The sequence below is a fragment of the Streptomyces sp. Ru72 genome, from assembly GCF_002920635.1.
Lineage (GTDB): Bacteria > Actinomycetota > Actinomycetes > Streptomycetales > Streptomycetaceae > Streptomyces.
Genome location: NZ_PQSR01000016.1, coordinates 1 through 115,107, shown reverse-complemented (window position 1 = coordinate 115,107; position 115,107 = coordinate 1). Strand labels below are relative to the sequence as shown.

Here is a 115,107-nt window from a genome sequence, read left to right as displayed (position 1 = left end):
CCGACCCACTGCGCATCGTCGTCGGCACGGCGGTCCTGGCCGCGATCGTCTCCCTCGACGGCGACGGCTCGACCACCTTCATGATCACGGTCTCGGCGATGTACCCCCTGTACAAGCGCCTGAGGATGAGCCTGGTCGTGATGACCGGTGTCGCCGCGATGGCCAACGGCGTGATGAACACCCTGCCGTGGGGCGGCCCGACCGCCCGCGCCGCGACCGCGCTGAAGCTCGACGCCAGTGACATCTTCGTGCCGATGATCCCCGCCCTCGCCGTCGGCCTGCTGGGCGTCTTCTCCCTCGCGTACGTCCTCGGCCGCCGCGAGCGCAAGCGGCTCGGCACGCTGACGCTGGACGAGGTCCTCGAGCCGCAGGAGGCCGAGACGGTGCTCGTCGGGGCGGGCGGCTCCGGCGGCGGTACCGGCAAGGGACGCGCGGCCACCGGCGGCTCCGGCTCCGGTACGGACGCCGACGCTCCCGAGTCCGCCGCCGAGGACGGCTTCTCGGGACTCGACCCGAACCGGCCCACCCTGCGCCCCAAGCTGTACTGGTTCAACGCACTGCTCACGGTCGCCCTGCTCACCGCCATGATCATGGAGTGGCTGCCGATCCCGGTCCTGTTCCTGCTCGGCGCCGCGCTCGCGCTCACCGTCAACTTCCCGCACATGCCCGACCAGAGGGCCCGCCTCGCGGCGCACGCCGAGAACGTCCTCAACGTCTCCGGCATGGTCTTCGCCGCCGCCGTCTTCACCGGCGTCCTGCAGGGCACCGGCATGGTCGAGCACATGGCCAAGTGGCTGGTGGACAACGTCCCGGACGGCATGGGCCCGCACATGGCCCTCGTCACCGGAGTGCTGAGCATCCCGCTCACGTACTTCATGTCCAACGACGGTTTCTACTTCGGCATCCTGCCGGTGCTCGCCGAGGCGGGCCAGGCGCACGGTGTGTCCACCCTGGAGATCGCCCGGGCCTCGCTGGTCGGCCAGCCGCTGCACATGTCCAGCCCGCTCGTGCCCGCCGTCTACGTCCTCGTCGGCATGGCCAAGGTGGAGTTCGGCGACCACACGCGGTTCGTGGTCAAGTGGGCCGCGCTGACATCGCTGGTGGTCCTCGGGGCAGGAATCCTGTTCGGCATCATCTGATCACTCGTGGAGGACGTTCTCATGGGGCCCGGTGGGAACCGCGGCTGGCTGCTCCGCCTCGTCATCGCCTTCGGCTTCGCGCAGGGGGCGGTGTCGATGGCCAGGCCCGCCGTGTCCTACCGGGCTCTCGCGCTGGGCGCCGACGACCGCGCGGTCGGTGTCATCGCCGGTGTCTACGCGCTGCTGCCGCTGTTCGCCGCCGTACCGCTCGGCCGCCGTACGGACCACGGCCGGTGCGTGCCGCTGCTGGTGACCGGCGTGGTCCTGATCTCCGGCGGCTGCGCGCTCAGCGGGGCCGCGGGCTCCCTGGCGGCGATGGCCGCGTGGAGCGGCGTGATGGGCCTCGGCCACCTGTGCTTCGTCATAGGCGCCCAGTCGATCGTGGCCCGCCGGTCGGAGCCCCGTGACCAGGACCGCAACTTCGGCCACTTCACGATCGGCGCCTCCCTCGGACAACTTGTCGGCCCGATCGCCGCCGGCGCCCTGATCCACGGCCCCGACCGGGCGGCCACCAGCGCGCTCGCCCTGCTGGTGGCCGGCGCGGGCGCCGCGGTCGCGTTCACCTCCCTGTGGCGCATCGAGCGCCGTACGGCCACGACGGCCCGTACCGCGCACGGCGACCGTGTCGCCCTGCACCGCATCCTGCGCGCCCGCGGTGTACCGGCCGGCATTCTGATCAGCCTGGCCGTACTGTCCGCCACGGACATCCTCACCGCGTACCTGCCGGTCGTCGGCGACCACCGCGGCATCGCCCCGGCAGTCGTCGGCCTGCTGCTGAGCCTGCGCGCGGCCGCCACCATCGCCTGCCGTCTCGTCCTCACGCCGCTGCTGCGGCTGCTCGGCCGGACCGTCCTGCTCGCCCTGACCTGCGTGGTGGCGGCGCTGCTGTGTGCCGGCATCGCGCTGCCGGTGCCGGTGTGGGTGCTCGGCGCGATGCTCACCGTGCTCGGATTCTGCCTCGGTGTCGGGCAGCCGCTGTCCATGACGACCGTCGTGCAGGCCGCGCCCCACGGCGCCCGCTCCACCGCCCTCGCCCTGCGGCTGACCGGCAACCGCCTCGGCCAGGTCGCCGCGCCCGCCGCCGCGGGACTGGTCGCCGGAATGGCGGGTGTGGCCGCGCCGTTCGTGATGCTCGGCGCGCTGCTGCTGGTCTCCTCCGGGATCGCGCTGCGCTCGCCCACGGCAGAGGCGCACGAGGCGGACTCGTCCGTGCGGCGGGGCGCGGCGGCCGGCCGGACCTGAGGCCGCCTTCAAACCGTCCCTCACGGCCGACCTGATCCGCAGGACAGGCCCTACGCTGACCTCCCGGAGCCCCCTGGCGCCACAAAACTACCGGCGCTAGTTTGGGGCGCGGACGATGCTGCCCGCCCGGGAGGAAGACGATGAAGGCACATGACGGCATGTACATCGACGGCGCCTGGCGCCCCGCCGTCGGCGCGGACACCATCGAGGTCGTGAACCCTGCCGACGAGCAGGTCATCGGCAGGGTCCCGGCGGGCACCGCCGAGGACGTCGCCGCCGCCGTACGCGCCGCCCGCGCCGCCTTCCCCGGCTGGGCCGCCACCGCCCCGGCCGAGCGGGCCGCCCGGCTCGCCGCCCTGCGCGACGTGCTCCTCGCCCGGAAGGACGAGATCGCCGAGACCGTGACGGCGGAGCTGGGCTCCCCGCTCCCGTTCTCACAGAACGTGCAGGTCGGCCTGCCGATCGCGGTCGCGGGATCGTACGCCGAACTGGCCGCCACCCACTCCTTCGAGGAGAACGTCGGCAACTCCACCGTCTACCAGGAGCCGGTCGGCGTCGTCGGTGCCATCACCCCCTGGAACTACCCCCTCCACCAGATCGTCGCCAAGGTCGCCCCGGCGCTGGCGGCGGGCTGCACGGTCGTCCTCAAGCCGGCCGAGGACACCCCGCTGACCGCCCAGCTCTTCGCGGAGGCCGTCCACGAGGCGGGCGTGCCGGCCGGGGTCTTCAACCTGGTCACCGGCCTCGGCCCGGTCGCGGGCCAGGCGCTCGCCGAGCACCCGGGCGTCGACCTGGTCTCCTTCACCGGATCCACGGCGGTCGGCCGGCGGATCGGCGCCACGGCGGGAGCGGCCGTGAAGAAGGTGGCCCTGGAACTGGGCGGCAAGTCCGCGAACGTCGTCCTGCCGAGCGCGGACCTCGCCAAGGCGGTCAACGTGGGCGTCGCGAACGTCATGTCCAACTCCGGCCAGACGTGCAGCGCGTGGACGCGGATGCTGGTGCACCGGGACCGGTACGAGGAGGCGGTCGAGCTCGCCGCGAAGGCGGCGGCGAAGTACGGGGACCGCATCGGCCCGGTGGTGAGCGCCAGGCAGCAGGCGCGGGTGCGCGGTTACATCGAGAAGGGCCTGGCGGAGGGCGCCCGCCTGGTCGCGGGCGGTCCCGAATCCCCCCGGGAACGCGGCTACTTCGTGCAGCCCACCGTCTTCGCCGACGTCACCCCCGAGATGACGATCGCGCAGGAGGAGATCTTCGGCCCCGTACTGGCGGTCCTGTCCTACGAGGACGAGCAGGACGCCCTGCGGATCGCGAACGGCACGGTGTACGGGCTGGCCGGCGCGGTGTGGGCCGGGGACGACGCGGAGGCGGTCGCGTTCGCGCGGCGCATGGAGACCGGGCAGGTCGACATCAACGGCGGACGCTTCAACCCCCTCGCTCCCTTCGGCGGTTACAAGCAGTCCGGCGTCGGCCGCGAGCTCGGCGCGCACGGCCTCGCCGAGTACCTGCAGACCAAGTCCCTCCAGTTCCAGGAGCGTTGAGCCAGATGGTCGTCCGTGCCGCTGTACTGCCCGCCGTCGGGGCCCCGCTGGAGGTCACCGGGATCGAGCTCCCCGAGCCAGGCCCCGGCCAGGTCCGGATCCGGCTGGCCGCCGCCGGGGTCTGCCACTCCGACCTGTCCCTGTCCAACGGCACCATGCGGGTGCCGGTGCCCGCCGTCCTCGGCCACGAGGGCGCGGGCACGGTGGTGTCGGTGGGGGAGGGCGTCACCCATGTCGCCCCCGGTGACGGAGTGGTCCTCAACTGGGCGCCGTCCTGCGGGAGCTGCCACGCCTGCGCACGGGGCGAGGTGTGGCTGTGCGCCGACGCGCTCACCGGCGCCGGTGCCGTCCACGCCCGTCGCGCGGAGGACGGCACGGATCTGCACCCCGGCCTGAACGTCGCCGCGTTCGCGGAGGAGACCGTGGTCGCGGCATCCTGCGTCCTCCCGGCCCCGGACGGCGTGCCGCTGGCCGACGCGGCGCTGCTGGGCTGCGCCGTCCTCACCGGCTACGGGGCCGTGCACCACGCGGCGAAGGTACGCCCGGGGGAGACGGTCGCGGTCTTCGGCGTCGGCGGGGTGGGCCTCGCGACCCTCCAGGCGGCGCGGATCGCGGGCGCGGAGAGGATCGTCGCGGTGGACGTGTCCCCCGCGAAGGAGGAGTTGGCGCGAGGGGCGGGCGCGACGGACTTCCTGCTCGCCTCCGACACCACGCCCCGCGAGATCCGCGGCCTCACCGGCAAGCAGGGCGTCGACGTGGCGGTGGAGTGCGTGGGCCGGGCGGCCACCATCCGCGCCGCCTGGGACTCCACGCGCCGCGGCGGCCGTACGACGGTCGTCGGCATCGGCGGCAAGGACCAGGAGGTCACCTTCAACGCCCTGGAGATCTTCCACTGGGGCCGCACGCTGACGGGCTGCGTCTACGGCAACTCCAACCCGGCCGAGGACCTGCCGGTCCTGGCCGAGCACATCCGGGCGGGCCGCCTGGACCTGGGCGCGCTGGTGACGGAACGGATCGCGCTGGAGGGCATCCCGTCCGCCTTCGAGAACATGCTGGCGGGCAAGGGCGGCCGGGCGCTGGTGGTGTTCTGAAGCCCTGGGTTCGTCCCGTGTTCTAGGACTCGGCGGCCGGCACCTGCTCGGGCGTGGCGTGCGGTTCCGGGGCCGGAGGCGGCGTGCGGGGACGCGACCGTGACACCGCCACTCCGGCCAGGCACAGCGCGCCACCCGCGAGCGTCACCGGCCCCGGGACCTCCTGGAGGAAGAGCCAGGACATCAGGACCACCAGCGCGGGCACCGCGTACGTCGTCGCGCCCATGCGGCTCGCGGTCGTACGGGCCAGGGCGTACGCCCAGGTCGTGAAGGCGAGCGCGGTCGGAAAGACACCCAGGTACACCATGTTGAGCGTGGCGGACACCGGCGCGCGGGCCGCGTCGTGCACCAGCTGTCCCGCGAACGGCAGACAGGCGACCGCGCCCACCAGACACCCGAACGTCGTCGCCTGCAGCGCGCTCGCCGCACCCAGCGCGGGCTTCTGCGCGACGACACCGGCCGCGTAGGCGCCCGCGGCGAGCAGGCACAGCACCACCCCGAGCACCGAGGAGCCCCCGTCACCCGACATCGAAAGGCCCACGGTCACGGCACCGGCGAACGACACCGCCATGCCCGCGAGCAGCCGCGGCGGCATGGCGTCCCCCAGCAACCGCGCACTCAGCAGCGCGATCAGGATCGGCCCGATGTTCACCACCAGCGCGGCGGTCCCGGCATCGACCTGCTGCTCGCCCCAGTTGAGCACCACCATGTAGAAGCCGAACCACAGCAGCCCGGATATCGCGATGCCGCGCCACGCCGCACGCGGCGGCAACCCCTCCCGCCGCAGGAGGCAGATCACCCCCAGCGCCAGTGCCCCGGCCAGCAGCCGGCCGAGCGCCAGCGCGCCCGGCGCGTACGCGGCGCCCGCACTGCGGATCGAGACGAAGGCGGAGGCCCACAGCAGCACCGTGACGGTGGCGGCGCCGGCGGCCAGACGGGAGGGGGAGACGTTCATCATTCTCCAGAGGCTAGGAGGGCAGGGGGCGGGAATGCTCGCGGATTTCGGACCACGGGGCTCAGCGCAGCGCCACCGCCTCGATCCCGAGCAGCCGCGACAGCGCGCGCTCGCCCTCGCCCGTGACCTTCACGGCCCGTTCGGAGCCGATGCGGACACACCAGCCCGCGTCCAGGGCGTGCCGGCACAGCGCGGCACCCGCGACACCCGCGAGATGGGGGCGGCGCTCGGTCCAGTCGAGGCAGGCTCGGGCGAGGGGCCTGCGGCCCTTGCGGTCGAGGCGGATGCCGGCGGTGCCGAACCAGGCCAGGCCCGCGTCGGTCAGCGCGAACCCGGTGTCCTGACGCAGCAGTCCCCGGGCGGTCAGCGCGTCCGTGACGGCGATGCCGAGCCGCCCCGCGAGGTGGTCGTAGCAGGTGCGGCCGCGGGCCATCGCGGACCCGGCACTCGCCTCCCGCAGCGTGCGCGGACGTCCGGCCCCGGCGTCCGGCACCACGTGCGCGGCGAGGTCCTCGACGATCTGGGCGACCCGCGCGTCGGCGAGCCGCACATACCGGTGCCGTCCCTGCCGCTCCTCGGTGAGCAGCCCGCCCGCGACGAGCCTGCCCAGGTGCTCGCTCAGCGTCGAGGCCGCGACGCCGGCGTGCCGCGCCAGCTCACCGGCGGTCCACGCCCGGCCGTCGAGCAGCGTCAGCAGACAGGCGGCGCGCGTCTCGTCGGCGATCAGCCCCGCGAGCCCCGCGAGCCCGGCCGCCGCACCGTCCTTCCTCGTCGTCATGAGCCCAGCATCGACCACGGACACTTCGGTGCGCACCGAAGTGTCCTCCGCATGTCCTAGACGGGGCGCTTCACCTGCTCGTACTGCCGTTCCAGTCCGTCCAGCAGGGCGGCCAGCCCCGTCTCGAAGGCCCGTTCGTCGATCTTCTCCTGCTGCTCGGCGAGGAGGTGGGCCTGCCCCAGATGGGGATAGTCGGCCGGGTCGTACGCCGCCGCGTCGTCGACGAAGCCGCCCGCGAACGAGCCGAGCGCCGAGCCCATCACGAAGTAGCGCATCAGCGCGCCGATGGAGGTGGCCTGCGCGGGCGGCCACCCCGCGTCGACCATCGCCCCGTAGACCGCGTCCGCGAGGCGCAGGGCGGCCGGGCGGCGGCCGGGCCCGCGGGCGAGGACCGGGACGATGTTCGGGTGGTCGCGCAGCGCGGCGCGGTAGGAGACCGCCCAGTCGTGCAGCGCGGTCCGCCAGGGCCGGCCGTCCTCGAACATCGACAGATCGACCTGTGCGCTCACCGAGTCGGCGACCGCCTCCAGGATCTCGTCTTTGGTGCGGAAGTGGTTGTACAGCGACGGTCCGCTGACCCCGAGTTCGGCGGCGAGGCGGCGCGTGGAGACGGCCGCGAGGCCTTCCGCGTCCACCAGCGCCCGCGCCGTGGCGACGATGCGGTCGGTGCTGAGGAGCGGCTTGCGCGGTCGGGCCATGGCGCACATAGTAGGGCTGCACAGGGAAACTAGCAGTGCTAATTTAAATGTGCCGCATTCAATGATCTGCACGAGGGGTGACACGTCGTGAACCTGGAGCTCAGCGAGGAGCAGGTGGCCGTGCGACGGCTGGCCGAGGAGTTCGTGACCCGCGAGATCGCCCCGCACGTCGTCGACTGGGACCGGGCCGAGGAGGTGGACCGTGCGATCGTCAAGAAGCTCGGCGAGGTCGGCTTCCTCGGGCTCACCGTCGACGAGGAGTACGGCGGCTCGGGCGGCGACCACCTCGCGTACTGCCTGGTGACCGAGGAGCTGGGTCGCGGCGACTCGTCCGTGCGCGGAATCGTGTCCGTCTCGCTCGGCCTGGTCGCCAAGACCATCGCCGCCTGGGGCACCGAGGAGCAGAAGCGCCGCTGGCTGCCGGGGCTGACGTCCGGGGAGTACGTCGGCTGCTTCGGGCTCACCGAGCCGGGCACCGGCTCCGACGCGGGCAACCTCACCACCAGCGCGGTACGCGACGGCGACCACTACGTGATCAACGGCGCCAAGATGTTCATCACCAACGGCACCTGGGCCGACGTCGTCCTGCTCTTCGCCCGTTCCACCGACGCCCCCGGCCACAAGGGCGTCTCCGCCTTCCTGGTCCCCGCCGACACCCCCGGCCTGACCCGCCGCACCGTCCACGGCAAGCTCGGCCTGCGCGGCCAGGCGACCGCCGAACTGGTCCTCGAGGACGTCCGCGTCCCCGCCTCGGCGAGGCTGGCCCCGGAGGGCAAGGGGTTCTCCGTCGCCATGTCCGCGCTCGCCAAGGGCCGGATGTCGGTGGCGGCGGGTTGCGTCGGCATAGCCCGGGCCGCGCTGGACGCGGCGGTGGCGTACGCCGGCGAGCGGGAGCAGTTCGGCAGGACCATCGCCCACCACCAGCTCGTCCAGGAACTCCTCAGCGACATCGCCGTCGACGTGGACGCCGCACGGCTGCTGACCTGGCGCGTCGCCGACCTGATCGACCGCGGCCTGCCCTTCGCCGTCGAGTCCTCCAAGGCCAAGCTGTTCGCCTCCGAGGCCGCCGTCCGCGCCGCGAACAACGCCCTGCAGGTCTTCGGCGGCTACGGCTACATCGACGAGTACCCGGTGGGCAAACTGCTGCGCGACGCCCGGGTGATGACCCTCTACGAGGGAACCAGCCAGATCCAGAAACTGGTCATCGGGCGGGCGCTGACCGGGGTCTCGGCGTTCTGAGTACCTCTTTGAGTACGCGTGCGGATGTGCCGGCGCCGCCGTGCGCCGACCCTGGTCCACATGAGTGAGACTCCGGTCAGACAGCAGAACACGGCCGCGTTCTACGGGCAGGCCGTGGCGTCCTTCGCCATCGCCCTGGTGGCCACCGCCGTCGGGATCTTCCAGCTGCACGCCGACGCCTGGGTGCGGGCCTTCCTCGGGATCGCCGTCCTGTACCTGGTGACCTCCGCCTTCACCCTCGCCAAGGTGATCCGGGACCGCCAGGAGGCCGGGCAGATCGTCAGCCGGGTGGACCAGGCCAGGCTGGAGAAGCTGCTCGCCGAGCACGACCCCTTCGAAAAGCTCTGAGCGGGCACGCTAAGCGCCCGCTCACCTTCGGAGGTATGGTGTTCGTCCTGCCAGTGGAAGGGGCGAGCGATGAGTACGGCGGAGGAGACAGCCGGCGGCGAGATGGAGCCGTGGGCCGAGGTGACCCCGGACGCGGCGCGGCGGCTGCTGGTCGCCGCGGTCGAGGCCTTCGCCGAACGCGGCTACCACGCCACGACGACCCGTGACATCGCGGGACGCGCCGGTATGAGCCCGGCCGCGCTCTACATCCACTACAAGACCAAGGAAGAGCTGCTTCACCGCATCAGCCGCATCGGTCACGACAAGGCACTGGAGATCCTGCGCACGGCGGCCCGGCGCGAGGGCAGCGCGACCGAGCGGCTCGCCGGCGCGGTGAGCTCCTTCGTCCGCTGGCACGCCGGGCGGCGCACCACCGCGCGGGTCGTGCAGTACGAACTGGACGCGCTCGGCCCGGACGCCCGCGCCGAGATCCTGGCCCTGCGCCGCCAGGTGGACGCCGAGGTGCGCGGGATCGTCGAGGACGGCGTGGCCGCGGGCGAGTTCGACGTGCTGGACGTGAAGGGGACGACGCTGGCCATCCTCTCCCTGTGCATCGACGTCGCCCGCTGGTTCAACGTCGACGGGTCCCGGACCCCCGAGGAGGTCGGCGCGCTCTACGCCGACCTCGTGCTGCGGATGGTGGGGGCACGGAAGTAGGCGCCCCCACCCGAACCGGGGTCAGAGGTAGTAGCGTGCGACCGATTCGGCGACGCACACCGGCTTGTCGCCGCCCTCGCGCTCCACGGTGAAGGCGACGGTCACCTGTACGCCGCCCTGCACCTCCTCGACGCCGGAGATCGTCGCGGTGGCGCGCACCCGGGAGCCGACCGGCACGGGCGCGGGGAAACGGACCTTGTTGGTGCCGTAGTTGACGCCCATCTTCACGCCCTCCACCTTGATCAGCTGCGGCCCGAACAGCGGGAGCAGCGACAGGGTGAGGTACCCGTGCGCGATGGTGGTCCCGAAGGGGCCCTGGGCCGCCTTCTCCGGATCCACATGGATCCACTGGTGGTCGCCGGTCGCCTCCGCGAACAGGTCGATCCGCTTCTGGTCGATCTCCAGCCAGTCGGTGTGCCCCAACTGCTCGCCCACCGCCGCCTTCAGCTCGTCGGTGGACGTGAAGGTCCTCGGCTCTGCCATGTTCCCGGCCTCTCGCGTCACGAAATCACGATGTCTAAGCAACTGCTTAGCATGGTCGGGTGCGGCACCGGTGTCAACGGACGACGCCTGTGCCGCGGTGGGTAGGCTCTGGAAGGTGCCCCAGATCCCGGAGAAGATCCACGAGCTGACCGTCGGCCAGTTGTCCGCCCGCAGCGGCGCCGCCGTCTCCGCCCTGCACTTCTACGAGTCCAAGGGCCTGATCAGCAGCCGCCGCACCGCGGGCAACCAGCGCCGCTATTCCCGGGACGCACTGCGCAGGGTCGCCTTCGTGCGAGCGGCGCAACGGGTGGGCATCCCGCTTGCCACGATCCGCGAGGCACTGGCGCAGCTCCCGGAGGAGCGCACACCCACCCGCGAGGACTGGGCCCGCCTCTCCGCGGCCTGGCGCTCCGAACTGGAGGAACGCATCAAGCAGCTGAGCCGCCTGCGGGACCACCTGACCGACTGCATCGGCTGCGGGTGCCTGTCCCTGGAGACGTGCGTACTGTCCAACCCGGACGACGTGTTCGGCGAACGGCAGTCAGGCTCCCGCCTGATGGTGGAACGCCGCAAGCGGTAGCCCCCGCCGCCCTGGGCCGTCATGCCTCCCCGGGAGCCTCGACGGTCCGGGGGCCCACGACAGCCCTGGTGGGCGCCGGGGCTGCTCCCTGCTCGAAGAGCCGGGCGGAGGCGCCCCGCAGGCGCCGCTGCGCACATTCCCCCGGCGCACCCCCGCGCCGGGCACCCGTCGGCCCCCGGCTCACCTCTGCGCCCTGTCCCGGTGGGTCACGAGCCGCTGACAACGGGGGTGCGGCATCCCCCGGCGCACCCCCACGATCCGGTCCCTAGGCCGACACGAGCAGCCGTGCGCGCCTGGTCCGCGCCAGGGCCGCGGGTGTCAGCACGTGAGACGGCACCAGGATGCCGCAGTCCGTGCAGACCGGGCCCGACGACGGCTCATGGGCCAGGTCGTATCTCCAGGTGAGGCGCTCACCGGCGCACACCGGACACGATGAGCCCGGATCGCGCTCCAGTGCGGCGATGAGCCGGCGCAGCACCTCCGCCAGCGGTTCATGAGGGTGGACCCGCGGGTCGTCGCACCACGCGACCCCGAAGCCGCCCCACGTCAGCCGGTGCCAGTCGTCCACACTGCCCGGCCGGCGCAGTCCGTCGTGCTTCTCCTTCCTGCGGCGCTCCGTGAACTCGGCCTCGTAGGTGAGCCACACGGACCGGGCCTCCTCCAGTTCCTCCAGTGCGGCCACGAGCCGCACCGGATCGGGGGAGCGGTCCTCGGGGCCGAACCCGGCCCGGGAGCACAGATGGTCCCAGGTGGCCCGATGCCCGTAGGGGGCGAACTTCTCAAGGCACTTGCGCAGTGAGTAGCGCCGTAGTGCCAGATCGCACCTCGGATCACGGACCTGTCTCGCCAGACTCCGGAAACCGGCCATCGCCCTGCACCTCCGTCACAACTGCACTTGTACTTCGGTCACTTCGGCGTCGTCCTGGGGACGTCGCCGAATAGACGTATCGACACGCGATTCGGCTCCATCGGATTTCCGGTGACCTCCAAAAGCACTTGCCGGACGGTTGAAAAACTGACGCATGTTCATCTTCAATCGCGGGGATACCGGCGGTAACGTCCGCCCGCCACTACCCCGTCGGGAGGAGCTGCCATGCCACGGCGCACCCCACGCACCGCCCTCGACAGACTGAGAACTCCTCGCAGAACCCCCAAGTTCCTCAAGGCCGCGTCGATATGCGTGCTCATCGCGGGGCTTTTGTCCCCGACCGCCGCGGCCACCGCCGAGGCGGCCGCGAGCACCTCGGAGGCGACCGCGTCGAACGACTACTGCGGCGGCCGGTGTTCGGACATCCTCCCGCCCGGCGAGAACGGCAACGCAACCCTCGCCCAGATCCTGCTCAACCAGGCCTTCGGTACCCAGCCCAACCATGCCGAGGACCAGCTCGGCCCCTACGCCAACCTGGCCACGGGCTACTCCTCGCTCACCGACGCGAAGATCAACAGCTTCTTCAACGACGCCTCGTTCGGCGTCCCGTCCGACCAAGTCGCCTCCACCGAGAAGCCCGCCGGTCGCGGTGACGTGACGATCGTCCGCGACAAGAAGACGGGCGTCCCGCACATCACCGGTACCACCAGGTACGGCACGGAGTTCGGCGCCGGGTATGCCGCGGCTGAGGACCGGCTGTGGCTGATGGACGTCTTCCGGCACGTGGGCCGCGGACAGCTCACCTCCTTCGCGGGCGGCGCCGCCGCCAACCAGGGCCTCGAACAGGAGTTCTGGCGCAACGCGCCCTACACCGAGGCCGACCTCCAGGCACAGATCGACAACGCGGTGGCCGCCGCCGGCGACCGCGGCAAGCAGGCCCTCGCCGACGTGAACGCCTACCTGGCCGGCGTCAACGCCTACATCGACGCCTCCGACTCCGGCCGCTACTTCCCCGGCGAGTACGTCCTGACCGGCCACAAGGACTCCATCACCAACGCCGGCACCATCGAGCACTTCAAGGTCACCGACCTGGTCGCGCTCGCCTCCGTCATCGGCGCGCTCTTCGGCTCCGGCGGGGGCGGCGAGGTCAACAACGCGATCTCCCTGCTGGCCGCCCAGTCCAAGTACGGCGTGGAGGAGGGCACCAGGGTCTGGGAGTCCTTCCGTGAGCGCAACGACCCCGAGGCCGTCCTCACCGTCCACAACGGCGAGAGCTTCCCGTACGCGACCAAGCCGGCGAGCCCCCAGGGCGAGGCGCTGCCCGAGGCGGGCTCGGTGACGCAGGAACCGCTCGTCTACGACCGCACCGGCAGCGCGGCGACCTCGAGCGCGGCCCGCGCGTCGAAGACCGCGGCCACGACCGCCCTGACCTCCGCCAGGCGCGGCATGTCCAACGCCCTGGTGGTGAGCGGCAAGTACACCGCGAGCGGCCACCCCATCGCCGTCTTCGGCCCGCAGACCGGCTACTTCGCGCCGCAGCTCCTCATGCTCCAGGAGATCCAGGGACCCGGCATCAGCGCCCGCGGCGCCTCCTTCGCGGGCCTGAGCATGTACGTCGAACTGGGCCGCGGCCAGGACTACTCGTGGAGCGCCACCACCTCCGGCCAGGACATCATCGACACCTACGCGGTCGAGCTGTGCCAGGACGACTACCACTACCTGTACCACGGCACCTGCACCGCCATGGACAAGGTGGAGCAGAAGAACTCCTGGTCACCCACGACCGCCGACTCGACGCCGGCCGGCTCCTACACGATGCGGGTGTGGCGCACCAAGTACGGGCCCGTGGAGTACCGCGCCACGGTCGGCGGCAAGAAGGTCGCCTACACCACCCTGCGCTCGTCCTACCTGCACGAGGCCGACTCGATCATCGGCTTCCAGATGCTGAACGACCCCGACTACGTCAAGGGGCCGAAGGACTTCCAGAGCGCGGTCCAGCACATCAACTACACCTTCAACTGGTTCTACGCCGACTCCCAGCACACCGCGTACTACAACAGCGGCGACAACCCGGTGCGGGCCAGCGGTGTCGACGCCGAGTTCCCCGTATGGGCGCAGGCGGCGTACGAGTGGCGCAACTGGGACCCGGCGACCAACACGGCCGACTACACCGCGCCGTCCCAGCACCCCAACTCCATCGACCAGGACTACTACATCTCCTGGAACAACAAGCAGGCCAAGGACTACACGGCCGCTCCCTGGGGCGAGGGCTCCGTCCACCGCGGCAACCTGCTCGAGGACCGGGTGAGGAAGCTGGTCGCGGCCGGCGGGGTGACCAGGTCGTCCCTGGTGAAGGCGATGGCGGACGCGGCTCTCGCGGATCTGCGCGCCGAGGATGTGCTGCCGAGACTGCTGAAGGTCGTGGGCAGCTCGCCCGTGACCGATCCGACGGCCGCGGCGGCGGTGGGCAAGCTGCAGGCGTGGGTGTCGGCGGGCGCCCGGCGCACCGAGACCTCGGCCGGCTCGAAGACGTACGCCGACGCCGATGCCATCCGCATCCTGGACGCCTGGTGGCCGCTGCTGGTGAAGGCCGAGTTCCAACCGGGCCTCGGCAGCGACCTGTACACCGCCTTCGGCAACAACCTGCCGATCGACGAGTCCCCGTCGGCCGCGCACGGCCCGACCGGCTCGCACGCCGGAAGCTCCTTCCAGTACGGCTGGTGGAGCTATGTCGACAAGGACATCCGGGCGGTCCTCGGGGAGCCGGTGCAGGGCCCGCTCGCACAGAAGTACTGCGGCGGCGGCAGCCTGAGCGCCTGCCGCGACGTCCTGATCAGCACGCTGAAGCAGGCGGCGGGCATGACCGCGTCCCAGGTCTACCCGGGCGACGACCAGTGCTCGGCCGGTGACCAGTGGTGCGCCGACTCGATCGTCCAGCGCACCCTGGGCGGCATCAAGCACGGCAGGATCAGCTGGCAGAACCGGCCGACGTTCCAGCAGGTGGTGGAGTACACCTCACACCGGTAGGCCGCGAGATGACGTGCGGCGGCGGGTCAGCTCACCCGGCCCGCCGCCAGCACCACCCGGGCCAGTTCCGGATGCACGATGTCGCTGTGCGCGCCCGCCGGCGGACCGCCGTGGCAGACCACCGCGCAGGCGTCGACGTTGACGCAGCCGGACGTCGGCAGTCCGCCGCCGAGCGCGTCGGCGAGCGTCATGCCGCGCGTACCGTCCACCGCCTGGACCCCGTCGTGCCCCATCGCCCCCCAACGGGGGCCCAGGAGCCGGCCGATGTCGAGGTTCGCCGTGAAGCCCCCGGCCAGCGACCGGTCGTCGTCCGCCATCCGGGACGCCAGCGGGTAGAGCGTGCCGAGCGCCGAGTCGAAGTGGGAATAGCAGCACACCAGGGGACCGTCGACCCGGTTCTGCTGCCCGTCCAGCACACCGCTGGTGTGCGGGTCCTCCGGCAGCCGGGCCGCGAAGGCGTAGTGGGAGAAGGCGCCCTGCAGCAGCGTCACCGACTTCACCGTGCGCACCCCCTCCGGCAGCCCGCGCAGCGCGAACGACACCAGCCGCCCGCCGAAGCTGTGCCCGACCAGGTGCACCCGCACCCCCGGCGCCGCCTGCGCCAGTTGCCCGATCACCTGCCCGAGCCCCCGCTCGCCGACCGTCCCCGCGCGCCGCTTCATCGCGTAGTACGTGGCCTGTCTGAGCAACTCGCGCGCGCCGTCCCACACGCCCTTCGGCGTGAACGAGAACCCCTCCGGGGGCTCCCCGCCGGCCGACTGGACCTGCTCCAGCGCCCGAGCGAAGCTCCGGCACACCTCGGCCGTGTCCCCGGTCATCATCCCGGGCTCGTCCTCGGGCGCCCCCTGGGCCAGCGTGTCCGCGGCGAACGCTGCCTGCGGCCCCTGCGGCCGCACCTCCACCAGCAGCCGCACCAGCCGCCCGAACTCCTCCAGCGAGGCACCGTCGTCCGGATGCTGCTCCAGCAGCCGTGAGAGCTGCTCCACCACGGTCGCGCGGCCGGGGAACACCTCGAGCAGCGCGTGGCGGCTGTCCTTGTCCAGCAGCGGAGCCGCCGGCACCTCGACCGCGACCGACGGCGGGAAGTGGGGGATCGGCTCGTCCGCGAACATCATCGACGGCCAGATCACCCCCACGTACCCGAGGCGGGCCCTGGGCGCGATCAAGGGCACCGGCGCGAAGAAGCTGCTGTAGAGCCGGGTGGCGCCGGAGCGCTGGTTGTTCCAGCCGTGCGCGAAGACCAGCAGGTCGCGGACTTCCCGCCGTGTCACCTCCGTCAGCAGCCGGTTCCGCTCCGGCCCGTCGACGTCGCCGTCCGCGTCGAAGGTCAGCTCCCAGTAGGGACTCACGCTCACTGCCGGTACCGCCATGACGGGCCCCCTTGCCCCGAGGTCGAGCGCGTTGCGCGCAGTGCGCGCATCGTCCTGCGGGCGGCCACGGTTGGCCATACGTCACGCTCATCCGTACAGCAGGTACTCCCTGCGGATCCGCCGGAAGGCGGCCAGTTCGTCCTGCCACGCCGCCACCACCTCGTCGGCCGTGGCGCCGGCGTCGATCATCGTGCGCACCCGCGCGGAGCCCGTGAGCTTGTCGATCCAGGCGTCGGAGCGCCAGGCGAATCCGCTCCACACCTTCTTCGCGGTCACGAGCAGCGCGATCCCGGTGCGGACGGGGTCGTAGGCCGCCCGGTCGTGGACATGGATCTGCACTCCACCGATCGTCCTGCCCTGGGACTTGGAGAAGGCGGGTGTGAAGTACGCCTCCCTGAAGTGCACGCCCGGCAGCTCCAGTCGCTCCGCTTCCGCTGCCCACCGGCCGTCGACGCCCTCCGCGCCGAGGAGTTCGAAGGGGCGGGTGGTGCCGCGTCCCTCGGACAGGTTCGTGCCCTCGAACAGGCACGTCCCCGAGTAGACCAGCGCGGTGTCGGGTGTCGGCATGTTGGGGCTCGGTGGCACCCAGGGCAGCCGGGAGGCGTCGTAGAAGTCCGACCGCCTCCAGCCGGCCATCAGGACGGTGTCGAGCGGCACGGGCGAGGTCAGGAACTCCCCGTTGAACAGCCGCGCCAGCTCCGCGACCGTCATCCCGTGCGCCTGCGCGATCGGCTGCCGGCCGACGAAGGTCGCGAACTCTCTGTGCAGGACCGGGCCGAGGGCGGCGCGTCCGGTCACCGGGTTCGGCCGGTCCAGGACCATGAACCGCTTGCCCGCGAGGGCGGCGGCCTCCATGCAGTCGTAAAGGGTCCAGATGTAGGTGTAGAAACGGGCGCCCACGTCCTGGATGTCGAAGACGACGGTGTCCACACCGGACGCGGTGAAGATGTCGGCGAGCGGCCGGCCGGCCTTCAGGTACGTGTCGTAGACGGGAAGCCCGGTCGCCGGGTCGTCGTAGCGGCCCTCCGAACCGCCGGCCTGGGCTGTGCCTCGGAAGCCGTGCTCGGGCCCGAAGACCGCGACCAGGTTCACCCTGGGGTCGTCGTGCATCACGTCCACGATGTGGCGCACGTCCCTCGTCACGCCCGTGGGATTGGTCACGACGCCGACCCGGCGGCCCGCCAGCGGCGCGTAGCCGTCCGCCGCCAGGCGTTCGAAACCGGTGCGCAGCCGCCCGCCGCCGGCCCCGGACGTTGCGGGGAACGGCACGGCCGCCGCCGTGGTGGCGGCGAGCAGCCCTCGTCTGGACAGCCTCATGCGATGACCTCCCTGCTCGATGGAACTGTCATGCCCGCGTAATGGCCGGCGAAGCAGCCTCTTCCCTGTTACATACCGACTGGTTAGTCTGGCCGCCGTACAGAGCCGACGGCAGCAGAGCCGGTGCGTGTCGCGTCGAAGGAGACCGATGGTGGAAGCCGTGCAGGATGCGGGAGTGGTCGTCACCGGGGCGGGAGGCGGCATCGGGGCCGCGCTGGCCCGCCGCTTCGCCGCCGAGGGGGCCCGGGTCGTCGTCAACGACCTGGACGCCGGGAAGGCGAAGGCCGTGGCCGACGAGATCGGCGGCATCGCCGTCCCGGGTGACGCCTCCGCGATCGTGTCGCAGGCGCGGGACGCCCTCGGCGGGACGATCGACGTCTACTGCGCCAACGCGGGCCTCGGCTCCGGCGGCACCGAGGCCGCCGACGAGGAGGTCTGGGCGCGGGCCTGGGACGTGAACGTGATGGCCCACGTCCGCGCCGCCCGCGAACTCCTGCCCGCCTGGCTGGAGCGCGACGCGGGCCGGTTCGTCTCCACGGTCTCCGCCGCCGGACTGCTCACCATGATCGGCGCCGCCCCCTACAGCGTCACCAAGCACGGCGCGTACGCCTTCGCCGAGTGGCTGTCCCTGACCTACCGCCATCGCGGCCTGAAGGTCCACGCGATCTGCCCCCAGGGCGTCCGCACCGACATGCTGACCGCCTCCGGCACCGCCGGGGAACTGGTGCTGGCACCGACCGCGATCGAACCCGACGACGTCGCCGACGCCCTGCTCAAGGGCATCGAGGAGGACCGGTTCCTGATCCTGCCGCACCCCGAGGCCGCCGCCTACTACCAGGCGCGCGCCACCGACCCGGACCGCTGGATGACGAGCATGAACCACATCCAGCAGAAGTGGGAGGCCGGCCGGTGACCGCCTCCCGCTACGCCGCCAAGCCCTGGCTCGCCCTCCTCGACGACGCCCAGCGCGCCCCGGTCAGCCCCGCCGACTCGCTCCCGCACGCCCTGCGCCAGGTGCCCCCCGACCGCACCGCCCTGGCCTACTTCGACGGCCGGATCAGCTACGCCGAACTGGACGCGCTGACCGACTCCGTCGCCGGGTTCCTCGCCTCGCGCGGTCTGGAGCGCGGCGACCGGGTCGCGATCCTGCTGCAGAACTCCCCGCACTTCGTGCTGGCGCTGCTCGGCGCCTGGAAGGCCGGCGCCACCGTCGTGCCCGTCAACCCCATGTACAAGTCCGGGGAGGTCACACACGTCCTGAAGGACGCCGAGGTGACCGCCCTGGTGTGCTCCGACCGCGCCTGGGAGTCGTATCTGCGGGACACGGCCGCCGCATCGCCCGTGCGGATCGTACTGACCGCCTGCGAACGGGACCTCCAGACCCGTGACGACGCACGTGTGCTCAGCTTCGAACGGCTGGAGCAGGCCGCCGACGCCGACGACCTGGTCGCCGTCGCCCGGCAGGGCCACAAGGCGCCCGAGGGCCGCGACCTGGGCCCGTCCGACATCGCGCTGATCAGCTACACCTCGGGCACCAGCGGCACCCCGAAGGGCGCCACCAACACGCACGGCAACATCATGTACAACGCCGAGCGGCAGCGCACGGGCCTCGGCCTGCCCGAGGTGCCCGTCTACTTCGCTCTGGCGCCGCTGTTCCACATCACCGGGATGGTGTGCGAGCTGGCGGCCTGTCTCACCAGCGGCGGCACGCTCGTCCTCGCCTACCGGTTCGAGCCGGGCGTCGTCCTCGACGCGTTCGCCGAGCACCGCCCGCACTACACCGTCGGCCCCTCCACCGCCTTCATGGCGCTCGCCGCCCACCCGTCCGTCACCCCGGACCACTTCTCCTCCTTCCGGGTCATCTCCTCCGGTGGCGCGCCGCTGCCGCCCGCCCTGGTGGAGAAGTTCCGGGACGGTTTCGGGCCGTACATCCGCAACGGCTACGGACTGACCGAGTGCACCGCGCCCTGTGCCTCGGTCCCGCCCGGCCGGGAGGCCCCCGTGGACCCGGTCTCCGGAACCCTGGCGGTCGGCGTGCCCGGGCCGGACACGGTCGTCCGCATCGTCGACGAGCGGGGCGAGGAGGTGCCGTTCGGCGAACAGGGCGAGATCGTCGTCCGCGGCCCCCAGGTCGTGCCCGGCTACTGGCGGCGGCCCGAGGCCACCGCCGAGACCTTCGCGGACGGCGAGCTGCGCACCGGCGACATCGGGTTCATGGACGAGCGGGGCTGGCTGTACGTCGTGGACCGCAAGAAGGACATGATCAACGCGTCCGGCTTCAAGGTGTGGCCTCGGGAGGTCGAGGACGTCCTCTACACGCACCCGGCGGTGCGCGAGGCGGCCGTCGTGGGGGTGCCGGACGGGTACCGCGGCGAGACCGTCAAGGCGTACATCAGCCTGCGCCCGGGGGCCGAGACGGACCCCGACGCGCTCGCGGCGTACTGCAAGGAGAGACTGGCAGCCTACAAGTACCCGCGCCAGGTGGAGGTCCTGCCCGAGCTGCCGAAGACGGCGAGTGGCAAGATCCTGCGTCGGGAACTGCGTTCCCGCCGGGAGTGAGCCGAAGGGGCTCGAGCGCTCCGGAGGCGAACGACCCGGGAAAAGGCGAAGACGCCCCCAGTAGTCATCATCGGAAAGGCAGGTGGCGGCAGTGCCCAGAACGACGGACGGGGACGGGACGCCGGTCCCCCAGCGGCTCCTGGCCGCCGCCACGCGGCTCTTCGCCGAGCAGGGCTACGACCGCACGTCCGTGCAGGAGATCGTCGAGGCGGCCGGCGTCACCAAGGGAGCGCTGTACCACTACTTCGGCTCCAAGGACGATCTGCTGCATGAGGTGTACGCGCGCGTGCTGCGTGTCCAGCAGGAGCGGCTCGACGCCTTCGCGGACGCCGACGAGCCGGTGGAGAAGCGCCTGAGGGACGCGGCGGCCGACGTCGTCGTCACCACCATCGAGAACCTCGACGACGCGATGATCTTCTTCCGGTCCATGCACCACCTCAGCCCGGAGAAGGACAAGCAGGTCCGCGCGGAGCGGCGCCGCTACCACGAGCGGTTCCGGGCGCTGATCGAAGAGGGCCAGAAGGAGGGCGTGTTCTCCACCGCCACCCCGGCCGACCTGGTCGTCGACTACCACTTCGGTTCGGTGCACCACCTGTCGACCTGGTACCGCCCCGACGGCCCGCTCAGCCCCCGAGAGGTCGCCGACCACCTGGCGGACCTGCTGCTGCGGGCGCTGCGGCCCTGACCTCAGGGGTCAGTACACCCAGCCGATCGACGCACATGGGTGAGGGGCGGACGCCGCGGCGTCCGCCCCTCACCCATGCCTCACAGGTACTTCTTCAGCTCCCGCCGCGCGAGCGACCGCTGGTGGACCTCGTCCGGGCCGTCCGCGAGTCGCAGGGTGCGGGCCGCCGCCCAGAGTTCGGCCAGCGGGAAGTCCTGGCTCACCCCGCCCGCGCCGTGCAGCTGGACCGCCTTGTCGATGATGTCGACGACCGTGCGCGGAGTGGCGATCTTGATGGCCTGGATCTCGGTGTGCGCGCCCTTGTTGCCCACCGTGTCCATCATCCACGCCGTCTTCAGCACCAGCAGCCGCAACTGCTCCACGGCCACGCGCGCGTCGGCGATCCAGTTGTGCACCACGCCCTGCTGGGCGAGCGCCTTGCCGAACGCCGTACGGGACACCGCCCGCGTGCACATGAGCTCGATCGCCCGCTCCGCCATGCCGATCAGCCGCATGCAGTGGTGGATCCGGCCCGGGCCCAGCCGCGCCTGGGCGATGGCGAACCCGCCGCCCTCCTCGCCGATCAGGTTGGCCACCGGCACGCGCGCGTGATCGAAGACGACCTCGGCGTGACCGCCGTGGTAGTGGTCCTCGTAGCCGTACACCTGCATCGCGCGCTTCACCGTGACACCCGGCGTGTCGCGCGGGACCAGCACCATGGACTGCTGACGGCGGATGTCCGGCCCGTCCGGGTCCGTCTTGCCCATCACGATGAAGATCTTGCAGTCGGGGTTCATCGCCCCGGAGATGTACCACTTGCGGCCGGTGATGACGTACTCGTCGCCGTCCCGCTCGATGCGCGTGGTGATGTTGGTGGCGTCCGAGGAGGCCACCTCCGGCTCGGTCATCGCGAACGCCGAGCGGATCTCCCCGGCCAGCAGCGGCTGAAGCCACTGCTTCTTCTGCTGCTCGTCGCCGAACTGCGCGAGCACCTCCATGTTGCCGGTGTCGGGCGCCGCACAGTTCGTCACGGTGGGCGCGAGCTGCGGGGAGCGGCCGGTGATCTCGGCGAGCGGGGCGTACTGGAGGTTGGTGAGCCCGGCGCCGTACTCGGCGTCCGGCAGGAAGAGGTTCCACAGGCCCTGCCGGCGCGCCTCGGCCTTCAGCTCCTCGACGACCGGCGGGGTGTCCCACGGCGAGGCGAGCCGCGCGCGCTGCTCGTGGGCGACGGCCTCCGCCGGGTGGACGTACTCGTCCATGAAGGCGAGCAGCTTGGCGCGCAGCTCCTCGGTGCGCGCGTCGAACGCGAAGTCCATGACGGATCAGCCTTCCTGCAGGGTGGTCAGGCCGTGCTCGATGAAGACGGGCACCAGCTCGCCGATGCGGTCGAAGCCCCGCCCGACCGTCTGACCGAGCGTGTAGCGGTAGTGGATGCCCTCGAGGATCACGGCGAGCTTGAACCAGGCGAAGGCCGTGTACCAGGAGACGGCGGAGACGTCGCGCCCCGAGCGGGCCGCGTACCGCTCGATCAGCTCGGCCGGATCGGGGTGACCCGGGGCCTCGGCGGTCGTGGAGACGGGGGAGTCGGGCGTGCCGAGCGGCACGCTGTACATCACCAGCAGGCCCAGGTCGGTCAGCGGGTCGCCGAGCGTGGACATCTCCCAGTCCAGGATGGCGGTGATCCTGTCGTCGTCACCCAGGAGAACGTTGTCCAGGCGGTAGTCGCCGTGGATCACGGCCGGCGCGGGGGAGTCGGGCAGCGCGCGGCCGAGCGCCGCGTGCAGCTCGTCGATGCCGGGCAGCTCCCGGTTGCGGGAGGCGTCCAACTGCTTTCCCCAGCGGCGCAGTTGACGGTCCAGGAAGCCCTCCGGACGGCCGAAGTCCGCGAGACCCACCGCTTCGGGGTCCACCGCGTGCAGCTCGACCAGCGTGTCCACGAGGCCGAGGATCGCGTTCCGGGTGCGCTCCGGGCCGAGCGGCCCCAGCTGTTCGGCGGTGCGGTAGGGGGTGCCCTCGACGAAGTCCATCACGTAGAAGGGGGCGCCGAGGACCGACTCGTCCTCGCACAGCAGCACCGGGCGCGGCACCGGCACCGGCGTGGGGTGCAAGGCGCTGATCACCCGGTGCTCGCGCCTCATGTCGTGCGCGGTGGCCAGGACGTGGCCGAGCGGGGGACGGCGTACGACCCACCGCGCCGCGCCGTCCGAGACGGCGTAGGTGAGGTTGGACCGCCCGCCCTCGATCAGCCGCCCGGTCAGGGGGCCGTTCACCAGGCCGGGCCGCTCGGCGTCGAGCAGGCCGCGCAGCCGGCCGAGATCGAGACCCGGCGGGTGGTCTGGGCTCATCGTTGCTCCTCACGTGCGACGTGCGCGGAAAACAGGACCTGCCTCATGATGCCGACCGGTCGGTATGTCGTCCAGTGTGCGGGGCGAACGTGATCGGCGCCACGGTGCCATCGTGGCGCCGGCGGTCATCGGTGTCACGGCGGCGGGGCGCCGCCGCCGTGACCCGAAGCGGCCTCACGCGTGGCTGGCCATCATCTCCCCGCCGTTCATGACCGCCATGTCCCGGAACGCGGGCAGCGGATCGACAGGCGCCCCCTCGGCCAGGCCGTCCAGCTCGGCGTAGGCGCGGTGCAGGTTGGCCACCAGCCGCTCGCTCTCCCGCCACTCGGCGAACTCCCCGAGATCCGTGGACCGCGCCGCCTCAAGCGGCGTGCGCCCCGCCGCGTGGTGCTTCTGCGCGACCTCGGCGACGAACCGCAGATAGCGCTCCGTACGGTCGAACGCCGACGGATCGGTCACCGGCCCGTGACCGGGCACCACCGTCTCGGCGCCGAGCGCGCGCAGCCGTTCCAGCGCGCGCAGGGAGCCGCTGAGCGACCCCATCAGGAAGAACGGCGTCCCGCCCTCGAAGACCAGGTCGCCGGTGAACAGCACGCGCCGGTGCGGCAGCCAGACCACCGAGTCGCCGACGGTGTGCCCGACGCCGGGATGGATCACCTCGGCGTCCACCGCGCCCGCGTGCACCGTCGTGTGGTCCCGGTACGTCAGGTCGGCACCCTGTATCCGGACGTCCCCGTAGTCGATCGCGGGCCAGATCAACGGCAGGTTGTGCCCGGCGGCGAGCGCTTCCCGGCGGCAGTCGGTGTGCGAGACGATCATCGCGGCCGGCGCGAAGAAGGCGTTGCCGTAGGTGTGGTCGCCGTGGTGATGGGTGTTGACCACGACCCGCGGCGCGGGGGCGCCCGTCGCCGCGATCGCCGCGCCCAGGGCACGGGTGCGGCGCTCGGTCGCGGTGGTGTCCACCAGCAGGGTGGCCGTCCCGTCGCTCACGAAGCCGGCGTTGTTCAGGCACCAGCCGCCGTCCGGCTGGACATAGGCGTGTACGTCGTCGGCGAGTGCGACCGTGTACGGATCAGCCGCGGCCATGGAACCCCCTGTTTCGTTGCCAACTGGTGCCGGACAGCCTGCCAGTCGACAACGAGCCTCCCGTGCCGGGGGTTCCTCTCAGCGTCCTCCGTCGGTGCCTTCAGAACACCAGGGCCGCCGCGCACACGGCCAGCGCGGCCGTGCACAGGGTCGCGGCCGCCGCCTGGCGGGGCGTGAGCCGCGGGGGGTGGCCGGGCTCGGCGGCCGCCAGGGCGTGGATGCGGCGCCCGGCCAGAGCCAGGAAGCCGAGCCAGAGCAGGCAGCACAGCGCGACGGCGACGAAGCCGCCCGTCGTCCTGCCGTGCAGTGCCGTCTTCGCGGCCAGGACGGCGGCCACGGTGCAGGACAGGGTGGTGCGGCGCCATGCGAGCCGGGTGCGCTCCGGCTGGAGCCCCGGGTCGCGCTGACCGGCCGGGGCGCTCATCCGGCCCAGCCGCCGACGACGACCACGACCATGGCGACGGCCACCACGGCGATGGCGAGGCTGAGCACCGCCGGGAAGCGGGAGGCGGGAAGGTCCTCGCCGCGCCGCATCGCCCGCTCGCAGCGCACCCAGTGGTTGACGGCCCGCAGCGAGCACAGCACCCCCGAGCCGAGCAGCGCGAGGGCGAGCCCCACGCGCCAGGCCCAGCGCAGGCCGGGCAGGAACTGGTCCACGGCGAAGCCGCCGCCGATCAGCGCGAGCGCGGTGCGCAACCAGGCCAAAAAGGTGCGCTCGTTGGCCAGGGAGAAGCGGTAGTCGGGCGTACGGCCTTCCTCACGGACCTCCTGGGGCGCGAACCACAGCCGGACGTTCCGTACGAATTCGATCACGGCAGGACCCTACCGGGGGCGCCGTGCCGCGCCTCAGGCGGTGGACCGGCGGTACTCCTTGAGCCGCCGGTAGGCGGCGAGCCCGTCCGGGACCCACTCCCACTGCGACAGCCGCCGTTCCACCTCGTCCTCGGGCAGGAAGGCGTGCCAGGCGACCTCCTCAGGCTGGGGGTTCACCGGCAGGTCGCAGCGGACCTGGTAGACCGAGGACCACCAGGTGCGGCCGGCGCCGTCGTCGTACAGGAACTTGAACAGCGGCTCGGGCCGGGGCAGTCCGCTGACGCCGAGTTCCTCCTCCGCCTCGCGCAGGGCGGCGTCGTCGTAGGTCTCTCCCGCGCCGACGACGCCGCCGACGAACATGTCGTAGAGGGAGGGGAACACGAGTTTGGTCGGGGTGCGACGGTGCACGAAGACCCGCCCGTCGCCGTCGCGCGCCAGCACGAACACGCACCGGTGCCGCAGCCCCCGCGCGTAGGCCTCGCCGCGCGGCGACTGCCCGACGACCCGGTCGTCCTCGTCCACGATGTCAAGAAGCTCGTCAGCGGCACTCATACGGCCATCCAACCAGGCGTTCCCGCCCGCCGGCCGCCGAGGTTTCGCTCTACGGCCCGTCGCAAGGGGCCGCCGCCGCAAGCGGACGACCGTCCCGTCCCGCCCCGGCCGACGCCCAGTTCTCACCGGGTCTGCAGATCCTTCTCCTGTTCCACTTCCCCCAACCCCCGCGGCATCGCCGGGTGCAACCCGAGCAGCACGATGCCCAGCACGATCGCCGCGAGGCCGGAGGCCTCCCAGGCGAGCGCTCCCGTGTCGGTACGCAGGCGGTCGCCGAGGAAGCCCACCCCGCAGGCGATCCCGGCCAGCGGCTGGGCCGCGGTCAGGGCCGGCAGGGACATCCTGAGCGGCGCCGTCTCGAACGCGCTCTGCACCAGCACCAGTCCGGTCACCCCGAGCACGAGCACCCCGTACGGCTGCCAGCCCGTGACGAACTCCGTCCACCCGCCCGTCGTCAGACGCTGCCCGCTGACCCGGGTGAGCGCGTCCTGCACGCCGTACAGCAGACCGGCCGCCAGCGCCAGCAGCAACGGTCCGGTGATCATCCTGGACCTCTTCGCGTACGTCGTCAGCACCAGTGCCGCGCCGACCATCGCCCCGATGATCACCCAGTGCCGCACCGGATCGGTGACCGCGTCGCCCGCTCTGGGCCGGCCCGCCACGATGAACGCGGTGACGCCGCCGGCCAGCAGCACCAGGCCGGCCCAGCCCTGACGGCCCAAAGGCTGCTTGGTCTGCCAGCGGGAGAGGGCGAGCGCGAACAGCAGGTTCGTGGCGACCAGCGGCTCGACCAGCGAGATCTCGCCCTGGGACAGCGCGACGGCGCTGAGGATCATGCCCGCCACCATCAGGCCGATACCGCCGAGCCAGCGCGGCACCCTCATCAGGTCCAGCAGCAGCCGGGGCGAGAGGAAGTCGCTGAGCGGTGCCTGCTGGGCGGCGTTCTGCTGCAGGACGAACCCGGTGCCCAGACAGAAGGCCGCGCTCACGGCGAGAGCCAGAACCAGTACCGACACGCTGCGCACCTCAATGATTCAGCGGGGTCACGGGATGCGTATCACGCTGACTGTAGCGCTCGCGGCTGTGACCTGCCCGTGCTTGACAACTTCTCGGCATGCTCCCGCTCGTACGTCACGCCGGGTGACCGCACCTCCGCCCGGCGCCGGGAACGCCTCAACAACCCTGCTCGGAGCCCCTTTCCGTCCCCGGTGGGCATCCGCTGCCGCGCGGCGGCGCACGCGTCCGCGCGGCGGACGACGTGAGTTTGCCGACAGCGGCGAGTACCCGGAAACATGCGGTTGACGCCGTCACTCTTCTGCCGAAGGATCTGACCCGTCAGTAACAAGGAGACGGACCGGTCGTCACCGTGAGAGGACGGGCGCATGGCCTACGACGCTGATGTCATCGTGATCGGGGCAGGCCTCGCCGGGCTCACCGCGACCGCCGAACTGGTGGACGCCGGCCGGAAGGTCATCCTGCTCGACCAGGAACCCGAGCAGTCGATGGGTGGCCAGGCGTTCTGGTCCTTCGGCGGCCTCTTCTTCGTGGACTCCCCGGAACAGCGGCGCCTGAGGATCCGCGACAGTCACGCGCTCGCCCTCCAGGACTGGATGGGCACGGCCGCCTTCGACCGCCCCGAGGACCACTGGCCGCGCAAGTGGGCCGAGGCGTACGTCGACTTCGCGGCGGGCGAGAAGCGGGCCTGGCTGCACGGGCAGGGCGTGCGTTTCTTCCCGGTGGTCGGCTGGGCCGAACGCGGCGGCTACGACGCCACCGGGCACGGCAACTCCGTCCCCCGCTTCCACATCACCTGGGGGACGGGGCCCGGGGTGATCGCCCCGTTCGTGCGGCGGGTGCGGGCCGGGGTCGCGCGTGGCCTCGTCGAACTGAAGTTCCGTCACCGCGTCACCGGCCTCGCCCGCAGCGCGGGCGCCGTCGACACCGTCACCGGCGAGATCCTGGAGCCCTCGGACGCGCCGCGGGGCAAGGCGAGCAGCCGCACGGTCACCGGCGCCTTCGAGTTGCGGGCCCAGGCGGTGATCGTCACCTCGGGCGGTATCGGCGGCAACCACGACCTGGTCCGCGCCAACTGGCCCAGGCGTCTCGGCAACCCCCCGGAGCGCATGGTCTCCGGTGTGCCCGCGCACGTCGACGGCAGGATGCTCGGCATCGCCGAGGAGGCGGGCGCCCGTCTGATCAACCGCGACCGGATGTGGCACTACACCGAGGGCCTGCACAACTGGAACCCCGTCTGGGACAACCACGGCATCCGCATCCTGCCCGGCCCGTCCTCCCTCTGGCTTGACGCGCGCGGCCGACGGCTGCCCGTCCCGCTCTTCCCCGGGTTCGACACCCTCGGCACGCTCGAGCACATCATGAAGACCGGGTACGACCACACGTGGTTCGTGCTCGACCAGAAGATCATCGGCAAGGAGTTCGCGCTCTCCGGCTCGGAGCAGAACCCCGACCTCACCGGCAAGTCGATCCGGGACGTGATCGTGCGGGCCCGCGCGGACGTGCCGGGCCCGGTCAAGGCCTTCATGGACAACGGGGTGGACTTCGTCGTCGAGAAGGACCTCGGGGCGCTGGTGCGCGGCATGAACGCGCTCACCAAGGAACCACTCATCGACGAGGCCGAGCTGCGCCGCGAGATCGTCGCGCGCGACCGGGAGATCCTCAACCCCTTCACCAAGGACCTCCAGGTGACCGCGATACGCGGGGCCCGCCGCTTCCTCGGCGACCGGCTGATCCGTACGGCGGCGCCGCACCGCATCCTGGACCCCGGGGCGGGCCCGCTGATCGCGGTGCGGCTCAGCATCCTCACCCGCAAGACGCTCGGCGGCCTGGAGACCGACCTGTCCTCCCGGGTGCTGACCGAGGGCGGCGACCCGCTGCCGGGCGTGTACGCGGCGGGGGAGGCGGCGGGCTTCGGCGGCGGCGGTGTGCACGGCTACCGGTCCCTGGAGGGCACGTTCCTCGGCGGCTGCCTGTTCTCGGGACGTTCCGCCGGACGGGCGGCGGCCAAGGCGGTCGGCTGAGCGGGGCGGTGGGCCGAGCGCACGAGGGGCGGGAGCAGTCGCACCCCGAGTACCGCCCCGCCCAGCGTGCTCGCGCACGTCGCGTGTTCAATCCCCTTGCCTCCAAGCGCGGTTGACACGTGTAGGGCATCCGGTACGCCCTTGACGCAGCCCGTCGGGGAAGGGTTTGCTGTGCGTGACCGCACTCTGATGAGCCGCGTTCGGTAAGGAATCACCGCGGTGCCACCCCCACCCCCACCGGCGTTCGGCCGCGCCCGCAAGCGCGCGGACCGGCTCTTCGACGCCGCGCTCGACGACACGGAACTCATCGCTGCCCGGGCCTCGCTCGCCCGCGGACGATGGGCGACCGTGCGCGCCCTGCTGGCCGCGACCCGGGACGACTGGGACCGCCGCGGCCACCGCGTCACCGTCCTCGCGCAGGAGTCCACGGCGCTCGCCTGGGCGCGCGACTGGCAGCTCGCCGAACCGGAGTCGCCCTGCGCGGCCGCCCTCGTCGCCCACGCCGTCGTCCACCGCGCACTGAACGGCAAGGAGAGCCCGGACGCGGCCCGCGAGGCCTGCCGGGCCGCCGCCGCGCTCGCCCCCGAGGACCCCACCCCGTGGCTCGGTCTGCTGATCCTGGAGCGGTCGCTCGGCACCGAGCAGGACGTGGTCCGCCTCTTCGACGAGGTGCGCGCCCGCTACCCGGACCACCACCACGCCCACCACCTGGTGGTCGCGCGGCTCGCCGAGCGCCGCGCCGACGCCGGCCAGGACCCGCTGCACGAGGTCTACGACTTCGCCAACTGGGCCGCCGAACAGGCTCCCGCCGACTCGCCGCTCGCCATCCTCCCGGTCGTCGCGCACGCCGAGCGCTACCGCGTGCTTGCCGCCACGGGCAGCGAGCCGCCCGACCCCGTGGCCTCCGGGCACTGGGTGGGGCGGCGCGCCCGCCAGGTGATGAAGGCGGCGTTCGACTGGTGGCTGGAGTGGGAGCGCGACGACCACCCGCGCCGACATGTCGACCTCAACTTCCTGGCGCACGCCAAGTTCTGCGAGGGCCGGGGCGCCGAGGCCGCCGCCCTGTTCCATCGCATCGGGTCGTACGCGACCCCGGCGCCGTGGTCGTACCCCGACCGCGACCCGTACACGGCGTTCTGTACGGCGCGCGACACGGCGTTGGGTACGGCGTGACGACACCGACGGCCACGAAGGCTCCTCAAGCCCCCACAGTCCTCACCATCCCGACAGTCCCGTACAAGGCATCCGAAAGGACAACCGCGCGATGACGACCGGCAGTTCGAGCACGAGCAGACCGGCCGCCGCCGACGGCGGCGCCATCCCCACCTTCAAGGGGCAGGAACGCGCCCTGCGCGCCGACCGGCTCGGCACGACGGGCCTGCTGCTGTCCGTGCTGGCGGCGACCGCCCCTCTCATGGTCGTCGCCGGTGTCATGCCCACCACATTCGGGGTGATGGGCGTCGTCGGCCAGCCGCTGCTCTTCGTCGTCCTCGGCGTGGTGCTGGTCCTGTTCTCCCTCGGGTACGCGGAGATGAGCCGCCACGTCCACAACGCGGGCGCGTTCTACGCGTACATTTCCCGAGGGCTCGGCGGTACGGCGGGGGCGGCCGCGGCGGCGGTGGCCCTCGTCGCCTACAGCGCGCTGCAGTTCGGGATCTACGGCATCTTCGGCTTCGAGGTCTCCGGACTGTTCGCCACCTATCTGGACGTCCAGTTGGCCTGGTGGATCCCGGCACTGGCCGCCGTCCTCGTCGTCGGCACGCTCGGCTGGCTGAAGATCGACGTCAACGCGCGTGTGCTCGGCGTCCTGCTGCTGATCGAGGTCGCGCTCGTCGTGATCTTCGACGTGGCGGCCGTCGCCGATCCCTCCAGGGAGGGCCTGTCCCTGCACGCCTTCAACCCGGACACCCTCACCGGGGCGGGCGTCGGCACCGCGCTGTGCTTCTGCCTCGCCGCCTTCACCGGCTTCGAACAGGCACCCGTCTACGCCGAGGAGACCAGCCGCCCGCACGTCCTGGTGCCCCGGGTGATGTTCCTCGCGATCGGCTTCGTCGCCGTCTTCTTCGCGGTCAGCTCGTGGGCGATGACGGTCGCCGCAGGGCCCTCCCAGATCGTCCCGGCCGCGCAGAAGCAGAGCGCCGGGCTGCTTTTCTGGCTGACCGGGTCCCTCCTTGGGCACACCTTCACGGACGTGCTGCACGTGCTGTTCGTGACCGGCATGTTCGCGGCGCTCCTCAGCTTCCACAACGTGGTCGCCCGGTACGCGTTCGCCATGGGTCGCGAGGGACTGCTGCCGGCCGCCTTCGGGCGCACCACGGGGACCAGCGGTGCGCCCGGCACCGGCTCGCTGCTGCAGAGCGCGGTGTCCGCGGTGATCGTCATCGCGTTCGCGGTGGCCGACGACAAGCCGAACGGCGACCCGACCGCGCCCGTGCTGCACCTGTTCACCTGGTTCGGCAGCGTCGGAGCGCTCGGCGTCACCGTGCTGATGGTGGCCGCCTCGGCCTCCGTGATCGTCTTCTTCGCCCGCCGTGGCTCCGCCCGCGCCCAGGCCTGGCGGATGGCCACCTCCGCGGTGGCGGGGCTCGCCCTGCTGGTGATCGCCGCCTACACGGTCAAGGACTTCGACGTCCTGGTCGGCACGGGCCCGGACTCGGAACTCGGATGGCTGCTCCCCGCGATCATCGGCGTCGCTCTGCTGCTCGGCCTGGGTCAGGGCCTGCTGCTGCGCTCCCGCAAACCCCAGGCGCACGCCCGCATCGGCCTGGGAAACGAGGCGTTCCAGCTGGAGAAGGCGGCGGAATCGACGGCATGACCGGCGTACCTCGCTGATGCACCTCGCTGAGCCGGCTTCCTGAGAACCCGGTGAGAAGAGATGACGGAATCCTGACGGGCACCCGGTTCCCCTGGCATCGAGGGGGTGCCGGGTGCTCGAATCGTTGTGTGAACCCTGAACGACCGCAAGAGCCGGATGCACCGGAGCCCCCGGCGACCGGTACCCCGATCGGCCGCCGGGTGCTGCTGGGCACCCTGGGACTCGGCGCGCTCGGCGTGATCGCGGCGCCCACCCTCCAGCGCGGCCTGGAGTCCGTGCTCGGCGATGTCGCCGGCAAGGACCCGACGGGCCTGACCGGACTGCTGCCCAACGGCGGCGGCTTCCGCTACTACTCGGTGACCGCGTCCGTCCCGCACCTCGGCGAGACGAGCTACCGGCTCACCGTGAACGGCCTGGTCGACCACCCGAAGACGTACACCCTGGCCGACCTGCGCTCCCTGCCCCAGACCAGGCTCGTGCACGACGTCCAGTGCGTCACGGGCTGGCGGGTGCCGAAGACGCCGTTCGAAGGCGTACGGCTGTCCGCGCTGCTGGACGCCGCGGGCGTGCGGTCCTCCGCCGGCGCCGTCCGCTTCACCTGCTTCGACGGGGCGTACACCGAGAGCCTCACCCTGGACCAGGCGCGCCGCGACGACGTCCTGGTCGCCCTGAAGATGCAGGACAAGCCGGTGACCCACGACCACGGCGGCCCGGTCCGGCTCTACGTCGCCCCCATGTACTTCTACAAGTCCGCGAAATGGCTCTCCGGCATCACCGTCACCCGGGACGTGCGCGCCGGGTACTGGGAGGAACGCGGATACGACGTCGACGCCTGGGTCGGCCGGTCGAACGGACGCGACGATGCCCCCACGAGTTGACGCCCCGCAGCCCCCCGTCTCCGCCCCCGCCCGGGTACTCCGCTTCACCCGCGCCGAGCACTGGGTCCACCGCGCGACAGCCGTGCTGATGGGCGTGTGCGTGGTGACGGCGGCCTGCCTCTACATCCCCGCGTTCGCGGAACTGGTGGGGCGCCGCGAACTGGTGGTCAGGGTCCACGAGGTCGCGGGCGTGCTGCTGCCGGCCCCGGTCCTGCTCGGCCTCGCCTCCCGGGCCTTCCGCGCCGACCTCGGCCACCTCAACCGCTGGGGGCCGCACGACCGGGTCTGGCTGCGTGCGGCCCTGCGGCGCGACCACCGCCGCGCGTCCCGGCCCGCGGGCAAGTTCAACGCGGGGCAGAAGACGTACGCGGCGTGGATCGCGGGCGCCACGCTGGTCATGCTCGGCACCGGGCTGCTGATGTGGTTCACGCACCTCACGCCGCTGATGTGGCGCACCTCGGCGACGTTCGTCCACGACTGGCTCGCCCTGACGATCGGCGTGGTCCTGGCCGGCCACATCGGCATGGCCCTCGGCGACCCGGAGTCCCGCCGGGGCCTGCGCACGGGCCTGGTCAGCCGCGACTGGGCGGAGCGGGAACACCCGCTGTGGCGGCCGTAGCCGCCACGAGCCGCGCGAGGCCGTCCCGGCCGTGCCCGGCGGCGACGGCCCGGTCGGCGGTCCGCTTGGCCGCCGCCAGGGCACCGGTGTCCAGGCCGTGCGCCGACGCGGCCTGGACGAGCCGGGTGAGCGTGGCCGCCGCCGACGCCACGGTGGAACGCCCTCCCGGGAAGCGGCCGGTCCGCAACCGCTCGGCCCACCGGGGGATCATCTCGGAGAGCACAGCGCTGATCCCGACGGCGAACGGCGCGAGATCCCCGGGCGCGATGCTCTCCGCCGAGGCGAGGGCGAAGGCGTGCGCGGCTCCGTGCACGCAGGTGGCGAACAGGTCCATCAGCGCCGTTTCGTACGCCGCCGCACGTCCCGGATCGGTGTCGAGACAGCTGTTTGCACCGCCGAGCGCCGCCATCGTCTCCCGTACCGCGTCGTACGCGTGCCGAGCGGATACCGCGAGTAAGAGGAGCGGGATGCGCCGACCGTGCGGCGCATCCAGGTCCTGCTGTCGGCGGGGCTCGGCACGTCCGTCATCGCCGAGATCCTGCCCTGCGGCCAGGACGAGAACGTCGTCCTGGCCGGCAAGTGCCCGGAACTCCTCGAAGGACTCGCGGGGGAACGGGCGCGGATCAAGGCGGCGATCGACGATCCGACCGCCGCCCGCCACCTCTCGCCTCGCTGGTCGGGCGCCCCCTCTAGCCCGACTCCCCGAAGTCCAGCAGCACCTTGCACGACCGGCTCCGGTCCGCCGCCAGGGCGAACGCCGACTCCGCCTCCAACACCGGCACCACCTCGCTGATCAGCGCGTCGAACGCCGGGTCGGAGGCGAGCAGGCCGAGCGCGTCGTCGAACTCCGTGTCGAAGCGGAACGCGCCGCGCAGGTCGATCTCCCGGCTCACCAGCAGGTTGCCCACGAAGGGGCTCCGACCCGGGGGCAGCATGCCGAGCTGGACGACGACACCGCCCCGGCGGACCAGCCGCAGACAGGTGTCGAGCCCGGCGGCGACCCCCGACGCCTCCACCGCCACGTCCACCTCGGCGGGCCACCCCGCATCGTCCGGATCGTCCGCCCGTACGAGGGCGTCGGCGCCCGCCGCCGCGGCGAACTCCAGCGCCTGAGGCAGCAGGTCCGTACCCGTGACCCGCGCCGCGCCCGCCGCCTTCACGGCCGCCACCACCAGACAGCCGATCGGGCCCGCACCGGTCACCAGGACGTGCCGGCCGGCCACCTCACCGGCCCGGCGCACCGCGTGCAGCGCCACCGACAACGGCTCGGCGAGCGCCGCCCGGCGCAGCTCGAGACCGGCCGGAAGCGGCCTCAGCTGCTCGGCCGGGACCGCCATCCGCGCCGCGAAGCCGCCCTGTACATGCGGGAAACGGGCGGCGCTGCCCAGGTAGCGGGTGTCCCGGCAGACGTTCCGCAGCCCGCCCGCGCACTCCGGACACACCCCGCACGGAGTGGCCGGGTGCACGGCGACGGCCGTGCCGACGGCCGGACCTGACGCCCCGTCACCGTAGTCGACCACCGTCCCGACCACTTCGTGCCCCAGCACCATCGGCTCCCTGAGCCGGAAGTCCCCGACCCCGCCGTGCCGCCAGTAGTGCAGATCCGAGCCGCACACCCCGCCGTAGCGGACGGCGACCAGTGCCTGCCCGGGCCCCGGCTCCGGGACCGGCAGTTCATCGACCCGCAGGTCGCCCTGGCCGTGGATGACACAACCCAGCATCACGGACATCTCGATGGCCCCCTTCACAGCACGCTGGTCATGCCGCCGTCGACGTACAGCACCTGCCCGCTGACGAAGTCCGCCGCGGGGGAGGCGAGGAACAGCACCCCGCCCACCAGGTCCTCCGTACGCCCCCAGCGCCCGGCCGGGGTGCGCCTGCGCACCCAGGCGCTGAACTCCTCGTCCTCCACGAGCGGCCGGGTCAGCTCCGTCTCGATGTAGCCGGGGCCGAGCCCGTTGACCTGCACACCGTGCGGACCCCAGTCCGCGCACATGCCCTTGGTGAGCATCTTCAGCGCGCCCTTGGTCGCCGCGTACGGCGCGATCCCGGGGCGGACCACCTCGCTCTGCAGCGAGCAGATGTTGATGATCTTCCCGTGGCCGCGCTCGGTCATGTACCGGGCTGCCTCTCGGCCGACCAGGAACGCACTGGTCAGGTTGGTGTCCAGGATCCGGTGCCAGTCGGCGTCCGTGAACTCCAGCAGAGGTGCGCGCAGTTGCATGCCGGCGTTGTTGACCAGGATGTCGAGGGGGCCCACCCGCTCCTCGACGTCCGCGATCCCGGCGGCGACCGAGGCGCCGTCGGTCACGTCGAACACGGCCGTGTGCACCTCGCCCGGCAGTTCCGCCGCCGCCTTCGTGAGCCGGTCGGCGTCGCGTCCGTTCAGGACCACCGTGCAGCCGGCCTGAGCCAGCCCGCGGGCGAGCGCGAGGCCGATGCCCCGGCTGGAGCCGGTCACCAGTGCCGTACGGCCGCCGATGTCGAAGAGGGGGTGAGCCGTCATCGCCGTAGTACTCCTAGATGATGAGGGAGAGCAGGAGGACCAGTGCGCCGGCGACCACGGAGATGATGCACTCCATGACCGACCAGGTCTTCAGGTTCTGGCCGACACTGAGCCCGAAGTACTCCTTCACCAGCCAGAATCCGGCGTCGTTGACATGGCTGAGGAAGAGCGAGCCGGCGCCGATGGCCAGCACCAGCAGGGCCGCGTGCGTGGTCGACATGTCGGCCGCGAGCGGTGCGACCAGACCGGCGGCCGAGACGGTCGCCACGGTCGCGGAACCGGTCGCGAGCCGGATCGCCACCGCGATCAGCCAGGCCAGCAGCAGCGCGGGGATCGACCAGTCCTTCGATATGTCGAGGACCATCCGGCCCACGCCGCAGTCGATCAGCGTCTGCTTGAAGCCGCCGCCCGCGCCCACGATCAGCAGGATGCCCGCGATGGGAGCGAGGCCCTTCTCCACGAGCCGGGAGATCCGCTCCTTGCTGAAGCCGGCCGGGCGGCCCAGCGTGAATATGCCCACGATCACGGCCGCGAGCAGCGCGATCAGCGGCGAGCCGATCACGTCGAACACGCGCTGCACCATCTTGGCCGGGTCGTCGACGACGATGTCCACCAGCGCCTTCGCCAGCATCAGCACGACCGGCAGCAGCACGGTCGCCAGCGTGGGGCCGAACCCGGGGCGCCGCTCCAGCTCTTCGGAGGCGCGAGGGGGAATCATGCGGTCGGGGACCGGGGCGTCCACCCAGCGGGCCGCGACCTTCGAGAACAGCGGACCGGCGATGATCACCGTGGGGATCGCGACCAGCACACCGAGCGCCAGCGTCACACCGAGATTCGCCTTGACCGCGTCGATGGCGACCAGCGGACCGGGGTGCGGCGGGACCAGACCGTGCATCACGGACAGGCCCGCGAGCGCCGGGATGCCGATCCGCATCAGCGAGTAGTTGCCGCGCTTGGCGACCATCAGCACGACCGGTATCAGCAGCACGATGCCGACCTCGAAGAACAGCGGCAGCCCGATCACCGAGGCGATCAGCACCATCGCCCAGGGCATCGCGCGCCCCTGCGCCTTGGCGAGGATCGTGTCGACGATCTGGTCCGCGCCGCCGGAGTCGGCGAGCAGCTTGCCGAGGATCGCGCCGAGCGCGATCAGGACGCCCACACCGGCCACGGTCGAGCCGAGCCCGGTGGTGAAACTGGTGATCGCCTTGTCGAGCGGCGCCCCGGCGAACGCGCCCAGCGCGAGCGAGCCGATGGTCAGGGCCAGGAAGGCGTGGAGCTTGAACTTGGTGATGAGCAGCACGATGACGGCGATGCCCGCCACCGCCGCGATGCCCAGTTGAGCGTGGCCCGCCGACGTGATCGGCTCGACGGGGTCCGCTGCCAGCATCTCGACGCTGAGTCTGGTCACGGGTGTTCCCTAGGAGTGAGGAGAGGAACTCTCGGTTTCGGGTGGGGAAGGCCCTCGTCGGCCGTCGCCCCTGGGGAGAGAGGGCGTGCCGAGGCCGCGGCCCCTGGGGAGGGCTCGCGCCGAGGGCGCGGGAGTTACTGCGAGGAGCGTGCGGAGGACTGCTCGAGGTCGCGCAGGGCGTTCACGGCGCGGGCGGTGATGTCCTCGGGGCTGCCCGAGACGTCCACCGCGACCCCCCGCTCGTCAGGCTCCAGCGGCTGGAGCGTGGCGAACTGGGAGTCCAGCAGCGCGGTGGGCATGAAGTGCCCCTGGCGGTGCGCCATCCGTTCCTCGATGAGCCCCCGGTCGCCGGTCAGATGCACGAAGACGACGCCGGGAGCCGCGGCCCGCAGCCGGTCGCGGTACGCCCGCTTCAGCGCCGAGCTGCTGACCACCCCGCCGAGCCCCGCCCGCTCGTGCGCCCAGGAGCCGATGGCGTCCAGCCAGGGCCACCGGTCCTCGTCGTCGAGCGGGATGCCGGCCGACATCTTGGCGATGTTGGCCGGAGGGTGGAAGTCGTCGCCCTCGGCGTACGGGACGCCGAGCCGGGCCGCAAGCAGGGGACCGATGGTGGTCTTGCCGGTGCCTGCGACGCCCATGACCACGACGACGTGGGGGGTACGCGGATGCTGCATCGTGCTCTCGCTGTCTTCGTCGACATCTGGTGTCGACGTCACTGAAGCCGATTAGGTACGACGAATTCAAGACTCTGTGACATATAAGTCTGACTTTTTCTTGTCGTGACCTTCCTCGTACGCTGAGTGCATGAGCACACCGGGCCGGGGGCTGCACGGCCATGTACTGGACACCCTCGGCCCCGCGATCACCGCGGGCGAGTACCCGCCGGGCAGCGTCCTGCGCACCGACGAACTCGCCCAGCACTTCGAGGTGTCACGGTCCGTGATGCGCGAGGCGGTGCGCGTCCTGGAGTCCATGCACCTGGTGGAGTCGCGCCGCCGGGTGGGCGTGACGGTCCTGCCCTCGTCCGAGTGGAACGTCTACGACCCCCAGGTCATCCGGTGGCGGCTGGCCGGCGCCGACCGCCCTCGGCAGCTGCGCTCGCTGACCGTGCTGCGCTCGGCGATCGAGCCGGTCGCGGCCGGCCTCGCCGCGCGCCACGCCACCGCCGAGCAGTGCGCCGAACTCACCGAGTGCGCCCTCGGGATGGTGGCCAACTCACGCGGCCACAAACTGGCGGCCTACCTGGTCCACGACGTGGCCTTCCACCGGGTGATCCTCCGGGCGTCGGGCAACGAGATGTTCGCGCGCCTCGGCGACGTGGTCGCGGAGGTCCTCTCCGGCCGCACCCACCACGACGTCATGTTCGAGGACCCCGACCCGGCCGCGGTCACCCTGCACGTGCAGGTCGCGGAGGCGGTACGGGAGGGCGACGCGGCCCGCGCCGAGCAGCTCACCCGCGAGATCACCGTGGGCGCGCTGCACGAACTGGACATCCTCGCGCCGTGACGGGGCCGGGAGCTGTCAGAAGCCGTCGGTCTCAGTCGAGGAAGTCCCCGTCGACGTACACCCACGCCCCGTCGACCCGCTCGAACCGGCTGCGCTCGTGCAGCGAGCCACCCCGGTAGGAGGCGCGGAAGGTCACGGTCCCCGTGGAGTGGAACGCGGAACCCTCCGTCGTCCCCAGGATCTCCAGCCCCGTCCACCGCATCCGAGGATCGAGGTCGAGCCGCTCCGGCCGGGTGCGCGGATGCCAGGTCCGCAGCAGATACCCCGCGTCCCGTCGCACGAAGGCGCTGTACCGCGACCGCATGAGCGCCTCGGCGGTCGGCGCGGCCGCGGTCCCCAGGGGGGTCCCCCCGGCCGAGCGTGTTCGAGGCTGGAGGAGGAAACGGCCGCAGCAGTTCTCGTAGGTCTCGGGCAGCCCGCACGGGCAGGAACGCGTGGTCATGACCGCCATTCTGCCCGGCCCGGCAACGTGCCCCGCGGGGACTGTGCGGCACGCGCCCATCGGAGTCACAGTGGAAGGGGACCCGCATCCCCTTCAGTCCTCTTGCCTCGCACCCGCGTGAGGAGGGACGGACGATGACCCGAGCCGCCGACAGCCGGCCTGTGTCCGCCAAGGAGTGGACGCTGCACCTGTACCTGTCCGAACAAGACCCGGCGACCACGGCCCGGGCCGTCCTGGACACCGGCGAGAACGTGCTCGAAAGCCATGCGGAGGCCCACCGCAGCCCGTACGACACGGCGGTGCCCGAGATCGGCGACGAACTCGCCGCCGGACGGGCCCTGATCGCCCTGGGCCGCCGGCTGGTCGCCGCCGCCGTCGGTGACATCACGGCGGCAGGGAGGCCCGAGGAGCCCCCGCCCGCACCGCTCTGGTCCCCCCGGGAGTGAGGAGGCTGCGTCGTGGTCTTCACCGATCGTCTCGAAGCCGGACGGCAGTTGGGCGCCCGCCTCAGGCACCTCAGGGGCCGCGACCTCGTGGTGCTGGGGCTGCCCAGAGGAGGGGTGCCGGTCGCCGCCGAGGTCGCCGACGCGCTCGGGGCGCCGCTGGACGTGTGCCTGGTCCGCAAGCTGGGTGTGCCCTTCCAGCCGGAGCTGGGGATGGGGGCGATCGGCGAGGACGGCGTGCGTGTGATCAACGACGCGGTGGTGAGGGAGGCCCGCGTCACCCCGGAGGAACTGGCACAGGTCGAGGAGCGCGAGCGCGAGGTGCTGGAACTGCGGGCCCGGCGCTACCGGGGCGGGCGCTCACCGGTCTCCGTCGAGGGGCGGACCGTGGTGGTCGTCGACGACGGGGTGGCCACCGGGTCCACCGCGCGTGCCGCCTGCCGGATCGCCCGGGCCAGGGGAGCGGCACGGATCGTGCTGGCGGTGCCCGTAGCGCCGCACGACTGGACCGAGCGGCTCGCCGACGAGGCCGACGAGCTGGTCTGTCTCGACACACCGCGGGTCTTCTTCGCGGTCGGCCAGTTCTACGCCGACTTCGCCCAGGTCGACGACGCCGAAGTGGCCGCCTGCCTGCAACGGGCGGCGGGGCACCCGGGGACCGTGGACCGCGAGGTGGAGGTGGCCGCCGGTGCCGCACGCCTCGGCGGACGGCTGACCGTTCCCGAGGACCCGACCGGGATCGTCGTCTTCGCCCACGGCAGCGGCAGCAGCCGGCACAGCCCGCGCAACCGGTTCGTGGCCGAGGGCCTGAACCGGGCCGGGCTCGGCACGCTGCTGTTCGACCTGCTCACCGAGGAGGAGGAGCGCGACCGGGCCAACGTCTTCGACACCGGGCTGCTGGCCGGGCGGCTCGCCGACACCACCGGCTGGCTGCGCACCCGGCCGGAGACGGAGGGCCTCGCCGTCGGCTACTTCGGCGCCAGCACCGGCGCCGCCGCCGCGCTGTGGGCGGCCGCCGAACCGGGGACGCGCATCGCCGCGGTCGTCTCCCGCGGCGGCAGGCCCGACCTCGCCGGACCGCGCCTGCCCGAGGTGACGGCACCCACCCTGCTCGTCGTCGGCGGCGCCGACCCGGTCGTCCTCGACCTCAACCGGCAGGCCCAGGCCCGGTTGCGCTGCGAGAACCACCTCGCGGTCGTCCCCGGCGCCACCCACCTGTTCGAGGAACCGGGCGCCCTCGAGGCGGTCACCGACCTGGCCCGCGACTGGTTCACCGACCACATGGCCCCCGCGCACGTGTGACCGGGACCCATGTGGAACCGCGACCCTTCGCGCGGCGCTCGATACCGCCTTAGCGTGGGAGAGTGCACACGGGCGCGGTGACCCTGTTCCTGTGCGGGGATGTCATGCTCGGCCGGGGCGTCGACCAGATCCTCCCGCATCCCGGCGACCCGGCGCTGCGGGAGACCTACATCCACGACGCCCGGGCCTACGTCGGGCTGGCCGAGGCCGCCAACGGGCCCATTCCCCAGCCGGTCGACTACTCCTGGCCCTGGGGCGAGGCACTGGCGGTCCTCCAGGACGCCGCGCCCGACGTCCGGGTGGTCAACCTGGAGACCGCCGTCACCGGCGACGGGGAGTTCGCACCCGGCAAGGGCGTCCACTACCGGATGAGCCCCGCCAACCTGCCCTGCCTGGCCGCCCTGCGCCCGGACGTCTGCGCCCTCGCCAACAACCACGTCCTCGACTTCGGCCGGCGCGGCCTGGAGGAGACCCTCGACTCCCTGTCGGCAGCGGGGCTGCGCACGGCCGGGGCGGGCCGGGACGCGACCGCGGCCGGACGGCCCGCGATCGTCCCCCTCGACGGGGGCGGACGTGTGCTGGTGTTCTCCTTCGGCATGCCCTCAAGCGGGATCCCGGAGGACTGGGCCGCCACCGAGGACCGGTCCGGCGTCGACTTCGTCACGGGCCCGTCCGTCGCCGTGGCCGCCGGCTTCGCCGCCCGGCTGCGGCAGCTCAAGCACCCCGGTGACATCGTCGTCGCCTCGGTCCACTGGGGACCCAACTGGGGCTACGACGTCTCCCGCGCCGAGATCCGCTTCGCCCACGCGCTCGTCGACGCGGGCGTGGACATCGTCCACGGGCACTCCTCGCACCACCCGCGCCCGCTGGAGACCTACCGGGGCAGGCTCGTCCTGTACGGCTGCGGGGACCTCGTCGACGACTACGAGGGCATCGGCGGATACGAGCGCTACCGCGACGACCTGCGCCTGCTGTACCTGGTGACGGTCGATCCGGACACCGGCCGGACGACCGGCGCCCGCATCGTCACCCTCCAGGCGCGCAGAATGCGGTTGGAGCACGCCTCGGACGAGGACACCGCCTGGCTGCGCACCGCCCTCGACGGATTCAGCCGGGAGTTCGGCACCCGCGTCGACCGCGAGCCCGACGGCACGCTCACGCTGCGCGCCCTGCGCTGACCTACAGCCGCGTCTCGTCCTCGTCGTCATCCGGCACGACGTGCACGGCGGCCTCCTCGGCGGTGCGGGCGCCGCTGTCGATGCCGACGTCGTTCGCGACGGCCTCCGCGTCGGTGTCCTCGTGCGCGCCCTCGTCCGGCGCGACCAGCCGCCCGGCGTCCGGGCCGCCGACCTCGTCGTCCCTCGGCTCGCCCTCACCGCCGGGCAGGTCCCCGATCCCGTCGCCCACCGTGGCCGTGTCCTCGGGCACCTCCCGGGCCAGCCGCTCGTCCAGCGACTCGCCGTCGCGCTGCTCGGCCGCGGTGGTGCCCACGTCGTTCACCGCGAGAGGCTTCTCCGGCGGCGAGTAGCCCTCCTCCATGGGCTCCACCACCCGGTTCTCCAGGCTGTCCGGGGACTCCAGCGGGCTCATGTCCTCCACGACGTCCTCGTCCTGCTGGGGCTGGTAGACCTCGTCACCCATGCTGTTCTCGGTCACTGCGGCACCCCCTCACGTATCGCGTCCCACGAGTTGCGGCGACACGTCTCGGGTCTCCGGTCCGCCGTACGGCAAACGCGCGCCGTCTCACCGCGACCCGTCCTTGGCCAGGAACCGGCGCAGCCGCCGCAGCGGCCAGGTGTTGATCACGTCGTCCGCCGTGAGCCAGCCGCGCTGCGCGGTACCGACGCCGTAGCGCAGGTGGGCCAGGTGGAGCACGGAGTGCGCGTCGGTGTTCACGGCGAACTTCACGCCGTGCTGCCGGGCCCGCAGGATGTCCTCGTCGCACAGGTCGAGCCGGTCCGGCTGGGCGTTGATCTCCAGCGCGGTGCCGGTGCGGGCGCAGGCCGCGAAGACCTGGTCCCAGTCGGCGTCCACCCCCGGCCGCTTTCCGATCAGGCGCGTGGTCGGATGGCCGATGATGTTGACGTGCGGATTCTCACAGGCCCGCACCAGCCGCCGCGTCATCGCCCTGCGGTCGAGGTCGAAGTGCGAGTGCAGCGAGGCCACGCATAGGTCGAAGCCGGCCAGGAACGCGCCCGGCCAGTCCACGTCCCCCTCGGCACTGATGTTGAGCTCGGTGCCGTGCAGCAGCCGCATCCCGTGGTGCGCGCCGTCCAGCGCCCGCAGCTCCTCGCGCTGGGCGAGGATCTTCTCGTCCGTCATGCGCTGCATGTACAGGTTCGGCGCATGGTCGGTGACCGCGTAGTACGCGTAACCGCGCTCGGCCGCCGCCTCCACCATCGCCTCCAGGGAGGCCAGCCCGTCGGTGAGGTCCGTGTGGGTGTGCAGATCGCCGCGCACGTCCCGCTCCGTCACGACCTGCGGAAGCTCCCCGCGCACGGCCGCCTGGATCTCCCCCCGGTCCTCCCGCAGCGTCGGCGGAATCCACGGCAGGCCCAGCCGGGCGTACACCTCCTCCTCACTGCGGGAGGCGACCGACTCCCCGCTGTCCGTGTCGAACAGGCCGTACTCGGACAGCTTCAGACCCTGGCGTACGGCGATGGTGCGGGTCCGGATGTTGTGCGCCTTGGAGCCGGTGAAGTACTGCAAGCCGGCGCCCCACGAGTCGGGCGGCAGCACCCGCAGGTCCACCTGCACGCCCTTGGTGGTGCGGATCGACGTCTTCTTCTCACCGTGCGCGATCACCTCGGCGGTCGCGGGCAGCGCCTCCAGGGCCTCCATGAAGGGGGCCGACCGCTTCGCGGCGACCAGGATGTCGATGTCGCCGATCGTCTCCCTCATCCGCCGCAGCGATCCCGCGTACGTGCAGCGCTTGCAGCCGGTGACCTGGGACAGCTCGGAGACGATCTCCTCGGCGGTGTCCAGGGCCAGATGGATCGGGATACGGCCGCCCGCCTGCTGCATGAGCCGGATCCCGTGCAGGATGTTCTCCTGCGTCTTCTCGCCGAACCCCTTCAGATCGGCCAGCGCGTCCGCCTCGATCGCGGCCGCCAGCTCGCTCACCGACGAGATGTGCAGGTCCTCGTAGAGCCGCATCGCCTTCTTGGGGCCCAGCGTGGGGATCGTGATCAGCTCCCGCACCCCGGCCGGGATCTTCGCCCGGCGCTCCTCGACCACCGCGACCGTGCCGGTGCGCAGATACTCGATGACCTTCTCGGCGATCGACCTGCCCACGTTCGGGATGTCCCGCAGCCCGTCGGCGTCCAGACGGGAGATGTCGGCCGGGTGGCCGCCGATGGCACGCGCGGCCTTCTCGTAGGCGCGCACCTTGAAGGCGTCGCCTCCCGTGATCGCGACGAGGTCCGCGTACTCCTGCAGGAGCGCCTCGACCTCTTCGTTGGCCCGGGCCACACCTCGAGTCTAGGAACCGCCCGAGAGGCGGGCCACACACGAAAGGGTGCCGACCGGAACCGGTCGGCACCCTTCGGGTGAAGTGTCCGAGGGGGGACTTGAACCCCCACGCCCGATAAAGGGCACTAGCACCTCAAGCTAGCGCGTCTGCCATTCCGCCACCCGGACAAGGTGTCTGTCGTGCGGGCTTCCCCCGCGGCGACGAAGGAAACATTACCAGGCTTTCGGCGGCGTTCGATCACCCCCGTTCCCGCGTGAACGGCCTGTGACGGGCCGTACACCACCTTGGGCCGCGACGGGGGTCGGGGGGAGGATGAGGAGGACCACCAGCAGGGAACCGGGAGGAAGCAGCGTGACCGACACCGGCACGGCCAGGAGCGTCACCGGCGAGGACGAGGTCGTCGACCTCTGCCGTGAGCTGATCCAGATCGACACCAGCAACTACGGCGACCACTCGGGTCCCGGCGAACGGAGGGCCGCCGAGTACGTCGCCGAGAAGCTCGCCGAGGTGGGGCTCGAACCGAAGATCTTCGAGTCGCACCCGGGTCGTGCCTCCACGGTGGCCCGTATCGAGGGCGAGGACCCCTCACGGCCCGCGCTGCTCATCCACGGCCACACCGACGTCGTACCGGCCAACGCGGACGACTGGACGCACCACCCCTTCTCCGGCGAGATCGCCGACGGATGCGTGTGGGGGCGCGGCGCGGTCGACATGAAGGACATGGACGCCATGACCCTGGCGGTCGTCCGCGACCGGCTGCGCAGCGGGCGCAGGCCGCCGCGCGACATCGTCCTCGCCTTCCTCGCCGACGAGGAGGCGGGCGGCACCTACGGCGCCCGGTACCTGGTCGACAACCACCGCGACCTCTTCGAGGGCGTCACCGAGGCCATCAGCGAGGTGGGCGGCTTCTCGTTCACGGTGAACGAGCAGCGCCGGCTCTACCTGATCCAGACGGCCGAGAAGGGCATGCACTGGATGAAGCTCACCGTGGCCGGCACCGCGGGCCACGGGTCGATGATCCACCGGGACAACGCGATCACCGAGCTCTCCGAGGCCGTGGCACGCCTCGGCCGGCACACGTTCCCGGTACGGGTCACCAAGACGACGCGGGCCTTCCTCGACGAACTCGGCGACGCGCTCGGCACCGAGCTCGACCCGGAGAACATGGAGGGCACCCTCGCCAAGCTCGGCGGCATCGCCAAGCTCATCGGCGCGACCCTGAGCAACACGGCCAACCCCACCCAGCTGAACGCCGGTTACAAGGTGAACGTCATTCCCGGCGAGGCCACCGCGCACGTCGACGGGCGCTTCCTGCCCGGCTTCGAGGAGGAGTTCCTCGCCGACGTGGACCGGATCCTCGGGCCGAACGTGCGGCGCGAGGACGTGCACGCCGACAAGGCCGTCGAGACCGGCTTCGACGGTGCGCTGGTGGAGGCGATGCAGTCGGCGCTGCTGGCGGAGGATCCGGCCGCGAAGGCGATCCCGTACATGCTCTCGGGCGGCACGGACGCCAAGTCCTTCGACGACCTCGGCATCCGGGGCTTCGGCTTCGCGCCGCTGAAGCTGCCGCCGGAGCTGGACTTCGCGGGCATGTTCCACGGGGTCGACGAGCGGGTGCCGGTGGACGCGCTGCGGTTCGGCGTGCGGGTGCTGGACCGGTTCATCGACGCGTCCTGAGCCGGCACCGTTCCCGTGCGCAATTCGCCAGCGCGTACGGGAACACCCCGGGACGAGTGAATGCGACCATACGCTCGTAGCTCCATTACTCCCTCCTCGTTACACGTGATGCGGTCCGAGGCTTGGATCGCTTTGCCAACAAGGAGGAATAATGATCAAGAAGGTCGTCGCTGCTGCGGCTGCCACCGGTGGACTGGTTCTCGCGGGTGCGGGTCTGGCTGTCGCCGACTCGGGCGCCCAGGGTGCCGCCACGCACTCCCCGGGTGTCGTGTCCGGCAATGTGATCCAGGTTCCGGTGCACGTCCCGGTGAACGTCTGCGGCAACACGATCTCGGTGATCGGGCTGCTGAACCCCGCCTTCGGCAACACCTGCATCAACCACTGACGTGGTGCCTCACCCCATGAGGGGCCCGAACCCCATGAGGGTGTGAGTCCGTCGGCCCCGGAGTGCGTGCCATGTGCTCCGGGGCCGACCGGTTCCTCCGCGTCCGCGCCCACCGCGCCGGATGCCTTCCGAAGGTCCACGACCAGCTCGAAGACAGGGAAATCAGCAATGCGACAGGTCACCCGCAAGGGCCTGATGACCATGGCGGCGGCGACCGGAGTCCTCGCCGTCACCGGCGGCTACGCGCACGCCGACGCCGGAGCGAACGGCTCCGCCACCAACTCGCCCGGCGTGCTGTCGGGCAACCTGGTGCAGGTGCCCGTGCACGTGCCGGTGAACGTCTGCGGCAACACCGTGAACGTCATCGGGCTGCTCAACCCGGCGGCCGGCAACACGTGCGCGAACACCGGCAACCAGTCCGGCGGGGGTGGCGCCCACGCCGGCGGCCACACCAGCGACTCGCCCGGCGTCGGCTCCGGCAACACCGTGCAGGTGCCGGTCGACGTGCCGGTGAACGTCTGCGGCAACTCCGTCAACGTGGGCGGGATCGGCAACCCGGCGGGCGGCAACGACTGCGCCAACCCGGGCGGCGGCCACTCCACCACCCCGCCCGGTGGCGGTGGCGGTACCACGCCTCCCGGTGGCGGTGGCGGAACGACGCCTCCCGGTGGCGGTGGCGGCACCACGCCTCCCGGTGGCGGCACCACCACGCCTCCTGGCGGCGGCACCACCACGCCTCCCGGCACGCCCCGTCACCCCGGTACGCCGCAGCAGCCGGGCGGCGGCCGGCATGTCAACCACCCCGGTGGGCAGTCCGTCACCCAGCCCGCGGCCACCGCACAGCTCGCCCACACCGGTAGCGACCTGCCGCTCGGCCTTCTGGCGCCGGTCGGCGCGGGAGCCCTGCTCGGCGGCGCGCTGCTCTACCGCAGGGCACGGGCGCGCGCGTAACGGCACCGGCACCGCTCGCTTCCCCCGTGGCGGGCGATACGGATCGGGCCCCGTCCGTGCGGGGCCCGATCCGTTTCAGTCACCTTTGCTCACCACGTAGCGCGCACCTGGCGGATGATCCGCCGACGCAACCGCACCTTGCGGCTCCCGTCGCGCAGCAGGCTCAGGCGGTCCAACTCCCAGTGTCCGTACTCGGCATGGTCCGTCAGCAGGCGTGTGGCGTCCTTGCGGGAGACCCCGCGAGGCACGTACACGTCGACAAATTCGTATTCCGGCATCGCATCTATTGTGCGGGCTGGGGCCCGGTACGGATAGCGTCTGCACTATGTCTGATGCTGCGCAGCCCACCGCTGCCGAGGTACGCGCCGCCGCCGAGGCGGTCAAGACCGCACTCGACCGCCACCTTGCCGCGGTCGAGCGCAGGACGGGTGAGGACGACCCGGCCGTCTACGAGGCGTTCAACGAGCTGGCCGCGGCGGCCGAGGAGTACGACGAGCTGCTCTACGACCGCTACGACGAGGTCACCCCCTTCGAGATCCCCGGTGCGGAGGAGCCCCTTCCGCCGTACACGGGCCCCGAGGAGCCGAGCGCGCTGAGCGTGCTGATCCGCCGGGACTACGCGGTTGCGGAGCCCCAGCGGCTGCTGGCACAGGCGGAGCGCGTGGAGGCCGCGGACGAGGAGCCCACGTCGGCGTCGTCGGCCGGCACCGTCCACGGTGCGCTCGGCGTGCTCTTCGGGGAGTTCGAAGCGGACGAGATCGCCTCCCGGCACAAGGAGTTCGGACTCGAGGAGGGCGACTCCACACTGTGGGTGGTGGCCGACGAGGAACCGGCCGAGCCGGGGGAGTGGCTGGAGGCGCCCTTCGAGCAGGTCGATCCCCAGCGGGTGATCTGCCGTTTCGACGTCAGCTCCGTCTTCGACGAGGATGCGGACGACGAGCAGCTGCGGGACGAGGAGCTGGAGGACGACGAGCTCGAGCTGGACGACGACGAGGATCTGGAACCGTTGGATCGGTGATCGTCGGCAGGGGCTTCTCCGGTGGTGCCGTGCGGCCTGGGCAGCACGGCACCACCGGGTCCGTCGCAGTGAGGTGCCACTCTCAGCCCGACGTCGGGACCTGGGGCCTCAGCAGCGCGACCAGGCGGGTGGTACGCGGCTTGGCCTGGATCTCCGCCACGGCCCGCGGCAGCGCCTGGTCCGCGCCGTGCACCACCGACAGATGGCGGACCGCTCGGCCGAAGGCCGTGTAGACCCACGGCCGGGTCAGGCTCTGAGCGGCGTCGCCCGGAAGGACCACGACCACCGCCGGCCACTGCTGCCCCACCGCCTGGTGCGCGGTCAGCGCCCAGCCGTGCCGTAGCGTCTGCTCCACCCGCTCCTTCGGCACCACCACGGCGACGCCCGCGCACTCCAGGTGCAACCCCTCGGCGTCGCCCTTCACGACACGACCCGGCAGCGTACGCCCCGGCGCGGGGGAGTAGGCGATCCGGTCGCCCGGGTCGAAGCCGCCGAAGCGCCCCGGCCCCGGGTTGAGCCGCTCCTTCAGTGCCGCGTTCAGTACGCGGGTCCCCGCGGCGCCGCCGTGGCCCGGCGTGATCACCTGCGTCTCCTCCGCCGGAACCTCGATCGCCCGCGGCACCGAGTCCGCGACCAGCTGCACGGTCCGGTGCACCGCCTCCCCGGCGTCCCGCACCGGCACGATCACGACCTCCTTGCCGGGCGCGTCGACCTGCGGCAGCTCACCGATGCCGATGGCGGAGACCAGTTCGCCGAGCGGGCCCGGGTCGGGGGTCCGCGAGGCGATCTGCGGGCACACGCGGGCCGCGAGCAGGTCCCCGAAGACGCGCCCGGGGCCGACCGACCAGAGCACACCCGGGTCGCCGCTCAGCACCAGCCGGGCTCCGTCGGGCAGCGACTCGACGAGCAGGGCCGCCGTCTCGACATCCAGCTGGGGCGCGTCCAGCACGATGAGAAGATCGAGGTCCAGCGCGCCGTCCGCGTCCCGTCCCGGACCCTCGCCACCGGACAGGAGGCCCGCGACGGTGGTGAGCGGCGGGTGTGTTCGTTCGTCGTCCGGCAGGTCGAGGCGGGCGAGCAGCGCGCCGAACTGGTCGCGGCCGGCCGGGCCGTGTGTGGCGGCCCAGGCGCGCAGCCCGAGCCGGCGTGCCTCACGCAGCAGTGTCGCCGGCTCGGCGCGGGACGCCTCCGACCCGGTGTGCAGCACCAGGGCGTGGTCCGCGACCGCACCGATCAGTTCCGCGGCGGAGCCCGCCGCCGATCGGGCTGCCCGCTGCCAGTCCTCCGCCGCGCCGTCCTCCTTCGGCACGGAGTTGACCAGCCGGGCGAGTCCGTCGGCGAGACTCTCCTCCGCCAGGGCGTACCGCTCCAGGCCGATCAGGACGCGCACCGGGCGCTCCTGCTCCTCGTCGCCGCCCGGGGGGGCCGACTCCAGGGCGTCCTGGAAGACCAGGGCCTCGCCCTCGGCGATGGTGGCGCGCACGGCCGCCTCGGGGTCCGGCACCTGGCGCCGGCCGAGCGCCGCCTCCAGCGCCGGGACCTCCAGGGCGGTGTGCCCGGCGAGGGCCGCCTGCTCCAGCAGCCAGACCGTCGTCGCACGGGCCCGGCGCTCGTCGTCCGGGCGGCAGTCCGCGCCGAGCAGGGCGCGGGCGAAGGTGTCGGCCTGCTCGGGTCGCACTCCGAAGACGCGCAGCAGCTGCCAGGGGTCGGAGCGCAGCCGTGCCTCCGCACCCTCGCCGAGCGCCTCGACGACCTGGGCGGCGAGCGTGTCCGGGGCGCCGCCCTCGGCCAGGACGGCCCGCACCGACGCCACCGTCTCGGCGGCGGGCGGCGCCGCGGCGGCCGCCACGGGCTGGGGGCGACGCACCGGCTCGGGGGTGGTGGCGCGGCGCGGTGCGGGCGCGGGCTCGCTGAATGCGCTCGTCACCGGCTTCTCACCGCTCTCCACGGCCCGCACGGCTGCGAGCAGGTCGGCGGCCTTCCCGCTGAGCTTCCCACCGGCCTCGACGGGGCCCTGCTTCGCGGCCTTCCGCCGCTCGATCCGCTCCCGCTCCACCCGCTGAGCGGCCAGCTCGGCCTCGGCCTCGGACATCTCGCGCGCGGCTGCCTCGCCCTCGCCGGTGTCCTGCGAGGGACCAGGGGAGCCGTCCGCCGGGTCCGGGCCGCCGACCGCCGGCGCCTCGTCCCCGGAGCTCTCGGTGATCCGCTCTGCGGGCACCGGCTCCGCGGCCCTGTCGCTCCCCGCGCCGCCGCCCCCGGCGGTCCCGGCCCCGTCCTCCGCCCGAGGGGCCGTCTCCGTCGTCTCCGGGTCCGTGCTCACAGCGTGCTCCAGTCGTGATCGGGATAGCGGTGCACCGGGGCCGACACATCGTCCAGCGCCCGGCAGATCTCGTCCGGAAGACTAAGCGTCTCCACTGACAACGCCGCCGTGAGCTGCTGCGCGTTGCGCGCGCCGACGATCGGCGCGACCACCCCGGGCCGGTCCCGGACCCACGCCAGGGCCACCTGCAACGGCGTCGCGGCGAGCCCGTCGGCGGCCGTCTGCACGGCGTCGACGATGCTGCTCGCCGTGTCGTCGAGGTAGGGCGCGACGAACGGTCCCATGTGCTCCGACGCCCCGCGCGAGTCGGCCGGTGTCGAGTGCCGGTACTTGCCGGTCAGCACACCCCGGCCCAGCGGAGACGACGGCAGCAGCCCGACCCCCAGGTCCCGCGCCGCAGGCAGCACCTCTCGCTCCACTCCCCGCTGCAGCAGCGAGTACTCCATCTGTGTGCTGGCGATCCGGGTCCTCACGCCCGGCGCCGCGAGCTGCCACGTCGCCGCCTTCGCCAGCTGCCAGCCGCAGAAGTTGGAGACCCCCGCATACCGCGCCCGGCCGCTGCCGACCGCCAGGTCGAGCGCCTGCAGGGTCTCCTCCAGCGGGGTGTACGGGTCGAAGGCATGGACGTGCCAGACGTCGACGTAGTCCGTGCCCAGACGGGCGAGCGAGGCGTCCAGGGCGGCGAGGAGATGACCGCGCGAGCAGTCGAAGCGGCGGTCCGGGTCGGGGACGCTGCCCGCCTTCGTCGAGATCACCAGGTCCCGGCGGGGCACGAGGCCGTCCATGAGCCGTCCGAGCAGATACTCGGCCTCCCCGTCCCCGTACACGTCGGCCGTGTCGACGAGGGTCCCGCCCGCTTCCCAGAACACCTTCAACTGGTCCGCGGCGTCGTGCTCGTCCGTGTCGCGGCCCCACGTCAGGGTGCCGAGCCCGATCCGCGACACACGAAGGCCGGTACGGCCGAGATGCCTCTGCTCCATGAACGCCGAGATTACGGCCTGAACTCGGCTCGTGGGGGGCCTGTGGACAACGCGTCTCCCCCGTCCGTGAGGGGATTTCCGGGGGCCCCGCCCCACGCTAAGGTCGGGCACCAAGGGACGTTACTGATCGGTAAGGGGAATGGGCCATGCAGCTCGGGATCAACCTCGGCTACTGGGGCGCCGGAATGGACGCGGACAACCTCGCCGTGGCCCAGGAGGCCGACCGGCTCGGATACGCGGTGTGCTGGGCCGCCGAGGCCTACGGCTCGGACGCGGCCACCGTGCTGTCCTGGGTCGCCGCCAAGACCGAGCGCATCGACGTCGGCTCCGCCATCTTCCAGATCCCGGCGCGCCAGCCCGCGATGACCGCGATGACCGCCGCCACCCTGGACTCCCTGTCCGGCGGCCGCTTCCGTCTCGGCCTCGGCGTGTCGGGGCCGCAGGTCTCCGAGGGCTGGTACGGCGTCAAGTTCGACAAGCCGCTCGCCCGCACCCGCGAGTACGTGGAGATCGTACGGAAGGCGATGACCCGTGAGCGGCTGACGTACGAGGGCGAGCACTGGACGCTGCCGCTGCCCGGCGGCCCCGGCAAGCCGATCAAGCTGACCGTGCACCCGCAGCGCGAGCACATCCCGCTCTACATCGCCGCCATCGGCCCGAAGAACCTGGAGCAGACCGGCGAGATCGCCGACGGCGCCCTGCTGATCTTCCCCTCCGCCGACCACCTCGAGGACACCGCGATCAAGTACCTGAGGGCCGGGCGTGAGAAGGCCGGCAAGAGCCTCGAAGGCTTCGACGTCTGCCCCACGGTCCCGCTCGCCGTCGGTGACGACAAGGACGTGCCCGCGCTCGCCGACACCTTCCGCCCCTACACGGCCCTGTACGTCGGCGGCATGGGCAGCCCCAAGCAGAACTTCTACAACCAGCTCGCCCAGCGCATGGGCTACGAGAAGGCCGCCGCCGAGGTCCAGGAGAAGTACCTGTCCGGCGACAAGCAGGGCGCGGCGGCCGCGATCCCGCACGAGCTGATCGACCGGACCACCCTGCTCGGCTCCGTCGACCGGATCGCCGACCGCATGAAGGCCTACGCCGCGGCCGGCGTGACCACGCTCAGCCTGGCACCGGCGGGCTTCACCCTCGAGGAGCGGATCGCAGGGCTGCGGGCCGGGACGGAGGCCCTGGAGCTGGCCGGGCTCGCGTAGCGGGCGAAGAGGTCTCCGCGGCCGTGGTGGGGGCTCGGGGGGTCTTCCCCGCCACGGCCGTCACCGGGAACAACGCCCGGCCGCCCGTACGGTTACGGCCCCGCCCCGGCCCGACCGTCCTCCTTTCGGCCGAGTAGTCCCCATGCAGCTGTTGCAGCACCTTCAGGGCCCTATTTGACTCGGTTTGACCCGACCGTCGCGGGTCCTGCAGAGAGGTGCGCCCATGCTGTCGGCCAAGAGCCTGTTCGAGGAGATCCTCGACCACGACGAGTCGTTCCGGCTGTTCTGCTCCATCGCGGCCAGCGGAGAGACACAGGGCGGCTGGGAGAACGGGCGCATCGCCCAACTGGTGCCGGAGAGCGAACGCGCGCTCGCCCCCAAGATCTCCCGCCACGGCGCGGACGAGGACAAGCACGGACGCATCTTCCACGCACTGCTCAAGAAGCGCGGCCTGCAACCCGTACCGGTGCCCCCGGAGACCGACTACACGATGCTCCTGGAGCGCCGGGGCGTCGGTCTCGCGCACGCGAAGCTCAAGGCGGACCAGCCGCTCACCGTGCGGGACATCATCGTCTACCTGGCGCACAGCCGGGTCACCGAACAGCGCGCCGCCGAGCAGATGCTGATGCTGCGCAAGCACTTCGGGGACCACCCGGACATCGGCCGGGCCGTCTGCATGATCTCCGACGACGAGGACGACCACCTCGCGTACACGCACGAGGAACTGCTGCGACTCGCCGCCGGCGGACACGGCCGGTTCATCCGGCGCACCCTGCGCGAGTGCGCGCTGGCCGAGATCCGCGTCCACCGGGACGTCAGTCTCGCGGTCATGGCCCACATGGCTCGCGTCCTCGGCTGGTCCAGAGCCAGGTCGGCGCTGCTCACCACCGGCATCCACCTCGTCCACGCCTACGAGCGGCTCATCGGCCACCGGCGCATGGTGACCCTGCGCACTCCCGAGCGGCGCAACGCGCTCGGCGGTCCGGCTACAACCAGCCCCGCTGCTTGAACAGCCGGTACAGCAGCACCTCGAGCACTGCCATGATCGCGATCACCACAGGGTAGGACCACACCCAGTGCAGCTCCGGCATGTGGTCGAAGTTCATGCCGTAGATCCCCGCGATCATCGTCGGAACGGCGGCCATCGCGGCCCACGCCGAGATCTTCCGCATGTCGTCGTTCTGTCGCACGCTCGTCTGGGCCAGATGCGCCGACAGGATGTCCGACACCAGCCGGTCCAGGCCCTCCACCGACTCGTTCACCCGGGTCAGATGGTCGTTGACGTCCCGGAAGAAGGGCCGCGACTTCTCCTGCACGAACGGCACCGCCGCACCGTACGCGCCCTGTCCCGCCAGCCGGGCCGTCGGCGGCCCCAGCGGCACCGTCGCCCGCCGGAACTCCAGGACCTGCCGCTTGAAGGCGTAGATCCGGGAGGCCGTGTGCCGAGAGCCCCCCACGGACGGCGAGAAGACCTCCGCCTCCAGCTCCTCCAGATCGGTGCCCAGCTCGGTCGCCACCTCCAGGTAGTGGTCGACGATCGAGTCCGTGATCGAATACAGCACCCCGGTGGGCCCGTGCCGCAGCATCTCGGGCTGCTGCTCCAGATGACGGCGGACGTCCCCGAGCGGCATGTCCACGCCGTGGCGTACGGTCACCACGAACGAGTCGCCGAGGAAGACCATCAGCTCGCCGGTGGTGACGGTGTCGCTGTCCGGCTCGTACGACACCGGCTTGAGCACCATGAACAGCGAGTCCTCGTACACCTCCAGCTTGGGCCGCTGGTGCGCCTTCAGGGCGTCCTCCACGGCCAGCGGATGCAGCCCGAACTCCTTGGTGACCAGATCGAACTCGTCCTCCGTCGGCTCGTACAGGCCGACCCACAAGAACGTGTCCGACGAGGCGCGCGCCCGGTCCAGCGCGGTGGAGAGGTCCTCCGGCCCCTCGTCGCCCTCGTTGCGGCGCCCGTCGCGGTAGACGGCGCAGTCGACGATCACGGAGCGCACTCTCCCTTCTCCGGCACCCGGGCATCGGCGGGGGTTTGACGACACGACCTAGGCTGGTCGTCATGCCCACGTTGCTCCTCGTCCGGCACGGACGCTCCACCGCCAACACCGCGGGACTGCTCGCCGGCTGGACGCCCGGCGTCGCCCTCGACGAACGCGGCACCGCGCAGGCCGCGGCCCTGCCCGGGCGGCTCGCGGAGCTGCCCATCGCCGAAGTCGTCACCAGTCCCCTGCAGCGCTGCGAGGAGACCGTCCAGCCGCTCCTCGACGCCCGTCCCGGGCTGCGCGTCCACACCGACGACCGGATCGGCGAGTGCCACTACGGCGACTGGTCCGGGCGCAAGCTCGCCGAGCTGAAGGACGAGCCGCTGATGGAGGTCGTCCAGGCGCACCCGTCGGCGGCCGCGTTCCCCGGCGGCGAGTCGATGCGGGCGATGGCGACCCGGGCCGCGGAGGCCGTACGGGAGTGGAACGCGCGGGTGGAGCGCGACCACGGCGCCGACGCCGTCTACCTCATGTGCTCGCACGGCGACGTCATCAAGTCTCTCGTCGCGGACGCACTCGGACTTCATCTCGACCTCTTCCAGCGGATCTCCGTGGAACCGTGTTCCATCACCGCGATCCGTTACACCCGGCTGCGGCCATTTCTCGTTCGTCTCGGCGACACCGGCGATTTCTCCTCCCTCGTGCCGCGTCCGGAAGCCTCGGATCCGGACGCCACGGTCGGAGGCGGTGCGGGCGCACCGTGATCGTCGAGCGCAGTAGGGTGAAGCGGTCGAACGAGCGCAGTAGTTGTTCAGCGTAGTTGTCAGCAACCCCACAGGACCGGCGCGGTCCGCCGGTCCCGACCCCGATCCAATGGAGACAGGACGTGTCCCGTCAGGTGTTCCTCTACGACCCCCCGGACCGCTTCGTGGCCGGTACGGTCGGGCTGCCCGGGCGCCGTACCTTCTTCCTGCAGGCCTCGGCCGGACCCCGGGTGACCAGCGTGTCCCTGGAGAAGACCCAGGTCGCGGCGCTCGCCGAGCGCATGGACGAACTGCTGGACGAGGTCGTGCGGCGCAGCGGCGGCAGCGCCGCCGTCCCCGCCGTGGCCCCCGCGGAGATCGCCGACACGGCCCCCCTGGAGACCCCCCATCGAGGAGGAGTTCCGCGTCGGCACCATGGCGCTCGCCTGGGACGCCGAGGAGCAGCGCATGATCGTCGAGGCCCAGGCCCTCGTCGAGCTGGAGGCCGACTCCGAGGAGGACCTCGCCGAGGCCGAGGAGCGGCTGCTGCAGGACGAGGAGAACGGTCCGCCGATGCTCCGGGTCCGGCTCACCGGCGCGCAGGCCAGAGCCTTCGCCAAGCGCGCACTCGACGTCGTCAACGCCGGGCGGCCGCCGTGCCCGCTGTGCAGCCTCCCGCTCGACCCGGAAGGACACGTATGTCCGCGCCAGAACGGATACCGCCGCGGAGCGTGACCACGGCCGAACTGCTCGCCGAGGGCGAGCTGACCGTGCGCGGCCGCATCCGCGACGCGTCCAACGCGGCGCTGTACTGCACGGTCTCCTACGACGGCCGGGAAGCCACCTGCGTCTACAAGCCCGTCGCCGGGGAGCGGCCCCTGTGGGACTTCCCGGACGGGACGCTGGCCCAGCGCGAGGTGGCCGCCTACGAGGTCTCCGAGGCGACCGGCTGGGGGCTCGTGCCGCCCACCGTGCTGCGCGACGGCCCGTACGGCGAGGGCATGTGCCAGCTGTGGGTGGAGGTCGTGCCCGACGGTGAGCTCCTCGCCCTGGTGGACGGCGAGGAGCCCGAGCCGGGCTGGAAGGCGATCGGTCTCGCGGAGGTCGGCGACGGCGAGACGGCGCTGCTCGTGCACGCCGACGACGAGCGGCTGCGGCGGCTCGCCGTCCTGGACGCGGTCATCAACAACGCGGACCGCAAGGGTGGCCATCTGCTGCCGGCCGCCGAAGGGCGGCTGTACGGGATCGACCACGGGGTCACGTTCAACGTCGAGGACAAACTGCGGACGCTGCTGTGGGGGTGGGCGGGGGAGCCCCTGACGGGGGAGGCGGTGGAGGTGCTGAAAGGCCTGAAGGACGGCCTGCTGGAAGGGGGCGCCCTCGCCACCCGCCTGGCCGCACTGATCACCCCCGCGGAGCTTCGGGCGACGCGGGCCCGGGTGGAGGCGCTGCTGGAGTCGGGCCGGCATCCGGAGCCGAGCGGGCAGTGGCCGGCGATTCCGTGGCCGCCGGTGTGAGTGGCACCGCTCACCGGGACTGACCGGGGGGTGGTCGCGCCTCCCGGCGCCGGCGGGACGCCTCCCGGGCGCCTCCCCCGAGCACTTCGAGCAGGGCCCCGGCGCCCACCCGTGCCGCAGCGCGGCGCGACTTGCCCGCAGCCACGCGGGGTGGGCGTGCACACCGGCCGGGTTCCCGCAAGAGCGTCTTCCCGGTCATTCGCCGCCCTTGCGCCCGATCCGGTTCGTGGACAGAACTTCCCGCCGGTTACGCTCATGACATGCATGCCTGGCCCGCTTCCGAGGTCCCCGCCCTGCCTGGTCAGGGCCGCGACCTGAGGATCCACGACACCGCGACCGGCGGCCTCGTCACCCTCGACCCCGGTCCCGTCGCCCGTATCTACGTCTGCGGGATCACCCCGTACGACGCGACCCACATGGGTCACGCGGCGACCTACAACGCGTTCGACCTCGTTCAGCGCGTGTGGCTCGACACCAAGCGCCAGGTCCACTACGTGCAGAACGTCACCGACGTCGACGACCCCCTCCTCGAGCGCGCCCAGCGCGACAACGTCGACTGGGTGGCTCTCGCCGAGCGGGAGACCACGCTGTTCCGCGAGGACATGACCGCCCTGAGGATGCTGCCACCGCGGCACTACGTGGGCGCCGTGGAGGCGATACCCGGCATCGTCCCGCTGGTCGAGCGCCTCCGGGACCTCGGGGCCGCGTACGAACTCGAAGGCGACGTCTACTTCTCCGTCGAGTCCGACCCCGACTTCGGCAAGGTCTCCCGCCTGGACGCCGCCGCCATGCGCCTGCTCTCCGCGGAGCGCGGCGGCGACCCCGACCGGCCCGGCAAGAAGAGCCCGCTCGACCCGATGCTGTGGATGGCCGCCCGCGACGGCGAGCCCAGCTGGGACGGCGGTTCGCTCGGCCGCGGCCGCCCCGGCTGGCACATCGAGTGCGTGGCCATCGCCCTGGACCACCTGGGCATGGGCTTCGACGTCCAGGGCGGCGGCTCCGACCTGGCCTTCCCGCACCACGAGATGGGCGCCTCGCACGCCCAGGTGCTGACGGGCGAGTTCCCCATGGCCAAGGCGTACGTCCACGCCGGCATGGTGGCCCTGGACGGCGAGAAGATGTCCAAGTCCAAGGGCAACCTCGTCTTCGTCTCCCGGCTCCGCCGCGACGGCGTCGACCCGGCTGCCATCCGGCTCGCGCTGCACGCCCACCACTACCGGTCCGACTGGGAGTGGACCGACCAGGTCCTCCAGGACGCAGTGGCGCGGCTCGACCGCTGGCGTGCCGCCGTCTCCCGGCCCGACGGCCCCTCCGCCGACGCGCTCGTCGAGGAGATCCGCGACGCCCTCGCGAACGACCTCGACGCACCCTCCGCGCTCGCCGCGGTCGACCGCTGGGTGGCACTCCAGGAGGAGAGCGGCGGCACGGACACCGGGGCGCCCGGTGTCGTGTCGCGGGCCGTGGACGCGCTGCTCGGCGTGGCTCTCTGAGCCTCTTTCCGCCGGTATGAAGAGGGGCGGTGCGCAGTCGCGCACCGCCCCTCTCAGTCCTCCGGCGAGTCCTCGTCCTCGCCGCCCGGCCGCGGCGGCTTCGGCGGCCGCGGACGACCGCCGGGGTTGTCCCGCAGGAACGGGCCCCCCTCGCCGCCGTCCGCCGTGGCGTGCCCGCCGGGCGGGCTGACGTCCCGTCGCCGCAGATACCGCTCGAACTCGCGGGCGATCGCCTCACCCGACGCCTCCGGCAGCTCGGCGGTGTCCCGGGCCTCCTCCAGCGTCTGCACGTACTCGGCGACCTCGCTGTCCTCGGCGGCCAGCTGGTCCACGCCCAGCTGCCAGGCGCGCGCGTCCTCCGGCAGTTCGCCGAGCGGGATGCGCAGGTCGAGGAGGTCCTCCAGACGGTTCAGGAGCGCCAGCGTGGCCTTGGGGTTCGGCGGCTGCGACACGTAGTGCGGGACCGCCGCCCACAGCGACACGGCCGGCACGCCCGCGTGCGTGCACGCTTCCTGAAGGACGCCCACGATTCCCGTGGGGCCCTCGTACTTGGTCTCCTCCAGGTCCATCCGGCGGGCCAGGTCCGGGTCGGACGTGGTCCCGCTGATCGGGACCGGACGCGTGTGCGGGGTGTCGCCGAGCAGGGCGCCGAGGATCACCACCAGCTCCACGCCCAGCTCGTGGGCGAAGCCCAGCAGCTCGTTGCAGAACGAGCGCCAGCGCATCGACGGTTCGATGCCGCGGACCAGCACCAGGTCGCGGGGCTTCTCACCGCCGACGCGGACCACCGAGAGCCGGGTCGTGGGCCAGGTGATCTTGCGGACCCCGGCCTCCATGAACACTGTGGGGCGGTTCACCTGGAAGTCGTAGTAGTCCTCGGCGTCCAGCGCCGCGAAGACCTCGCCCTTCCATTCCCTGTCCAGATGCGCGACCGCGGTGGAGGCGGCGTCGCCGGCATCGTTCCAGCCCTCGAACGCGGCCACCATGACCGGGTCGATCAGCTCGGGAACCCCCTCGAGCTCGATCACCCAGCGCCTCCTTCCGACGTGCCCTCACGTACGCCCCAACCTTACGGCGTGCGGCGGGGGCGCCCGCAGTCCCCTGCCACGGGGGAGTGAACGGATGACTGCCCCGTCCGGGGCCGTCGAACACCCATGATCGCCTACCGGCCCGGCACGCCGCACAGGTGGCCCACACCATGGGCCTCACAGGGTCGAGCGCAGCCACTGCTCGACGGACGCGATGTGCACGGTCGCCCAGGAGCGGGCCGCCTCGGCGTCACGGTCGCGCAGGGCGCCGAGGATCGCGCGGTGCTCGCGCAGGGTGCGGCCGACCGCGTCCTCCTGGGTGAGGCCGCGCCAGATGCGGGCTCGCGTCGTGGGCCCGGACAGGCCGTCAAGCAGCGAGCACAGCACCGAGTTGCCGGAGCTCTGCACGATCCCCCGGTGGAACTCCAGATCGGAGGCGACCAGCTGCTCCACCGACGGTTCGGCGCCGAGCTTGTCCAACTGGGCGGTCAGTGCGTCCAGTTGCTGCTCGCTGATGCGGGAGGCAGCCATGGCCGTCGCGGCCGGCTCCAGGATGCGGCGCACCGCGAGGAACTCCAGCACGGTGTCGTCGCGGTGGAAGTCCACGACGAAGCTCATCGCCTCCAGCAGCAGCTGGGGGTCGAGGCTCGTGACATAGGTGCCGTCGCCCTGCCGCACGTCCAGGATGCGGATCAGCGACAGGGCGCGCACGGCCTCGCGCAGCGAGTTGCGGGACAGCCCCAGCTCCGCGGCCAGCTCGCTCTCCTTGGGCAGGCGGTCGCCCGGGCGCAGCGCACCGGAGACGATCATTTCCTTGATCTTCTCGATCGCCTCGTCGGTGACTGCCATGGTGTGCCTCCCAGATGCTCAGACATCCGATGTCTCGGCGCCATTATCGGGGTCGACGGGCTGAACGGAACCAGGATCTCCGATGTCACCTCGCCACACACCGGGGGCCGCCCGCCGTGGGCTCGGCGGGGCCGCTCTCGGGCTCGCCGCGGGTCACTGGCCCACCGCCTCCAGCGCCTCCAGCGCCGCCGCCTCGTCGAGGGTCCTCAGCGTCCGCTCCCGCATCAGGATCCGGCCGTCGACGACCGTGTCCCGCACGTCCCCGGAGTGCGCCGCGTACGCGAGCGTCGACCACACGTCGTGCCGGGGACGCAGATGCGGCCGGCCGAGGTCGAGCACGATCAGGTCGGCCCGCTTGCCCACCTCCAGCGAGCCCAGCCGATCCCCGAGCCCCAGCGCGCGGGCGCCCTCGACCGTCGCCATCCGCACCGCCTGTTCGGCGCCCACCACGGTGGGGTCACCGGACGCCTTGTGCACCAGCGCCGCCTGCCGCATCGCGTCGAACACGTCCAGCGTGCCCGAGCTGACCGCCCCGTCCGTGCCGAGCCCGACGGTCACCCCCGCGTCCAGCAGCCGCGGCACCGGCGCGATCCCGCAGCCCAGCTTGAGGTTGGACACCGGACAGTGCGCGACCGCCGTCCCGGTGCGGGCCAGCGCGGCGATCTCCGGGCCGGTCAGATCGACGGCGTGCGCGAGCAGCACATCGGGGCCGAGAACTCCGAGCGAGTCCAGCAGCTCCACCGGCCGCCTGCCGTACCGAGCCTCCACAGTGGCGACCTCCGTCGCGTTCTCCGCGGCGTGCAGGTGCAGCAGCGCTTCGAACTCCCGCGCCAGCGCGGCGATCCCGGTCAGCTGATCCGGGCTCAGGGTGTAGGCGGAGTGCGCGAACACGACCGGCCGGAACCCCGGCCGCTCCCCGGCCCGCGCCGCCAGGTCCCGGCGCGCCCACTCCATGCGCTCCCCGTACGCCCTGCCGTCGGGGGAGTCCGGGACGTCGATGAAGGTCGGCCCGGCCAGCAGCCGCCAGCCCGCCTCCAGCGCGACTCGCTCGGCCGCCTCGTGGAACCAGTACATGTCCAGCGCCGAGGTCACCCCGGCCCGTACGCTCTCGGCGACGGCCACCAGCACCCCCGCCGCCACGTGCTCCGGCGACAGCAGCTCGGCCTCGCGGCGCAGCACGCGCTCCAGGAAGCCCTGCAGCGTGACGTCGTCGGCGCTGCCGCGCAGGAGCGTCATCGCCAGGTGCGTGTGGGCGTTGACCAGGCCGGGCAGGACCAGACAGCCTCCGGCGTCGATCTGCTCGTCCGGCGCGTACCGGTTTCGCAGCTCCGCGGCCGGCCCGACAGCGGCAATCACCCCGTCCCGGACGGCGACGGCGCCCTCCCGGACCACGGTTCCCTCGTCGTCGACCGTCAGGACGTCACCGCCGTGCACCAGCAGATCGACGGGCTCGGTCATCCCGCCTCCCCCTCCGCCAGCAGCCGCAGCGCCTCCAGCGAGACCACCGCGCCGCGCTCCACGCCCCGGGCGACGACCTCACGGTGCGGGTCGTAGGCGCCCGCCGAGAACGGGGACGCCTCGTCGACGAGTTCGTCGGCGTTGACGCCGTCCACCACGAGCACCCCACCCGCGACCAGCCCGCGCAGCGAGGCGGTCACCAGCAGCGCGGACAGCTCCATCTCGATCGCGACCAGACCCGCCCCGCCGTAGACGTCGAGCGGGATCAGCCCCGGTTGGAACGCCGCCCGCGTCCAGACGACCCCCCGGTGATGCGGCACCCCCGCCTCGCGCGCCGCGCGCTGGAGGGCGAGGACCGCCTCGGGCGCGGCCACCGCCGGGTACTCCGGGGGCAGCAGCTGCTGGGTGACGCCGTCGTCGCGCACGGCCGCCTCCGCGATCACCAGGTCGCCGTCGCCGATCCCCGGCCTCATCGCCCCCGCCGTGCCGAACCGCAGGATGGTGTGGATCCCCGCGTCCGCCAGCTCCTGGAACAGCAGGATCGCGCCGGGCGCGCCCACCCCGTGCGAGGCCACCGTCACCGGCAGACCTTTCCAACTCCCGGTGAACACCCGGTACTCGCGGTGGTACGAGACCTCCTCGGCCCCCTCCAGCAGCGCGGCGACGGTCGCCACGCGCGCCGGGTCGCCCACGACCACCGCGTACGGCGGCAGCCCGGTACGGCGAATGCGGGCGATGGGGGACAGCTCCTGCGTCATGGGGCGGCTCCGGTGGGAGGGGTGTACGAACACCGTACGCAGCCCGGGGTCGCGCACAGGAGTCGCGCACTGCAACAGGCACACGAAAGGGGCGGCTCCGTGCGGGAAGCCGCCCCTGCTGTGTGGGACCCGGTGGGACCCCGTCGGACCCCGTGGGACCTGACCTCGCCCTACTTCTTGTCGAGGAGGTCCTGCACCTTGCCGCGCACCTCGTCCGTGGCCAGGCCGCGGATCGTCAGAGTGGTGCGGCGGCGCAGCACGTCGTCCACCGTCTCGGCCCACTCGTGGTCCCGGGCGTAGACGACCTGCGCCCAGATCTCCGGGGCGTCCGGGTGGACGCGCTCGCCCAGCTCCGGATTGTCGTTGGCCAGCCGCGCGATGTCGAAGGCCAGCGAACCGTAGTGGGTCGCCAGGTGCTTGGCCGTGTCGGGCGCCATGCGCGGGCCGGGCGCCGGGCCGTCCACGACGAGCCGGTGCGCGACCGCGCGCGGGTTGGCGATGCCCGGCAGCGGCAGCTTCTTCGGCAGCGACGAGATCGGCTCGAAGTCGTCGCCCAGCGGGTGACCCGGCAGCGACTCCAGCTTCTGCATGACCGTACGGCCGATGTGCCGGAAGGTCGTCCACTTGCCGCCCGCGACGGACAGCATGCCGCCCTTGCCCTCGGTCACCACGGTTTCCCGCTTGGCCTTGGCGGTGTCGCCGGGACCGCCCGGCAGCACCCTGAGGCCGGCGAACGAGTAGGTGATCAGTTCCCGCCGCAGCTGCTGGTCGCGGACGGAGAAGGCGGCCTCGTCCAGGATCTGGGCGATGTCCTTCTCGTTGACCGCCACCTCGGCCGGGTCGCCCTCGAACTCCTCGTCGGTCGTGCCGAGCAGCAGCATGTCCTCCCACGGGAGGGCGAAGGTGATCCGGTACTTGTCGATCGGGGTCGCCAGCGCCGCCTTCCAGGGGGAGGTGCGCTTGAGGACCAGGTGCACGCCCTTGGACAGCCGGATGGACGGCGCCGCGTTGGGGTCCTCCATACGGCGCAGGTGGTCGACCCACGGCCCGGTCGCGTTCAGCACCAGCCGCGCGTCCACCCCGAACTCGTCGCCCGAGATGCGGTCGCGCAGCTCGGCGCCGGTCACCCGGCCCTTGGTGAAGCGCAGGCCGGTGACCTCGGCGTGGTTGAGGACCACGGCGCCCGCGTCGACGGCCGCGCGCACCGTCATCAGCGCCATACGCGCGTCGTTCATCTGGTCGTCGCCGTAGACGGCCACGGCCTTGAGGTTCTCGGTGCGCAGCTCCGGCACGTCCTGCGCCGCCTTGGCCGGCGACAGCAGGTGGCCTATGCCGTCGCCGAACGCCGACAGCGCGGAGTAGGCGAAGACGCCCGCCCCGAGCTTCGCCGCGCCGTGCGGCCCGCCCTTGTACACGGGGAGGTAGAACGTGAGCGGGTTCGCCAGGTGGGGGGCCACCTGACGGGAGACCGCACGGCGCTCGAAGTGGTTCTCCGCCACCAGCTTCACCGCGCCGGTCTGCAGGTACCGCAGACCGCCGTGGAGCAGCTTGGAGGAAGCGGAGGAGGTGGCGCCGGCGAAGTCGCCGGCGTCCACCAGCGCCACCCTGAGGCCCGACTGCGCGGCATGCCAGGCCGTGGAGATTCCCAGGATCCCGCCGCCGATCACCAGGAGGTCGTAGGTCGCCCTGGACAACTGCTCCCGGGTCTCGGCACGGCTCGGCCCTACGCCGTAGGCCGGGTGGGTCCCCAGAGCCGGAACACTCTGCAGGGTGGTCATCGCGAATTACTCCTCGTGTTCGATCCAGCCCATGGTCCGCTCGACGGCCTTGAGCCAGTTCTTGTACTCACGGTCGCGGGTCTCCGCGTCCATGTGGGGCGTCCACTCGGCGGCCCGCCGCCAGTTGGCGCGCAGGTCGTCGGTGCTGGTCCAGAAGCCGACGGCCAGGCCGGCGGCGTAGGCGGCGCCGAGGCAGGTGGTCTCGGCGACCATCGGGCGCACCACCGGTGCGTCCAGGACGTCCGAGAGCGTCTGCATCAGCAGGTTGTTGGAGGTCATGCCGCCGTCGACCTTGAGGGTCGCCAGCTCGACACCCGAGTCCTTGGTCATGGCGTCGGCGATCTCCCGCGTCTGCCAGGCGGTGGCCTCCAGGACGGCGCGAGCGAGGTGCGCCTTGGTGACGTACCGGGTCAGACCGGCGATCACACCGCGGGCGTCGGAGCGCCAGTACGGGGCGAACAGACCGGAGAAGGCCGGCACGAAGTAGGCGCCGCCGTTGTCCTCGACCGAGAGCGCGAGGGTCTCGATCTCGGCGGCGGTCTTGATCAGGCCCATCTGGTCGCGCATCCACTGCACCAGGGAGCCGGTGACGGCGATCGAGCCCTCCAGGGCGTAGACCGGCTTGTTGTCGCCGATCTGGTAGCCGACCGTGGTCAGCAGGCCCGAGTAGGAGTTGATGATCTTGTCGCCGGTGTTCATCACCATGAACGTGCCGGTGCCGTAGGTGGACTTGGTCTCGCCCTCGGAGAAGCAGGTCTGGCCGAACAGGGCCGCCTGCTGGTCGCCGAGCGCGGAGGCCACCGGGATGCCGCCGAGCAGCTCGCCCAGTCGGCCGCCGGTGATCTCACCGTAGACCTCGGCGGAGGAGCGGATCTCGGGCAGCATCGCGAGCGGGACGCCGATGGACTCGGCGATCTTGTCGTCCCACTGCATCGTGTGCAGGTTCATCAGCAGGGTGCGGGAGGCGTTGGTCACGTCGGTGACGTGGTGGCCCCCGTTGACACCGCCGGTCAGGTTCCAGATGACCCAGGTGTCCATGGTGCCGAAGAGGATGTCGCCCGCCTCGGCGCGCTCGCGCAGGCCCTCGACGTTGTCGAGCAGCCAGCGGGCCTTGGGTCCCGCGAAGTACGAGGCCAGCGGCAGGCCGGTCTCGCGGCGGAAGCGGTCCTGGCCCACGTTGCGGCCGAGCTCCTTGCACAGGGCGTCGGTGCGGGTGTCCTGCCAGACGATGGCGTTGTGGACGGGCTCACCGGTGTTCTTGTCCCACAGCACGGTCGTCTCGCGCTGGTTGGTGATGCCGATGGCCTTGATGTCGTCTCTGGTGATGCCGGCCTTCTCGACGGCTCCGGCCACGACGTCCTGGACGTTCGTCCAGATCTCGGTGGCGTTGTGCTCCACCCAGCCCGGCTTCGGGAAGATCTGCTCGTGCTCCTTCTGGTCGACGGAGACGATCCGGCCGTCCCGGTCGAAGATGATGCAGCGCGAAGAGGTCGTGCCCTGGTCGATGGCGGCGATGAAGGGGCCGGCGGTGTGTGCGTCGGTCACGGTGTGCTCCTGGAGTTCCATGGTTAAAAAGGGGCTGTCCTTACGGCGCGGTGCTCACGTGCGGAGCCTTCTACGGCTCACTCAATCTCAAGCAAAAGCGACGTTGTAGATGCCTGCGGCGATCGCCGCGCCGACCAGCGGGCCGACGACCGGGATCCAGGCGTAGCCCCAGTCGGAGCCGCCCTTGTTGGGCAGGGGGAGAAGGGCGTGCACGATGCGCGGACCGAGGTCACGGGCCGGGTTGATCGCGTAGCCCGTCGGTCCGCCCAGGGAGAGGCCGATCGAGACCACGACCAGCGAGGTGATCAGGGCGCCCAGGGTGCCCAGACCGTTGCCCTTGTCGTTGAGGCCCTGCGTGAGGACCGCGAGCACCAGCACGATCGTGCCGATGATCTCCGTGGCGAGGTTCTGCACCGTGTGCCGGATCTCCGGGCCGGTGGAGAAGATGCCGAGCACGGGGCCGGCGCCCTTTTCCTGGGCCTCGACCGCCTTGGCGGTGGTGGCCTGCGCGCCCGGCCCGCCCACGATCTCCTTGTCGGTGAGGTGGGCCTGGAACTGGCCGGCGTAGGCGACCCACACCAGGGTTGCACCGATCATCGCACCGAGCAGCTGTCCGGCCCAGTAGACCGGGAGGTTGCTCCAGTCGCCGGTCTTGATGGCGAGTGCGAGGGTCACTGCCGGGTTGAGGTGGGCACCGGAGAGCGGTGCCGAGGTGTAGACCGCCGTCAGAACGGCGAAACCCCACCCGAACGTGATGGCGAGCCACCCGGCGTTACGGGCCTTGGAGAACTTCAGTGTCACGGCGGCGCACACTCCGCCGCCGAGGAGGATGAGCAGGGCGGTACCTATGGTCTCGCCGATGAAGATGTCGGAGCTGGACACCCGCGACTCCTTTGTCCTTCGTCCAGGGGAAGGCGAACCCCGGGTCCCTCCGGTGGTCCGCGCCCTCGGGGGTGAGAGCGATGCCGGCCCTTGGCGTTGTCACACTCTAGCGCGTATTGCCGTTAGGTGTTCGACAATGCCGACCGACGGACGGGAGTCTTGCTTCCTGTTCGCAGGGTCGTCAAGAGTCCTGTTGCACGAAGCGGGATCGTTACTGATCGATATGCGTCCGCGATCTTCTTGACGGGTGCGGACCGCGTGCGAACAGGCACGTTTCGTGGTGGCCGCACCCGTACGCGGGCAGCCTTGGGGCCGGTACGGCAATGCCGTACCGGCCCGGTGCGGTGTTGAAGAGTGCGGGTTATCCGCAGCGCGGGACGTGCCGGCAGCCAGGGCTCAGAAGCGCCCGGCGCCCAGGTCCCGTGAGACCGCCCGGGCGCAGTCGCGTACCGCCGCGATCAGCTCAGGGCGCAGTTCCCCGTCCCGGCACACGCGCTCCACGGCGCCGGTGATGCCCACGGCGCCCACCGGCATCCGCCGCCGGTCGTGGATGGGTGCCGCGACCGAGGCCACCCCGGTCCACGTCTCCTCCACGTCGGCCGCGTACCCCCGCGCCCGGGTGAGGTCGAGGACGTGCTCGAAGTCGTCCAGGTCGCACACGGTCCTGTCGGTGAACGCCTTGCGGTCGGCCTCCAGTGCCTCGCTGTGCGCGACCGGGTCGTACGCCGACAGCACCTTGCCCAGGGCCGTGGAGTGCAGCGGCTGCATGGCGCCGATCTCCAGGACCTGCCGGCTGTCGTCGGGCCGGAACACGTGGTGCACGATCAGGACGCCCTGCTGGTGCAGGACCCCGAGGTAGACGCTCTCCCCGCTGGAGCGGGCCAGGTCGTCGGTCCACACCAGGGCGCGCGCCCGCAGCTCGTGCACGTCCAGATAGGTGGTCCCCAGGCGCAGCAGCTCCGCCCCGAGCTGGTAGCGGCCGGAGGCCGTGTCCTGCTCGACGAACCCCTCCTGCTGGAGTGTGCGGAGTATGCCGTGGGCCGTGCCCTTGGCGAGGCCCAGGGACGAGGCGATGTCCGACAGGCCGAGCCGTCGCTCGCCGCCCGCGAGCAGCCGCAGCATCGCGGCCGCCCGTTCGAGCGACTGGATGTTCCGTGCCATCGCCGTCCTGCCCTCCGTCCACTTCGGCCGTCGGCTGAGTTGGCTACCGCCGTTCGGCAATGCCGAACACTACCGGTCGTTGCCGACCTCCCGCTAATGGGTGGTCGCCATCCGTTCGGCGGAGATCCTCGCGTGGGTCGTCCGGGGCCCCGCCCGTCCCGCCCCGTGGACGCCCCTGACCGTACGGCGCGCTCCGGGCTACCCTGACGGCGTGCGTCTTCCGTGGGAAGGTCCAGGGGAGACGCAAAGCCGACAGCCGTCGCACTCCAGGGAGCATCTTCCATGGCCTCGTTGCCGAACCCGTCCCTTTCGTCCGCCTCCACCGACAGCCGGATCCGAATCGAAGCCCTCCGGGAAGCCCTCGCCACCCGCGTCGTGGTGGCCGACGGCGCCATGGGCACGATGCTCCAGGCCCAGGACCCGACGCTGGAGGACTTCCAGGGCCTCGAGGGCTGCAACGAGATCCTCAACGTCACCCGTCCGGACATCGTCCGCACGGTGCACGCCGCCTACTTCGACGCGGGTGTCGACTGCGTCGAGACCAACACCTTCGGCGCCAACCTCACCGCCCTCGGCGAGTACGACATCGCCGAGCGGGTCGCCGAACTGTCCGAGGCAGGCGCCCGCATCGCCCGGGAGACGGCCGACGAGTTCACCGCGCGCGACGGGCGCCGGCGCTGGGTGCTGGGCTCCATCGGCCCCGGGACCAAGCTGCCCACCCTCGGCCACACCACCTTCACCGGCATCCGCGACGCCTACCAGCGCAACGCCGAGGGCCTGCTCGCCGGCGGCGCCGACGCCCTGCTGGTGGAGACCACCCAGGACCTGCTGCAGACCAAGGCCTCCGTCATCGCCGCCCGCCGTGCGATGGAGACGGCCGGCTACGAGGTCCCGCTGATCGTGTCGGTCACCGTCGAGACCACCGGCACCATGCTGCTCGGCTCGGAGATCGGCGCCGCGCTGACCGCGCTGGAGCCGCTCGGCATCGACATGATCGGCCTGAACTGCGCCACCGGCCCGGCCGAGATGAGCGAGCACCTGCGCTACCTCGCCCGCCACTCCCGTATCCCGCTGTCGTGCATGCCGAACGCCGGCCTGCCCGAGCTGACCAAGGACGGCGCGCACTACCCGCTGACCGCCACCCAGCTGGCCGACGCCCAGGAGACGTTCGTCACCGAGTACGGCCTGTCCCTGATCGGCGGCTGCTGCGGTACGACACCGGAGCACCTGCGCCAGGTCGTGGAGCGGGTCCGTGACCTCACCCCGCCCGAGCGGCGCCCGCAGCCGGAGCCCGGTGCGGCATCGCTGTACCAGTCGGTGCCGTTCCGCCAGGACACGTCCTACCTGGCGATCGGCGAGCGCACGAACGCCAACGGGTCGAAGAAGTTCCGGGAGGCCATGCTGGAGGGCCGCTGGGACGACTGTGTGGAGATGGCCCGGGAGCAGATCCGCGAGGGCGCCCACATGCTCGACCTGTGCGTCGACTACGTGGGCCGCGACGGAGTCGCCGACATGGAGGAGCTGGCCGGCCGTTTCGCCACCGCCTCCACCCTGCCGATCGTCCTGGACTCCACCGAGGTCGACGTCCTGCGGGCCGGGTTGGAGAAGCTCGGCGGCCGTGCCGTCATCAACTCGGTGAACTACGAGGACGGCGACGGCCCCGAGTCCCGCTTCGTGAAGGTCACGCAGCTCGCCAGGGAGCACGGGGCGGCGCTGATCGCGCTGACCATCGACGAGGAGGGCCAGGCCCGGACCGCCGAGAAGAAGGTGGAGATCGCCGAGCGGCTCATCGCCGACCTGACGGGGAACTGGGGCATCCGTGAGGAGGACATCCTCATCGACTGCCTGACCTTCACCATCTGCACCGGCCAGGAGGAGTCCCGCAAGGACGGCCTCGCCACCATCGAGGCCATCCGCGAGCTGAAGAAGCGCCACCCCCAGGTGCAGACCACGCTGGGCCTGTCGAACATCTCCTTCGGCCTCAACCCGGCCGCCCGCATCCTGCTCAACTCCGTCTTCCTCGACGAGTGCGTCAAGGCCGGGCTGGACTCGGCGATCGTGCACGCCTCGAAGATCCTGCCGATCGCCCGGTTCAGCGAGGAAGAGGTGACCACGGCCCTGGACCTGATCCACGACCGCCGCCGCGAGGACTACGACCCGCTGCAGAAGCTGATGGCGCTGTTCGAGGGCGCCACCGCCAAGTCCCTGAAGGCGGGCAAGGCCGAGGAACTGGCCGCGCTGCCGCTCGATGAGCGCCTGAAGCGGAGGATCATCGACGGCGAGCGCAACGGCCTGGAAGCCGACCTCGACGAGGCCCTTCAGGAGCGCCCGGCCCTCGACATCGTCAACGAGACCCTGCTGGACGGCATGAAGGTCGTCGGCGAGCTGTTCGGCTCCGGCCAGATGCAGCTGCCGTTCGTACTGCAGTCCGCAGAGGTGATGAAGTCCGCGGTCGCCTACCTCGAGCCGCACATGGAGAAGACCGACGAGGCCGGCAAGGGCACCATCGTGCTCGCCACCGTGCGCGGCGACGTGCACGACATCGGCAAGAACCTCGTCGACATCATCCTGTCCAACAACGGCTACAACGTCGTCAACCTCGGCATCAAGCAGCCCGTCTCCGCGATCCTGGAGGCCGCCGAGGAGCACAAGGCCGACGTCATCGGCATGTCCGGGCTCCTGGTCAAGTCCACGGTGATCATGAAGGAGAACCTGGAGGAGCTCAACCAGCGCGGGCTGGCCGCCACCTACCCGGTCATCCTGGGCGGCGCCGCACTCACCCGGGCCTACGTGGAGCAGGACCTGCACGAGCTGTACGAGGGCGAGGTCCGCTACGCCCGGGACGCGTTCGAGGGCCTGCGGCTGATGGACGCCCTGATCGGGGTCAAGCGCGGCGTGCCCGGGGCGAAGCTGCCGGAGCTGCGGCAGCGCCGGGTGCGCGCGGCCACCGTGGAGATCGAGGAGCGGCCCGAGGAAGGGCACGTCCGCTCCGACGTCGCCACCGACAACCCCGTGCCCACCCCGCCGTTCTGGGGCACCCGCATCGTCAAGGGCATCCCGCTCAAGGAGTACGCGAGCTGGCTGGACGAGGGTGCGCTGTTCAAGGGCCAGTGGGGCCTGAAGCAGGCCCGCACCGGCGAGGGGCCGACGTACGAGGAGCTGGTCGAGACCGAGGGCAGGCCCCGACTGCGCGGCCTGCTGGACCGGCTGCAGACCGACAACCTCCTCGAAGCGGCCGTCGTCTACGGCTACTTCCCCTGCGCGTCCAAGGACGACGACCTGATCATCCTGGACGAGGAGGGCAACGAGCGCACCCGGTTCACCTTCCCGCGCCAGCGCCGAGGCCGCCGGCTGTGCCTGGCCGACTTCTTCCGTCCGGAGGAGTCGGGGGAGAGGGACGTCGTCGGCTTCCAGGTCGTCACCGTGGGCTCGAGGATCGGTGAGGAGACCGCGCGGCTGTTCGAGTCGAACTCCTACCGCGACTACCTGGAACTGCACGGTCTGTCCGTGCAGTTGGCGGAGGCGCTCGCCGAGTACTGGCACGCGCGTGTGCGCGCCGAGCTGGGCTTCGCGGGCGAGGACCCCGCCGACATCGAGGACATGTTCGCCCTGAAGTACCGCGGAGCCCGCTTCTCCCTCGGCTACGGCGCCTGCCCCGACCTGGAGGACCGCGGGAAGATCGCCCAGCTCCTGGAGCCGGAGCGGATCGGCGTCCACCTCTCCGAGGAGTTCCAGCTGCACCCGGAGCAGTCCACGGACGCGATCGTGATCCACCACCCCGAGGCCAAGTACTTCAACGCGCGGTAGCGTCCGTCCGGGGCCCCGGCGGCCTGCCGAGGCGCGTCTTCCACAGCGGGCGGGGCGTGCCCCGGTAGGCCCCCGTCGGCACGCCTTCGGCGCGGAACGGGTGCCCCGGCGAGCCCCGCCTACGCCTCTTCCGGGGCGGCCGAGCGCCCCGGGTGCCCTGGTGGCCGGAGGCCGCCACCCGGCGGTCTTCGCAGGTCCTCGCACGCCCCGCACGGCGTGGCGCCCCCGCTCCGGGAGGCACTTTTCCCACCCGCGTCGTACACTGGTCGATCCACCGCAGGCCGGTTCCCTCCCTGGGAACCGGCCTGGTCGTCCCTTGAAGGAGGTATGCCGGATGACCACCACGGTTCCCGCACTCGGAACCCGTACGGCCGAAGGCTCCGCCCTGCAGGCCGTGCTCCTCGACATGGACGGCACTCTCGTGGACACCGAGGGATTCTGGTGGGACGTCGAAGTCGAGGTCTTCGCCGGCCTCGGCCACACGCTCGACGACTCCTGGCGCCATGTCGTGGTCGGCGGTCCCATGACGCGCAGCGCGGGATTCCTGATCGAGGCCACCGGCGCCGACATCACCCTCGACGAGCTCAGCGTCCTGCTCAACGACGGGTTCGAGAACCGTATCGACCACAGACTGCCCCTGATGCCGGGCGCGGCACGACTGCTGGCCGAACTCGCCGCGCACGACATCCCCACCGCCCTGGTCTCCGCCTCCCACCGGCGCATCATCGACCGCGTCCTGGCCTCCGTCGGCCCGCAGTACTTCGCCCTGACCGTCGCCGGCGACGAGGTGGAGCGCACCAAGCCGTTCCCCGACCCGTATCTGCGGGCCGCCGCCGGGCTCGGTGCGGACCCCACACGGTGCGCGGTCGTCGAGGACACCCTGACCGGAGTCACGGCCGCCGAGGCCGCGGGCTGCCGCGTGGTGGCCGTGCCCTCGATCACCCCCATCGAACCGGCCGCCCGCCGCACCGTCGTCACCTCGCTCGAAGAGGTCGACCTGCCATTTCTGCAGGGTTTGATGACGCGCGTTTGATGACGCACATGCGCTGATCCTTCACTCAGCGTGCAGAGCGAATGGACGGATTACTTCAGGCTGTCCAACCGAATGAATTAATACCGGCTCAACCGAGCGAATTCGCGGGGAGAGAGCACCCGTTCAGTATGTGACGTTCCCCACGCGCACAGGGGTCGACAGCGGGCCCGGCGTGTGCTGATCCACCCCATTCGGGCGGCTCCGACGCGCCCTTGTGTCCCGATTGGTGAAACGCTGCACGAATCCTTCCCCCGGCCGGTCTTCCGGTCCGTTCACAGCCGGTTTCACAGCGTGATGGGAACTCAACTCCGGTGGCTGTCAGCCGTCGTGCGGGTGCGGACTAATCTCAGCGCGAGAACATCACCACTTCCCCGTGATCCGCCGCACCACCCATGCATGCCGGATACACGGACCCAACAGCTCTGGAGAAACTCGAGCATGAACCGCAAGACTTTGGTGCTGCCGGCCGTCGCCGGTCTGCTCACCCCCGTCCTCGCTGCCTGCGGCGGGTCCAGCAGTGGGGGCAAGAGCGGTGACGCCATCGTCGTCGGCACCACCGACCGGTTCACCGCCTCCAGCGACGCCCCCGCGCCCGTGGACCCCGCCTACGCCTACGACGTCGGCACCTGGAACATCCTGCGGCAGACCGTGCAGACGCTGATGGCGCAGCCCCGCGGCGACGGCGAGCCGCAGCCCGAGGCCGCCGAGAGCTGCGGCTTCACCGACACCGGCAACGAGCGCTACGCCTGCAAGCTGCGCAAGGACCTGAAGTTCGCCAACGGCGACCCGGTGACCGCGGCCGACGTGAAGTACTCCATCGACCGCGCCCGCGCCATCAAGGCCGACAGTGGAGTCTTCGCCCTGCTGTCCACCATCGACACCGTCGAGACGCAGGGTGACAACGAAGTCATCTTCCACCTCAAGACCGCGGACGCCACCTTCCCGTTCAAGCTGTCGACGCCGGTCGCCGGCATCATCGACCCCAAGGACTACGAGAAGAACAAGCTCCGCGACGGCTTCGACATCGACGGCTCCGGGCCGTACACGATGCAGGCCGAGGTCAAGAACAACGAGCTGGTCAAGGCGACCTTCACCAAGAACCCCAACTACAAGGGCCTGTTGACGCCGAAGAACGACAAGGTCGTCCTCGAGTCGTTCGCCGACGCCACCGCGATGGGCTCCGCCCTCGACAAGGGCGACATCGACGTCATGACCCGCACGATGGCCCCGGACCAGATCCGCAAGCTCCAGAACGACACCAGCGGCAAGGTCAACCTCGTGGAGATGCCGGGCCTCGAGATCCGCTACCTGGCCTTCAACACCGACGCCCCCACCGTGAAGAACAAGGCCGTCCGCCAGGCCATGGCACAGGTCATCAACCGCGGCGAACTGGTCTCCAAGGTGTACGGCACCGAGGCCGAGCCCCTGTTCTCGCTCGTCCCCGCCACCATCACCGGCCACTCCAACTCGTTCTTCAACAAGTACGGCAACCCCAGCGTGGACAAGGCCCGCAGCCTGCTGTCCCGGGCGGGCGTCACCACCCCGGTGAAGCTGACGCTGCACTACACGACCGACCACTACGGCCCGGCGACCGCCAAGGAGTTCGAGGTGCTCAAGCAGCAGCTCAACGCCAGCGGTCTGTTCGACGTCACCGTCCAGGGCACCCCCTGGGAGAAGTTCCGCCCGGCCGAGAAGAAGGGCGAGTACGACGTCTACGGCATGGGCTGGTTCCCGGACTTCCCGGACGCCGACAACTACCTCGCGCCGTTCCTCGACAAGGACAACACCCTCGGATCCCCGTACACCAACCCCGAGATCATCAACACGCTGATCCCGCAGTCCCGCCGCGAGGCCGACCGTCTCAGCGCGTCGAAGAGCCTCGCCGAGATGCAGGACATCGTCGCCGACGACGTGCCGATCCTGCCGCTGTGGCAGGGCAAGCAGTACGTCGCCACCCGCGACGACATCACCGGCAGCGAGTACGCGATGAACTCCTCCTCCACGCTGCAGCTGTGGGAGCTCGGCCGCGGCGTCGGCGGCTGACCGGTCAGCCGGCCGGTTTCACACCGGCCGTGTGACCAGCGGTTCTTCAGGCCCCCGGGCATACGCCCCGGGGGCTTGCCGCGTTCGCGGTACGATCCGGGAACTCCCGCACGACCCGGAACGCGCGGAGTCCGGGGCGAACGACAACCGTAGACAAGGCACATGCACGTGAACATGCGCACCCAGTGGCCGGTTCTGTCCATAGCGACGGGGCTGGCCGCCGGCCTGCTCACCGGATGCGGCACCTCGACCGACGACTCCTCGGGCACCGGCTCCTCCGTGGTGGTGGGAATGTCCGACGACGTCCTGGCCACCGACCCGGCATCCGGCTACGACCCGGGGTCCTGGCTGCTGTTCAACAACGTCTTCCAGTCCCTGCTGAGCTTCCCCAAGGGCGGCACGGAACCGGAGCCGGAAGCCGCCAGGGAGTGCACGTTCACGGACACGCAGACCAAGGTCTACTCCTGCACCCTCAGGGACGGCCTGAAGTTCAGCAACGGTGACCCGCTCACCTCGAAGGACGTCAAGTTCTCCTTCGACCGGATGCTGAAGATCAACGACTCGGCCGGCCCCGCCATCATGTTCCCCATGCTCGGCTCGGTCGAGACACCGGACGCCAAGACCGTCGTCTTCAAACTGAAGTACGCCGACGCCACCTTCCCCAGCAAGATAGCCTCCGGCGCCGGCTCCATCGTCGACCACAACGCCTACCCCGCCGACAAACTCCGCACGGACGGCGAGGCGGTCGGCTCCGGCCCCTACAAGCTGGACTCCTTCGGCAAGGACAAGGCCGTCTTCTCCGTCAACCCGCAGTACCAGGGCACCGCCAAGGTGCGCAACTCGGGCATCACCCTGAAGCTCTTCCACGGCGACCAGTCCGCCCTGAAGAAAGCCCTCCTGGAGGGGAAGACCGACCTCGCCTACCGGGGCCTGGCCGCCGCCGACATCGCCGGCATCGACAAGGACACCTCCACCGGCAAGGGCATCGAGGTCGTCGAGGGCTCCAGCGCGGAAGTCCAGCACCTCGTCTTCAACATGGACGACCCGGTCGCCGGCAAGCTCGGCGTCCGCAAGGCCATCGCCTACCTCCTCGACCGCGACGCCCTCGTCAACAAGGTCTACAACGACACCGCCACGCCCCTGTACTCGATCATCCCGGCCGGCATCACCGGCCACGACACCTCCTTCTTCGACACCTACGGCGCCCGCCCCTCCAGGACCAAGGCGGCCGCCGCGCTGCGCGCCGAGGGCATCACCGGCAAGGTCACGCTCACCCTCTGGTCGACGCCCTCGCGCTACGGGCCCGCCACCGACGAGGAACTGAAGACCATCGCCCGGCAGCTGAACGACAGCGGACTGTTCGACGCGAGCGTCAAGTCCGTCCCCTTCGACCAGTACGAGAAGGACATCGCGGCAGGCAAGTACGGGGTCTACGTCAAGGGCTGGGTGCCCGACTACCCCGACCCCGACAACTTCACCGCGCCGTTCTTCGGCAAGGGCAACGTACTGAACAACCGCTACGTCAACAGCACCATCACGGGCGAACTGATCCCCAAGACGGCCGCCCAGAGCGACCGCTCCGCCACCGACGACGAATACCGCACGCTTCAGCACATCGTCGCCGAGGACCTCCCGGTCATCCCCGTCTGGCAGGCCAAGCAGTACGCCGTCACACGGGACGACGTCTACGGACTCGAGTACTGCCTCGACGCCTCCACGGTGTTCCGGTTCTGGGAGATCAGCAAGGGCTGAACCGGGCCCCACACGCACGAAGGGCGCCCCTGCGCAAGGGGCGCCCCCGACGTGACGGACTCCCCGCCTACTGTGCGCCGGGACGCACCAGCCCGCTCTCGTACGCGTACACCGCCGCCTGCACCCGGTCCCGCAGCCCCAGCTTCGTCAGGACATGTCCGACGTGCGTCTTGACCGTGGTCTCACTGACGAACAGATCGGCGGCGATCTCCGCGTTGGACAGTCCGCGCGCCACCAGCTTCAGCACCTCCACCTCACGCTCGGTGAGGGTGTGCAGGGTGTCCGGAACCGGCTCGTCCCCGGACGGCAGATGGGTGGCGTACTTGTCGAGCAGCCGCCTGGTGATGCTCGGCGCGAGCATCGCCTCGCCCGCCGCGACCACCCGGATCGCCTGCACCAACTCGTTGGCGGGCGCGTCCTTGAGCAGGAACCCGCTCGCACCGGCACGCAACGCCTCCACCACGTACTCGTCCAGATCGAAGGTCGTCAGAACCAGTACCTTCGCCGGGCCGTCCCGCCCCGGCCCGGTGATCTGCCGGGTCGCCTCCACCCCGTCCATCCGGGGCATGCGGATGTCCATCAGAACCACATCGGGCTGCAGGGCACGCACCTGGTCGAGCGCCTGCAGACCGTCTCCGGCCTCGCCGACGACCGCGAGATCCTGCTCGGCCTCCAGAATCATCCGAAAGCCCGTACGCAGCAGCGGCTGGTCGTCGACCAGTAGGACGCGGATGGCCACGTAAGTCTCCTTCGCTAGTCCGGCCCCATTCTGCCCTGCACGCCACCGTCCGATTCGGGCACCCTGACCGACGCGGACACCTCCGGGCCCGCAGCTGCGTCCCCCCGTTGAGCCGGCAGCGACTGCGCCGCCGCCGGGACACCGGCGGCCGGGCGGACCGGCAGCGGATACGGCGGGGGAGTGCCACCGAACTCCGGGCACACCGCCTGGTGGTCGCACCAGCCGCACAACTTGCTTCGACGCGGTCGCCAGTCGCCCGTCTCCGTCGCCACCCGGATCGCCTCCCACAGCGCGAGCAGCTTGCGCTCCACACGCTCCAGGTCGGCAAGGACCGGGTCATACGTCAGCACGTCCCCACTGCCCAGATACACCAGCTGAAGCCGCCGCGGGACGGTCTTCTTCAGCCGCCACACCACCAGGGCGTAGAACTTCATCTGGAACAGCGCGCCCTCGGCGTACTCGGGCCTGGGCGCCTTGCCCGTCTTGTAGTCGACGATCCGCACCTCACCCGTCGGCGCCACGTCGACGCGGTCGATGATCCCGCGCAGCCTCAGCCCCGACTCCAGCTCCGCCTCCACGAACAGCTCCCGCTCGGCGGGCTCCAGACGCGTCGGATCCTCCAGCGTGAACCAGCGCTCGATCAGCCGCTCCGCCTCACCCAGCCAGCGCGCCAGCCGCTCACCCTCCGGATCGTCCGCGAACAGCTCCACGACCTCCGGTCTGCTCTCCCGCAGCCGGTCCCACTGGCCGGGCAGCAGCGCCTTGGCGCGCGGCGCGGTCCGCTCGGCGGCAGGCACGTCGAACAACCGCTCGAGCACCGCGTGCACCAGCGTGCCCCTCGTGGCCGCCTCACTCGGCTTCTCGGGCAGCTTGTCGATCACCCGGAACCGGTACAGCAGCGGGCACTGCATGAAATCGCCGGCGCGCGACGGCGACAGCGAAACCGGGGGCGCGGCGGCCACGGCGGACGGCACGGCGACGCCGTCGGTGCTGGATTCCATGACCACAGACCATACGGCCCACCACTGACAGTGACCCAGCCACGGCCCGGCCCAAGCACCCACAGGCCAGCCGGGAAAGACCCGGCCACGGGCAGAACAGAGGGGTGCCGGGGCGGAACAGGGCGCGACGGCCGCATACCATCGACACCGGACCCTCCCACCCGGCACGACCGGGGCCGGGGAGACGCATCGATCGAGGGGACAGCGTGGACGAGAGCGGCGGGAGCGCGCAGCCGCGCCCCGGCAACAACGGGGCGCCCCACGACACGCGCCACGAAGAATCACCCAGTCCCGCACAGCCCCCCACCGACACCGCGGCACCCACCCCGGCCACCCCGGGGCCCGATGACGAGCACACGCCGTCCCCCGACGCGCCCACCGCACCCACAGGCACGCCCGGCGACGAGCACCCCACCCCGCCGGGCCGCCGACCCGCCCCACCCGGCGGCGAAGCCACGACACCGGCCCCCACCCAGCCCGCCGCCACGGACCACCGCGGCACCCCGCAGCCCCCTGCGAGCAGCGCCCCCGACACCCCGGCGGACGCCACGCGGCCGACGCCCCCTCACTCCGACGGCCCAACCACCCCCCAGCCCCACGTCGACCACGACCAGGCACCCCCCGCGGACACCCACCCCACCCCCCGGAACCCGCACAGCGACACGCCCAGCCGCGCCAGCGCGCACTCCGGCACCGCCAGCCGAGGACGCCCCCCACAGCGCCCCAAAGACCCCGGAGGCGGCATCCTCATGGGGCGGCCCTTCGGCGTCCCCGTCTACGTCGCCCCCAGCTGGTTCCTCGTCGCAGCCCTGATCACCTGGGTGTTCGGCGGACAGCTCGACCGCGTGCTCCCCGAACTCGGCGCCGCCCGCTACCTCGTCTCCCTCTTCTTCGCCGTCGCCTTCTACGCCTCCGTGCTCGTCCACGAACTGGCCCACACCGTCGCCGCCCTCCGCTTCAAACTCCCGGTACGCCGCATCCAGCTCCAGTTCTTCGGCGGCGCCTCCGAGATCGAGAAGGAGGCCGAGACCCCCGGCCGCGAATTCGTCCTCGCCTTCGTCGGCCCACTGCTCTCCCTCGCCCTGGCCGGGATCTTCTACCTCGCCCTCCAGCCCGTCGAACCCGGCACCGTCCCCGGCGTCCTCCTCGCCGGCCTCATGGTCTCCAACCTGATCGTCGCCGCCTTCAACCTGCTCCCCGGCCTCCCCCTCGACGGCGGCCGCATGCTCCGCGCCGTCGTCTGGAAGATCACCGGCCGCCCCATGAGCGGCACCATCGCCGCCGCCTGGGTAGGCCGCGTCCTCGCCATCGCCGTCCTCATCGGGCTGCCCCTGCTCACCCAGTCCGGCGCCCTCGGCTCCACCGCCGAGGACAACGTCGGCATGGACACCGTCACCGACGCCCTGCTCGCCGCCATCCTCGCCGCGATCATCTGGACCGGCGCCGGAAACAGCCTGCGCATGGCCCGCCTGCGCGAACACCTCCCCGAACTGCGCGCCCGCACCCTCACCCGCCGCGCCGTCCCCGTCGAGACCGACACCCCCCTCTCCGAGGCGCTGCGCCGTGCCAACGCCGTCGGCGCCCGCGCCCTCGTCGTCGTCGACGCCCACGGCCGGCCCCTCTCCCTCGTCCGCGAGGCCGCCATCGTCGGCGTACCCGAACACCGCCGCCCCTGGGTCCCCGTCAGCGGCCTCGCCCAGGAACTCACCGACGGCATGCGCGTCTCCGCCGAACTCGCCGGAGAAGACCTCCTCGACGCCCTGCGGGCCACCCCCGCCACCGAATACCTCGTCGTCGAGGAAACCGGCGAGATCTACGGCGTCCTCTCCGCCGCCGACGTCGAACGCGCCTTCGTCAAGGCCATGGCCCGCCCCACCACCTAGTGGTCGGCACCCCCCTCAGGTGCCGGTAGGCTGGTCACATGTCCGAACCGACCGGTGCCGCCCGCCGTCGCGGGCCCTTCAAGGTCGGGGACCAGGTACAGCTGACCGACCCCAAGGGCCGCCACTACACGTTCACACTCGAAGCGGGAAAGAACTTCCACACCCACAAGGGCTCCTTCCCGCACGACGAACTGATCGGCGCACCCGAGGGCAGCGTTGTCCGCACCACCGGGAACGTCGCCTACCTCGCGCTGCGCCCCCTGCTCCCCGACTACGTCCTGTCCATGCCCCGAGGGGCAGCCGTCGTCTACCCGAAGGACGCGGGACAGATCCTCGCCTTCGCCGACATCTTCCCCGGCGCCCGCGTCGTGGAAGCCGGCGTCGGCTCCGGCTCGCTCAGCACCTTCCTGCTGCGCGCCATCGGCGACCAGGGCATGCTGCACAGCTACGAGCGCCGCGCCGACTTCGCCGAGATCGCCCAGGCCAACGTGGAACGCTACTTCGGCGGCCCCCACCCCGCCTGGCAGCTCACCGTCGGCGACCTCCAGGACAACCTGTCCGACACCGACGTCGACCGCGTCATCCTCGACATGCTCGCCCCCTGGGAATGCCTCGAGGCCGTCTCCAAGGCACTCGTCCCCGGCGGCATCGTCTGCTGCTACGTCGCCACCACCACCCAGCTCGCCCGGACCGTCGAGTCCATCCGCGAGATCGGCTGCTTCAACGAGCCGACCGCCTGGGAAACCATGATCCGCAACTGGCACATCGAGGGCCTCGCCGTCCGCCCCGACCACCGCATGATCGGGCACACCGGCTTCCTCCTCACCGCCCGCCGCCTCGCCGACGGCGTCGAGCCGCCCATGCGCCGCCGCCGCCCCGCCAAGGGCGCCTACGGCGAGGACTACACCGGCCCCAACGCCGACGGAGGCACCGGCCGCTGACCCCGGCCCCCGCACGGCCGCCAACACACCAGCGCCGTGGCCGAGTTCCCGTACACCTCGCGGAACTCGGCCACGGCGCTCACGCGTTCAAGGACACACACCCGCACACCCCCTACCCGCCGAAGCACACACAGGCGCACACACCCACCCATCGGCACGCCCATCCCTCTCCACCCCCGGCGCAGACGGAAACTGACGCGCCACCAGCAGTGCCCACCCCGCCGTTCCCCAGCACTGTGACGTGTGGCACGATGCGGGGCACCCCCACCGGCACAGCCCTCACAGGAGACACCTCCCCCGTGCAGCACTCCGCCGTCCCGGAACTGGCTCACACCACCACCCGGCCCATCCACTGGGTCGCCACCGCAACCGCGGTCTCCGGCGTGATCGCCCTGTCCTCCGTGCTGCAGCCCGGCGCCGCAACGGCGGCCCAACCCGACAACGAGACCAGGCCCGCGCCCGTCGCCACCGCACCCCCCGACCCCGCCAAGGCCGACTTCCCCCTCCACTGCGGCCCCACCAAGCTCCTCGTCGTGAAGAAGGCCACCGGCGACCTGGACGGCGACGGCCGGCCCGAGACCGTCGTCGTCGTCCACTGCGACGCCGGCATGGGCACCCCACCCGACGGCCTCTACGTCCTCACCCAGGCGGCGGGCACCACCACACCCCGCGTCGTCGCCACCCTCGTCGACCCCAAGGACCGCATCACCGTCACCGACTTCGCCGTCCGCGACGCCGCCGTCACCGCCACCCTCCTCGGCTACTCCTCATCCGACGTACCGAGTTGCTGCCCCGACGTCAGGGACAACGCCAAGTGGCAGTGGAAGAACGGCGCATTCCTCCGCACCACCGGCGGCGGCAGCCACGACGTCTGACCCCACGGCCCGGACGGGGCGACGCCCAGCCCCAAGGATGTGAGAAAAGAGACACGGCTGACCAGAGGTGGCCGTGTGATCACGCAGCGTCCGGGCCGTACACCTCCACCCTGTCCGAAACCCGACGCACATGGATGCACTCGCCGGGACACTCCCTCGCCGAATCCACCACGTCCCCCACCAGCGGCAGCGGCACCCGCGTCGCAGCGCCCCTGACCTGCAGAAGCTCCTCGTCCGGCCCCTTCACATAAGCCAGACCATCGATGTCCAGCTCGAAGACCTCCGGCGCGTACTGGGCACAGATGCCGTCACCGGTACACAGGTCCTGATCGATCCAGACCTCCAGCTCCTCGCCGCCGACACCGGCCTCCTGCTGCACGGTCATCTCCCCTGCCGTCTACTGCGCAGAGCCCCGGGAATCCGGCCAGCTCTGACGGGTGTTGAACACCTCGACCCTACCTTCGGCCGCTTCCCAATCATGTTCGGTGGGTATTCCCCTGGCGTGAGGGAGAGCGCAAGGGTGAAGATCGGACACACCCCGACAGTCTTTGTGATCTAGGGGTTTCAATCGACACCCACCCAGGTAGGGTCTGGAAGCGTCCAGCTCCCCTTGGAGGAGGTGAGGACCGTGGCAGCCCACGACGACGACATGAACCGCGGCATCCGCCCGGGACGAGGGTCCGACGACCCTGCCGGGCAGATCGCCTACCTTGAGCAGGAGATCGCCGTCCTGCGACGCAAGCTCGCCGACTCTCCGCGACACACGAGAATTCTCGAAGAGCGGATCGTCGAGCTGCAGACCAACCTGGCCGGCGTGTCCGCGCAGAACGAGCGGCTCGCCAACACGCTCCGCGAGGCCCGCGACCAGATCGTGGCCCTCAAGGAAGAAGTCGACCGGCTCGCACAGCCACCGGCCGGCTTCGGTGTCTTCCTGCAGGCGAACGAGGACGGCACCGCCGACATCTTCACCGGAGGCCGCAAACTCCGCGTGAACGTCAGCCCCAGCGTGGACCTCGACGAGCTCCGCCGCGGCCAGGAAGTAATGCTCAACGAAGCGCTCAACGTGGTCGAAGCCATGGAGTTCGAGCGCGTCGGGGACATCGTCACCCTCAAGGAAGTCCTCGAGGACGGCGAGCGCGCCCTGGTGCTCGGGCACACCGACGAGGAACGGGTGGTACGGCTCGCCGAGCCGCTGCTGGACGTCACCATCCGCCCCGGCGACGCCCTCCTGCTCGAACCCCGCTCCGGCTACGTCTACGAGGTCGTCCCCAAGAGCGAGGTCGAAGAACTCGTCCTCGAAGAGGTACCCGACATCGGCTACGAGGCGATCGGTGGCCTCGCCGGCCAGATCGAAGCCATCCGCGACGCGGTCGAGCTCCCGTACCTCTACCCCGACCTCTTCAAGGAGCACGAGCTGCGCCCGCCCAAGGGAGTCCTCCTCTACGGACCCCCCGGATGCGGCAAGACCCTCATCGCCAAGGCCGTGGCGAACTCCCTCGCCAAAAAGGTCGCCGAAGTGACCGGCCAGGCCGCCGGCAAGAGCTTCTTCCTCAACATCAAGGGCCCCGAGCTCCTGAACAAGTACGTCGGCGAAACCGAACGACAGATCCGCCTCGTCTTCCAGCGAGCCCGCGAGAAGGCCAGCGAGGGCACCCCCGTCATCGTCTTCTTCGACGAGATGGAATCCCTCTTCCGCACCCGCGGCTCCGGCGTCAGCTCGGACGTGGAGAACACCATCGTCCCCCAGCTCCTCGCCGAGATCGACGGTGTGGAGGGCCTGCAGAACGTCGTGGTCATCGGCGCCTCCAACCGCGAGGACATGATCGACCCCGCCATCCTGCGCCCCGGCCGCCTCGACGTGAAGATCAAGATCGAACGTCCGGACGCCGAAGCAGCCAAGGACATCTTCGGGAAGTACCTCACCGAAAACCTCCCCCTGCACGCCGACGACGTCAGCGAACACGGAGGCGACAAGGGCGCCACTGTCCAGGCCATGATCCAGACCGCCGTGGAACAGATGTACGCCGAGTCCGACGAGAACCGCTTCCTGGAAGTCACCTACGCCAACGGCGACAAGGAAGTCCTCTACTTCAAGGACTTCAACTCCGGCGCCATGATCGAGAACATCGTCGGCCGCGCCAAGAAGATGGCCATCAAGGACTTCCTCGAACACAACCAGAAAGGCCTCCGCGTCTCCCACCTCCTCCAGGCGTGCGTGGACGAGTTCAAGGAGAACGAGGACCTGCCCAACACCACCAACCCCGACGACTGGGCCCGAATCTCCGGAAAGAAGGGCGAACGGATCGTCTACATCCGCACCCTTATCACCGGAAAGCAAGGCGCAGACACCGGTCGCTCCATCGACACGGTGGCAAACACCGGTCAGTACCTGTAAAAGCAAGGGCGGCTGCGGGTGCCCCCACCGGGTACCCGCAGCCCACTGCTTTTCAGGCCACGGCTGGAGCACAGCAATGACGCAAATGATCTCCCCACCAGCGCAAAGGCGTTCTAGGCTCTTTGTTACCGCCGCGTCGCGCCGTGCGGGGACGGGCACCGCACGCGCACCGGAGCACCAGCGGTATCTGAGCGCCGCCCCCGACCGAGGGCGCCGCCGGGCAAGGAGGGCCGCATGACCGTACGGCGAGTAATGGGCATCGAGACGGAGTACGGCATCTCCGTCCCCGGCCACCCCAACGCCAATGCCATGCTCACCTCATCCCAGATCGTCAACGCCTACGCGGCAGCGATGCACCGGGCCCGCCGGGCCCGCTGGGACTTCGAGGAAGAAAACCCGCTGCGGGACGCGCGAGGCTTCGACCTCGCCCGCGAGGCCGCCGACGCCAGCCAGCTCACCGACGAGGACATCGGCCTCGCCAACGTCATCCTCACCAACGGCGCACGGCTCTACGTCGACCACGCACACCCCGAATACAGCGCACCCGAGGTGACCAACCCCCGCGACGCCGTCCTCTGGGACAAAGCCGGCGAACGCATCATGGCAGAAGCCGCAGAACGAGCCGCCCAGCTCCCCGGCGCCCAACCCATCCACCTCTACAAGAACAACACCGACAACAAGGGCGCCAGCTACGGCACGCACGAGAACTACCTGATGAAGCGGGAAACCCCCTTCTCGGACATCGTGCGCCACCTCACCCCCTTCTTCGTCTCCCGCCAGGTCATCGCCGGAGCCGGCCGCGTCGGCATCGGCCAGGACGGCCACGAACACGGCTTCCAGCTCAGCCAGCGCGCCGACTACTTCGAAGTCGAGGTCGGCTTGGAGACGACGCTCAAGCGCCCCATCATCAACACCCGCGACGAACCGCACGCGGACGCGGAGAAATACCGCCGCCTCCACGTGATCATCGGCGACGCGAACCTGTCGGAGATCTCGACCTACCTGAAGCTGGGCACGACCGCGCTGGTCCTGTCCATGATCGAGGACGGCTTCATCGCCGTCGACCTCGCGGTCGACCAGCCCGTACGGACACTGCACCAGGTCTCCCACGACCCGACGCTCAAGCGCCTGATCACCCTGCGCAGCGGCCGCACACTCACCGCCGTCCAGCTCCAGATGGAGTACTACGAACTCTCCCGCAAGTACGTCGAGGAGCGGTACGGCGCCGACGCGGACGACCAGACAAAGGACGTCCTCTCCCGCTGGGAGGACACCCTCAACCGCCTCGAGCACGATCCGATGAGCCTGGCGGGGGAGCTCGACTGGGTCGCCAAGCGGGAACTCATGGAGGGCTACCGCCGCCGCGACGGCCTCGACTGGGACGCCGCCAAGCTCCACCTCCTCGACCTCCAGTACGCCGACGTACGCCCCGAGAAGGGCCTGTACAACCGCCTCGCGGCCCGCGGGCGCATGAAGCGCCTTCTGGACGAGACAGAGGTCGAGCGGGCCCGTACGAAGCCACCGGAGGACACCCGCGCCTACTTCCGCGGCCGCTGCCTCGAGCAGTACGCGGACGACGTCGCGGCCGCCTCCTGGGACTCGGTCATCTTCGACCTCCCCGGCCGGGACTCCCTCCAGCGCGTTCCAACCCTGGAACCGCTACGCGGAACGCGTAATCACGTCAAGGAGCTCCTGGACCGCTGCCGCACGGCCGAGGACCTGGTCAGGGTCCTGTCAGGCGGCTGAGGGGTACTCGGACGAGCCCGGCCGCCCGGGGTGTAAATCCCGGCGGCCGGGAATCATCGAGGTGGTCCCCGCACGTTGGAGTAACTGCGGGGCCATTGTCGGACCCGGCTAGTAGGGTCTGATCACCACCGATCGGCAGGAAAGCCGACCTGTCGACCATGTCGGGCGAACTGAGCGGGGTGAGGGTTATGGCGACCAAGGACACCGGCGGCGGCCAGCAGAAGGCCACGCGCTCCACCGAGGAGATCGAGGAGCAGGAGCAGGAGGCTCAGGCTTCGGGGGATCTCAAGGAGCGGCAGGAGAAGCTGAGCGACGATGTGGACTCCGTCCTCGACGAAATCGATGACGTACTCGAAGAAAATGCCGAGGATTTCGTGCGCTCCTTCGTGCAGAAGGGTGGCGAGTAAAGGCTCACCGGTCACTTTTCCTTCGAAATGAAGGCGGCGGGGGGATCGGGTGGCTGAGGAACCGAACGCGAAGCAGTGCACGAAATGCAAGCGCGACTTGCCGCCTGGTGCGTTCGCACGCGACAAGAATCGGAGTGACGGCCTCCAGGTGTGGTGCCGGGAGTGCGTGGCGGAGTACAGCGCCGGGCACTCCCGGCGCCGCCGGGAGGCCATGGGCAAGCCGGTGCGCGAGAAGGTCGACGTGCCGCCGGGGCACAAGCTCTGCCGGACGTGTGGCGAGGTCAAGCCCCACAGCGAGTGGCATCGCAACGCGACGGCGTCCGACGGCCTGTCGACGCGCTGCAAGGCGTGCCGTGCCGTGCAGGGGCGGCAAGACCACCTGAAGCGTCAGTACGGCATCACCGAGGCCGAACGTGACGAGTTGATCGCCTCCCAAGCAGGCGTCTGTTGCATATGTCTATCGGCCCCGGCAGCGCATGTGGATCACTGCCATGAGACGGGTAGGGTCCGTGGCGTACTGTGCTTCAGCTGCAATGCCGCACTGGGGCAGTTCAAGGATCGGCCCGACGTGATAAGGCGGGCTGCGACATACGTGGAAGGAAACGCGTGGAAGCCAATCCTCGTAGCACCGGGCGTCTACCAGCTGCCTTCCTGACGCCTGGCTCGTCGTCCTTCATGGACTTCCTGTCGGAGCACCAGCCCGAGCTGCTGCCCGGCAACCGGCAGCTGCCGCCCACGCAGGGCGTGATCGAGGCTCCGCACGGCACGACCATCGTGGCCACGACGTTCCCGGGGGGCGTCGTGCTCGCGGGTGACCGCCGGGCGACGATGGGCAATGTGATCGCGCAGCGGGACATCGAGAAGGTGTTCCCGGCGGACGAGTACTCGGCCGTGGGTATCGCCGGCACGGCGGGTCTCGCCGTCGAGATGGTGAAGCTGTTCCAGCTGGAGCTGGAGCACTTCGAGAAGGTCGAGGGTGCGCAGCTGTCCCTGGAGGGCAAGGCGAACCGTCTGTCGACCATGATCCGTTCCAATCTGGGCATGGCCATGCAGGGTCTTGCCGTGGTCCCGCTTTTCGCCGGTTACGACCTGGACCGTGGCAAGGGCCGCATCTTCTCCTACGACGTGACGGGCGGCCGTTCCGAGGAGCAGGGCTTCGCGGCCACGGGTTCGGGCTCGATCTTCGCGCGTGGTGCCATGAAGAAGCTCTACCGTGAGGATCTGACCGAGGAGCAGGCCACGACCCTGGTGGTTCAGGCCCTCTACGACGCGGCGGACGACGACTCGGCGACCGGTGGTCCCGATGTCGCTCGCCGGATTTATCCGATCGTCACCGTGATCACCGAGGACGGCTTCCGCCGGCTGACCGACGACGAGTCGTCCGGGATCGCCCGTTCGATCCTGGAGCGGCGTCTGGAGCAGCCCGACGGTCCGCGGGCCGCGCTGCTCTGACGGCGGGACCGGTTGTTATCAAGGTGATCGCGTGACTTCGACAGAAAGGGACGGATAACCGGTGTCGACGCCGTTCTATGTCTCCCCCCAGCAGGCCATGGCCGACCGGGCGGAGTACGCCCGTAAGGGCATCGCGCGCGGCCGCAGTCTGGTCGTGATGCAGTACGCCGACGGCATCGTGTTCGTCGGTGAGAACCCGTCCCGTGCGCTGCACAAGTTCAGTGAGATCTACGACCGGATCGGTTTCGCGGCCGCCGGCAAGTACAACGAGTACGAGAACCTGCGGATCGGTGGTGTGCGTTACGCCGACCTGCGCGGCTACACGTACGACCGTGATGATGTCACCGCCCGGGGTCTGGCGAACGTGTACGCGCAGACGCTGGGCACGATCTTCTCGAGTGCGGCGGAGAAGCCGTACGAGGTGGAGCTGGTGGTCGCCGAGGTGGGGGAGACCCCGGAGGGTGATCAGATCTACCGTCTGCCGCATGACGGGTCGATCGTGGACGAGCACGGTTCGGTGGCGGTCGGTGGCAATGCGGAGCAGATCAGCAGTTTTCTCGATCAGCGTCATCGTGACGGTATGACGTTGGCGGAGGCGCTGAAGCTGGCGGTGCAGGCGCTGTCGCGTGACACGAACGGCAGTGAGCGGGAGATTCCGGCGGAGCGTCTGGAGGTCGCGGTGCTGGACCGTACGCGGCCGCAGAAGCGCAAGTTCAGGCGGATCACCGGCCGTCAGCTGTCGCGGCTGTTGCAGGCGGACGGTGCGTCGACGGCGGCGGAGGCGGAGGCCGAGGCGGGCGCCGACGCGGAGTCGGAGGAGTAGGCCGTCTGCCTCTTGCGGCCGTATGACCGTGTGACGCTGCGCGCCCCGCCCGTTCCGGGTCGGGGCGCGCAGCGTTGTGGTCCCGGGTCGCTCCGGGGTCACTGGCGCGGTGGTGCTGTGGAGCCTCGTACGACGAGTTCCACGGGGATGTCGCCCTGCTCGGGTGTGCGGCCTTCCAGGACCGCCAGCAGGGCTTCCATGCCTCGCTGTCCGAACAGTTCGGCGTCCAGTCGTACGGTCGTCAGTTCGGGGTCGATGGCGGTGGCGATGGCGAGGTCGTCCAGGCCGGTGACGGAGAGGTCGTCGGGGATGCGCAGGCCGAGGCGGCGGGCGGCTTTGTAGGCGCCGGCGGCGAGTTTGTCGTCGTCGCAGACGAGGGCGGTGGGGCGGGGGCCGGGGGCGGTGAGGGCGGTTTCGGCGGCGGTGAGGGCGCCTTCGATGGAGATGGGGGCGTGGGTGGTGCGCAGGGTGGTGCCGGGGGCGGTGCCGACGCGTGCCGCGAGTTCCTGTGCGCGTGTCCGGAAGGTCCAGGAGGGGACGTCGGCGGCGAGGTGGAGGAAGTGCCGGTGGCCCAGACCGAGTAGGTGTTCGGCTACTTGGCGTATGCCGTCGGTGATGTCGAGGTTGACGGTTGCGGCGCCGGGGCTGCCTTCGGGGTCGCTGTCGAGCATGACGAGGGGGAGTTGGTCGCCGTGGATGGCGGTGAGGGCGTCGGCGGCCATGGAGGAGGCGATGACGCCGTCGAGGGCGGCTTGTGCGGAGTGGAAGGGGTCTCTGGCGGGGCCGACGCCTTCGGGTGAGGGGTAGAGGACGACGCCGAAGCCGTGGTCGGCGGCGATGCGGGCGGCGCCGGTGTAGACGCCGGCGAAGAATTCGGTGGTGAGGGCGGGTACCACCAGCAGGACTGTGCGGGTGTGGCCGAGGCGGAGGTTGCGTGCCGCGAGGTTGGGCCGGTAGCCGAGGTCTCGTGCGGCTTGTCGGACGCGTTCGGCGACGGGTTCGGAGACGCGTCCGCGCCATTTGTCGCCGAGGACGAGGGAGACGGCTGCCTGGGAGACGCCGGCGGCCTGGGCGACATCGCGGCTGGTGGGTCGCGTGCTACCGGGTGGCACGGTGGGCGTGCTCCTTCGTGCGGGCTGGTGGGGCGGCGTCGTGTGGACTGCGGGTCAGCGCTCATGGTACGTATGGCAGACGAGGTTATACGTAAAACTTCACCCGTCGCGGGTACGGAGAAGCGGGGTGGGGCCGGGAGAAGGGATGCGCATGGCCGCGGGCTACGTGGAGATCCTCAGGGTGAGGCATGCCGCCCGCCTGCTGGTGGGGACGCTGGTGGGCCGGTTGCCGAACGCGGTGGCCGCGATCGCGGTGGTGCTGTTCGTGCGGGCCGAGGGCGGTACGTACAGCCTGGCGGGGGCGCTGGCCGCGGTGTACGGGGTGGCCAACGCGGTGGGGCAGCCTGTGCTGGGGCGGCTGGTCGATCTGCACGGGCAGCCTCGGGTGCAGCTTCCGGCGGCGGTGGTGTCCGCCGCCGCCATGACGGTGTTCGCGCTGACGGGTCTGGAGCCGATCGCCGTGGCGTATGCCGCGATGGTGGTCGCGGGACTGTTCACGCCGCCGCTGGAGGGCGGTCTGCGGGCGATGTGGCCGGTGGTCCTGCGCCGGGAGGAGCAGGTCCACACCGCGTATGCGATGGACGCGGTGGCGCAGGAGGTGATGTTCACCGTCGGCCCGTTGCTGGTGACCTTGTGCGCCTCGCTGTGGTCGGCGCGGGTGGCGGTGGTGGTGCTGAACGTCGTGGGGGTGCTGGGCGCGTTGTCCGTGGTGGTGTCGCCGCCGTCGCGTGCGTGGCGCTCGGCGCCGCGTGAGGCGCACTGGCTGGGGGCGTTGCGCTCGCGGGGGCTGCTGGTGCTGCTCGGCGCGTTCCTGTTCGTGGGGATGGCGTTGGGCTCGATCACGGTGGCGGCCGTGTCGTACGCCGATGGTCACGGGGGCGACGGGGTGTACGGCTGGCTGATGGCGGCGATCGGGTTGGGCGCTCTGGCCGGGGGTTCGGTGTACGGGGCGCGGCGGTGGCCGGGTGCGCCGGAGCGGCGGCTGCGTGTGCTGGTGGGGCTTTTGGCGCTGTGTTACCTGCCGCTGATGCTGATGCCGGGTGTGGTGGCGATGGTGGCGCTGACCGCGGTGGCGGGGGTGTTCCTGGCGCCGTGCATCGCGTGTGCGTTCGTGCTGGTGGACCGGCATGCGCCGGGCGGTACGGTGACGGAGGCGTTCTCGTGGTTGGTGACGACGTTCACGGTGGGTGCGTCGGTCGGGACGGGCGTCGCGGGGCCGGTGGTGCAGGCGGGTGGCGCGCTGTGGGGTTTCGCGGTGCCGGGGGCCGCGGGGGCCGTGTCGCTGCTGGTCCTGGTGGTCGCGGGGCGGGTACTCGCAGCTCCCGCCGGGGGCGGGGTGGTTGCGGGTTCACCGGAAAATGATCCAAACCGTGCTGTCGAACCCCGTTTCAGCTCGGGGGATCGGGCGTAATGTTCAGTCATGGACCGCCGCATTTTCGGGCTGGAGAACGAGTACGGCGTCACGTGCACGTTCAGGGGACAGCGCCGTCTGTCGCCTGACGAGGTGGCGCGGTACCTCTTCCGCCGTGTCGTGTCATGGGGCCGCAGCAGCAATGTGTTTCTGCGCAACGGGGCCCGTCTCTATCTCGACGTGGGCTCGCATCCGGAATACGCGACACCCGAATGTGACAACGTGATCGAACTGGTCACCCACGACAAGGCCGGCGAGCGCATTCTGGAGGGGCTGCTGGTCGATGCCGAACGCCGCCTGCACGAGGAGGGAATCGCGGGCGACGTCTACCTCTTCAAGAACAACACGGACTCGGCGGGCAACTCCTACGGTTGTCACGAGAACTACCTGGTGGCGCGGCACGGGGAGTTCTCGCGGCTCGCGGACATCCTGATTCCGTTCCTGGTCACCAGGCAGTTGCTGTGCGGTGCCGGCAAGGTGCTGCAGACCCCGCGCGGGGCGGTGTACTGCGTGAGTCAGCGGGCCGAGCACATCTGGGAGGGCGTCAGCTCGGCGACGACCCGTTCCCGGCCGATCATCAACACGCGGGACGAGCCGCACGCGGACGCGGAGCGTTACCGCCGTCTGCATGTCATCGTCGGCGATTCGAACATGTCCGAGACGACGATGCTGCTGAAGGTCGGCGCGACCGATCTGGTGCTGCGGATGATCGAGGCGGGGACGGTGATGCGTGACCTGACCCTGGAGAACCCGATCCGGGCGATCCGCGAGGTCAGCCATGACATCACGGGCCGCCGCAAGGTGCGCCTGGCGAGCGGGCGGGAGGCGTCGGCGCTGGAGGTGCAGCGGGAGTACTACGAGAAGGCCGTGGACTTCTGCGAGCGCCGGGGTATCCGGACGGGCACGGTCGAGCAGGTGCTGGAGCTGTGGGGCCGTACGCTGGACGCGATCGAGTCGGAGGATCTCGACCGGATCGGGACCGAGATCGACTGGGTGATGAAGTACAAGCTCATCGAGCGGTACCGGGCCAAGCACAACATGACGATGTCGCATCCGCGGGTGGCGCAGATAGACCTCGCCTACCACGACATCCACCGTCGTCGTGGTCTGTACTACCTGCTGGAGAAGAAGGGTCAAGCCGCCCGTATCTGCAATGACTTGAAGATCTTCGAGGGCAAGTCGGTTCCGCCGCAGACCACTCGCGCGCGGCTGCGCGGTGACTTCATCCGGCGGGCGCAGGAACAGCGCCGTGATTTCACGGTCGACTGGGTGCATCTGAAGCTCAACGACCAGGCGCAGCGGACGGTGTTGTGCAAGGACCCGTTCCGTTCGGTGGACGACCGGGTGGAGAAGCTGATCGCAGGAATGTGAGACCGGAATCTGAGATGCCGCGTTTCGCGCGTGTCTCAGTGACGCCACACGGGCGCCGTACGTTTGCCGTACGGCGCCCTTCTCACGCCGTAGAGTTGCGCGCACGCCATCCATCAAGATCGACCGATTGAGGCCCCATCGTGCGCCGACGCTCTCTTCTTCTTGCCGCTGTGCCCGCCGGGCTGGTGACCGTCGCCGGATGCGGTGACGACAAGTCCGGCAAGGGTGCGAACGGTACCAGTTCGTCCCCCGCGCCCTCGGGGACGTCGGCCGCCCCGCCGCCGAAGATCGTGGAGGGGCCGTTGCCGGCGATCACCGCCGGCAACAGGTTCGGCCAGAAGCCGACTGTGGCCAAGGGGTCCGGCTCCCCGTCGAAGGACCTGGCGGTGAAGACGGTGATCGCGGGCGGTGGGCAGTCGGTCGCGGAGAACGACTACATCCAGGCGAACTACCTGGGCCAGATCTGGGACACGGCCAAGGTCTTCGACAACTCCTACGACCGCGGGACGCCGCTGGTGATCCAGCTCGCCGAGGGCCAGATCATCGACGGTTGGCGGTATGCGCTGGCGGGGAGGAAGGCCGGCAGCCGGGTGCTGATGGCCGTGCCTCCGACCTGGGGGTACGGCACGCAGGGCAACCAGCAGGCGGGCATCAAGGGCACCGACACGCTCGTGTTCGTGGTGGACGTGCAGAACACGTTCAACGCGAAGAGTTCCGCCAAGGGCAAGGCGGTCGCGCAGAGCGACTCCGACCTGCCGAAGGTGGGCACGAACACCGACGGCAAGGCGCCGTCGATCGACGTGCCGAAGGTGAAGCCGCCGACGGGGCTGGTCGCGAAGTACGTCATCGAGGGCGACGGCGACGAGGTCAAGGCGGACAACACGGTTCTGGTGCAGTACAAGGGCGTGCTGTGGGACACCGGCAAGGAGTTCGACTCCACGTACGGCCGGGGCCAGCTTGCGTCGTTCTCGCTCCAGCAGGTCGTCAAGGGCTGGGCGCAGGGGCTGACCGGGAAGAAGGTGGGCAGCCGCGTGCTCGTCGTCATCCCGCCGAAGCTGGGGTACGGGGACAACCCGCCGAGCGGCAGCGGCATCAAGAAGGACTCCACGCTGGTGTTCGTGGTCGACATCCTGGCGAAGATGTAAGCCCTGCGGGGATGTGAGAGTGTCGGTGGTGCCGCAATGGCCTCAACACGAAACAGCAGGAGCTTTTGACGTGAGCATCGAGAAGCCCGAGATCGATTTCCCGGGCGGCGAGCCCCCGGCCGACCTCGAGATCAAGGACATCTGGGAGGGTGACGGCCCGGAGGCCAAGGCGGGCGACACCGTCTCCGTCCACTACGTGGGCGTCGCCTTCTCCACCGGTGAGGAGTTCGACGCGTCCTGGAACCGCGGTACGCCGCTGAAGTTCCAGCTGGGTGTCGGCCAGGTCATCAAGGGCTGGGACCAGGGCGTCCAGGGCATGAAGGTCGGCGGCCGCCGCCAGCTGACGATTCCCCCGCACCTGGCTTACGGCGACCGCGGCGCGGGCGCCCGGATCAAGCCGGGCGAGACGCTGATCTTCGTCTGCGACCTGGTCGCGGTCTGAGCGAGGCACCAGCCGCCGACCGCCGCCGGGCCTCGGCCCGGCGGCGGTACCCCAGTCGGCCGCCCGAGGCCGTCCGGCAGCCGCTGTGCGGGGCCGCGGAAGCGGTCACCCGGCGGCTGCGCGGGTGATCCGGCCGCCGGGCGGCCTCCGGCGGGGGCGGCTTCGTGGAGTGCCTCCGGCGGGTTCCGGGGCGGCCGAGCCCGGTCCGGCTGCGGACGTGCGGGCGGCTGCCCGGAGGCGACCGGAAACGATCAGCTGGGTCCATGCCTGCGCGGGCATGGGCCCTCGGCTTTTGCCGGGGTGCTCGCGGGCGGTACGGTCGTGCGTCGTAAGCACCATGGGGAGGCGAAGGGCGTCGATGGCCATTGCCAAGGCCGAGCGGCTGATGAATCTGGCGCTGTGTCTGCTCGGGACGCGGCGGCCGCTCAGCAAGCGTGAGCTGCGCGAGTCCATCGAGGCCTATCTGGAAGCAGGGTCCGACGACTCCTTCAACCGCATGTTCGAGCGGGACAAGGACGACCTGCGTGAGCTCGGGCTCGTGATCGAGACCGTGGAGAACCTCGAGGGCGAGGTCGGCTACCTGGCGCGCCGCGACAGCAACCGCCTTCCGCCCATCACGCTCGACGCCGAGGAGGCCGCCGCGCTCGGTCTGGCCGCCAAGGTGTGGCAGCAGGCCCGGCTCGCCGGTGCCGCGAGCGGGGCCCTGCAGAAGCTGCGCGCCGCCGGCCTGCCCGAGGACGTCGACCCGTACGAGGCCCACGGAGCTCTGGAACCCCGCATTCCAGTGCACGAGGCCGCGTTCGAGCCGCTGATGCTGGCGTGCCGGGACCGTCGCCCCGTCGTCTTCGACTACCGCAAGGCCACCGCCGCCCACCCCGAACAGCGCCATGTCGAACCGTGGGCGCTGGAGTGCTGGCGCGGCCACTGGTACCTGGCGGGCTGGGACCGCGACCGGGGCGCCGAGCGTGTCTTCCGGCTGTCGAGGATCACCGGCAAGGTGCGCAGTCGCGGCGGCGCCTTCCTGGCCCCGGTTCCCGATGTGGTCACCGTCCGTGAGACCGTGGCGAGCTGGGCGGGGGAGACCGCCGACCGTTCGGCGCGGATCCGGCTGCGCAAGGACGCGGGGTACCCCCTTCGGGCGAAGGCCACCTCTGTGCGGGAACTCGGTGACGGCTGGGACGAGTTGGAGATTCCGTACGGGCACGGCCTCGACGCCTGGCTGGTGGAGTTCGGGCCCGACGTGGTGGTCCTGGAGCCGGCGGAGCTGAGGGCCGACGTGGTGGACCGGCTGCGTGCCGTGGCCAAGGGCTGAGGGGGGACGTACGACCGTGGCAGGCAAACCGGCCAGGCCGGCGAACGCCATCGACCAGACCCGGCGGATGCTGTCCCTGGTGACATATCTGCGCGAGCGCCCCGGCGCGCGCGTAGAGGACGTCGCCCGGGCGTTCGGGATCACCGAGGAGGAGCTGGTCTCCGACCTCGACGTGCTGCCCATGTGCGGCACCAGTTTCCGCGGCGGCGACCTCCTCGACATCGACACCGACGGCGAGCGCATCTGGTGGCACAACCCGGCCGCTCTCGGCGCGGAGGCGGCCGAGCCGCTGCGGCTGGCGGCGGACGAGGCGACCGCGCTGCTGGTGGCCGCGCGGGCCGTGGCCACCCTGCCGGGGCTGCGGGAGAGCGACCGGCAGGCGCTGCTGCGCGCCACCGCCAAGGTGGAGACCGCCGCCGGCGAGGCCGCGGGCGCCAGCTCCCGGCTGTCGGTGACGTTCGAGTCCGAGGGCGGTGTCTTCGCCGACGTCGACCGGGCCATCTCCGAGCGTCGCCGCCTGTGGATCCGTTACTACTCGCCGGCCCGTGACGAGGTCACCGAGCGCGAGATCGACCCGATCCGCCTGGTCAGCGTCGGCCACACGTATGTGGAGGCGTGGTGCCGCCGCTCCGAGGCGCGCCGCACCTTCCGGCTCGACCGGGTCGCCGAGATCAAGATCCTCGACGAGCCGTCGGCGCCGCCGGAGGTCGAGCTGCGGGACCTGTCCGAGGGGCTGGTCCAGCCCGCCGCCGAGGATCCCGAGGTGGTCGTCGAGGTCGGACCGGGCGGCCGCTGGGTCGCCGAGTACTACCCGCACGACAGCGCGGACGAGCTGCCGGACGGCGGGCTGCGCATCACCTTGCGGACCCCCGACCCGGCGTCGCTCAGACGGCTGGCGCTGCGGCTCGGACGGGACGGCCGGATCGTGTCGCCGCAGGACCTCGCGGACAGCGCCCGCCGGGCGGCCCGCGAGGCGCTCGCGGCGTACGACGGGCCGGACCCGGTTCAGGACGGGCTGTACGACAGGCAGGAGCAGCAGCTGTGAGCACGTCGGCGATGTCTGGTGCGTCGGAGCGGTCGGAGGCGTCGGCCGGTGCGCCGCAGGGGCCGGGGGCCGCGGAGATGTCGGTGCGAACGGCGTTCGCCGGGATGAGGCGGGTGGCCGACGTGGTGTTCCGGGCGGGCTGCCCGGACTGCCGGGCCCGTTTCGAGCTGGGGGCGAGCGCCCTGCGGCTGGCGATCGGCGCCACCAGCAAGACCACGTTCTACTCCTTCACGTGCCCCGAGTGCGGCGCGTTGGTCCGCAAGCCGGCCGGGGAGCGCATCGTCGAACTGCTCACCGGCGGCGGGGTGCGGACCCTGCGGCTGCACTCGACCCTCTAGGCTCTTACGTCATGTTCTGGCCGATGCTCGCGATCGCTCTGGGGTTCCTGGGGCTCGCCGTTCTGGGTGTGTTCGCCGTCAGGGTCTTCCTGGAGGCCCAGCGCCTCGGGCGGCAGGTCGCCGACTCGACGCGCCGGATCAACCGCGCCGCGGAGGACCTGGAGCGGGCGGCCGTGGGCGCGGCGCGGGCCGCTGACCGGATATGAGGTCCGCCGCAGCCCGGCAATCCGCCTCGCGCCGGCAATCCGCTTCAGCCGGGAATGTCCCTCGCGTCGCACTCCGGCGCACGCCCTTCTCCGCCGGACCCCGGACCAGCGACGGTGTTGCGCGGATCCGGTAAGAGGGGCCGCAGGAGGCGCAATGAGTCACTTCGCCCTGTCTACTTCCCACCGCGTACAGGTACGCTGCTGGTCGCGGCCCGAAGAACGAGGCGCGGTCCGCAGACCGGGAGTACGCACAGGGATTGCCTCACGTTCACCCCTGAGCGTTACGATCGCTGCACGACCATCGGACACTTGTCCGACTGATCGAACAGCACCCCCACCCAATGCCGCCTCGGTGAGAAGGTAAAGACTTATGTTCGGAAGGCTCGGAGCCCCCGAGATCATTCTCATCCTCGTCGTCATCATCCTGCTGTTCGGCGCGAAGAAGCTTCCGGACATGGCGCGCTCCCTCGGCAAGTCCGCGCGCATCCTGAAGAGCGAGGCGAAGGCGATGAAGGAGGAGGGCAAGCCCTCCGCGCCGGCCGGCCCGCCGAACGACGAGCAGCCCCCGGCCCAGCGCACCATCCAGGCCGCTCCCGGTGACGTGACCAGCGCCCGCCCGGTCAACGAGCCGACGGACACGACCCAGCGCTGACGGGAGGACCGGAGTTCCCGGTCCACTGCACGAGATGAGGATGTGGGTTGCTCAAGTCTGCCCGCAAACAGGAGAAGGACCCCGAGGGGCGGATGCCCCTCGCGGAGCATCTGCGTGAGCTCCGCAACCGGCTCGCCAAGGCGGTCCTGGCCATCATGGTGGTCACGATCGTCGCCGCCTTCTTCTACAACGACATCATCAACTTCCTCACCAAGCCGATCCTCGACTCGGTCGGCTGTGGGAAGACCTTCGAGCAACTGGCGAAGTCGCCCGGCAGCGACCAGTGCGCTCGGATCACGATCAACGGCCTGCTCGCCCCGTTCACCCTGGCCCTGCAGGTCTCGCTGATGGCCGGCATCGTGTTCGCCTCACCGGTGTGGCTCTACCAGCTGTGGGCGTTCGTCGCGCCGGGTCTGCACCGGCACGAGAAGAAGTACGCCTACGGGTTCGTCGGCACCGGTGTGCCGCTCTTCCTGGGCGGTGCCTTCTTCTCCTGGAAGGTGCTGCCCACCACCGCGAAGGTGCTCAACCAGTTCACTCCGAGCGGTGTGGACAACCTGCTGCCGCTCGACGACCTCCTCCAGTTCGTCACGCGCATGGTGGTCGTCTTCGGGCTCTCCTTCGAACTGCCCCTGTTGCTGATCATGCTGAACCTCACCGGGGTGATCAGCGGCAAGCGCATGCTCGGCTGGTGGCGCGCCATGATCCTGGGCATCACGGTCTTCGCGGCCGTGGCCACCCCCAGCACCGATCCGATCTCCATGCTGGCGCTGGCCGGCCCGATCTGGATCCTGTACTTCGGCGCGGTCGCCTTCTCGCTGCTCAACGACCGGCGCAGACGTCGGCGCGAGGCCGAGGGACCGGCCGACGACGAGGCCTCCGACCTGGACCTCACGCCCGAGGACATCGGCGAGGTCGAGAGCGTCACCACCGCCCGCGCGCTGCCGGAGTCGTCGAGCACCGACCGGGTCAACGGCTACGACGACGTGACGTGAGTGCACGGACGCGGCATGTGAGGCGCTGACGAACGGCCGTGGGGCCCCGCCGGGAGACCGGTGGGGCCCCACGGCCGTTCGCGCCCCGGCCCGTGTCCGTGATCCGCATAATGATCGTCCTGTTGTCAGTGGCTCCCGGTACGCTCGAAAGCACGATGACAGAGGACCTCTCCCCGGCCGAGCGGTACGCGGCAGCACGCAGGCGCGCTGCCGAGCAGGCCACCGCGCTCGCCTCCTTCCGCGAGATGTACGACTTCGGCCTCGACCCCTTCCAGATCGAGGCCTGTGAGGCGCTCGAGGCCGGCAAGGGCGTGCTGGTGGCCGCGCCCACCGGCTCCGGCAAGACGATCGTCGGCGAGTTCGCCGTCCACCTCGCCCTCAAACAGGGCAAGAAGTGCTTCTACACGACACCCATCAAGGCGCTGTCGAACCAGAAGTACAACGATCTGTGCCGCCGCTACGGCACACAGAAGGTCGGCCTCCTCACCGGCGACAACAGCGTCAACTCCGATGCGCCGATCGTCGTGATGACCACCGAGGTCCTGCGGAACATGCTGTACGCGGGCTCGCAGACCCTCCTCGGCCTCGGCTATGTCGTCATGGACGAGGTGCACTACCTCTCCGACCGCTTCCGCGGCGCCGTCTGGGAGGAAGTGATCATCCACCTCCCCGAGTCGGTGACGCTGGTGTCGCTGTCGGCGACCGTGTCCAACGCGGAGGAGTTCGGCGACTGGCTGGACACCGTCCGCGGCGACACCGAGGTGATCGTCTCCGAGCACCGGCCCGTTCCGCTGTTCCAGCACGTGCTGGCCGGCCGCCGGATGTACGACCTGTTCGAGGAGGGCGAGGGGCACAGGAAGGCCGTCAACCCCGACCTCACACGCCTGGCCCGCATGGAGGCCAGCCGCCCCATGTTCCAGGACCGCAGGCGGGGCCGCGCCATGCGCGAGGCCGACCGCGAACGGGAGCGCAGACAGCGCGCCCGGGTGTGGACACCGAGCCGGCCCGAGGTCATCGAGCGGCTCGACGCCGAGGGCCTGCTGCCCGCGATCACGTTCATCTTCAGCCGCGCAGCCTGCGAGGCGGCCGTCCAGCAGTGCCTCTACGCCGGCCTCCGGCTCAACGACGAGGAATCGCGGGAACGGGTGCGCGCCCTCGTCGAGGAGCGCACGGCCTCCATCCCTCCCGAGGACCTGCACGTCCTCGGCTACTACGAGTGGCTGGAAGGCCTCGAGCGAGGCATAGCGGCCCACCACGCGGGCATGCTGCCGACGTTCAAGGAGGTCGTCGAGGAACTGTTCGTCCGCGGCCTGGTGAAGGCCGTGTTCGCGACCGAGACCCTCGCGCTCGGCATCAACATGCCCGCCCGCTCCGTGGTGCTGGAAAAGCTCGTCAAGTGGAACGGCGAACAGCACGCCGACATCACCCCCGGTGAGTACACCCAGCTCACCGGCCGTGCCGGCCGCCGCGGCATCGACGTCGAGGGCCACGCGGTGGTGCTGTGGCAGCGCGGCATGAGCCCCGAGCACCTCGCGGGCCTCGCCGGCACGCGCACCTACCCGCTGCGCTCCAGCTTCAAGCCGTCGTACAACATGGCCGTCAACCTGGTCGAACAGTTCGGCCGGCACCGCTCCCGCGAACTCCTCGAGACGTCCTTCGCGCAGTTCCAGGCGGACAAGTCGGTCGTCGGCATCTCCCGCCAGGTGCAGCGCAACGAAGAGGGCCTCGAGGGCTACAAGGAGGCCATGACCTGCCACCTCGGCGACTTCGAGGAGTACGCCCGGCTGCGGCGCCAGCTCAAGGACCGCGAGACCGAACTGGCCCGGCAGGGCGCCGCCCAGCGCCGCGCGGAGGCCGCCGTCGCCCTGGAGAAGCTCAAGCCCGGCGACGTCATCCACGTCCCCACCGGCAAGTACGCGGGCCTGGCCCTGGTCCTCGACCCGGGCCTGCCCGCCGGCCGCTCCAACGGCCACCGCGGGCTGGAGTACCAGGACGGCCCCCGCCCGCTCGTCCTCACCGCCGAACGGCAGGTCAAGCGGCTGGCCACGATGGACTTCCCGGTGCCCGTCGAACCGCTGGAGCGGATGCGCATCCCGAAGTCCTTCAACCCCCGCTCCCCGCAGTCCCGCCGGGACCTCGCCTCCGCGCTGCGCACCAAGGCAGGGCACATCCCGCCGGAGCGGCACCGCAAGCGGCGCTCCCAGGCGGCCGACGACCGCGAGATCGCCCGGCTGCGCGCCGCGCTCCGCGCCCACCCCTGCCACGGGTGCAACGACCGTGAGGACCACGCCCGTTGGGCCGAGCGCTACCAGCGGCTGCTGCGCGACACCAAGCAGCTGGAGCACCGCATCGAGGGCCGCACCAACACGATCGCGCGTACGTTTGACCGGATCGTGGCGCTGCTCACCGAGCTGGACTATCTGCGCGGCAACGAGGTGACCGAGCACGGCAAGCGGCTCGCCCGGCTCTACGGCGAACTCGACCTGCTCGCCAGCGAGTGCCTGCGCGAGCGTGTCTGGGAGGGTCTCGCCCCCGCCGAACTCGCCGCCTGCGTCTCGGCATTGGTGTACGAGGCCCGCGTCGGCGACGACGCGATGGCGCCGAAGCTGCCCTCGGGCAAGGCCAAGGCCGCGCTCGGCGAGATGGTGCGGATCTGGGGGCGCCTGGACGCCCTGGAGGAGGAGTTCCGCATCACCCAGACCGAGGGCGTCGGCCAGCGCGAACCCGACCTCGGGTTCGCCTGGGCCGCGTACATGTGGGCCAGTGGGAAGGGGCTGGACGAGGTCCTGAACGAGGCGGAGATGCCGGCCGGTGACTTCGTGCGGTGGTGCAAGCAGGTGATCGACGTCCTGGGGCAGATCGCGGCGGCTTCTCCTGTGGAGGGCTCGACCGTGGCCAAGACTGCGCGCAAGGCGGTTGATCAGTTGCTGCGGGGGGTCGTGGCCTACTCGTCGGTGGGGTGAGAGTCGTCGGGCGGGGCGCGGGCCGCTGCGGCTGTTCGCGCCCGCGCGGCAAAGCCGCACGATGTCACAGCCCGCGCCCCTTCAGGCCCGTTGCCCCTGTCTCCGGGTTGCATACGTCCGCCAGCCGCCGTACTCCGTGATGTCCTCGGTGCCGGTCAAGGCGCCGGGTTCGCACAAGAAGCCCGGGACTCGGCCGCCGTCCGCCAGTTCCACGCTGCCCAGCGCCATCGGGCGGGGCAGAGCGGTGAGCAGGCGGCCCAGGCCCTCCGCGGGCAGGCGCCAGACCTCCGTCTCGATCGCCGCTCCGCCCTCGCCGACGTGCACCAGACCCGGCTTCGGCGGGTCCGTGCGCAGGGCGTGCAGGCGGTAGACGGGGGCCGTGGCCGTCGTACGCTCCAGCCGGGCGCCGAGCGCCAGGAGCTGGGGGTTCAGGGGCTGGCCCGACAGGTGTGCGCCCACCACGGCCACACGCGTCTCCGGTTCCAGTACGCGGGCGATCCGGGCCAGGCGTTCGTCCGTGAACGCCGGACCGATCAGCATCACGCCGAACGGCAGTCCGTTCACCTCGCCCGCCGGGACGGCCACCGCCGCCAGGTCGAACAGGTTTGTCGAGTTGGTGAAGCGGCCCAGACGGGCGTTGGCGCCCAGTGGGTCCGCGGCGACCTGGGCGAGGGTGGGGTGTCCCGGCGCGGTGGGCAGCAACAGGGCGTCCGCGTCGGCCAGTTCCGCCAGGGCGCGGGCCCGCAGGGCGGCCAGGCGGGCCTGGTCGGCGAAGAGCCGGTGGGCCGGGATGTCGCGGGCGCGGGTGATGATGGCGGCGACCGTCGGGTCGAGGCCCGCGCCACCCTCGGCGATCAACTTGTCGACAAAGCTCCCGACCGCCGTGTAGCGCTCCGCCACGAACGCGCCCTCGTACAGCATCGCGGCGGCCTCCGTGAAGGGAGCCAGGTCGATGCTCCGCACCTCGGCGCCCGCGTCGGCGAGCCGGCCTGCCGCGGCGGCATGGGCCTCGGCCCAGCCCTCGTCCAGTTCGCCGAGGTCGGCGAGCGGTGGTACCGCGATGCGCCACGGACCGGGAGCCCGCTGGGGGAGCGGCGGGAGCGCGCGGTCGGGCGGTGAGGCCATGTGGGTCAGGGCCTGCTCGGCCTCCTGGAGCGTACGGGCGAACACCGTGACGCAGTCGATCGAGGCGCAGGCCGGTACGACACCGGTGGTGGGAACGAGGCCGCGGGTGGGCTTCAGGCCGACGATGCCGTTGAAGGCGGCCGGGACGCGGCCCGAGCCCGCGGTGTCGGTACCCAGGGCGAAGTCGACGATGCCGAGCGCCACCGCCACGGCCGAGCCGGAGCTGGAGCCGCCGCTGACGCGGGACGGGTCGTGGGCGTTGCGTACGGCGCCGTGGGGCGAGCGGGTGCCGACCAGGCCGGTGGCGAACTGGTCCAGGTTCGTTGTGCCGAGCACCAGCGCGCCCGCTGCGCGCAGGCGTGCGACGACCGGGGCGTCCTCTTCGGGTGCGTACGCGTAGGCCGGGCAGCCGGCCGTGGTGGGCAGGCCCTCGACGTCGATGTTGCCCTTCGCGGCGAAGAGCCGGCCGGCCAGGGGGAGGTGCTCGCCTGCGGCCACTCGGGCGTCGACGGCGCTTGCTTCGGCTTCCACCTCTTCCCGGGGGCGGAGGTCGATCCAGATTTCGGGGCGGTCTGCCGCTTCGATCCGGGCGTATGCCTGGCGGACTCGGGTCAGGGTGGACATCCGTGCTCCTGGGCTGGTGCGTATACGTCGGGTTGCCGCCGGCGGGTGTGTGCCCACCCGTTCCGCCCTGGGGTCCCCCGCACGGAGCGAAGCGGAGAGCTTGGGGAGGAACGACCGGCCACACACCCCCGGGTCGCCGTCACGTTGCCGCCGGCTGCGGGGGGCCGAGGACCAGCAAGGCGGTCCCCGCCTCCACCTGGGCTCCCGGCTCCGTGAGGATCTCTGTCACCACGCCCGGCGTCGGCGCGTGCACCCTCGACTCCATCTTCATCGCCTCCAGGGCCAGCAGGGGCTGTCCTGCCGCCACCTCGTCGCCCGGCGCCACGTTCACCTGCCACACGGACGCGGCGAAGTCGGCCTCCACGAGCCGGCCACCCGGCGGAACCGTCACCTCGGACCGCGCCGCAGGCACGACCGCCGTCTCCGCTCGGGCGAACTCGCCCGACGCCTCCCAGGCGGCGCGTTCCGCGGCGAAGGCGGCCTGCTGACGTGACCTGAACCCGGCGATCGCCGCGGCGTTCTCGGTGAGGAACGACTCGTACTCCGCCAGGGAGAACACGCCCTCCTCGATCCGCGGCACGAAGCGGCCCGAGACGATGTCCGCGCGGAGTTCGAGCAGTTCGTCCGCGCTCACCGGGTACCACTTGATGCGGTCGAAGAAGCGGAGCAGCCACGGGGAGCCGGGCTCGAAGGCGCCCCGCTGCTGCCATCCCGACCAGACCTGTGTCGTCCGGCCCACGAACTGGTAGCCGCCGGGGCCCTCCATGCCGTACACGCACAGGTAGGCGCCGCCGATGCCGACCGAGTTCTCGGCGGTCCAGGTGCGGGCCGGGTTGTACTTCGTGGTGACCAGGCGGTGGCGCGGGTCCAGCGGTGTGGCCACCGGGGCGCCCAGGTAGACGTCGCCCAGGCCCAGCACCAGGTACTCGGCGTCGAAGACCGTGCGGTGGACGTCCTCCACCGATTCCAGGCCGTTGACGCGGCGGATGAACTCGATGTTCCAGGGGCACCAGGGCGCGTCGTCGCGGACGCCCGCCATGTAGCGGGCGATGGCCTCACGGGTGGCCGGGTCGTCCCAGGACAGGGGGAGGTGGACCGTGCGGGACGGGACGACCAGTTCGTCGGTGGGAGGCAGGGCCGCGACCATCTCTCTCACGGACGCGAGGAGTTCGGGTTGGGCGAGCCGGCGCGGGTCGGTCTGGATCTGGAGGGACCGGATGCCGGGGGTGAGATCGGTGACCCCGTCCATGCACGCCTGCGACACCGCCTCCATCAGCGCGTGCACCCGCATCCGCAGCGCCAGGTCCAGCCGCATGGGCCCGAACTCGACCAGCAGGTTGTCGTCGCCGCTGCGCCGGTACGTCACATCGCCGTCCCGGGCCAGAACGCCGCCGTCCACGATGGCGGGCCGGGGGGTGCCGTCGTCGGCCAGCGGTGCGAAGCGGACGGTGTCGCCCGGGCGCAACTGGCCGAGCTTCCAGCGTTCCCGGGTGGGCACCGTCGCCGGGCAGACGAAGCCGCCGAGCGACGGGCCGTCCGGGCCGAGCAGGACCGGCATGTCGCCCGTGTAGTCGACGGCGCCGACCGAGTACGGCGTGTCGTGGATATTGGACGGGTGCAGGCCCGCCTCACCGCCGTCCGGACGCGCCCAACGCGGCTTGGGCCCCACCAGGCGTACTCCGGTGCGGGCCGAGTTGAAGTGGACCTTCCACTCGGCGGCGTAGAAGTCGTCGATGTCGTCCTCGGTGAAGAACTCCGGGGCCGCGTGGGGACCTTCCAGGGCTCCCAGCAGCCATGAGGAGGTGAAGACCGGGCGGTCGGCGGCCCGCACCGGGGTGCCCGTCGCCACCGTGCCGCCGTGCAGGACGTCTCCCGTGCGCAGCGCCCGGCCGCCGTGGCCGCCGAACCTGCCCAGCGTGAAGGTGGCCGCGCTTCCCAGGAAGCCGGGCACGTCCAGGCCGCCGCCCGCGAACAGCACATACGTACGCAGCCCGTGTTCGGACGGTGCCCCGACCTCCAGGACCGCTCCCGCCGGCACCGTCACCGGCTCCCACTGCGCGACCGGCGCACCCTCCACCGTGACCGGTGCGGGGGCGCCCGTGACGCAGACGGTGGTGGCGTGCGTGAAGCGCAGGGTCGGCCCCTGGAGCGTGCACTCCAGGCCGGGCGCGCCCTCCGCGTTGCCGAGCGCCCGGTTGCCGAGCCGGAAGGACAGGTCGTCCATCGGGCCGCACGGGGGCACGCCGACCTGCCAGTAGCCGGTGCGGCCCGGCCAGTCCTGCACGGTGGTGAGGGTTCCGGCCGCCACGACCTCGATACGCGGGGTGGGGTCCGTGACGGTGGCGAGGGTCGCCGTGGAGTGCGTGGCGGACCGGAAGGATTCGGCCGCGAGGGCCGCACGGATCTGGCCCAGGTTGGTCTCGATGCCGTCGACCCGGGTGCGGGCAAGGGCCTCGTCCAGTCGCCGCAGCGCGTGCTCCCGGTCCGGACCGTAGGCGATGACCTTGGCGAGCAGGGGGTCGTAGGAGGTGGTGACCTCCGTGCCCGTCTCGATCCAGCCGTCCACGCGCACGCCCTGCGGGAACTCGACCCGGGTGAGCAGTCCGGCGCCGGGCCGGTGGTCGCGGGAGGGGTCCTCGGCGTAGAGGCGGGCCTCGACGGCGTGGCCGCGGGGCGGGTCCGGGTCCCGTACGACGCCGTGGTCACCGCGCGCCAGGCGCAGCATCCAGGCGACGAGGTCGACGCCGTATGTCTCCTCGGTGACCGGGTGCTCGACCTGGAGGCGGGTGTTGACCTCCAGGAAGTACGCCTCCTCGCGGACCGCGTCGTACACGAACTCAACGGTGCCGGCCGACCGGTAGCCGACGGAGGCGCACAGGTCGCGGGCGGAGTCGGCCAGTTGCCGCCGTATGCGGGGCGGGAGTCCCGGTGCCGGCGCCTCCTCCACGACCTTCTGGTTGCGGCGCTGGAGGGAGCAGTCGCGGTCGCCGAAGGTCACGACCTTCCCCGCGCCGTCGCCGAAGATCTGCACCTCGACATGGCGGGCGTGCTCGACGAGCCGCTCGAGGAAGACACCGGCCGTGGAGAAGGAGGCGGCGGCGACCCGCTGCACCCGCTCCCAGGCCTCGGTCAGTTCGGCGGCGGATCGACAAGCCGACATACCGATGCCGCCGCCACCGCCGGTCGCCTTGAGCATCACCGGATAGCCGATCATGTCGGCCTGGTCCAGCGCCTCCGCCAGGGAGGCGAGCAGGCCCGTGCCCGGGGCCAGCGGTACTCCCGCCGCGCGGGCCGCGGCCCGCGCGGTGTGCTTGGTGCCGAACAGCTCCAGCTGTTCGGGGGTCGGGCCCACGAACACGATCCCGGCGTCCTCGCAGCGGCGCGCGAACGCGGCGTCCTCGGACAGGAAGCCGTAGCCGGGGTGGATCGCCCCCGCGCCCGTGTCCTTGGCGGCCTTCAGCACCAGGTCCGGATCGAGGTAGGACTCCTTCGCGGGTGCCGGGCCCAGCCGTACCGCCTGGTCGGCGAGACGGACGTGGGGTGCCGAGCGGTCCGCGTCGGAGTAGACCGCGACCGTGCGCAGGCCGAGCTCGTGGGCCGTGCGCAGGATGCGGACGGCGATCTCGCCCCGGTTGGCGACCATCAGCGTGTCGAAGCTCATGCGGTGTCCCCCCGGCCTGCTCCGATCGTCATCTCCACGGCCGTCGGCTCGAAGCCGTTGCACGGATTGTTGATCTGGGGGCAGTTGGAGACGAGCACGAGGACGTCCCGCTCGGCCCGCAGGGTCAGCGAGAGGCCGGGGGCCGAGATGCCGTCGACGATGCCGAGGGTGCCGTCCTTCTCGACGGGAACGTTCATGTACCAGTTGATGTTGGACACCAGGTCGCGCTTGCCCAGGCCGTACTTGGCGCCCTCCGCGAGGAAGTTGTCCACGCAGGCGTGCTGCGACCAGGTGTGGTGGCCGTACCGGAGCGTGTTCGACTCCTTGGAGCAGGCGCCGCCGACCGTGTCGTGGCGGCCCACGTCGTCGGCGACGACCGTCATGAGCGGAGTGTGCTCGTTGGACAGCAGCACACTGCCCGTGGTCAGGAAGACGGTGCCCTGCGCCTGGATCGTGTCGGGGGCGCTGTAGCGCACGGACGTGTCGTGTGCGTCGTAGACGAGGAAGTCGACGGCCTGGTTGCCGTACAGGTCGGTGACGGTCAGCGTCTCGCCGCTGCGGACGACGGACGACCAGGCGGCACGGGCCGGAACGACGGTCTTCACGGTCTTCATGAGAGCCCCCTCGCGGCGAGGAATTCGGCGGTGTTCAGGAAGGCTCGGCGGCCCTCGGGGGTGGCCTCCCACAACTGGTCTCCGGGGCGGGTCGCCGCCGAGCGCCAGGCGAGGACCTCCAGCGGGGTGCACACGTAGTCGGGGCGCGGATCGACCGGGTGGGGGACGTTGGCGATGAGCACCGTGACGTCCTGCTCGGCGCGCAGGGTGACGCTGCCGCCGGGGCCGACGGAGCCCGTGAAGTCGAGGGCACCGTCCTCGCGGACCTCCACGCCCTGGAAGAACGACAGCGACGGCGGCAGATCGCGCGGCTGAAGCCCGTTCTTCGCGGCGCCCAGCTTGAACAACTCGCGTCCGGCGGGGGACGTGGAGTGCGGGGTGCCGTCCCCGTAGCGCTCGGTGTTGCGGGCGAGCGTGGAGGTGCCGCACAGGGCGTCGTGCCGCCCGGAGGTGTCGGCGACGACCGACGCGAGGACGCGGCCCTGGTCGGACAGGAGCAGCCGTCCCTCACCGAGGTACGCGTTCCACTGCACCTTGACCGTGTCGGCCACGTTCAGCCGCTCCCACGGGCGGTCGGCGACGAACAGCAGCAGGTGGGCGCAGGCGTCGCCGCGCAGATCCGTCAGCCGCAACTCGGTGCCGCGGGCCAGCACCCTGTGCGTGTAGTTGCCGCCCGCCACGGTCTCCGCCCACACCAGGTGGCCCGCCTCGCAGGGCGGCGCCGGCCAGGCGCTCGCCGGTACGACGGGCATGGCCTCGGCACGGGCGCCCTCCTGTGCCCGGGCGTGGTCGCGTGCTCCGTAGGTGGTCGCTGTCGCCATCGCGGGACCTTTCGGGGGTCGGGTGACTGCTGCGGTCATTTCTGTCGCTTGACAGAAATTAGGCCGGGAGCGGGTCGCCGCCGTGTCCCGGGCGTTGCCGGTTGGTTTCCGGTCCCTCACGCCGGGCGCCGGGCGGAGCTGTCGCACCGAGCCGAGATCGCCGTACGGCGTCATGTGCGAGGATCGACCGCATGGGAACCGGTGGCGGGCGGCGGGTCGGCAGGCCGCGGGCGGAGCGGCGGCCCGACAGCGGACTGTCGCCGCGCGACGAGCTCCTCACGGCGGCCGCCGAGTTGTTCACCACCCACGGATATGCCGCGACCACCACGCGCGCCGTCGCCGAGCGGGCCGGGATGCGGCAGGCCTCCATGTACCACTACGTGTCCGGCAAGGAGGAACTGCTCGCCGAGCTGCTGGAGTCCACCGTCACGCCCTCGCTGTCCTGCGCGCGCGACCTGCTCGCCGACGACACCGCCCCGGCCGAGGACCGGTTGTGGGAGCTGTGCCGCACCGACGTCGAGCTGCTCTGCGGCGGCCCGCACAACCTGGGGGGTCTCTACCTGCTGCCCGAGGTGCGCTCCGAGCGGTTCGCCGGCTTCCATGCGGTGCGCGCCGAACTCAAGGACGCCTACCGGCAGTTGATCGCCGCCACCCGCGCGGGCTCCGGCCTCGCCAAGGGTGAGCTGGACCTGCGGACGGATCTGGTCTTCGGGCTGATCGAAGGCGTCATCCTGGTCCACCGCTCCGACCCGGACCGCCCGGTGTCCGTCTTCGCGGAGGCCACGGCGGACGCGGCGCTGCGCATCGCGGGGGTCTGAGGCTTTCCTCGGGGACTCGGAGCCTCAGGGCCGCAGAGCGCCGGGTCTCAGAGTCTCAGAGTCCCAGGGCCTCAGGGCCTCCGAATCTCAGCGGCTCGGGGCATCGGGTCTCAGGCCGTCAAGTCCACTGCCGCGCAGGGGAATTCACCTGCGAGGGGCACCGGTCTCGGCCGCCCGTACGCCGTGACAGTGTGTGTTCGAATCACAGCGGAACGTATGAAAAATGCCGAGCGTACTCCTGACGTGATGGGCATTTCAGGTGCTTGCCGAATATGACATGGCGATGATCCGGTCGGACTAAGCTCGCCCGCGGCGCACCGAGTTGGGGCGTATTCGTGCGCCTGTTCCCAAACATAACGAAGATCCAATTGTCGCCCCGTTTCGATCCGGTACCTACCCGTCTTTTCCGCTACGCACCCCCCGATCCAGCCGATTCAGTCTCAGAGGGCATACATGGTGAGTGTTCAATCGCCTCCCGGTGGCCGTGAACTTCCCTACACACGCGTGCTGTTGGTGCCGTTCATACTGATGTGCGCGGCGACGGGGGCCGCCGTCGCCGCGCTCACCGGGCCGGCCCGGACCACCGTCGGCTGGTGCGGGGCCCTCGCCACGGTCCTGGTGACCGCCGTCGCGGCCGTGGCGGTCCACCGTGAGCGCGCCCTGCGTGCGCTGCGCGCCGAGTGCGCGGAGCGCACCGCCTTCCTGGAGCGGCGGATCGCCTCCCAGAACGACGACCTCGACTACCTCCGCACCGAGATCGTGCCCAGGGCGGTCGCCAAGCTGCGCGAAGCCATCTCGCCCGGACAGGTGATCACCCAGCTCGTCGACGGCACCCCGGAGTTCCGCGGGATCCCCGACGCGCAGCGCCGGTTGCTGAAGACCGTCCTGCAGGTCATCGACCGTGAGATCGCGCGGCGCGACTCCGCTCTGCGCGCCTTCGTCCACATCGCCCGCCGGGTCCAGGCCATCGTCCACCAGCAGGCCAACGAACTGCGGGAGATGGAGGAGGACCACGGCCTGACCCCCGAGGTCTTCGACGACCTGCTGCGCCTCGACCACGGCAACGCGCTCATCGGCCGTCTCGCCGACTCCATCGCCGTCATCGGCGGCGGCCGCCCCGGCCGCAAGTGGCCCCAGCCCGTGCCGCTGTACAGCTGTCTGCGCGGCGCGATGAGCCGCATCCTGGAGTACCGCCGCATCGAGCTGCACTCCATCGCCAAGGTCAACATCCGGGGCGAGTCGGTCGAGCCGATCATCCACGCCGCCGCCGAACTCCTCGACAACGCCACGCGCTACTCGCCGCCCAACACCAAGGTGCACGTCACCGCCACCGAGGTGCAGACCGGTGTCTGCGTCGAGATCGAGGACGGCGGAGTCAGTCTCAGCGGGGAGAACCGCGCCAAGGTCGAGAGGATGCTCGCCGAGGCCCAGGCCGGTGTGGACGTCCAGCAGCTCGGTGAGGCCCCGCGCCTGGGGCTCGCCGTCGTCGGCCGCCTGTCGTCCATGTTCAACATGGAGGTCTCGCTTCGGAAGTCGGCGTACGGCGGTGTCCGCGCCATCCTCGTCGTCCCGAACGACATGACGACCACCGACCCCGCCCCCGGGCAGGCCCACGGCGTCGGCATCACCTCCATTCCGACCCTGGACAACGACGGCGTCGAAGGGCCCAAGCGCAAGGAGAAGCCCCGCCGCCCCACCACCGGGCCTCGGGTCAGGGAGCGGCTGTCCCTGGAGGACGACGTCCCCGTGGTCACCGAGTGGACGGCGGGCGGCCTGCCGCAGCGCCGCAGCCGGGTGAAGATCCCGCTGAGCCAGCAGATCGCCGAGGCGGCCGCCGCGGAGGCCGCCGCCCAGGCCATCCAAGCCAGAAGCCACGCGCCCGTCAGGCCCGAGCGTGAACGCAAGAAGAAGGACGAGCCGCCGCCCGGCATGTGGGTGGAGGCGTTCTTCGCCGGGCTCAAGGCCGACCCGGACCCGAACGCCTTCTCCTCCGGGCCGCCGGACGACGACGCGTACGCAACCACCAGCACCGACGAGCCGGCCGCTGCCCAGGCCGACGACGAGGGGGACCCGAAGTGATCCAGCAGCGAGGCAACCTGGACTGGTTGCTGAAGGAACTCGCCGACGGCGTGCCGGGCATCCACCAGATCGTGGTGCTCTCCGCCGACGGACTGCGCATCGCCCGCCACGGCGGCGATCCGGACGCCGCCGACCGTGTCGCCGCGGCCTGCGCCGGACTGCAGAGCCTGGCCGGGGCGGTCGCAGCCGAGATGCCGGACAGCGACGGCCGGATGCGCATGGTCATCATCGAGATCGACGGCGGCTACTTCTACATGATGGAGGCCGGTCCGAACGCCTACCTGGCGGTGCTCTCCGACGTGGTGGCCGAGGCCGGCCTGATGAGCAACCGCATGCGCGATCTCGTCATCCGCATCGGCGACCACCTGACGAGTCCGCCGCGACGGACCGGGCAGACCGTATGACTCCTCCGCAACGGCGCCGGCGCCATCCCCAGGAACAGCCTCCCCAGGAGCCTGTCACCGAAGGCGGCGCGGCGGACGGCGAGGGGAAGCAGCCCGAGCGGCTGTACATCCTCGCCGGCACGGCCGACGGGGGCGAACGGGCCCCCATCGACCTGGTCACCCTGATCGTGACCAGCGCCGACCCGCCGCCCGCCGCCACGCCGGAGCAGTCGGCGCTGCTCCGGCTCTGCCAGGCCCCCCTGTCCGTGGCCGAGATCTCGGCCTACCTCAGTCTGCCGTTCAGTGTGGTGACCATGCTGATCACCGACCTGCTGGCGGCCGAACTGGTCCAGGCACGCGCCCCGATCGTCCGGCAGGCGGTGCCCGACCGTTCCCTCCTCGAAGCGGTGATGCATGGACTTCAAAAGCTCTGACACCGTCCCGGGGCCGCCTCCCGAGGACCACCTGCCGCACTCCACGCAGGCCGCGGTCAAGATCGTCATCGTGGGCGGGTTCGGGGTCGGCAAGACCACCATGGTCGGTTCCGTCAGCGAGATCAGGCCGCTGACGACCGAGGAGACCATGACCCAGGCGGGCATCGGAGTCGACGACGACTACGGCTCCGACAGCAAGACGGCCACCACCGTGGCCATGGACTTCGGCCGGATCAGCATCACCGAGCAGCTGGTGCTGTACCTGTTCGGCACCCCGGGCCAGGAACGCTTCTGGTTCCTTTGGAACGGCCTGTTCGAGGGCGCGCTCGGCGCCGTCGTCCTGCTCGACACCCGCCGTCTCGAGGTCAGCTTCGATGTCATCGGCCGACTGGAGGAGCGCGGCGTGCCCTTCGTGGTCGCCGTCAACTCCTTCCCCGACGCGCCCCGTTACCCCATCGAGGAACTGCGCGGGGCACTCGATCTGGCCGTCGAGATCCCGATCATGGAGTGTGACGCCCGGCGCCGGGCCTCCAGCCGTGAGGTCCTGATGACGCTGATGCGCTTCCTGCACTCCCTGGCGATGCGCCGCGCCCCCGTATGAGGGCGCCCGCGCGCCGCGTGGACGCGCCCGCGCCTCCGTGTGAACGCGTCCACGCCTCGTATGAACGCGTCCACGCCCCCCGCGTGCAGGCGATCGCGGCCGTGTGAGAGCGCCCGCGTCGCCACCCCCAAGTTCCGTGCCCGTTCCCATCCCCACCCCAAGACACAGGTTCGACCTGACGTTCCGGAGCGATCATCGTGACGCCTGAATCCCCCTCCCTGACCGGCAGCGACCACACCGGCACGGACGCCTCCTCGGCCGTCCCGCCGCCCGGCTGTCCGGCCCACGGTCTCGGCCCCGGCGGAGTGCGCCGGCTGTACGGTCCCGAAGCGGAGGACCTGGGAGCCCTGTACGAGAGACTCCGCGCCGAACACGGCCCCGTGGCGCCCGCGCTGCTCCACGACGACGTGCCGATCTGGGTCGTGCTGGGGCACGCGGAGAACCTGCACATGGTGCGCAGCCCCGCGCACTTCACCCGTGACAGCCGCATCTGGGCCCCGTTGGTGAGCGGCGAGGTCAAGCCCGACCACCCGCTGACGCCGCACTTCGCCTGGCAGCCCATCTGCTCGCACGCCGAGGGCGACGAGCATCTGCGGCTGCGCGGCGCGGTCACCGGCGCCATGTCGACCATCGACTACCGGGGCCTGCGCCGGTTCATCAACCGCGCGACGCAGTACCTCGTCAACCGCTTCTGCGAACAGGGCCGGGCCGACCTCGTCGGCCAGTTCGCCGACCACCTCCCGATGGCGGTGATGTGCGAGGTGCTCGGCATGGGCGAGGAGTACAACGACCGGATCGTGCACGCCGCCCGCGACATGCTCAAGGGCACCGAGACCGCGATCGCCAGCAACCAGTACATCGTGGACGCTCTCGGCCGGCTCGTCGCCCGCCGCAGGACCGATCCCGACGACGACTTCACCACCCACCTCATCAACCACCCGGCCCGGCTCACCGACGACGAGATCAGGGAGCACCTGCGGGTGGTCCTGATCGCCGCCTACGAGGCCACCGCCAACCTCCTCGCCAACGTGCTGCGGATGATCCTCACCGATCCCCGGTTCCGGGCGCAGCTCCGGGGCGGCCAGATGACGGTGCCCGAGGCGGTCGAGCAGTCCCTGTGGGACGAGCCGCCGTTCAGCAGCATCCTCGGCTACTTCGCCAAGCAGGACACGGAGCTGGGCGGACAGCGGATCCGCAAGGGCGACGGACTGCTCTTCGCCATCGCGCCCGGCAACGTGGACCCCCGGGTACGGCCCGACCTCTCGGCCAACATGCAGGGCAACCGCTCCCACCTCGCCTTCGGCGGCGGCCCGCACGAGTGCCCCGGCCAGGACATCGGGCGTGCCATCGCCGACACCGGCATCGACGCGCTGCTGACGCGGCTGCCCGACCTCGAACTCGACTGCGACGAGGAGGAGTTGCGCTGGACCGCGTCCATCGCGTCGCGACACCTGGTGCAGCTGCCGGTGCGGTTCCAGCCGAAGCCGCCCCAGGACGTGACACAGCAGCCGTCGCTGCGGCCGGCGCCCGCGCAGCGCAACGACTGGGAGATCACGACGGCCTCCGCCGCCGGGAGCGCCCCTGCCGCCCCGGAGCCGCTGCCGGCTCCGCCCCCACCGCCGGCCGCGGTGCGGGCACCCTCGCAACCGGCCGCCGAGCCGTGGCCCCGGCCCGGACTGTGGCGCCGGATGCTGCGACGATGGCGCGGGCGCTGAGCCGCTACCCGGCCCACGCCTCGTCCGCCGGCCAGGCCTCGAGCACCCTCTCGCTGACGAAGCGGTGCGCGCGCTCCGTGACCGGATCGGTGAACTCCAGCACCCGCGCCAGCAGTTGCAGCGGGCGCCGGAAGTCACCGGCCGGCGCGGGGGCCGCCACCACCGGGTACAGCGGGTCTCCGAGGATCGGCAGGCCCAGCGCGTTCATGTGCACGCGCAGCTGGTGGGTCTGCCCGGTGAACGGCAGCAGCCGGTAGCGCCCGAGCCCGGCGCGGTGCTCCAGCAGCTCGATCCGGCTGACCGCGTTGGGCTCGCCCGGCACCTCCCGGGCCGTCATCACCCCGCGTTCCTTCACGATCCGGCTGCGCACGGTGCGGGGAAGGGCGACCTCGGGGCCGTACGGGGCGACGGCCTCGTACTCCTTGGTGACGCGCCGGTCGCGGAACAGCGACTGATAGCTGCCGCGCTCCTCGGGCCGCACGGTGAACAGCACCAGCCCGGCGGTGAGCCGGTCCAGCCGGTGCGCGGCGGTCAGCGCCGGGATGCCCAGGTCGCGCCGGAGCCGGGCGAGGGCGGTCTCGGCTACATGGCTGCCACGCGGGGTGGTGGCGAGGAAGTGCGGCTTGTCGGCGACGACGATGTGCTCGTCCCGGTACACCACGTCGACGGGATACGGGACACGTGGCTCGTCGGGCAACGCACGGTGGAACCACACGTACATGCCCGGCACATACGCCGCGTCCGGGGCGACGGGCCGCCCGTCCGCCCCGACGACGACGTCCCGCCTCGAGCA

Annotated in this window: 103 protein-coding genes, 1 tRNA gene and 1 pseudogene (1 of these 105 only partly in view); 61 read left to right on the top strand and 44 right to left on the bottom strand. The window is 71.3% G+C overall.

The features are described 5' to 3' along the window. The 4 genes from C3488_RS10885 to C3488_RS10870 all read left to right on the top strand — a co-directional run. Window positions 1–1,139, top strand: the 3' portion of a protein-coding gene (locus tag C3488_RS10885; RefSeq protein ID WP_103839150.1) for a CitMHS family transporter. 274 nt of this gene lie to the left of the window's left edge; only the last 1,139 of its 1,413 coding nucleotides appear in the window; its start codon lies beyond the left edge, outside the window; its stop codon occupies window positions 1,137–1,139. Window positions 1,140–1,160: 21 nt separating this feature from the next. After that, complete coding sequence (locus tag C3488_RS10880) at window positions 1,161–2,381, top strand: MFS transporter (RefSeq protein ID WP_103839163.1); 1,221 nt, start codon at window positions 1,161–1,163, stop codon at window positions 2,379–2,381. A gap of 140 nt (window positions 2,382–2,521) precedes the next feature. Then, complete coding sequence (locus C3488_RS10875) at window positions 2,522–3,919, top strand: aldehyde dehydrogenase family protein (RefSeq protein ID WP_103839149.1); 1,398 nt, start codon at window positions 2,522–2,524, stop codon at window positions 3,917–3,919. Window positions 3,920–3,924: 5 nt separating this feature from the next. Then, complete coding sequence (locus C3488_RS10870; protein WP_103839148.1) at window positions 3,925–5,010, top strand: Zn-dependent alcohol dehydrogenase; 1,086 nt, start codon at window positions 3,925–3,927, stop codon at window positions 5,008–5,010. A 22-nt stretch (window positions 5,011–5,032) separates the two neighbouring features. Here C3488_RS10870 and C3488_RS10865 read toward each other — a convergent pair whose 3' ends face one another. The 3 genes from C3488_RS10865 to C3488_RS10855 all read right to left on the bottom strand — a co-directional run bounded on the left by C3488_RS10865 (window position 5,033) and on the right by C3488_RS10855 (window position 7,441). Beyond that, a complete protein-coding gene (locus C3488_RS10865; RefSeq protein WP_181138963.1) occupies window positions 5,033–5,965 on the bottom strand; it encodes a DMT family transporter in 933 nt (310 codons plus the stop codon). A 61-nt stretch (window positions 5,966–6,026) separates the two neighbouring features. After that, window positions 6,027–6,743 carry a helix-turn-helix transcriptional regulator gene (locus C3488_RS10860; RefSeq protein WP_103839162.1) on the bottom strand — a complete coding sequence of 239 codons (717 nt, stop codon included), beginning with the start codon at window positions 6,741–6,743 and terminating at the stop codon, window positions 6,027–6,029. A 56-nt stretch (window positions 6,744–6,799) separates the two neighbouring features. Next, window positions 6,800–7,441, bottom strand: a complete 642-nt coding sequence (locus C3488_RS10855; RefSeq protein ID WP_103839146.1) for a TetR/AcrR family transcriptional regulator — start codon at window positions 7,439–7,441, stop codon at window positions 6,800–6,802. Between the two features lie 87 nt (window positions 7,442–7,528). Between C3488_RS10855 and C3488_RS10850 the strand changes: the two genes are divergently transcribed. The 3 genes from C3488_RS10850 (at window position 7,529) to C3488_RS10840 (ending at window position 9,724) form a co-directional block, all read left to right on the top strand. Next, on the top strand, window positions 7,529–8,680 hold the full coding sequence (locus C3488_RS10850) for an acyl-CoA dehydrogenase family protein (protein ID WP_103839145.1): 1,152 nt from the start codon (window positions 7,529–7,531) through the stop codon (window positions 8,678–8,680). A gap of 60 nt (window positions 8,681–8,740) precedes the next feature. Next, on the top strand, window positions 8,741–9,028 hold the full coding sequence (locus C3488_RS10845) for a YiaA/YiaB family inner membrane protein (RefSeq protein ID WP_103839144.1): 288 nt from the start codon (window positions 8,741–8,743) through the stop codon (window positions 9,026–9,028). 69 nt (window positions 9,029–9,097) lie between these two features. Continuing rightward, the gene (locus C3488_RS10840; protein WP_103839143.1) at window positions 9,098–9,724 is read left to right on the top strand and encodes a TetR/AcrR family transcriptional regulator; all 627 of its coding nucleotides are present in this window, start codon (window positions 9,098–9,100) and stop codon (window positions 9,722–9,724) included. 21 nt (window positions 9,725–9,745) lie between these two features. Here the strand turns inward: C3488_RS10840 and C3488_RS10835 are convergent, their stop codons facing one another. Next, on the bottom strand, window positions 9,746–10,207 hold the full coding sequence (locus tag C3488_RS10835) for a MaoC family dehydratase (RefSeq protein ID WP_103839142.1): 462 nt from the start codon (window positions 10,205–10,207) through the stop codon (window positions 9,746–9,748). Between the two features lie 115 nt (window positions 10,208–10,322). Between C3488_RS10835 and soxR the strand changes: the two genes are divergently transcribed. Then, entirely contained in the window at window positions 10,323–10,787 is a 465-nt protein-coding gene (gene soxR, locus C3488_RS10830) for a redox-sensitive transcriptional activator SoxR (RefSeq protein ID WP_103839141.1), read from the top strand. Window positions 10,788–11,052: 265 nt separating this feature from the next. Here the strand turns inward: soxR and C3488_RS10825 are convergent, their stop codons facing one another. After that, a complete protein-coding gene (locus C3488_RS10825; RefSeq protein WP_103839140.1) occupies window positions 11,053–11,655 on the bottom strand; it encodes a hypothetical protein in 603 nt (200 codons plus the stop codon). 225 nt (window positions 11,656–11,880) lie between these two features. On the opposite strand from C3488_RS10825, the gene C3488_RS10820 reads away from it, so the two are divergent. Next, the gene (locus tag C3488_RS10820; RefSeq protein ID WP_103839139.1) at window positions 11,881–14,682 is read left to right on the top strand and encodes a penicillin acylase family protein; all 2,802 of its coding nucleotides are present in this window, start codon (window positions 11,881–11,883) and stop codon (window positions 14,680–14,682) included. Window positions 14,683–14,708: 26 nt separating this feature from the next. On the opposite strand, the gene C3488_RS10815 is transcribed toward C3488_RS10820, so the two are convergent. Beyond that, on the bottom strand, window positions 14,709–16,052 hold the full coding sequence (locus C3488_RS10815) for a serine-threonine protein kinase (RefSeq protein WP_103839161.1): 1,344 nt from the start codon (window positions 16,050–16,052) through the stop codon (window positions 14,709–14,711). Between the two features lie 87 nt (window positions 16,053–16,139). Further along, window positions 16,140–17,369 carry an exo-beta-N-acetylmuramidase NamZ domain-containing protein gene (locus C3488_RS10810; protein WP_103839138.1) on the bottom strand — a complete coding sequence of 410 codons (1,230 nt, stop codon included), beginning with the start codon at window positions 17,367–17,369 and terminating at the stop codon, window positions 16,140–16,142. A 148-nt stretch (window positions 17,370–17,517) separates the two neighbouring features. Between C3488_RS10810 and C3488_RS10805 the strand changes: the two genes are divergently transcribed. The 3 genes from C3488_RS10805 (at window position 17,518) to C3488_RS10795 (ending at window position 20,613) form a co-directional block, all read left to right on the top strand. Continuing rightward, window positions 17,518–18,282, top strand: a complete 765-nt coding sequence (locus C3488_RS10805; RefSeq protein WP_103839137.1) for an SDR family oxidoreductase — start codon at window positions 17,518–17,520, stop codon at window positions 18,280–18,282. Further along, on the top strand, window positions 18,279–19,928 hold the full coding sequence (locus tag C3488_RS10800; RefSeq protein ID WP_103839160.1) for a class I adenylate-forming enzyme family protein: 1,650 nt from the start codon (window positions 18,279–18,281) through the stop codon (window positions 19,926–19,928). The genes C3488_RS10805 and C3488_RS10800 overlap by 4 nt, the downstream gene beginning before the upstream one ends. A 91-nt stretch (window positions 19,929–20,019) precedes the next feature. Continuing rightward, a complete protein-coding gene (locus C3488_RS10795) occupies window positions 20,020–20,613 on the top strand; it encodes a TetR/AcrR family transcriptional regulator (protein ID WP_103839136.1) in 594 nt (197 codons plus the stop codon). 80 nt (window positions 20,614–20,693) lie between these two features. On the opposite strand, the gene C3488_RS10790 is transcribed toward C3488_RS10795, so the two are convergent. The 7 genes from C3488_RS10790 to C3488_RS10760 form a co-directional block, all read right to left on the bottom strand. Continuing rightward, window positions 20,694–21,908 (bottom strand): acyl-CoA dehydrogenase family protein, encoded by a 1,215-nt coding sequence (locus C3488_RS10790; RefSeq protein ID WP_103839135.1) that lies wholly within the window; start codon window positions 21,906–21,908, stop codon window positions 20,694–20,696. A gap of 6 nt (window positions 21,909–21,914) precedes the next feature. Next, window positions 21,915–22,937, bottom strand: a complete 1,023-nt coding sequence (locus tag C3488_RS10785) for a phosphotransferase family protein (RefSeq protein ID WP_103839134.1) — start codon at window positions 22,935–22,937, stop codon at window positions 21,915–21,917. A 174-nt stretch (window positions 22,938–23,111) separates the two neighbouring features. Continuing rightward, window positions 23,112–24,023: an MBL fold metallo-hydrolase gene (locus C3488_RS10780; protein WP_103839133.1), complete on the bottom strand. Its 912-nt coding sequence runs from the start codon at window positions 24,021–24,023 to the stop codon at window positions 23,112–23,114. Window positions 24,024–24,123: 100 nt separating this feature from the next. Then, window positions 24,124–24,447, bottom strand: coding sequence for a DUF202 domain-containing protein (locus C3488_RS10775; RefSeq protein WP_103839132.1), 324 nt, complete (start codon window positions 24,445–24,447; stop codon window positions 24,124–24,126). Continuing rightward, complete coding sequence (locus C3488_RS10770; RefSeq protein ID WP_103839131.1) at window positions 24,444–24,836, bottom strand: YidH family protein; 393 nt, start codon at window positions 24,834–24,836, stop codon at window positions 24,444–24,446. Before C3488_RS10770 ends, C3488_RS10775 begins: the two co-directional genes overlap by 4 nt. A gap of 33 nt (window positions 24,837–24,869) precedes the next feature. After that, window positions 24,870–25,388, bottom strand: a complete 519-nt coding sequence (locus tag C3488_RS10765) for an NUDIX hydrolase (protein WP_103839130.1) — start codon at window positions 25,386–25,388, stop codon at window positions 24,870–24,872. A gap of 122 nt (window positions 25,389–25,510) precedes the next feature. Further along, window positions 25,511–26,404, bottom strand: coding sequence for a DMT family transporter (locus C3488_RS10760; RefSeq protein WP_103839159.1), 894 nt, complete (start codon window positions 26,402–26,404; stop codon window positions 25,511–25,513). Window positions 26,405–26,770: 366 nt separating this feature from the next. On the opposite strand from C3488_RS10760, the gene C3488_RS10755 reads away from it, so the two are divergent. From C3488_RS10755 to C3488_RS10735, 5 genes are all read left to right on the top strand, one after another. Next, window positions 26,771–28,426: an FAD-binding dehydrogenase gene (locus C3488_RS10755; RefSeq protein ID WP_103839129.1), complete on the top strand. Its 1,656-nt coding sequence runs from the start codon at window positions 26,771–26,773 to the stop codon at window positions 28,424–28,426. A gap of 219 nt (window positions 28,427–28,645) precedes the next feature. Beyond that, a complete protein-coding gene (locus C3488_RS10750) occupies window positions 28,646–29,599 on the top strand; it encodes a hypothetical protein (protein ID WP_103839128.1) in 954 nt (317 codons plus the stop codon). Between the two features lie 91 nt (window positions 29,600–29,690). Next, window positions 29,691–31,241: an APC family permease gene (locus C3488_RS10745; protein WP_103839127.1), complete on the top strand. Its 1,551-nt coding sequence runs from the start codon at window positions 29,691–29,693 to the stop codon at window positions 31,239–31,241. A gap of 128 nt (window positions 31,242–31,369) precedes the next feature. Beyond that, window positions 31,370–32,119, top strand: a complete 750-nt coding sequence (locus C3488_RS10740; protein ID WP_103839126.1) for a molybdopterin-dependent oxidoreductase — start codon at window positions 31,370–31,372, stop codon at window positions 32,117–32,119. Further along, window positions 32,103–32,738 (top strand): cytochrome b/b6 domain-containing protein, encoded by a 636-nt coding sequence (locus C3488_RS10735; protein WP_103839125.1) that lies wholly within the window; start codon window positions 32,103–32,105, stop codon window positions 32,736–32,738. The genes C3488_RS10740 and C3488_RS10735 overlap by 17 nt, the downstream gene beginning before the upstream one ends. Here C3488_RS10735 and C3488_RS40440 read toward each other — a convergent pair. The 5 genes from C3488_RS40440 to C3488_RS10705 all read right to left on the bottom strand — a co-directional run bounded on the left by C3488_RS40440 (window position 32,692) and on the right by C3488_RS10705 (window position 37,329). Next, window positions 32,692–33,399, bottom strand: coding sequence for a hypothetical protein (locus C3488_RS40440; RefSeq protein WP_181138962.1), 708 nt, complete (start codon window positions 33,397–33,399; stop codon window positions 32,692–32,694). The genes C3488_RS10735 and C3488_RS40440 overlap by 47 nt on opposite strands. 28 nt (window positions 33,400–33,427) lie before the next feature. Continuing rightward, window positions 33,428–34,459 (bottom strand): L-idonate 5-dehydrogenase, encoded by a 1,032-nt coding sequence (locus C3488_RS10720; protein WP_103839158.1) that lies wholly within the window; start codon window positions 34,457–34,459, stop codon window positions 33,428–33,430. Between the two features lie 23 nt (window positions 34,460–34,482). After that, window positions 34,483–35,244, bottom strand: coding sequence for an SDR family oxidoreductase (locus tag C3488_RS10715; protein WP_103839123.1), 762 nt, complete (start codon window positions 35,242–35,244; stop codon window positions 34,483–34,485). A 13-nt stretch (window positions 35,245–35,257) separates the two neighbouring features. Next, the gene (locus tag C3488_RS10710; protein ID WP_103839122.1) at window positions 35,258–36,655 is read right to left on the bottom strand and encodes a GntP family permease; all 1,398 of its coding nucleotides are present in this window, start codon (window positions 36,653–36,655) and stop codon (window positions 35,258–35,260) included. A gap of 134 nt (window positions 36,656–36,789) precedes the next feature. Beyond that, window positions 36,790–37,329, bottom strand: a complete 540-nt coding sequence (locus C3488_RS10705; protein WP_103839121.1) for a gluconokinase — start codon at window positions 37,327–37,329, stop codon at window positions 36,790–36,792. Window positions 37,330–37,459: 130 nt separating this feature from the next. Between C3488_RS10705 and C3488_RS10700 the strand changes: the two genes are divergently transcribed. After that, window positions 37,460–38,161: a FadR/GntR family transcriptional regulator gene (locus C3488_RS10700; RefSeq protein WP_103839120.1), complete on the top strand. Its 702-nt coding sequence runs from the start codon at window positions 37,460–37,462 to the stop codon at window positions 38,159–38,161. 31 nt (window positions 38,162–38,192) lie between these two features. Here C3488_RS10700 and C3488_RS10695 read toward each other — a convergent pair whose 3' ends face one another. Further along, complete coding sequence (locus C3488_RS10695) at window positions 38,193–38,603, bottom strand: YchJ family protein (RefSeq protein ID WP_181138961.1); 411 nt, start codon at window positions 38,601–38,603, stop codon at window positions 38,193–38,195. A gap of 134 nt (window positions 38,604–38,737) precedes the next feature. On the opposite strand from C3488_RS10695, the gene C3488_RS10690 reads away from it, so the two are divergent. The 3 genes from C3488_RS10690 to C3488_RS10680 all read left to right on the top strand — a co-directional run bounded on the left by C3488_RS10690 (window position 38,738) and on the right by C3488_RS10680 (window position 41,526). Next, window positions 38,738–39,049 (top strand): dsRBD fold-containing protein, encoded by a 312-nt coding sequence (locus tag C3488_RS10690; protein WP_103839119.1) that lies wholly within the window; start codon window positions 38,738–38,740, stop codon window positions 39,047–39,049. A 12-nt stretch (window positions 39,050–39,061) separates the two neighbouring features. Next, window positions 39,062–40,348, top strand: a complete 1,287-nt coding sequence (locus tag C3488_RS10685; RefSeq protein ID WP_103839118.1) for a phosphoribosyltransferase family protein — start codon at window positions 39,062–39,064, stop codon at window positions 40,346–40,348. Window positions 40,349–40,410: 62 nt separating this feature from the next. Continuing rightward, a complete protein-coding gene (locus C3488_RS10680; RefSeq protein WP_103839117.1) occupies window positions 40,411–41,526 on the top strand; it encodes a CapA family protein in 1,116 nt (371 codons plus the stop codon). A gap of 1 nt (window position 41,527) precedes the next feature. Here C3488_RS10680 and C3488_RS10675 read toward each other — a convergent pair whose 3' ends face one another. The 3 genes from C3488_RS10675 to C3488_RS10665 form a co-directional block, all read right to left on the bottom strand. Beyond that, on the bottom strand, window positions 41,528–42,004 hold the full coding sequence (locus C3488_RS10675; protein WP_258053367.1) for a DUF5709 domain-containing protein: 477 nt from the start codon (window positions 42,002–42,004) through the stop codon (window positions 41,528–41,530). A gap of 87 nt (window positions 42,005–42,091) precedes the next feature. Then, window positions 42,092–43,819: a DNA polymerase/3'-5' exonuclease PolX gene (gene polX, locus C3488_RS10670; RefSeq protein ID WP_103839116.1), complete on the bottom strand. Its 1,728-nt coding sequence runs from the start codon at window positions 43,817–43,819 to the stop codon at window positions 42,092–42,094. Window positions 43,820–43,902: 83 nt separating this feature from the next. Next, a tRNA-Leu gene (locus C3488_RS10665) sits at window positions 43,903–43,987 on the bottom strand. Window positions 43,988–44,171: 184 nt separating this feature from the next. Here C3488_RS10665 and C3488_RS10660 point away from each other — a divergent pair. From C3488_RS10660 to C3488_RS10650, 3 genes are all read left to right on the top strand, one after another. Further along, complete coding sequence (locus tag C3488_RS10660; RefSeq protein WP_103839115.1) at window positions 44,172–45,497, top strand: M20/M25/M40 family metallo-hydrolase; 1,326 nt, start codon at window positions 44,172–44,174, stop codon at window positions 45,495–45,497. Window positions 45,498–45,648: 151 nt separating this feature from the next. Further along, window positions 45,649–45,882 carry a chaplin ChpH gene (gene chpH / locus C3488_RS10655; protein WP_103839114.1) on the top strand — a complete coding sequence of 78 codons (234 nt, stop codon included), beginning with the start codon at window positions 45,649–45,651 and terminating at the stop codon, window positions 45,880–45,882. A 168-nt stretch (window positions 45,883–46,050) separates the two neighbouring features. Beyond that, window positions 46,051–46,833, top strand: a complete 783-nt coding sequence (locus C3488_RS10650; protein WP_103839113.1) for a chaplin — start codon at window positions 46,051–46,053, stop codon at window positions 46,831–46,833. Between the two features lie 89 nt (window positions 46,834–46,922). Here C3488_RS10650 and C3488_RS10645 read toward each other — a convergent pair whose 3' ends face one another. Next, entirely contained in the window at window positions 46,923–47,111 is a 189-nt protein-coding gene (locus tag C3488_RS10645; protein WP_030053310.1) for a DUF5703 family protein, read from the bottom strand. 47 nt (window positions 47,112–47,158) lie between these two features. On the opposite strand from C3488_RS10645, the gene C3488_RS10640 reads away from it, so the two are divergent. After that, window positions 47,159–47,851, top strand: a complete 693-nt coding sequence (locus C3488_RS10640) for a hypothetical protein (RefSeq protein WP_103839112.1) — start codon at window positions 47,159–47,161, stop codon at window positions 47,849–47,851. An 82-nt stretch (window positions 47,852–47,933) separates the two neighbouring features. On the opposite strand, the gene C3488_RS10635 is transcribed toward C3488_RS10640, so the two are convergent. After that, window positions 47,934–50,171, bottom strand: coding sequence for a helix-hairpin-helix domain-containing protein (locus C3488_RS10635; RefSeq protein WP_103839111.1), 2,238 nt, complete (start codon window positions 50,169–50,171; stop codon window positions 47,934–47,936). Then, window positions 50,168–51,151 carry an aldo/keto reductase gene (locus C3488_RS10630; RefSeq protein WP_103839110.1) on the bottom strand — a complete coding sequence of 328 codons (984 nt, stop codon included), beginning with the start codon at window positions 51,149–51,151 and terminating at the stop codon, window positions 50,168–50,170. Before C3488_RS10630 ends, C3488_RS10635 begins: the two co-directional genes overlap by 4 nt. Window positions 51,152–51,297: 146 nt before the next feature. Here C3488_RS10630 and C3488_RS10625 point away from each other — a divergent pair, with 146 nt between their 5' ends. Beyond that, window positions 51,298–52,353, top strand: a complete 1,056-nt coding sequence (locus tag C3488_RS10625) for an LLM class F420-dependent oxidoreductase (protein WP_103839109.1) — start codon at window positions 51,298–51,300, stop codon at window positions 52,351–52,353. A 223-nt stretch (window positions 52,354–52,576) separates the two neighbouring features. Next, a complete protein-coding gene (locus tag C3488_RS10620; RefSeq protein WP_103839108.1) occupies window positions 52,577–53,362 on the top strand; it encodes a hypothetical protein in 786 nt (261 codons plus the stop codon). Here C3488_RS10620 and corA read toward each other — a convergent pair. Continuing rightward, on the bottom strand, window positions 53,340–54,347 hold the full coding sequence (corA, locus tag C3488_RS10615) for a magnesium/cobalt transporter CorA (RefSeq protein WP_181138960.1): 1,008 nt from the start codon (window positions 54,345–54,347) through the stop codon (window positions 53,340–53,342). The genes C3488_RS10620 and corA overlap by 23 nt on opposite strands. Window positions 54,348–54,418: 71 nt before the next feature. Here corA and C3488_RS10610 point away from each other — a divergent pair, with 71 nt between their 5' ends. From C3488_RS10610 to mshC, 4 genes and pseudogenes are all read left to right on the top strand, one after another. Then, window positions 54,419–55,105, top strand: coding sequence for a histidine phosphatase family protein (locus tag C3488_RS10610; RefSeq protein WP_103839106.1), 687 nt, complete (start codon window positions 54,419–54,421; stop codon window positions 55,103–55,105). Between the two features lie 122 nt (window positions 55,106–55,227). Next, window positions 55,228–55,819: pseudogene (locus tag C3488_RS10605) on the top strand (DUF3090 domain-containing protein). Next, window positions 55,783–56,601 carry an SCO1664 family protein gene (locus tag C3488_RS10600; RefSeq protein WP_103839105.1) on the top strand — a complete coding sequence of 273 codons (819 nt, stop codon included), beginning with the start codon at window positions 55,783–55,785 and terminating at the stop codon, window positions 56,599–56,601. The pseudogene C3488_RS10605 and the gene C3488_RS10600 overlap by 37 nt, the downstream one beginning before the upstream one ends. A gap of 260 nt (window positions 56,602–56,861) precedes the next feature. Continuing rightward, the gene (gene mshC, locus C3488_RS10595) at window positions 56,862–58,091 is read left to right on the top strand and encodes a cysteine--1-D-myo-inosityl 2-amino-2-deoxy-alpha-D-glucopyranoside ligase (protein WP_103839104.1); all 1,230 of its coding nucleotides are present in this window, start codon (window positions 56,862–56,864) and stop codon (window positions 58,089–58,091) included. A gap of 53 nt (window positions 58,092–58,144) precedes the next feature. Here mshC and C3488_RS10590 read toward each other — a convergent pair whose 3' ends face one another. From C3488_RS10590 to C3488_RS10555, 8 genes are all read right to left on the bottom strand, one after another. Continuing rightward, window positions 58,145–59,119: a PAC2 family protein gene (locus C3488_RS10590; RefSeq protein ID WP_103839103.1), complete on the bottom strand. Its 975-nt coding sequence runs from the start codon at window positions 59,117–59,119 to the stop codon at window positions 58,145–58,147. 177 nt (window positions 59,120–59,296) lie between these two features. Continuing rightward, window positions 59,297–59,968, bottom strand: a complete 672-nt coding sequence (locus C3488_RS10585; RefSeq protein WP_103839102.1) for a FadR/GntR family transcriptional regulator — start codon at window positions 59,966–59,968, stop codon at window positions 59,297–59,299. Between the two features lie 153 nt (window positions 59,969–60,121). Then, window positions 60,122–61,426, bottom strand: a complete 1,305-nt coding sequence (locus C3488_RS10580; RefSeq protein WP_103839101.1) for an amidohydrolase — start codon at window positions 61,424–61,426, stop codon at window positions 60,122–60,124. Further along, a complete protein-coding gene (locus C3488_RS10575) occupies window positions 61,423–62,184 on the bottom strand; it encodes a nucleoside phosphorylase (RefSeq protein ID WP_103839100.1) in 762 nt (253 codons plus the stop codon). The genes C3488_RS10580 and C3488_RS10575 overlap by 4 nt, the downstream gene beginning before the upstream one ends. 170 nt (window positions 62,185–62,354) lie before the next feature. After that, complete coding sequence (locus C3488_RS10570; protein ID WP_103839099.1) at window positions 62,355–63,962, bottom strand: glycerol-3-phosphate dehydrogenase/oxidase; 1,608 nt, start codon at window positions 63,960–63,962, stop codon at window positions 62,355–62,357. A gap of 6 nt (window positions 63,963–63,968) precedes the next feature. Next, window positions 63,969–65,507 (bottom strand): glycerol kinase GlpK, encoded by a 1,539-nt coding sequence (gene glpK, locus C3488_RS10565; protein ID WP_103839155.1) that lies wholly within the window; start codon window positions 65,505–65,507, stop codon window positions 63,969–63,971. 87 nt (window positions 65,508–65,594) lie between these two features. Then, window positions 65,595–66,389, bottom strand: a complete 795-nt coding sequence (locus tag C3488_RS10560) for an MIP/aquaporin family protein (protein ID WP_103839098.1) — start codon at window positions 66,387–66,389, stop codon at window positions 65,595–65,597. Between the two features lie 396 nt (window positions 66,390–66,785). Further along, complete coding sequence (locus C3488_RS10555; RefSeq protein ID WP_103839097.1) at window positions 66,786–67,550, bottom strand: IclR family transcriptional regulator; 765 nt, start codon at window positions 67,548–67,550, stop codon at window positions 66,786–66,788. A 282-nt stretch (window positions 67,551–67,832) separates the two neighbouring features. On the opposite strand from C3488_RS10555, the gene metH reads away from it, so the two are divergent. From metH to C3488_RS10535, 4 genes are all read left to right on the top strand, one after another. Beyond that, window positions 67,833–71,357 (top strand): methionine synthase, encoded by a 3,525-nt coding sequence (gene metH, locus C3488_RS10550; RefSeq protein WP_103839096.1) that lies wholly within the window; start codon window positions 67,833–67,835, stop codon window positions 71,355–71,357. A gap of 334 nt (window positions 71,358–71,691) precedes the next feature. Then, the gene (locus C3488_RS10545) at window positions 71,692–72,390 is read left to right on the top strand and encodes an HAD family phosphatase (RefSeq protein ID WP_103839095.1); all 699 of its coding nucleotides are present in this window, start codon (window positions 71,692–71,694) and stop codon (window positions 72,388–72,390) included. A gap of 438 nt (window positions 72,391–72,828) precedes the next feature. Then, window positions 72,829–74,433 (top strand): ABC transporter substrate-binding protein, encoded by a 1,605-nt coding sequence (locus tag C3488_RS10540; protein WP_103839094.1) that lies wholly within the window; start codon window positions 72,829–72,831, stop codon window positions 74,431–74,433. Between the two features lie 168 nt (window positions 74,434–74,601). After that, window positions 74,602–76,185, top strand: a complete 1,584-nt coding sequence (locus tag C3488_RS10535; RefSeq protein ID WP_103839154.1) for an ABC transporter substrate-binding protein — start codon at window positions 74,602–74,604, stop codon at window positions 76,183–76,185. A 67-nt stretch (window positions 76,186–76,252) separates the two neighbouring features. Here the strand turns inward: C3488_RS10535 and C3488_RS10530 are convergent, their stop codons facing one another. Both C3488_RS10530 and C3488_RS10525 read right to left on the bottom strand, forming a co-directional pair. Beyond that, entirely contained in the window at window positions 76,253–76,924 is a 672-nt protein-coding gene (locus C3488_RS10530; protein WP_058926326.1) for a response regulator transcription factor, read from the bottom strand. Window positions 76,925–76,938: 14 nt separating this feature from the next. Continuing rightward, window positions 76,939–77,925 (bottom strand): PD-(D/E)XK nuclease family protein, encoded by a 987-nt coding sequence (locus tag C3488_RS10525; RefSeq protein WP_103839093.1) that lies wholly within the window; start codon window positions 77,923–77,925, stop codon window positions 76,939–76,941. Window positions 77,926–78,131: 206 nt separating this feature from the next. On the opposite strand from C3488_RS10525, the gene C3488_RS10520 reads away from it, so the two are divergent. The 3 genes from C3488_RS10520 to C3488_RS10510 all read left to right on the top strand — a co-directional run bounded on the left by C3488_RS10520 (window position 78,132) and on the right by C3488_RS10510 (window position 81,624). Continuing rightward, window positions 78,132–79,808 (top strand): site-2 protease family protein, encoded by a 1,677-nt coding sequence (locus tag C3488_RS10520; RefSeq protein WP_103839092.1) that lies wholly within the window; start codon window positions 78,132–78,134, stop codon window positions 79,806–79,808. 38 nt (window positions 79,809–79,846) lie between these two features. Beyond that, window positions 79,847–80,749 carry a tRNA (adenine-N1)-methyltransferase gene (locus C3488_RS10515; protein ID WP_103839091.1) on the top strand — a complete coding sequence of 301 codons (903 nt, stop codon included), beginning with the start codon at window positions 79,847–79,849 and terminating at the stop codon, window positions 80,747–80,749. A 299-nt stretch (window positions 80,750–81,048) separates the two neighbouring features. Further along, the gene (locus tag C3488_RS10510) at window positions 81,049–81,624 is read left to right on the top strand and encodes a hypothetical protein (RefSeq protein WP_103839090.1); all 576 of its coding nucleotides are present in this window, start codon (window positions 81,049–81,051) and stop codon (window positions 81,622–81,624) included. A 79-nt stretch (window positions 81,625–81,703) separates the two neighbouring features. Here the strand turns inward: C3488_RS10510 and C3488_RS10505 are convergent, their stop codons facing one another. Continuing rightward, window positions 81,704–82,009, bottom strand: a complete 306-nt coding sequence (locus C3488_RS10505; protein ID WP_103839089.1) for a ferredoxin — start codon at window positions 82,007–82,009, stop codon at window positions 81,704–81,706. Between the two features lie 243 nt (window positions 82,010–82,252). Here C3488_RS10505 and arc point away from each other — a divergent pair, with 243 nt between their 5' ends. From arc to prcA, 6 genes are all read left to right on the top strand, one after another. Then, entirely contained in the window at window positions 82,253–84,019 is a 1,767-nt protein-coding gene (arc, locus tag C3488_RS10495; protein WP_103839087.1) for a proteasome ATPase, read from the top strand. A 234-nt stretch (window positions 84,020–84,253) separates the two neighbouring features. Further along, entirely contained in the window at window positions 84,254–85,765 is a 1,512-nt protein-coding gene (dop, locus tag C3488_RS10490; RefSeq protein WP_374955408.1) for a depupylase/deamidase Dop, read from the top strand. A gap of 188 nt (window positions 85,766–85,953) precedes the next feature. Beyond that, window positions 85,954–86,172: a ubiquitin-like protein Pup gene (locus tag C3488_RS10485; protein WP_103839153.1), complete on the top strand. Its 219-nt coding sequence runs from the start codon at window positions 85,954–85,956 to the stop codon at window positions 86,170–86,172. A 49-nt stretch (window positions 86,173–86,221) separates the two neighbouring features. Further along, complete coding sequence (locus C3488_RS10480; RefSeq protein WP_103839085.1) at window positions 86,222–86,827, top strand: endonuclease VII domain-containing protein; 606 nt, start codon at window positions 86,222–86,224, stop codon at window positions 86,825–86,827. After that, window positions 86,779–87,624: a proteasome subunit beta gene (gene prcB / locus C3488_RS10475; protein WP_103839084.1), complete on the top strand. Its 846-nt coding sequence runs from the start codon at window positions 86,779–86,781 to the stop codon at window positions 87,622–87,624. Before C3488_RS10480 ends, prcB begins: the two co-directional genes overlap by 49 nt. Window positions 87,625–87,685: 61 nt before the next feature. Further along, complete coding sequence (prcA, locus tag C3488_RS10470; RefSeq protein ID WP_103839083.1) at window positions 87,686–88,447, top strand: proteasome subunit alpha; 762 nt, start codon at window positions 87,686–87,688, stop codon at window positions 88,445–88,447. Between the two features lie 98 nt (window positions 88,448–88,545). On the opposite strand, the gene C3488_RS10465 is transcribed toward prcA, so the two are convergent. Continuing rightward, window positions 88,546–89,559 carry a LacI family DNA-binding transcriptional regulator gene (locus C3488_RS10465; RefSeq protein ID WP_103839082.1) on the bottom strand — a complete coding sequence of 338 codons (1,014 nt, stop codon included), beginning with the start codon at window positions 89,557–89,559 and terminating at the stop codon, window positions 88,546–88,548. Window positions 89,560–89,710: 151 nt separating this feature from the next. Between C3488_RS10465 and C3488_RS10460 the strand changes: the two genes are divergently transcribed. From C3488_RS10460 to C3488_RS10410, 11 genes are all read left to right on the top strand, one after another. Next, window positions 89,711–90,970, top strand: coding sequence for an MFS transporter (locus C3488_RS10460; RefSeq protein ID WP_103839152.1), 1,260 nt, complete (start codon window positions 89,711–89,713; stop codon window positions 90,968–90,970). Between the two features lie 9 nt (window positions 90,971–90,979). Beyond that, window positions 90,980–92,341 (top strand): Pup--protein ligase, encoded by a 1,362-nt coding sequence (gene pafA / locus C3488_RS10455; RefSeq protein ID WP_019754142.1) that lies wholly within the window; start codon window positions 90,980–90,982, stop codon window positions 92,339–92,341. A gap of 140 nt (window positions 92,342–92,481) precedes the next feature. Further along, the gene (locus tag C3488_RS10450; protein ID WP_103839081.1) at window positions 92,482–93,486 is read left to right on the top strand and encodes an FKBP-type peptidyl-prolyl cis-trans isomerase; all 1,005 of its coding nucleotides are present in this window, start codon (window positions 92,482–92,484) and stop codon (window positions 93,484–93,486) included. A 70-nt stretch (window positions 93,487–93,556) separates the two neighbouring features. Further along, window positions 93,557–93,928 carry an FKBP-type peptidyl-prolyl cis-trans isomerase gene (locus C3488_RS10445; protein ID WP_103839080.1) on the top strand — a complete coding sequence of 124 codons (372 nt, stop codon included), beginning with the start codon at window positions 93,557–93,559 and terminating at the stop codon, window positions 93,926–93,928. Window positions 93,929–94,286: 358 nt separating this feature from the next. After that, window positions 94,287–95,240, top strand: coding sequence for a YafY family protein (locus C3488_RS10440; protein WP_103839079.1), 954 nt, complete (start codon window positions 94,287–94,289; stop codon window positions 95,238–95,240). A gap of 16 nt (window positions 95,241–95,256) precedes the next feature. Beyond that, window positions 95,257–96,285 (top strand): YafY family protein, encoded by a 1,029-nt coding sequence (locus C3488_RS10435; RefSeq protein WP_103839078.1) that lies wholly within the window; start codon window positions 95,257–95,259, stop codon window positions 96,283–96,285. Between the two features lie 77 nt (window positions 96,286–96,362). After that, the gene (locus C3488_RS10430) at window positions 96,363–96,623 is read left to right on the top strand and encodes a phage terminase large subunit family protein (RefSeq protein ID WP_258053368.1); all 261 of its coding nucleotides are present in this window, start codon (window positions 96,363–96,365) and stop codon (window positions 96,621–96,623) included. Window positions 96,624–96,634: 11 nt separating this feature from the next. Beyond that, window positions 96,635–96,829, top strand: a complete 195-nt coding sequence (locus C3488_RS10425; RefSeq protein WP_103839076.1) for a hypothetical protein — start codon at window positions 96,635–96,637, stop codon at window positions 96,827–96,829. Window positions 96,830–97,199: 370 nt separating this feature from the next. Beyond that, a complete protein-coding gene (gene tatA, locus C3488_RS10420) occupies window positions 97,200–97,481 on the top strand; it encodes a Sec-independent protein translocase subunit TatA (protein ID WP_103839075.1) in 282 nt (93 codons plus the stop codon). 47 nt (window positions 97,482–97,528) lie between these two features. Then, window positions 97,529–98,476 carry a twin-arginine translocase subunit TatC gene (gene tatC, locus C3488_RS10415; RefSeq protein WP_103839074.1) on the top strand — a complete coding sequence of 316 codons (948 nt, stop codon included), beginning with the start codon at window positions 97,529–97,531 and terminating at the stop codon, window positions 98,474–98,476. Window positions 98,477–98,586: 110 nt separating this feature from the next. Next, window positions 98,587–101,439, top strand: coding sequence for an RNA helicase (locus C3488_RS10410; RefSeq protein WP_103839073.1), 2,853 nt, complete (start codon window positions 98,587–98,589; stop codon window positions 101,437–101,439). Window positions 101,440–101,520: 81 nt separating this feature from the next. On the opposite strand, the gene atzF is transcribed toward C3488_RS10410, so the two are convergent. The 4 genes from atzF to C3488_RS10390 form a co-directional block, all read right to left on the bottom strand. Continuing rightward, window positions 101,521–103,188, bottom strand: a complete 1,668-nt coding sequence (atzF, locus tag C3488_RS10405; RefSeq protein ID WP_103839072.1) for an allophanate hydrolase — start codon at window positions 103,186–103,188, stop codon at window positions 101,521–101,523. A 139-nt stretch (window positions 103,189–103,327) separates the two neighbouring features. Continuing rightward, the gene (locus C3488_RS10400) at window positions 103,328–106,849 is read right to left on the bottom strand and encodes a 5-oxoprolinase/urea amidolyase family protein (RefSeq protein WP_103839071.1); all 3,522 of its coding nucleotides are present in this window, start codon (window positions 106,847–106,849) and stop codon (window positions 103,328–103,330) included. Beyond that, the gene (locus C3488_RS10395) at window positions 106,846–107,463 is read right to left on the bottom strand and encodes an urea amidolyase associated protein UAAP2 (protein WP_103839070.1); all 618 of its coding nucleotides are present in this window, start codon (window positions 107,461–107,463) and stop codon (window positions 106,846–106,848) included. Before C3488_RS10395 ends, C3488_RS10400 begins: the two co-directional genes overlap by 4 nt. Further along, on the bottom strand, window positions 107,460–108,284 hold the full coding sequence (locus C3488_RS10390; RefSeq protein WP_103839069.1) for an urea amidolyase associated protein UAAP1: 825 nt from the start codon (window positions 108,282–108,284) through the stop codon (window positions 107,460–107,462). Before C3488_RS10390 ends, C3488_RS10395 begins: the two co-directional genes overlap by 4 nt. A 191-nt stretch (window positions 108,285–108,475) precedes the next feature. On the opposite strand from C3488_RS10390, the gene C3488_RS10385 reads away from it, so the two are divergent. The 6 genes from C3488_RS10385 (at window position 108,476) to C3488_RS10360 (ending at window position 114,314) form a co-directional block, all read left to right on the top strand. Beyond that, the gene (locus C3488_RS10385) at window positions 108,476–109,102 is read left to right on the top strand and encodes a TetR/AcrR family transcriptional regulator (protein ID WP_103839068.1); all 627 of its coding nucleotides are present in this window, start codon (window positions 108,476–108,478) and stop codon (window positions 109,100–109,102) included. A gap of 453 nt (window positions 109,103–109,555) precedes the next feature. Continuing rightward, window positions 109,556–111,181: a sensor histidine kinase KdpD gene (locus C3488_RS10380; protein ID WP_103839067.1), complete on the top strand. Its 1,626-nt coding sequence runs from the start codon at window positions 109,556–109,558 to the stop codon at window positions 111,179–111,181. Then, complete coding sequence (locus tag C3488_RS10375) at window positions 111,178–111,585, top strand: roadblock/LC7 domain-containing protein (RefSeq protein ID WP_103839066.1); 408 nt, start codon at window positions 111,178–111,180, stop codon at window positions 111,583–111,585. The genes C3488_RS10380 and C3488_RS10375 overlap by 4 nt, the downstream gene beginning before the upstream one ends. After that, window positions 111,582–111,998: a DUF742 domain-containing protein gene (locus C3488_RS10370; protein WP_103839065.1), complete on the top strand. Its 417-nt coding sequence runs from the start codon at window positions 111,582–111,584 to the stop codon at window positions 111,996–111,998. The genes C3488_RS10375 and C3488_RS10370 overlap by 4 nt, the downstream gene beginning before the upstream one ends. Continuing rightward, the gene (locus C3488_RS10365; RefSeq protein WP_103839064.1) at window positions 111,979–112,599 is read left to right on the top strand and encodes an ATP/GTP-binding protein; all 621 of its coding nucleotides are present in this window, start codon (window positions 111,979–111,981) and stop codon (window positions 112,597–112,599) included. Before C3488_RS10370 ends, C3488_RS10365 begins: the two co-directional genes overlap by 20 nt. 197 nt (window positions 112,600–112,796) lie before the next feature. After that, the gene (locus C3488_RS10360) at window positions 112,797–114,314 is read left to right on the top strand and encodes a cytochrome P450 (protein ID WP_258053366.1); all 1,518 of its coding nucleotides are present in this window, start codon (window positions 112,797–112,799) and stop codon (window positions 114,312–114,314) included. A 4-nt stretch (window positions 114,315–114,318) separates the two neighbouring features. Here C3488_RS10360 and C3488_RS10355 read toward each other — a convergent pair. Then, a partial coding sequence (locus tag C3488_RS10355; RefSeq protein WP_103839063.1) for an RluA family pseudouridine synthase occupies window positions 114,319–115,107 on the bottom strand: 789 nt, incomplete at its 5' end.

Bases quoted from the DNA above. Each gene is read 5' to 3' on its own strand.
- atzF (WP_103839072.1), bottom strand. From the start codon at position 103,188: ATGTCCACCCTGACCCGAGTCCGCCAGGCATACGCCCGGATCGAAGCG.
- C3488_RS10385 (WP_103839068.1), top strand. From the start codon at position 108,476: ATGGGAACCGGTGGCGGGCGGCGGGTCGGCAGGCCGCGGGCGGAGCGG.
- C3488_RS10780 (WP_103839133.1), bottom strand. From the start codon at position 24,023: ATGGCCGCGGCTGATCCGTACACGGTCGCACTCGCCGACGACGTACAC.
- C3488_RS10870 (WP_103839148.1), top strand. From the start codon at position 3,925: ATGGTCGTCCGTGCCGCTGTACTGCCCGCCGTCGGGGCCCCGCTGGAG.
- C3488_RS10720 (WP_103839158.1), bottom strand. From the start codon at position 34,459: ATGCTGGGTTGTGTCATCCACGGCCAGGGCGACCTGCGGGTCGATGAA.
- C3488_RS10735 (WP_103839125.1), top strand. From the start codon at position 32,103: ATGCCCCCACGAGTTGACGCCCCGCAGCCCCCCGTCTCCGCCCCCGCC.
- C3488_RS10365 (WP_103839064.1), top strand. From the start codon at position 111,979: ATGGACTTCAAAAGCTCTGACACCGTCCCGGGGCCGCCTCCCGAGGAC.
- C3488_RS10545 (WP_103839095.1), top strand. From the start codon at position 71,692: ATGACCACCACGGTTCCCGCACTCGGAACCCGTACGGCCGAAGGCTCC.
- C3488_RS10425 (WP_103839076.1), top strand. From the start codon at position 96,635: ATGTTCTGGCCGATGCTCGCGATCGCTCTGGGGTTCCTGGGGCTCGCC.
- C3488_RS10835 (WP_103839142.1), bottom strand. From the start codon at position 10,207: ATGGCAGAGCCGAGGACCTTCACGTCCACCGACGAGCTGAAGGCGGCG.
- C3488_RS10650 (WP_103839113.1), top strand. From the start codon at position 46,051: ATGCGACAGGTCACCCGCAAGGGCCTGATGACCATGGCGGCGGCGACC.
- C3488_RS10485 (WP_103839153.1), top strand. From the start codon at position 85,954: ATGGCGACCAAGGACACCGGCGGCGGCCAGCAGAAGGCCACGCGCTCC.
- C3488_RS10880 (WP_103839163.1), top strand. From the start codon at position 1,161: ATGGGGCCCGGTGGGAACCGCGGCTGGCTGCTCCGCCTCGTCATCGCC.
- C3488_RS10785 (WP_103839134.1), bottom strand. From the start codon at position 22,937: ATGAGCCCAGACCACCCGCCGGGTCTCGATCTCGGCCGGCTGCGCGGC.
- C3488_RS10440 (WP_103839079.1), top strand. From the start codon at position 94,287: ATGGCCATTGCCAAGGCCGAGCGGCTGATGAATCTGGCGCTGTGTCTG.
- C3488_RS10845 (WP_103839144.1), top strand. From the start codon at position 8,741: ATGAGTGAGACTCCGGTCAGACAGCAGAACACGGCCGCGTTCTACGGG.
- C3488_RS10390 (WP_103839069.1), bottom strand. From the start codon at position 108,284: ATGGCGACAGCGACCACCTACGGAGCACGCGACCACGCCCGGGCACAG.
- C3488_RS10825 (WP_103839140.1), bottom strand. From the start codon at position 11,655: ATGGCCGGTTTCCGGAGTCTGGCGAGACAGGTCCGTGATCCGAGGTGC.
- C3488_RS10765 (WP_103839130.1), bottom strand. From the start codon at position 25,388: ATGAGTGCCGCTGACGAGCTTCTTGACATCGTGGACGAGGACGACCGG.
- pafA (WP_019754142.1), top strand. From the start codon at position 90,980: ATGGACCGCCGCATTTTCGGGCTGGAGAACGAGTACGGCGTCACGTGC.
- C3488_RS10820 (WP_103839139.1), top strand. From the start codon at position 11,881: ATGCCACGGCGCACCCCACGCACCGCCCTCGACAGACTGAGAACTCCT.
- C3488_RS10855 (WP_103839146.1), bottom strand. From the start codon at position 7,441: ATGGCCCGACCGCGCAAGCCGCTCCTCAGCACCGACCGCATCGTCGCC.
- metH (WP_103839096.1), top strand. From the start codon at position 67,833: ATGGCCTCGTTGCCGAACCCGTCCCTTTCGTCCGCCTCCACCGACAGC.
- chpH (WP_103839114.1), top strand. From the start codon at position 45,649: ATGATCAAGAAGGTCGTCGCTGCTGCGGCTGCCACCGGTGGACTGGTT.
- C3488_RS10505 (WP_103839089.1), bottom strand. From the start codon at position 82,009: ATGACCGTGCAGCAGGAGGCCGGTGTCGGCGGCGAGGAGCTGGAGGTC.
- C3488_RS10630 (WP_103839110.1), bottom strand. From the start codon at position 51,151: ATGGAGCAGAGGCATCTCGGCCGTACCGGCCTTCGTGTGTCGCGGATC.
- C3488_RS10540 (WP_103839094.1), top strand. From the start codon at position 72,829: ATGAACCGCAAGACTTTGGTGCTGCCGGCCGTCGCCGGTCTGCTCACC.
- C3488_RS10570 (WP_103839099.1), bottom strand. From the start codon at position 63,962: ATGACCACCCTGCAGAGTGTTCCGGCTCTGGGGACCCACCCGGCCTAC.
- C3488_RS10395 (WP_103839070.1), bottom strand. From the start codon at position 107,463: ATGAAGACCGTGAAGACCGTCGTTCCGGCCCGTGCCGCCTGGTCGTCC.
- C3488_RS10755 (WP_103839129.1), top strand. From the start codon at position 26,771: ATGGCCTACGACGCTGATGTCATCGTGATCGGGGCAGGCCTCGCCGGG.
- C3488_RS10640 (WP_103839112.1), top strand. From the start codon at position 47,159: ATGTCTGATGCTGCGCAGCCCACCGCTGCCGAGGTACGCGCCGCCGCC.
- C3488_RS10775 (WP_103839132.1), bottom strand. From the start codon at position 24,447: ATGAGCGCCCCGGCCGGTCAGCGCGACCCGGGGCTCCAGCCGGAGCGC.
- C3488_RS10865 (WP_181138963.1), bottom strand. From the start codon at position 5,965: ATGAACGTCTCCCCCTCCCGTCTGGCCGCCGGCGCCGCCACCGTCACG.
- C3488_RS10645 (WP_030053310.1), bottom strand. From the start codon at position 47,111: ATGCCGGAATACGAATTTGTCGACGTGTACGTGCCTCGCGGGGTCTCC.
- C3488_RS10815 (WP_103839161.1), bottom strand. From the start codon at position 16,052: ATGGCGGTACCGGCAGTGAGCGTGAGTCCCTACTGGGAGCTGACCTTC.
- C3488_RS10695 (WP_181138961.1), bottom strand. From the start codon at position 38,603: ATGACCACGCGTTCCTGCCCGTGCGGGCTGCCCGAGACCTACGAGAAC.
- C3488_RS10875 (WP_103839149.1), top strand. From the start codon at position 2,522: ATGAAGGCACATGACGGCATGTACATCGACGGCGCCTGGCGCCCCGCC.
- C3488_RS10810 (WP_103839138.1), bottom strand. From the start codon at position 17,369: ATGAGGCTGTCCAGACGAGGGCTGCTCGCCGCCACCACGGCGGCGGCC.
- C3488_RS10515 (WP_103839091.1), top strand. From the start codon at position 79,847: ATGTCCGAACCGACCGGTGCCGCCCGCCGTCGCGGGCCCTTCAAGGTC.
- C3488_RS10705 (WP_103839121.1), bottom strand. From the start codon at position 37,329: ATGCAGCATCCGCGTACCCCCCACGTCGTCGTGGTCATGGGCGTCGCA.
- C3488_RS10840 (WP_103839143.1), top strand. From the start codon at position 9,098: ATGAGTACGGCGGAGGAGACAGCCGGCGGCGAGATGGAGCCGTGGGCC.
- C3488_RS10525 (WP_103839093.1), bottom strand. From the start codon at position 77,925: ATGGAATCCAGCACCGACGGCGTCGCCGTGCCGTCCGCCGTGGCCGCC.
- C3488_RS10580 (WP_103839101.1), bottom strand. From the start codon at position 61,426: ATGACCGAGCCCGTCGATCTGCTGGTGCACGGCGGTGACGTCCTGACG.
- C3488_RS10600 (WP_103839105.1), top strand. From the start codon at position 55,783: ATGTCCGCGCCAGAACGGATACCGCCGCGGAGCGTGACCACGGCCGAA.
- C3488_RS10790 (WP_103839135.1), bottom strand. From the start codon at position 21,908: ATGGACTTCGCGTTCGACGCGCGCACCGAGGAGCTGCGCGCCAAGCTG.
- mshC (WP_103839104.1), top strand. From the start codon at position 56,862: ATGCATGCCTGGCCCGCTTCCGAGGTCCCCGCCCTGCCTGGTCAGGGC.
- C3488_RS10700 (WP_103839120.1), top strand. From the start codon at position 37,460: ATGAGCACACCGGGCCGGGGGCTGCACGGCCATGTACTGGACACCCTC.
- C3488_RS10860 (WP_103839162.1), bottom strand. From the start codon at position 6,743: ATGACGACGAGGAAGGACGGTGCGGCGGCCGGGCTCGCGGGGCTCGCG.
- dop (WP_374955408.1), top strand. From the start codon at position 84,254: ATGACCGTACGGCGAGTAATGGGCATCGAGACGGAGTACGGCATCTCC.
- C3488_RS10585 (WP_103839102.1), bottom strand. From the start codon at position 59,968: ATGGCAGTCACCGACGAGGCGATCGAGAAGATCAAGGAAATGATCGTC.
- C3488_RS10620 (WP_103839108.1), top strand. From the start codon at position 52,577: ATGCTGTCGGCCAAGAGCCTGTTCGAGGAGATCCTCGACCACGACGAG.
- C3488_RS10380 (WP_103839067.1), top strand. From the start codon at position 109,556: ATGGTGAGTGTTCAATCGCCTCCCGGTGGCCGTGAACTTCCCTACACA.
- C3488_RS10555 (WP_103839097.1), bottom strand. From the start codon at position 67,550: ATGGCACGGAACATCCAGTCGCTCGAACGGGCGGCCGCGATGCTGCGG.
- C3488_RS10625 (WP_103839109.1), top strand. From the start codon at position 51,298: ATGCAGCTCGGGATCAACCTCGGCTACTGGGGCGCCGGAATGGACGCG.
- C3488_RS10430 (WP_258053368.1), top strand. From the start codon at position 96,363: ATGTCGGTGCGAACGGCGTTCGCCGGGATGAGGCGGGTGGCCGACGTG.
- C3488_RS10805 (WP_103839137.1), top strand. From the start codon at position 17,518: ATGGTGGAAGCCGTGCAGGATGCGGGAGTGGTCGTCACCGGGGCGGGA.
- C3488_RS10370 (WP_103839065.1), top strand. From the start codon at position 111,582: ATGACTCCTCCGCAACGGCGCCGGCGCCATCCCCAGGAACAGCCTCCC.
- C3488_RS10410 (WP_103839073.1), top strand. From the start codon at position 98,587: ATGATCGTCCTGTTGTCAGTGGCTCCCGGTACGCTCGAAAGCACGATG.
- C3488_RS10690 (WP_103839119.1), top strand. From the start codon at position 38,738: ATGACCCGAGCCGCCGACAGCCGGCCTGTGTCCGCCAAGGAGTGGACG.
- C3488_RS10715 (WP_103839123.1), bottom strand. From the start codon at position 35,244: ATGACGGCTCACCCCCTCTTCGACATCGGCGGCCGTACGGCACTGGTG.
- C3488_RS10610 (WP_103839106.1), top strand. From the start codon at position 54,419: ATGCCCACGTTGCTCCTCGTCCGGCACGGACGCTCCACCGCCAACACC.
- C3488_RS10745 (WP_103839127.1), top strand. From the start codon at position 29,691: ATGACGACCGGCAGTTCGAGCACGAGCAGACCGGCCGCCGCCGACGGC.
- tatA (WP_103839075.1), top strand. From the start codon at position 97,200: ATGTTCGGAAGGCTCGGAGCCCCCGAGATCATTCTCATCCTCGTCGTC.
- C3488_RS10575 (WP_103839100.1), bottom strand. From the start codon at position 62,184: ATGACGCAGGAGCTGTCCCCCATCGCCCGCATTCGCCGTACCGGGCTG.
- C3488_RS10400 (WP_103839071.1), bottom strand. From the start codon at position 106,849: ATGAGCTTCGACACGCTGATGGTCGCCAACCGGGGCGAGATCGCCGTC.
- C3488_RS10460 (WP_103839152.1), top strand. From the start codon at position 89,711: ATGGCCGCGGGCTACGTGGAGATCCTCAGGGTGAGGCATGCCGCCCGC.